84 protein-coding genes (1 of these 84 cut by a window edge) are annotated in these 90,341 nt (G+C 61.9%); 44 read left to right on the top strand and 40 right to left on the bottom strand.

Features of this window, described 5'->3' with window-relative positions; translation table 11 throughout:
* Nucleotides 1-354: 354 nt before the first annotated feature.
* On the top strand, nucleotides 355-1,812 hold the full coding sequence (mltF, locus tag ACF8EF_RS13935) for a membrane-bound lytic murein transglycosylase MltF (RefSeq protein WP_392461531.1): 1,458 nt from the start codon (nucleotides 355-357) through the stop codon (nucleotides 1,810-1,812).
* An 87-nt stretch (nucleotides 1,813-1,899) separates the two neighbouring features.
* Here mltF and tadA read toward each other — a convergent pair whose 3' ends face one another.
* The gene (tadA, locus tag ACF8EF_RS13930) at nucleotides 1,900-2,379 is read right to left on the bottom strand and encodes a tRNA adenosine(34) deaminase TadA (RefSeq protein WP_012051365.1); all 480 of its coding nucleotides are present in this window, start codon (nucleotides 2,377-2,379) and stop codon (nucleotides 1,900-1,902) included.
* The gene (locus tag ACF8EF_RS13925) at nucleotides 2,379-3,758 is read right to left on the bottom strand and encodes a multicopper oxidase family protein (RefSeq protein WP_176683688.1); all 1,380 of its coding nucleotides are present in this window, start codon (nucleotides 3,756-3,758) and stop codon (nucleotides 2,379-2,381) included. Before ACF8EF_RS13925 ends, tadA begins: the two co-directional genes overlap by 1 nt.
* Nucleotides 3,759-4,057: 299 nt before the next feature.
* On the opposite strand from ACF8EF_RS13925, the gene ACF8EF_RS13920 reads away from it, so the two are divergent.
* Nucleotides 4,058-5,938, top strand: a complete 1,881-nt coding sequence (locus ACF8EF_RS13920; protein ID WP_392461529.1) for an LTA synthase family protein — start codon at nucleotides 4,058-4,060, stop codon at nucleotides 5,936-5,938.
* A 93-nt stretch (nucleotides 5,939-6,031) separates the two neighbouring features.
* Here ACF8EF_RS13920 and guaA read toward each other — a convergent pair whose 3' ends face one another.
* The 4 genes from guaA to ACF8EF_RS13900 form a co-directional block, all read right to left on the bottom strand.
* On the bottom strand, nucleotides 6,032-7,609 hold the full coding sequence (gene guaA, locus ACF8EF_RS13915) for a glutamine-hydrolyzing GMP synthase (protein WP_176683690.1): 1,578 nt from the start codon (nucleotides 7,607-7,609) through the stop codon (nucleotides 6,032-6,034).
* A gap of 78 nt (nucleotides 7,610-7,687) precedes the next feature.
* Complete coding sequence (gene guaB / locus ACF8EF_RS13910) at nucleotides 7,688-9,157, bottom strand: IMP dehydrogenase (protein WP_003255025.1); 1,470 nt, start codon at nucleotides 9,155-9,157, stop codon at nucleotides 7,688-7,690.
* An 86-nt stretch (nucleotides 9,158-9,243) separates the two neighbouring features.
* Nucleotides 9,244-9,801 (bottom strand): sugar ABC transporter ATPase, encoded by a 558-nt coding sequence (locus ACF8EF_RS13905; protein ID WP_392461970.1) that lies wholly within the window; start codon nucleotides 9,799-9,801, stop codon nucleotides 9,244-9,246.
* A gap of 47 nt (nucleotides 9,802-9,848) precedes the next feature.
* Entirely contained in the window at nucleotides 9,849-10,604 is a 756-nt protein-coding gene (locus tag ACF8EF_RS13900) for a sulfite exporter TauE/SafE family protein (protein ID WP_392461968.1), read from the bottom strand.
* Between the two features lie 97 nt (nucleotides 10,605-10,701).
* Here ACF8EF_RS13900 and ACF8EF_RS13895 point away from each other — a divergent pair, with 97 nt between their 5' ends.
* From ACF8EF_RS13895 to leuA, 4 genes are all read left to right on the top strand, one after another.
* A complete protein-coding gene (locus tag ACF8EF_RS13895; RefSeq protein WP_176683692.1) occupies nucleotides 10,702-11,580 on the top strand; it encodes a LysR family transcriptional regulator in 879 nt (292 codons plus the stop codon).
* An 80-nt stretch (nucleotides 11,581-11,660) separates the two neighbouring features.
* Nucleotides 11,661-13,040 (top strand): exodeoxyribonuclease VII large subunit, encoded by a 1,380-nt coding sequence (xseA, locus tag ACF8EF_RS13890; protein ID WP_004575640.1) that lies wholly within the window; start codon nucleotides 11,661-11,663, stop codon nucleotides 13,038-13,040.
* Between the two features lie 3 nt (nucleotides 13,041-13,043).
* A complete protein-coding gene (locus ACF8EF_RS13885; RefSeq protein WP_392461966.1) occupies nucleotides 13,044-13,871 on the top strand; it encodes a peptidoglycan DD-metalloendopeptidase family protein in 828 nt (275 codons plus the stop codon).
* A 422-nt stretch (nucleotides 13,872-14,293) separates the two neighbouring features.
* On the top strand, nucleotides 14,294-15,967 hold the full coding sequence (gene leuA / locus ACF8EF_RS13880; protein WP_021781914.1) for a 2-isopropylmalate synthase: 1,674 nt from the start codon (nucleotides 14,294-14,296) through the stop codon (nucleotides 15,965-15,967).
* Nucleotides 15,968-16,367: 400 nt separating this feature from the next.
* On the opposite strand, the gene ACF8EF_RS13875 is transcribed toward leuA, so the two are convergent.
* The 3 genes from ACF8EF_RS13875 to zwf are packed head-to-tail and all read right to left on the bottom strand — an operon-like array spanning nucleotide 16,368 to nucleotide 19,235.
* Nucleotides 16,368-17,048: a bifunctional 4-hydroxy-2-oxoglutarate aldolase/2-dehydro-3-deoxy-phosphogluconate aldolase gene (locus ACF8EF_RS13875; RefSeq protein WP_176683694.1), complete on the bottom strand. Its 681-nt coding sequence runs from the start codon at nucleotides 17,046-17,048 to the stop codon at nucleotides 16,368-16,370.
* Between the two features lie 17 nt (nucleotides 17,049-17,065).
* On the bottom strand, nucleotides 17,066-17,779 hold the full coding sequence (pgl, locus tag ACF8EF_RS13870; protein WP_209967778.1) for a 6-phosphogluconolactonase: 714 nt from the start codon (nucleotides 17,777-17,779) through the stop codon (nucleotides 17,066-17,068).
* On the bottom strand, nucleotides 17,766-19,235 hold the full coding sequence (zwf, locus tag ACF8EF_RS13865) for a glucose-6-phosphate dehydrogenase (RefSeq protein ID WP_252458931.1): 1,470 nt from the start codon (nucleotides 19,233-19,235) through the stop codon (nucleotides 17,766-17,768). Before zwf ends, pgl begins: the two co-directional genes overlap by 14 nt.
* A gap of 211 nt (nucleotides 19,236-19,446) precedes the next feature.
* Here zwf and hexR point away from each other — a divergent pair, with 211 nt between their 5' ends.
* Entirely contained in the window at nucleotides 19,447-20,310 is an 864-nt protein-coding gene (gene hexR, locus ACF8EF_RS13860; RefSeq protein ID WP_209969915.1) for a MurR/RpiR family transcriptional regulator, read from the top strand.
* Here hexR and ACF8EF_RS13855 read toward each other — a convergent pair.
* The 11 genes from ACF8EF_RS13855 to edd all read right to left on the bottom strand — a co-directional run bounded on the left by ACF8EF_RS13855 (nucleotide 20,303) and on the right by edd (nucleotide 33,586).
* Nucleotides 20,303-21,157 (bottom strand): D-hexose-6-phosphate mutarotase, encoded by an 855-nt coding sequence (locus tag ACF8EF_RS13855; RefSeq protein ID WP_103463202.1) that lies wholly within the window; start codon nucleotides 21,155-21,157, stop codon nucleotides 20,303-20,305. The two genes, hexR and ACF8EF_RS13855, sit on opposite strands and share 8 nt — an antisense overlap.
* A 117-nt stretch (nucleotides 21,158-21,274) precedes the next feature.
* Nucleotides 21,275-22,618 (bottom strand): carbohydrate porin, encoded by a 1,344-nt coding sequence (locus ACF8EF_RS13850; RefSeq protein ID WP_021781910.1) that lies wholly within the window; start codon nucleotides 22,616-22,618, stop codon nucleotides 21,275-21,277.
* 41 nt (nucleotides 22,619-22,659) lie between these two features.
* A complete protein-coding gene (locus ACF8EF_RS13845) occupies nucleotides 22,660-23,814 on the bottom strand; it encodes an ABC transporter ATP-binding protein (protein WP_103463203.1) in 1,155 nt (384 codons plus the stop codon).
* A gap of 3 nt (nucleotides 23,815-23,817) precedes the next feature.
* Entirely contained in the window at nucleotides 23,818-24,663 is an 846-nt protein-coding gene (locus ACF8EF_RS13840) for a carbohydrate ABC transporter permease (RefSeq protein ID WP_103470107.1), read from the bottom strand.
* Complete coding sequence (locus ACF8EF_RS13835; RefSeq protein ID WP_021781907.1) at nucleotides 24,656-25,564, bottom strand: carbohydrate ABC transporter permease; 909 nt, start codon at nucleotides 25,562-25,564, stop codon at nucleotides 24,656-24,658. Before ACF8EF_RS13835 ends, ACF8EF_RS13840 begins: the two co-directional genes overlap by 8 nt.
* A 133-nt stretch (nucleotides 25,565-25,697) precedes the next feature.
* Nucleotides 25,698-26,984, bottom strand: a complete 1,287-nt coding sequence (locus ACF8EF_RS13830) for an ABC transporter substrate-binding protein (RefSeq protein ID WP_392461964.1) — start codon at nucleotides 26,982-26,984, stop codon at nucleotides 25,698-25,700.
* 104 nt (nucleotides 26,985-27,088) lie between these two features.
* Entirely contained in the window at nucleotides 27,089-28,339 is a 1,251-nt protein-coding gene (locus tag ACF8EF_RS13825; RefSeq protein WP_392461962.1) for an AGE family epimerase/isomerase, read from the bottom strand.
* Nucleotides 28,340-28,564: 225 nt separating this feature from the next.
* Complete coding sequence (locus ACF8EF_RS13820; protein ID WP_176683702.1) at nucleotides 28,565-30,019, bottom strand: ATP-binding protein; 1,455 nt, start codon at nucleotides 30,017-30,019, stop codon at nucleotides 28,565-28,567.
* Nucleotides 30,000-30,725, bottom strand: coding sequence for a two-component system response regulator GltR (gltR, locus tag ACF8EF_RS13815; protein WP_176683703.1), 726 nt, complete (start codon nucleotides 30,723-30,725; stop codon nucleotides 30,000-30,002). The genes ACF8EF_RS13820 and gltR overlap by 20 nt, the downstream gene beginning before the upstream one ends.
* Nucleotides 30,726-30,803: 78 nt before the next feature.
* A complete protein-coding gene (locus ACF8EF_RS13810; protein WP_276217227.1) occupies nucleotides 30,804-31,763 on the bottom strand; it encodes a glucokinase in 960 nt (319 codons plus the stop codon).
* The gene (edd, locus tag ACF8EF_RS13805; protein WP_176683705.1) at nucleotides 31,760-33,586 is read right to left on the bottom strand and encodes a phosphogluconate dehydratase; all 1,827 of its coding nucleotides are present in this window, start codon (nucleotides 33,584-33,586) and stop codon (nucleotides 31,760-31,762) included. Before edd ends, ACF8EF_RS13810 begins: the two co-directional genes overlap by 4 nt.
* 264 nt (nucleotides 33,587-33,850) lie before the next feature.
* Here edd and gap point away from each other — a divergent pair, with 264 nt between their 5' ends.
* The 6 genes from gap (at nucleotide 33,851) to ACF8EF_RS13775 (ending at nucleotide 40,635) form a co-directional block, all read left to right on the top strand.
* A complete protein-coding gene (gene gap / locus ACF8EF_RS13800; RefSeq protein WP_014589858.1) occupies nucleotides 33,851-34,852 on the top strand; it encodes a type I glyceraldehyde-3-phosphate dehydrogenase in 1,002 nt (333 codons plus the stop codon).
* Nucleotides 34,853-35,094: 242 nt separating this feature from the next.
* On the top strand, nucleotides 35,095-35,607 hold the full coding sequence (locus ACF8EF_RS13795; protein WP_021781899.1) for an RNA polymerase sigma factor: 513 nt from the start codon (nucleotides 35,095-35,097) through the stop codon (nucleotides 35,605-35,607).
* A gap of 88 nt (nucleotides 35,608-35,695) precedes the next feature.
* Nucleotides 35,696-36,658 carry a FecR domain-containing protein gene (locus tag ACF8EF_RS13790; RefSeq protein WP_176683707.1) on the top strand — a complete coding sequence of 321 codons (963 nt, stop codon included), beginning with the start codon at nucleotides 35,696-35,698 and terminating at the stop codon, nucleotides 36,656-36,658.
* Nucleotides 36,659-36,784: 126 nt separating this feature from the next.
* Complete coding sequence (locus tag ACF8EF_RS13785; RefSeq protein WP_176683708.1) at nucleotides 36,785-39,373, top strand: TonB-dependent receptor; 2,589 nt, start codon at nucleotides 36,785-36,787, stop codon at nucleotides 39,371-39,373.
* A 200-nt stretch (nucleotides 39,374-39,573) separates the two neighbouring features.
* The gene (locus ACF8EF_RS13780; protein WP_392461960.1) at nucleotides 39,574-40,167 is read left to right on the top strand and encodes a biliverdin-producing heme oxygenase; all 594 of its coding nucleotides are present in this window, start codon (nucleotides 39,574-39,576) and stop codon (nucleotides 40,165-40,167) included.
* A 54-nt stretch (nucleotides 40,168-40,221) separates the two neighbouring features.
* Nucleotides 40,222-40,635, top strand: a complete 414-nt coding sequence (locus ACF8EF_RS13775; protein WP_021781895.1) for a YbaN family protein — start codon at nucleotides 40,222-40,224, stop codon at nucleotides 40,633-40,635.
* Here ACF8EF_RS13775 and arcD (ACF8EF_RS13770) read toward each other — a convergent pair.
* Nucleotides 40,615-42,042, bottom strand: coding sequence for an arginine-ornithine antiporter (gene arcD, locus ACF8EF_RS13770; protein WP_021781894.1), 1,428 nt, complete (start codon nucleotides 42,040-42,042; stop codon nucleotides 40,615-40,617). The two genes, ACF8EF_RS13775 and arcD (ACF8EF_RS13770), sit on opposite strands and share 21 nt — an antisense overlap.
* Before the next feature lie 435 nt (nucleotides 42,043-42,477).
* Between arcD (ACF8EF_RS13770) and arcD (ACF8EF_RS13765) the strand changes: the two genes are divergently transcribed.
* The 6 genes from arcD (ACF8EF_RS13765) to ACF8EF_RS13740 all read left to right on the top strand — a co-directional run bounded on the left by arcD (ACF8EF_RS13765) (nucleotide 42,478) and on the right by ACF8EF_RS13740 (nucleotide 49,440).
* A complete protein-coding gene (arcD, locus tag ACF8EF_RS13765) occupies nucleotides 42,478-43,905 on the top strand; it encodes an arginine-ornithine antiporter (RefSeq protein WP_176683711.1) in 1,428 nt (475 codons plus the stop codon).
* A gap of 33 nt (nucleotides 43,906-43,938) precedes the next feature.
* Entirely contained in the window at nucleotides 43,939-45,192 is a 1,254-nt protein-coding gene (gene arcA / locus ACF8EF_RS13760) for an arginine deiminase (protein ID WP_021781892.1), read from the top strand.
* Nucleotides 45,193-45,261: 69 nt separating this feature from the next.
* Nucleotides 45,262-46,272, top strand: a complete 1,011-nt coding sequence (locus ACF8EF_RS13755; RefSeq protein WP_003255074.1) for an ornithine carbamoyltransferase — start codon at nucleotides 45,262-45,264, stop codon at nucleotides 46,270-46,272.
* Nucleotides 46,273-46,436: 164 nt separating this feature from the next.
* Nucleotides 46,437-47,366, top strand: a complete 930-nt coding sequence (gene arcC / locus ACF8EF_RS13750; protein WP_176683712.1) for a carbamate kinase — start codon at nucleotides 46,437-46,439, stop codon at nucleotides 47,364-47,366.
* Nucleotides 47,367-47,422: 56 nt separating this feature from the next.
* Complete coding sequence (locus tag ACF8EF_RS13745; RefSeq protein WP_176683713.1) at nucleotides 47,423-47,791, top strand: DUF5064 family protein; 369 nt, start codon at nucleotides 47,423-47,425, stop codon at nucleotides 47,789-47,791.
* Nucleotides 47,792-47,931: 140 nt separating this feature from the next.
* On the top strand, nucleotides 47,932-49,440 hold the full coding sequence (locus tag ACF8EF_RS13740; RefSeq protein ID WP_021781889.1) for a sigma-54-dependent transcriptional regulator: 1,509 nt from the start codon (nucleotides 47,932-47,934) through the stop codon (nucleotides 49,438-49,440).
* Nucleotides 49,441-49,770: 330 nt separating this feature from the next.
* Here ACF8EF_RS13740 and ACF8EF_RS13735 read toward each other — a convergent pair whose 3' ends face one another.
* Nucleotides 49,771-50,412, bottom strand: a complete 642-nt coding sequence (locus ACF8EF_RS13735) for a DUF1109 domain-containing protein (RefSeq protein WP_176683714.1) — start codon at nucleotides 50,410-50,412, stop codon at nucleotides 49,771-49,773.
* Nucleotides 50,402-50,986: a sigma-70 family RNA polymerase sigma factor gene (locus ACF8EF_RS13730; RefSeq protein ID WP_176683715.1), complete on the bottom strand. Its 585-nt coding sequence runs from the start codon at nucleotides 50,984-50,986 to the stop codon at nucleotides 50,402-50,404. The genes ACF8EF_RS13735 and ACF8EF_RS13730 overlap by 11 nt, the downstream gene beginning before the upstream one ends.
* Before the next feature lie 224 nt (nucleotides 50,987-51,210).
* Here ACF8EF_RS13730 and ACF8EF_RS13725 point away from each other — a divergent pair, with 224 nt between their 5' ends.
* The 10 genes from ACF8EF_RS13725 to ACF8EF_RS13680 all read left to right on the top strand — a co-directional run bounded on the left by ACF8EF_RS13725 (nucleotide 51,211) and on the right by ACF8EF_RS13680 (nucleotide 60,953).
* Nucleotides 51,211-51,498, top strand: a complete 288-nt coding sequence (locus ACF8EF_RS13725; RefSeq protein WP_021781885.1) for a DUF2282 domain-containing protein — start codon at nucleotides 51,211-51,213, stop codon at nucleotides 51,496-51,498.
* A gap of 16 nt (nucleotides 51,499-51,514) precedes the next feature.
* The gene (locus ACF8EF_RS13720; protein WP_392461958.1) at nucleotides 51,515-52,348 is read left to right on the top strand and encodes a DUF692 domain-containing protein; all 834 of its coding nucleotides are present in this window, start codon (nucleotides 51,515-51,517) and stop codon (nucleotides 52,346-52,348) included.
* Nucleotides 52,345-53,118, top strand: coding sequence for a DNA-binding domain-containing protein (locus ACF8EF_RS13715; RefSeq protein WP_392461957.1), 774 nt, complete (start codon nucleotides 52,345-52,347; stop codon nucleotides 53,116-53,118). The genes ACF8EF_RS13720 and ACF8EF_RS13715 overlap by 4 nt, the downstream gene beginning before the upstream one ends.
* Nucleotides 53,111-53,578, top strand: coding sequence for a DoxX family protein (locus tag ACF8EF_RS13710; protein ID WP_392461955.1), 468 nt, complete (start codon nucleotides 53,111-53,113; stop codon nucleotides 53,576-53,578). The genes ACF8EF_RS13715 and ACF8EF_RS13710 overlap by 8 nt, the downstream gene beginning before the upstream one ends.
* Before the next feature lie 302 nt (nucleotides 53,579-53,880).
* Nucleotides 53,881-54,264, top strand: coding sequence for a glycine cleavage system protein GcvH (gene gcvH / locus ACF8EF_RS13705; protein ID WP_003255087.1), 384 nt, complete (start codon nucleotides 53,881-53,883; stop codon nucleotides 54,262-54,264).
* Nucleotides 54,265-54,275: 11 nt separating this feature from the next.
* Nucleotides 54,276-57,131 carry an aminomethyl-transferring glycine dehydrogenase gene (gene gcvP / locus ACF8EF_RS13700; RefSeq protein WP_209967809.1) on the top strand — a complete coding sequence of 952 codons (2,856 nt, stop codon included), beginning with the start codon at nucleotides 54,276-54,278 and terminating at the stop codon, nucleotides 57,129-57,131.
* Nucleotides 57,132-57,281: 150 nt separating this feature from the next.
* Nucleotides 57,282-58,658 carry an L-serine ammonia-lyase gene (locus ACF8EF_RS13695; protein WP_176683720.1) on the top strand — a complete coding sequence of 459 codons (1,377 nt, stop codon included), beginning with the start codon at nucleotides 57,282-57,284 and terminating at the stop codon, nucleotides 58,656-58,658.
* A 27-nt stretch (nucleotides 58,659-58,685) separates the two neighbouring features.
* Nucleotides 58,686-59,807 carry a glycine cleavage system aminomethyltransferase GcvT gene (gene gcvT / locus ACF8EF_RS13690; protein WP_176683721.1) on the top strand — a complete coding sequence of 374 codons (1,122 nt, stop codon included), beginning with the start codon at nucleotides 58,686-58,688 and terminating at the stop codon, nucleotides 59,805-59,807.
* Between the two features lie 357 nt (nucleotides 59,808-60,164).
* On the top strand, nucleotides 60,165-60,374 hold the full coding sequence (locus ACF8EF_RS13685; protein ID WP_014589840.1) for a cold-shock protein: 210 nt from the start codon (nucleotides 60,165-60,167) through the stop codon (nucleotides 60,372-60,374).
* Nucleotides 60,375-60,464: 90 nt separating this feature from the next.
* Nucleotides 60,465-60,953: an RDD family protein gene (locus ACF8EF_RS13680; RefSeq protein WP_003255094.1), complete on the top strand. Its 489-nt coding sequence runs from the start codon at nucleotides 60,465-60,467 to the stop codon at nucleotides 60,951-60,953.
* 148 nt (nucleotides 60,954-61,101) lie between these two features.
* Here ACF8EF_RS13680 and lptG read toward each other — a convergent pair whose 3' ends face one another.
* Together lptG and lptF are read right to left on the bottom strand one after the other, a co-directional pair.
* Complete coding sequence (gene lptG / locus ACF8EF_RS13675) at nucleotides 61,102-62,163, bottom strand: LPS export ABC transporter permease LptG (RefSeq protein WP_176683723.1); 1,062 nt, start codon at nucleotides 62,161-62,163, stop codon at nucleotides 61,102-61,104.
* Nucleotides 62,156-63,271: an LPS export ABC transporter permease LptF gene (gene lptF / locus ACF8EF_RS13670; RefSeq protein ID WP_004575655.1), complete on the bottom strand. Its 1,116-nt coding sequence runs from the start codon at nucleotides 63,269-63,271 to the stop codon at nucleotides 62,156-62,158. The genes lptG and lptF overlap by 8 nt, the downstream gene beginning before the upstream one ends.
* A gap of 301 nt (nucleotides 63,272-63,572) precedes the next feature.
* Between lptF and ACF8EF_RS13665 the strand changes: the two genes are divergently transcribed.
* From ACF8EF_RS13665 to rlmF, 5 genes are all read left to right on the top strand, one after another.
* On the top strand, nucleotides 63,573-65,066 hold the full coding sequence (locus ACF8EF_RS13665) for a leucyl aminopeptidase (RefSeq protein WP_209967817.1): 1,494 nt from the start codon (nucleotides 63,573-63,575) through the stop codon (nucleotides 65,064-65,066).
* A 50-nt stretch (nucleotides 65,067-65,116) separates the two neighbouring features.
* Nucleotides 65,117-65,545 carry a DNA polymerase III subunit chi gene (locus tag ACF8EF_RS13660; protein WP_176683725.1) on the top strand — a complete coding sequence of 143 codons (429 nt, stop codon included), beginning with the start codon at nucleotides 65,117-65,119 and terminating at the stop codon, nucleotides 65,543-65,545.
* 5 nt (nucleotides 65,546-65,550) lie between these two features.
* Complete coding sequence (locus ACF8EF_RS13655; RefSeq protein ID WP_209967819.1) at nucleotides 65,551-65,916, top strand: DNA polymerase III subunit chi; 366 nt, start codon at nucleotides 65,551-65,553, stop codon at nucleotides 65,914-65,916.
* 180 nt (nucleotides 65,917-66,096) lie between these two features.
* Nucleotides 66,097-68,943, top strand: coding sequence for a valine--tRNA ligase (locus tag ACF8EF_RS13650; RefSeq protein WP_176683727.1), 2,847 nt, complete (start codon nucleotides 66,097-66,099; stop codon nucleotides 68,941-68,943).
* A 178-nt stretch (nucleotides 68,944-69,121) separates the two neighbouring features.
* Nucleotides 69,122-70,075: a 23S rRNA (adenine(1618)-N(6))-methyltransferase RlmF gene (rlmF, locus tag ACF8EF_RS13645; RefSeq protein WP_176683728.1), complete on the top strand. Its 954-nt coding sequence runs from the start codon at nucleotides 69,122-69,124 to the stop codon at nucleotides 70,073-70,075.
* 47 nt (nucleotides 70,076-70,122) lie between these two features.
* Here rlmF and ACF8EF_RS13640 read toward each other — a convergent pair whose 3' ends face one another.
* Entirely contained in the window at nucleotides 70,123-70,404 is a 282-nt protein-coding gene (locus ACF8EF_RS13640; RefSeq protein WP_003255106.1) for an HU family DNA-binding protein, read from the bottom strand.
* Between the two features lie 370 nt (nucleotides 70,405-70,774).
* Between ACF8EF_RS13640 and yejK the strand changes: the two genes are divergently transcribed.
* Nucleotides 70,775-71,782 carry a nucleoid-associated protein YejK gene (gene yejK / locus ACF8EF_RS13635; protein ID WP_021781869.1) on the top strand — a complete coding sequence of 336 codons (1,008 nt, stop codon included), beginning with the start codon at nucleotides 70,775-70,777 and terminating at the stop codon, nucleotides 71,780-71,782.
* On the opposite strand, the gene ACF8EF_RS13630 is transcribed toward yejK, so the two are convergent.
* The 4 genes from ACF8EF_RS13630 to ACF8EF_RS13615 form a co-directional block, all read right to left on the bottom strand.
* Nucleotides 71,730-72,071 carry a GIY-YIG nuclease family protein gene (locus tag ACF8EF_RS13630; RefSeq protein ID WP_176683729.1) on the bottom strand — a complete coding sequence of 114 codons (342 nt, stop codon included), beginning with the start codon at nucleotides 72,069-72,071 and terminating at the stop codon, nucleotides 71,730-71,732. The genes yejK and ACF8EF_RS13630 overlap by 53 nt on opposite strands.
* Complete coding sequence (locus ACF8EF_RS13625; RefSeq protein WP_392461953.1) at nucleotides 72,064-72,540, bottom strand: nuclear transport factor 2 family protein; 477 nt, start codon at nucleotides 72,538-72,540, stop codon at nucleotides 72,064-72,066. The genes ACF8EF_RS13630 and ACF8EF_RS13625 overlap by 8 nt, the downstream gene beginning before the upstream one ends.
* A 107-nt stretch (nucleotides 72,541-72,647) precedes the next feature.
* On the bottom strand, nucleotides 72,648-73,928 hold the full coding sequence (locus ACF8EF_RS13620) for a CynX/NimT family MFS transporter (protein ID WP_392461952.1): 1,281 nt from the start codon (nucleotides 73,926-73,928) through the stop codon (nucleotides 72,648-72,650).
* Nucleotides 73,929-73,941: 13 nt separating this feature from the next.
* A complete protein-coding gene (locus ACF8EF_RS13615; protein ID WP_176683732.1) occupies nucleotides 73,942-74,592 on the bottom strand; it encodes a FadR/GntR family transcriptional regulator in 651 nt (216 codons plus the stop codon).
* A gap of 139 nt (nucleotides 74,593-74,731) precedes the next feature.
* Between ACF8EF_RS13615 and ACF8EF_RS13610 the strand changes: the two genes are divergently transcribed.
* Nucleotides 74,732-75,916, top strand: coding sequence for an alkaline phosphatase family protein (locus tag ACF8EF_RS13610; protein ID WP_392461951.1), 1,185 nt, complete (start codon nucleotides 74,732-74,734; stop codon nucleotides 75,914-75,916).
* Nucleotides 75,917-76,323: 407 nt separating this feature from the next.
* Here ACF8EF_RS13610 and hisC read toward each other — a convergent pair whose 3' ends face one another.
* The 10 genes from hisC to ACF8EF_RS13560 all read right to left on the bottom strand — a co-directional run bounded on the left by hisC (nucleotide 76,324) and on the right by ACF8EF_RS13560 (nucleotide 84,413).
* A complete protein-coding gene (hisC, locus tag ACF8EF_RS13605; protein ID WP_176683734.1) occupies nucleotides 76,324-77,370 on the bottom strand; it encodes a histidinol-phosphate transaminase in 1,047 nt (348 codons plus the stop codon).
* 2 nt (nucleotides 77,371-77,372) lie between these two features.
* Nucleotides 77,373-78,698 (bottom strand): histidinol dehydrogenase, encoded by a 1,326-nt coding sequence (gene hisD / locus ACF8EF_RS13600; RefSeq protein WP_176683735.1) that lies wholly within the window; start codon nucleotides 78,696-78,698, stop codon nucleotides 77,373-77,375.
* Nucleotides 78,699-78,992: 294 nt separating this feature from the next.
* A complete protein-coding gene (gene hisG / locus ACF8EF_RS13595) occupies nucleotides 78,993-79,628 on the bottom strand; it encodes an ATP phosphoribosyltransferase (RefSeq protein ID WP_176683736.1) in 636 nt (211 codons plus the stop codon).
* Between the two features lie 91 nt (nucleotides 79,629-79,719).
* Entirely contained in the window at nucleotides 79,720-80,985 is a 1,266-nt protein-coding gene (murA, locus tag ACF8EF_RS13590) for a UDP-N-acetylglucosamine 1-carboxyvinyltransferase (RefSeq protein WP_176683737.1), read from the bottom strand.
* A 23-nt stretch (nucleotides 80,986-81,008) separates the two neighbouring features.
* Nucleotides 81,009-81,248 carry a BolA family protein gene (locus ACF8EF_RS13585; protein ID WP_003255121.1) on the bottom strand — a complete coding sequence of 80 codons (240 nt, stop codon included), beginning with the start codon at nucleotides 81,246-81,248 and terminating at the stop codon, nucleotides 81,009-81,011.
* A 117-nt stretch (nucleotides 81,249-81,365) separates the two neighbouring features.
* Nucleotides 81,366-81,668, bottom strand: a complete 303-nt coding sequence (locus ACF8EF_RS13580; protein WP_176683738.1) for a lipid asymmetry maintenance protein MlaB — start codon at nucleotides 81,666-81,668, stop codon at nucleotides 81,366-81,368.
* Entirely contained in the window at nucleotides 81,665-82,312 is a 648-nt protein-coding gene (locus tag ACF8EF_RS13575) for a phospholipid-binding protein MlaC (protein ID WP_392461949.1), read from the bottom strand. Before ACF8EF_RS13575 ends, ACF8EF_RS13580 begins: the two co-directional genes overlap by 4 nt.
* Nucleotides 82,313-82,321: 9 nt before the next feature.
* On the bottom strand, nucleotides 82,322-82,807 hold the full coding sequence (mlaD, locus tag ACF8EF_RS13570) for an outer membrane lipid asymmetry maintenance protein MlaD (RefSeq protein ID WP_176683740.1): 486 nt from the start codon (nucleotides 82,805-82,807) through the stop codon (nucleotides 82,322-82,324).
* Nucleotides 82,807-83,604, bottom strand: coding sequence for a lipid asymmetry maintenance ABC transporter permease subunit MlaE (mlaE, locus tag ACF8EF_RS13565; RefSeq protein WP_003255125.1), 798 nt, complete (start codon nucleotides 83,602-83,604; stop codon nucleotides 82,807-82,809). The genes mlaD and mlaE overlap by 1 nt, the downstream gene beginning before the upstream one ends.
* Entirely contained in the window at nucleotides 83,604-84,413 is an 810-nt protein-coding gene (locus tag ACF8EF_RS13560) for an ATP-binding cassette domain-containing protein (RefSeq protein ID WP_003255127.1), read from the bottom strand. Before ACF8EF_RS13560 ends, mlaE begins: the two co-directional genes overlap by 1 nt.
* Nucleotides 84,414-84,661: 248 nt before the next feature.
* Between ACF8EF_RS13560 and ACF8EF_RS13555 the strand changes: the two genes are divergently transcribed.
* The 8 genes from ACF8EF_RS13555 to ptsN form a co-directional block, all read left to right on the top strand.
* A complete protein-coding gene (locus ACF8EF_RS13555; protein ID WP_176683741.1) occupies nucleotides 84,662-85,636 on the top strand; it encodes an SIS domain-containing protein in 975 nt (324 codons plus the stop codon).
* A 12-nt stretch (nucleotides 85,637-85,648) separates the two neighbouring features.
* A complete protein-coding gene (locus tag ACF8EF_RS13550; protein WP_392461947.1) occupies nucleotides 85,649-86,173 on the top strand; it encodes a KdsC family phosphatase in 525 nt (174 codons plus the stop codon).
* 8 nt (nucleotides 86,174-86,181) lie between these two features.
* Nucleotides 86,182-86,754, top strand: coding sequence for an LPS export ABC transporter periplasmic protein LptC (gene lptC / locus ACF8EF_RS13545; RefSeq protein ID WP_392461946.1), 573 nt, complete (start codon nucleotides 86,182-86,184; stop codon nucleotides 86,752-86,754).
* Nucleotides 86,741-87,265, top strand: a complete 525-nt coding sequence (gene lptA / locus ACF8EF_RS13540) for a lipopolysaccharide transport periplasmic protein LptA (RefSeq protein ID WP_209967834.1) — start codon at nucleotides 86,741-86,743, stop codon at nucleotides 87,263-87,265. The genes lptC and lptA overlap by 14 nt, the downstream gene beginning before the upstream one ends.
* Nucleotides 87,266-87,991 carry an LPS export ABC transporter ATP-binding protein gene (lptB, locus tag ACF8EF_RS13535; protein ID WP_176683745.1) on the top strand — a complete coding sequence of 242 codons (726 nt, stop codon included), beginning with the start codon at nucleotides 87,266-87,268 and terminating at the stop codon, nucleotides 87,989-87,991.
* Nucleotides 87,992-88,167: 176 nt separating this feature from the next.
* Nucleotides 88,168-89,661 carry an RNA polymerase factor sigma-54 gene (locus ACF8EF_RS13530; protein ID WP_028697418.1) on the top strand — a complete coding sequence of 498 codons (1,494 nt, stop codon included), beginning with the start codon at nucleotides 88,168-88,170 and terminating at the stop codon, nucleotides 89,659-89,661.
* A 79-nt stretch (nucleotides 89,662-89,740) separates the two neighbouring features.
* The gene (gene hpf / locus ACF8EF_RS13525) at nucleotides 89,741-90,049 is read left to right on the top strand and encodes a ribosome hibernation-promoting factor, HPF/YfiA family (RefSeq protein WP_003255135.1); all 309 of its coding nucleotides are present in this window, start codon (nucleotides 89,741-89,743) and stop codon (nucleotides 90,047-90,049) included.
* A 12-nt stretch (nucleotides 90,050-90,061) separates the two neighbouring features.
* A protein-coding gene (gene ptsN, locus ACF8EF_RS13520) for a PTS IIA-like nitrogen regulatory protein PtsN (protein WP_003255137.1) crosses the window boundary here: on the top strand, nucleotides 90,062-90,341 show its 5' portion. The gene runs 185 nt beyond the window's last position; 280 of the gene's 465 nt are visible here — the first part of the coding sequence; the start codon lies at nucleotides 90,062-90,064; its stop codon lies off the right edge, out of view.

The following is a 90,341-nucleotide window of genomic DNA, read 5'->3' as shown; positions in this document are numbered from 1 at the left end:
GTACGACGCGATATCGAGATAGGCACCAAGGCGTTCGCGCGCGAATCCCACAGGTATAATTGGCCCGAAACAAACGTAGGAGCGGGTTTACCCGCGAAGCGCCGCGCGGGCGGCGCTCGATCTCATAGGCGCTGAATATTTTAAGGCGGACACCTGCGGCGCTCGATCTCACAGGCGCTGAATGTGCCGAGCCGGGCACCTGGTCGTCGCTCGATCTCACAGCCGCTGAACATCTCAAGCCGGGCACCTGGTAGCCTTGATGCAGTCCCCCTCCCCAACCACACAACCCGCTACCAGACAAGCTAACAGTTGTCGAGATATGGTTGGGCCAGTCCTTTGCGTATACTGCAACCTATGTTCGCCCACACTGCTTTGCGCCAGCGTTGCGCCAAATGGCTTCTCGCAACCGGACTCTTTCTGCTGTTAGGTGCCTGCGTTGAAAAACCCAGCACCCTCGAGCGCGTGAAGGAGGATGGCGTGCTGCGCGTGATCACGCGCAACAGCCCGGCAACCTACTTCCAGGACCGTAACGGCGAAACCGGCTTCGAGTACGAACTGGTCCAGCATTTCGCCGAGGATCTTGGCGTAAAGCTGCAGATCGAGACCGCCGACAACCTGGACGAGCTGTACGACGCCCTCGGCAAGCCCTCCGGCCCGGTACTGGCTGCTGCCGGCCTGGTCAGCAGTGAGCGGCGCAAGACCCAGGTGAAATACTCCCATCCCTATCTGGAGGTGACCCCGCAGGTCATCTACCGCAATGGCCGCCCACGCCCCACCAGCGCCAAGGGTTTGGTCGGCAAGAAGATCATGGTGCTCAAGGGCAGCAGCCATGCTGACCAGTTGGCCGAGCTGAAAAAGCAGTACCCGGCCTTGCAATATGAGGAATCCGACGCCGTCGAAGTGGTCGACCTGCTGCGCATGGTGGACGAAGGCCAGATCGACTTGACCCTGGTGGACTCCAACGAACTGGCGATGAACCAGGTGTATTTCCCCAACGTGCGGGTCGCCTTCGATTTGGGCGACACCCGCGACCAGCGCTGGGCAGTGGCAGCAGGCGAAGACAACAGCCTGCTCAACGAAATCAACGAATTTCTCGACAAGGCGCAGAAGAACGGCACCCTTCAGCGCTTGAAGGACCGCTACTACGGCCATGTCGACGTACTCGGCTACGTTGGCGCCTACACCTTCGCCCAGCACCTGCAACAGCGCTTGCCCAAGTACGAGAAGCACTTCAAGAACTACGCCAAGGTCGAGCAGGTCGACTGGCGCCTGCTGGCAGCCATCGGCTACCAGGAATCGATGTGGCAGCCGGAAGTCACCTCCAAGACCGGCGTACGCGGCCTGATGATGCTGACCCAGCGCACCGCCCGGGCCATGGGCGTGTCCAACCGCCTGGACCCTAGGCAGAGCATCCAGGGCGGCGCCAAGTACTTCATGAAGATCAAGGAAGAGCTTGACGACAGCATCAAGGAGCCGGACCGCACCTGGTTTGCCCTTGCCGCCTACAATGTCGGTGGCGGCCACCTGGAAGACGCCCGCGTCCTGGCCAGGCGCGAAAAGCTAAACCCGAACAAGTGGCTGGACGTGAAGAAGATGCTGCCGCGGCTGGCTCAGAAGCAGTGGTACCGGCAGACCAAGTACGGCTATGCCCGTGGTGGCGAGCCGGTGCATTTCGTGGCCAACATCCGCCGTTACTACGACATCCTCACCTGGGTGACCCAGCCGCAGCTCGAAGGCCAGGTGGCCGAGGGCAACCTGCATGTGCCCGGGGTCAACAAGGACAAGCCAGCGGATAAGTCGTCGCCGATGTAAGCCAGTAGGTCTCTTCGCGGGTAAACCCGCGCCTACAAGAATTGCGCAGAGCCTGAGCGGGCTTGCCCGCGAAGCGGCCGGTGCAGCTCAAGCCTTGGCCCGGCGGGCCTTGAAGAAGTCGCTGAGGATCTGCCCACACTCTTGCGCCAGCACCCCGCCCTCCACCATCACCCGGTGATTGAGAAAGCCTTGGCCAAAGAACTGCCCTTGGCTCTGCACGATCCCCGCCTTGGGTTCCAGCGCGCCAAACACCACGCGCATCACCCGCGAATGCACGATCAGCCCCGCACACATGCTGCACGGTTCCAGGGTCACATACAGAGTGCTGCCGGGTAGCCGGTAGTTGCTGGCCGACCTGGCTGCCGCCCTGATCGCCACCATCTCGGCATGCGCGCTGGGGTCACTGTCGATGATCGGTCGGTTGAACCCCTGGCCGATCACCTGCCCATGCTGCACCAGCACAGCCCCCACCGGCACCTCGCCCAGCGCCGCGCCTTCGGCGGCCAAGGCCAGCGCCAGACGCATGAATTCCTGATCGCGGCTGCGATCGATGATCTGCGGGCGCATCAGACCACCGCGATCGCGGCCATCAGGCCGGTTTCCATGTGGTCGATGACGTGGCAGTGAAACATCCACGTCCCAGGGTTATCCGCCACCAGCGCTACCTGGGCGCGCTCGTTCTTGCCCAGCAAGTAGGTGTCGGTGAACCACGGTTCCTTGATGTCGTGACGGTTGGAGGCGATCACCTTGAAGCTCATGCCATGCAAGTGGATCGGGTGCTGGTACTGGGTCATGTTCTTAAGCTCGAAGATGTAGCTCTTGCCCTTCTGCAACGTGGCGATGGGCCGGTCGGCACAGGTCTTGTCGGTAATATCCCAGGCCTGGCCGTTGATCTGCCACAAGCTCGGCGGTTTGCCCGCATCAGTGGTGACAGAGACACTGGCCGCCCACTCGAAATTGAAGTTCAGCTTTTCGGCATTCTCCAGGTCGGGCTCGGCGATCGGGTTGGGCGGCAACGCTGGCGGCCAGTCACTCGGCGCGTCGTTGCTGGCCACCGAACGCAGGGTGCCCAGGCGCACGAAACCGTCGCGCAGGGAGATCTCCTCACCCGCCTCGGGAATGCGGATGGCCAGACAGATACGCATGCCCGGGCCTAACCAGTACTCATCCAGCGCACGCGGAGTCACCGGGTTGCCGTCGAGGGCATAGATTCTCGCCTCGCAATTGCCTTTGAGGTTGAGGCGGTAGGTCCAGGTGTTGTCCAGGTTCAGCAGGCGCACCCGCACCACCTGGCCGGCCGGTAGCTCGGTGATCGAGTCGGCCTGGCCGTTGATGGTGATCAACCGCCCGGCAGTGCCGTTGCGCGCGGCCTCGCGCGGGATGCTGAAAGGCAGCCATGCGCCCTGCTCGTCCACATGCCAGTTCTTCAGGCTCAGCGTGCGCTCATGCTGGAACCCAGTGGGCTCACGCTCCTCGACGATCAGCGGCCCGACCAGACCGCGACCTAGCTCCTCGGAGCTGCTGACATGAGGGTGATACCAATAGCTGCCGGCGTCCGGCACGCGGAACTTGTAATCGAAGTATTCACCTGGCTTGACCGGCAATTGCGAAACGTATGGCACACCATCCATCTCCAGCGGCAGGCGGATGCCGTGCCAGTGGATGGTGGTTTCAACCGGCAGGTGATTGATGAAACGCACCCGCAACCAGGTGCCTTGGCGGACTCGCAGTTCCGTCCCTGGTGCTGAAGGGCCAAAGGCCCAGGCCTCGGTCTTGAACCCCGGCACCAGCTCCACTTCCAGTGGGGCGGCGATCAGCTCGTAGTCGTGCCCGGCATTCTCGTCCTCGACCTTGCCCAGCCAGTAGCGCGCCGCGCCTCCGGCGCCCAGGCCTACCACAACCAAGCCAGTAAGGCCTTTGAGCATTTGTCGACGGGTAAAGGACATCGGTGCGGGTACCTCGTTTCTGCGCAATCAGTCTGCCAGCAGGGGCTGGCGATGAAGGGCGAATACGATACACCTGCATTTGCGAAAGATTAAGTGAAGTCTTGTCGCACGACCGGTTATTGGCCCCGATCGCCAATGGCAACCCGCTCCCCCTCGGTACCAACCCAACGCCCTGGGGCTGACTTGCCGGATTCAGGGCGGGCTGCTTAAGTCTAAAAACGGGGTGCGCAGGTGCTGGCCTTCTGCCCGCCTATCGCTTCAGACAAGACGCCTGCTCTTTGAATGCGAAGGTAGACAGCATGTGGCACAAAAACTCATTACTGCATATCTCGCTCCTGCTCGCTGCAGGCCTGCTGCTGGCACCGAAGATCATCCTGATCGAGTTTTTCTCCCATCGATGGGTGGAGACGGGTATTTTCGATATTGCCCTGTACTTGCTTCAAGACGTGCTGCTTGTGGTCGCCCTCTATGTGATTGCCGCCAACACCATTACCAGAAACAAATTCAACTTCTATCTGTTGAGCATCGCCTCAGGCGCCTTGCTGCTGTTCCTGCTGGTGGACATGCGTGTTCGGGAGCTATGGCTGAAGCCACTGGACTGGCAACTGATAAGCTATAGCCTGCAAAACGCAAGCAACCTGACCTCCGGGGCCGAGGTGTTTCTCAAGCAAGCGGCCGGTTTCGGGCACACATTCAGGTTCATTGTCTTTGTGCTTTTTCTGGCTTACCTGGCGACCTGGTCTTTCGCTGGGCTGGCAACCTGCATCGCTTATAAAGAACAGCGCACCCGCACAGTAAAGAAAAGACAACACCTCTGGGCATCACTGCTGGTGATCGGCGCCCTGCTCTTCGGCTCCATCCATGCCAAAGACGCGCGCTATCACCTGAACGAAAACATTGTCATCAGCCCGCTGGTCACGACACTCAGAAACACCACTTCCTTGACCGCAGCTCCGCATAGACCGCCCCTGCCATTCGAACAACCCGCCTACCCGCTGACCAACGTCAACGAAATCCGAAAACTTCAATCTCACCCCACGCCAGACTTCAAGAACCTGGTCTTCATCGTTCTGGAGTCGGTGCGCTGGAACAGCGTTTTTGCTCCCGGCATCAAAACCGCCGAGCGGTACCCCACCTTCGATAAGCTCGCTCGGGAGGGCATGCTCTTCAAAGCGTACGTCTCAGTGCCTCACTCGTCCAAAGGCTACCACGCGATCCTGACGGGGCTGCATGCCTACCCAGACATTGAAATCAAAGAGGCCATGTACCTGCTACAACCCAGCGTCATCCATGAGCTGAAGAACAGGAAAAACATGGAAGCCGTCGCCTTCAGCTCGCTGTACCTGCAGTTCGAAAACATGGAGGGCTTCCTGAAATCCATCGGTGTGTCGAATGCTTACGCAGTTTCGGAGCTCATTCCCGCCGAGAGTCGCTCACGAAATGCCAGTAGCTTCGGTGAAAGTGATGAACAGCTGTTTTCGTCCAGCATCTCTTACCTGGAAAACATCAAAAAGAATGGCAAAGGTTTCATCGCGCTCTACTTCCCAAGCGCAGCCCACTACCCCTACCAATGCAGCCAAGGCCCCCCATTACGGAGCGAGCTGGAAAAGTATGAAGACTGCATAGCCAAAACAGACAGCGTGCTGGGTGAAATGCTGACATCCTTCGACAAGCAAGGCCTTCTGGACTCGACATTATTCGTGCTCGTGGGTGACCACGGCGAGTCATTTGGTGAGCACGGTCTGTTCATTCACAACGCGTCCATGCACGAAGAGGAAGTGAGCGTACCCCTGATTTTCTGGAGTAATGGAAAGTCACTGCCCAAACCCGCCTCAACCACCAGTCACCAGATCGATATTGCGCCCACGGTTGCCGATTTTTTTGATGTGACCGAATCCCCCCTCTCTGTACAAGGCATCAGCTTGTTGAGGGAACAGGGGAAACGCACATTCTTCATGTCCACGTTCTTTGACCAACTGGCGTCAGCCTTGGTGGAGCCCCCGTACAAATACATATACGAATTCAGTTCAGACACCCTGACTAAATACAATCTTGAGGATGACCCGCAGGAAAAGCACCCGCAACGCGTGGAGGGTGATGAGTTCATCGCAGTGAGGAGCAGGCTGCTTTCCTATAACGCCTACCAGAAAGCGCTATTTGCCAGAAAGCCAGAAGAATAAGCAATCTGAACGAACAAGAACCAGAAAGCCCGCAATCATGCGGGCTTTCTGGTGTATCCGTCCTGCGGGTGCCAGCCTGGGCTGGCTACCCGATCACTCCCACTCGATAGTGGCAGGCGGCTTGCTCGACACGTCGTAGGTAACGCGCGAGATACCGTCGATTTCGTTGATGATACGACCGCTGACGGTTTCCAGCAGCTCGTACGGCAGGTGTGCCCAACGCGCGGTCATGAAGTCCACTGTCTCGACGGCACGCAGGGCCACGACCCAGGCGTAGCGACGGCCGTCGCCGACGACGCCGACCGACTTGACCGGCTGGAACACCACGAACGCCTGGCTGGTCTTGTGGTACCAGTCGGCCTTGCGCAGTTCTTCGATGAAGATGTGGTCGGCGCGACGCAGGATGTCGGCGTATTCCTTCTTCACTTCACCGAGGATACGCACACCCAGGCCAGGGCCCGGGAACGGGTGGCGGTAGACCATGTCGTACGGCAGGCCCAGCTCCAGGCCGATCTTGCGCACTTCGTCCTTGAACAGTTCACGCAGCGGCTCGACCAGCTTGAGGTTCATCTCCTCCGGCAGGCCGCCGACGTTGTGGTGCGACTTGATCACGTGGGCCTTGCCGCTCTTGGCGCCAGCCGACTCGATCACGTCCGGGTAGATGGTGCCCTGGGCGAGGAACTGGATGTTTTCCAGCTTGCTGGCTTCGGCATCGAACACGTCGATGAAGGTGCGGCCGATGATCTTGCGCTTCTTCTCCGGGTCGGCTTCGCCGGCCAGGTTGTCGAGGAACTGCTTTTCAGCGTCGGCGCGGATCACCTTGACGCCCATGTTCTCTTTGAACATGGCCATCACCTGGTCGCCTTCGTGCAGGCGCAGCAGGCCGTTGTCGACGAATACGCAGGTCAGCTGGTCGCCGATGGCGCGGTGCAGCAGCGCGGCAACCACCGAGCTGTCGACGCCGCCGGACAGGCCCAACAGGACATTGGCCGAACCGACTTGCGCACGCACCTGGGCGATGGCGTCTTCGACAATGTTGGATGCCGTCCACAGGGCTTCACAGCCGCAGATGTCCTGCACGAAGCGGGACAGGATGCGACCACCCTGCTTGGTGTGGGTCACTTCGGGGTGGAACTGCACGCCGTAATAGCCGCGGGCGTCGTCGTACATGCCGGCAATCGGGCAGCTTGGGGTGCTGGCCAGAATGTTGAAGTTGCCAGGCATCTCGGTGACCTTGTCACCGTGGCTCATCCACACGTCCAGGCCCAACACGCCGTCGTCGTCAACGTGGTCTTCGATGCCGTCGAGCAGGCGGCTCTTGCCGACAACGTCCACGCGGGCATAACCGAACTCACGCAGGTCGGAACCTTCTACCTTGCCGCCCATCTGCTCGGCCATGGTCTGCATGCCGTAGCAGATACCCAGCACAGGCACATTCAGGTCAAACACGGCCTGCGGAGCGCGCGGGCTGTTGGCTTCGTGAACCGACTCGGGGCCGCCGGCGAGGATGATGCCGCGCGGGTTGAATTCGCGGATCGCTTCATCGTCCATGTCGAACGGGTGCAGTTCACAGTACACGCCGATTTCGCGCACGCGGCGGGCGATCAGCTGGGTGTACTGGGAACCGAAATCGAGGATCAGGATGCGGTGAGCGTGAATGTCGAGGGCCATGACTCAATCTCGTCAGTGGAAATCGGAAACGACGCGGGGCTGTCATGACAGCCCCGCTTTATGTAGTAGCTGGAAGCCTCAGCCTACGCGGTAGTTAGGGGCTTCTTTGGTGATTTGCACGTCGTGCACGTGGGACTCGGCCATGCCGGCACCGGTGATACGCACGAACTCCGGCTTGGTGCGCATTTCTTCGATGGTTGCGCTGCCGGTGTAGCCCATGGACGAACGCAGGCCGCCCATCAGCTGGTGGATGATCGCGGCCAGGGCGCCTTTGTAAGGAACGCGGCCTTCGATGCCTTCCGGCACCAGCTTCTCGGCGCCGGCCGAGGAGTCCTGGAAGTAACGGTCGGACGAGCCCTGCGCCTGCGCCATGGCACCCAGCGAGCCCATGCCGCGGTAAGCCTTGTAGGAACGGCCCTGGAACAGTTCGACTTCACCCGGGGCCTCTTCGGTACCGGCGAACATCGAGCCCATCATCACGCAGGACGCACCGGCAACGATGGCCTTGGACAGGTCGCCGGAGAAGCGGATACCGCCGTCAGCGATCAGTGGCACGCCAGTGCCTTCCAGTGCTGCGGCGACGTTGGCGATGGCGCTGATTTGCGGCACGCCGACACCGGCAACGATACGGGTGGTGCAGATAGAGCCAGGGCCGATACCGACCTTGACCGCATCGGCACCCGCTTCGGCCAGGGCCTTGGCGGCAGCGCCGGTGGCGATGTTGCCGCCGATCACCTGCACTTGCGGGTAGGTTTCTTTCACCCAGCGTACGCGGTCGATCACACCTTTGGAGTGGCCGTGGGCAGTGTCGACGACGACGACATCAACGCCAGCCGCCACCAGGGCAGCAACGCGCTCGCCGGTGTCCTTGCCGGTGCCGACGGCGGCGCCGACGCGCAGACGACCCTGGTCGTCCTTGCTGGCCAGCGGGTAAGCCTTGGCCTTTTCGATGTCCTTGACGGTCATCATGCCCTTGAGGTTGAACTTGTCGTCAACGATCAGGACTTTTTCCAGGCGATGCTTGTGCAGCAGCTCGCGAACTTCGTTCTTGTCGGCGCCTTCGCGGACGGTGACCAGACGCTCTTTCGGCGTCATCACGTCGCGGACCTTGGCATCCAGGCGATTTTCGAAGCGCACGTCACGGGAGGTGACGATGCCGACCAGGTCGCCGTTGGCCAGTACTGGCACACCGGAGATGTTGTTCAGGCGGGTCAGCTCGAACAGGTCGCGCACAGTGGCATCAGCGTCGATGGTGATCGGGTCCTTGACCACGCCAGCCTCGAACTTCTTGACCTTGCGCACTTCGCCGGCCTGTTGTTCGATGGTCATGTTCTTGTGGATGATGCCGATACCGCCTTCCTGAGCCATGGCAATGGCCAGACGCGCTTCGGTCACGGTATCCATGGCAGCGGAAACCAGCGGAATGTTCAGCTCGATGCCACGGGTCAAACGGGTCTTGAGACTGACTTCATTGGGCAGTACCTCGGAATAGCCAGGTACAAGGAGGATATCGTCGAAGGTCAGGGCTTCTTGGCTGATACGCAGCATCGCGGGGGCTCCCGGGCGGGAAAAATGGAAGCGCGCCATTATACTCATGCATGGCGCGCCGCTCAATGCAAAATAAGGGCCTTCGGTCAGGCTTGTGGCAGTTTTACCTGCACCACGGCCACTGGCTGGTCGAGCCAGTCGGCGAAGCTGTCGAGAAAGGCCTGGGTGAACCCGGCCTCGCCCCAGTTGTTGAAGATGAACCCCAGGTTGGAAAAGGCACATGGCTGCAGGTAAATGAAGCCATTGATGTCATCTTCGAAGCCGCACAGCGGGCAGGTAAAGTAGTCGCTCACCGCCGGCATCCACTCTTCCAGGCTTTCGAACAACGGCTCACCCACCTCGCGCCGGCACTCCGGACAACCGGCTTCTTCGAGGAAGCCTTCGGTGGGGGTATAGATGCAGCGCTTGAGCATCACTTCCAGGCCGTTGACCGGCTCGCCGAAGGGCAGTTTTTCCGGGTGCAGGGCCACTTTGCGCGCCCCTGCCGCCAGGGCATGGCCCATGCGGTTGCCGGTGCGACCGCAGGTGGTCAGTTGCTCCTCGACGACTTTTTCGCGCACCAGCCAGCGCAGAATGGCGCGGGCACGGGCTTCATGCACCGGGACGGTAGACAGCTTTGGAACGATGATGCTCTGGGTGTTCATGAACGGGACAAGCCTGAAAAACGCCGGTGATGACGCAATTCTACCGCTCAGGCGCTCAGGTAGCGACCAATCAGCGCCAGGCCGCTGGCCAGCACCAGCCAGGTGACCAGCCGTACGAACGCTTCGCGGGACAACCGGTTGGTCAACCGACGCCCTACCCAAAGGCCAATGAACATGACAGGCAGCAGGCAGGCGGCGAGCAGCAGCAGGCTTTGCTCGGCATAGACACCGGCGATCAGGAACAGCGACAGACGCACTATCGTACTGCAACTGATCAGCGCGCTCTGGGTGGCGCGTACCTGTTCCTTCACCTCCAGCCGTGCACTCAGGTAAAGGGCATAAAGAAACCCGCCGCTGCCGAACAAAGCCCCGAACAACCCGCCTGCCGTGCCCATCGGCACCGTCCAGAAGCCGGACAGGCTGGCTGGCCTCACTTTCACTGCCAGCCCGTAAAGTGCATAGGCGGTCACGAATAGCCCCATCAACAGCAGCAACAGGTCGGACTTCAGTTGCAGCAGGAACACCACGCCCAACGTACAACCCAAGGCCATGAAGGGCAGCAGCCGCAGCAATTCACTGCGTACCACATCCCGGCGTGACGGCAGCAGGTTGCCGAACGCGGCCACGAAATCCAGCAGCACCAGCAACGGGATGATGCGTGACAACGGCATGAAGTGAATCAGCACCGGCCCCGCCACCAGTGCAGTACCAAAGCCGGCGATGCCGAAGACGATATAGGCCGCGGCAATGGCGAACAGGATCGGCAGCCAGTCAAGGCCGGAAAACGACAGTTGGGCAAGCATGGCAGCAGTTCCTGGGAAGACAGGCAAAGGTTAGCCAGCCATGAGCCATGCCTACTAATATGCCTTTATCCCCTAAGCCATCTCGAAAAGGCATGACATGACGTCGATCCGACAGTTGCGTTACTTCGTGGAGATCGCCGAGTGCGGCAGTTTCAGCAGTGCAGCCGAGCGACTGTACGTCGCCCAGTCGGCCCTTAGCCGGCAGATCAAGGAGCTGGAGCAGCAACTGGGCACGCCGCTGTTCGAACGCACGGCGCGCCTGCCTCGCCTGACGCTGGCCGGTCAGGCCTTTCTTGAACGGGCGCGACGCTTGCTGGCTGACCTGGCACAGGCTGAGCGGGTTACCCATGACATTGGCCAAGGGTTGCAAGGCAGCTTGCGCCTGAACCATTCCAGCACCGTGCCGCTGACCGGCGGGCTTCTGGCTCGCCTGGGGAACTACCTGAAGCACAACCCAGGGGTTTCGCTGGAGATTGCGCAGCAGTCATCGGAGGCACAGCTGGAAGACATTGCTGCCGGACGGCTGGATATCGGCCTGTTGCGCTTGCCGGTGCTGCGCCAGCATGAAGGCGTGGTGCTGCATGAATTGTTCGACGAACCCTTGTTGCTGGCGGTCGCCGCTGGACACCCCTTGGCGGGTACTCAGCACGTGCAACTGGAGCAACTGAAGGAAGAACGCTTCATTTCCATCCCGCACCGGGATCGCGGTGGCTTGAGCTACCTGTCTGCCTCGTTGTGCATGGGGGCAGGATTCTTCCCGAAGGCGGCGCAGGTACTGTCGCGCAAGACCACGCAATTGCAGCTGATACAGGCGGGGTTTGGGGTGGCGTTGTTGCCAGCGTGCATGCGGCAGATCGCACCCGCTTCGGTCAGTTTCGTGGCGCTGCAAGGGGATTGCCAGAGCACAGTGGCGCTGGCCTGTCGCCGCGATGCGGGGCAGATAGCCAGGCAGTTCGTAACGGCCCTGCAGGGCTGAACCTTGTTCTTCGCCGGTGCACCCGCTCCAACAGGGCCCGGGACAGACAACCGGGGCCGATGTCATTTATGATGCCTGCCATGATCAAAGACCCTTTCGAACGACTCGGGCTGGACCGCGAGGTCCTTACCGTCAGCCAACTCAACGGCCGCGCCCGCGTGCTGCTGGAAGACGTTTTCCGCAGTGTGTGGGTGGAAGGCGAAATCTCCAATCTCGCCCGCCCGGCGTCCGGCCACATGTACTTCACCCTCAAGGACAGCGGCGCCCAGGTGCGTTGCGCGTTGTTCCGGCAGAACGCCACGCGGGTACGCCAGGCGCTGCGCGACGGCCTGGCGGTGCGGGTGCGTGGCAAGGTTTCGCTGTTCGAGGGGCGTGGCGACTACCAACTGATTCTCGACACCGTCGAGCCAGCCGGTGATGGCGCGCTGCGCCTGGCTTTCGAGGCCCTGAAGGAAAAGCTCGGTGCCGAGGGGCTGTTCAGCACCGAACGGAAGAAGCCGCTGCCGGCTCACCCGCAGCGCATCGGCATCATCACCTCGCCCACTGGCGCGGTGATCCGCGACATCATCAGCGTGTTCGGCCGCCGCGCGCCGCAGGTGGAGCTGAACCTGATCCCTACAGCGGTACAGGGCCGCGAAGCCATCGCGCAGATCGTACGCGCCATCCGCCTGGCCGACAGCCTCGGCTTCGATGCGCTGATCCTGGCGCGTGGTGGTGGTTCGCTGGAAGACCTGTGGTGTTTCAACGAGGAGGCCGTGGCGCGTGCCGTGGCCGCCTGCGTCACACCAATTGTCAGCGCCGTGGGCCATGAAACCGACGTGTCGATCAGCGACTTCGTGGCTGACGTGCGCGCGCCCACCCCGTCGGCTGCCGCCGAGCTGCTGGCCCCTGACAACAGCGGCCTTCGGCAACGCCTGGATGGCCTGCAACGGCGCCTGCTGCTGCGCATGCAGAACCGCCTGACCCACGACCGCCTGCGCCTGGAGTCACTCACCCGGCGCCTGCGTCACCCAGGCGAGCGTTTGCGCCAGCAGGCCCAACGCCTGGACGACCTGGACATGCGCCTGCGCCGCGCGTTCATGCTCAACCTCAACCAGCGCCGCGAACGCCTGGCACGCCTGGACGCCCGCCTGGCCGCGCAACATCCGGGGCGGAACCTGAAGCTGCTGAACCAGCGCCTGGACAGCCTGGCCGAGCGCCTGCCACGGGCCATGCGCGAGGTGCTCAAGGACCGTCGCCAGCGGTTCCAGGCCCAGCTACAGACACTGCAAGTGGTCAGTCCGCTGGCCACCCTGGCCCGCGGATACAGCATTTTGCTGGATGAACAAGGCCAGGCCATTCGCAGCGCCGAACAGACCCGCAACGGCCAACGCCTGACCGCCCGCCTGAACGAAGGCGAGCTGCTGGTGCGCGTCGAAGACAACCACCTGACCCCGGTCACCCTCTCACTACTGGACTGACACATGCCCCGCGTGCTCGCGCCCCTGCTTGCCCTTTCCCTGCTGCTGCTGTCCGGCGGAGCCCAGGCCAGCTACATCACCCGCACACTGAACAAACCGGTACCCGGCGGTGTGGCAGTCGTCGACCTGGGCCCCGCCACCAACGCACCCAGCGCCCGTTTCGACGGCAAGCCGGTGCTGGTGGTGAAGGAGCAGGACAACTGGCTGGCCATCGTCGGCATCCCGCTGACCCAGAAGCCCGGCACCGCAGTGCTGAACCAGGGCGGGCGCACCCTGCCTTTCAGCGTAGGCAGCAAGAAGTACCCTGAGCAGCGCATTACCCTGAAGAACACGCGCCAGGTCAACCCGAACCCGGCCGACCTCAAGCGCATCGAACGCGAGCTGGCCGAGCAGATCAAGGCCTACCGCAGCTTCAGCCCGAACCTGCCGAGCAACCTGATTCTCGACAAGCCGGTCAACGGCCCGCTGTCGAGCAAGTTCGGCGTGCGCCGCTTCTTCAATGGCGAAGAACGCAACCCGCATGCCGGGCTGGACTTTGCGGTGCCGGCAGGCACGCCGATCAAGACACCCGCCAATGGCAAAGTGATTCTGGTGGGGGATTATTTCTTCAACGGCCGCACGGTGTTCGTCGACCATGGGCAGGGCTTTATCAGCATGTTCTGCCACATGTCGAAGATCGATGTGCAGGTAGGGCAGCAACTGCGTCGTGGCGAGGTAGTCGGGCGCGTGGGCTCGACCGGGCGGGCTACCGGGCCGCACATGCACTGGAACGTCAGCCTGAACGATGCGCGGGTGGACCCGGCGATTTTCATTGGCGCGTTCCAGCCCTGAACGTTGCGCTGCCTGGGCCGGCCCATTCGCGGGTAAACCCGCTCCTACAAGGGGCCGCGTACCTGTAGGAGCGGGTTTACCCGCGAATGGGCCAGCACTGCTGGCATTAATTCGATTGTGTTGCGCCATCGAAAAATACCGCGCAAAAGCAACGAAGCACTCAGCCAAATAAAGCCATAAAATCTCGCTTTATGGCTTTTTTTAAGCATTCCTCTCAATTTTCCCCGAACGCTTGCCATCCCCCACCCCACTGGTTAAGTTTGAAGGCATGAAAACCTTCAGCACCCTCATCCTGCTCCGACAACATCGCAGCCTCTGCCTGGTCAGCGCCCGACTACCAGGCTGAATCGCGTCGCCTCGCCTCTTCATATCGTTATCGCTCGGCAGGCCCGATCTCGGCCGCACACAAAAGGATTGCTTCCATGACCATGCTCAAAGACCCTTCGAAGAAATACCGCGCTTTCCCGACCATCGACCTGCCTGACCGTACCTGGCCGTCGAAGACCATCACCCAGGCACCTATCTGGTGCAGCTCCGACCTGCGTGATGGCAACCAGTCGCTGATCGAGCCGATGGATTCTGAGAAGAAACTGCGCTTCTGGAAGACCTTGGTGCAGGTTGGCGTGAAGGAGATCGAAGCCTCGTTCCCGTCTGCCTCGCAAACCGATTTCGACTTCGTGCGCACCCTGATCGAGGATGGCCACATCCCGGATGACACCACCATCCAGGTGCTCACCCAGGCACGTGAAGACCTGATTGCCCGCACCTTCGAGTCGCTGCGCGGTGCGAAGAAGGCCATCGTCCACCTGTACAACGCCACCAGCCCGTCGTTCCGCCGCATCGTCTTCAATCAGGACAAGCAAGGCGTGAAGGACATCGCGGTGAACGCGGCCAAGCTGTTCGTCAAGTACGCCGCCCAGCAGCCGGAAACCCAGTGGACCTTCCAGTACTCGCCAGAAACCTTCAGCGCCACTGAAATGGAGTTCGCCAAGGAAGTCTGCGACGCGGTCATCGAGGTGTGGAACCCTACCCCTGAACACAAGATCATCCTCAACCTGCCGGCCACCGTGGAAGTGTCCACGCCAAATATCTACGCCGACCAGATCGAGTGGTTCTGCCGCAACATCAGCCGCCGCGACAGCGTGATCATCAGCCTGCACTGCCACAACGACCGTGGCACCGGTATCGCTGCCACCGAACTGGGCCTCATGGCCGGCGCCGACCGTGCCGAAGGCTGCCTGTTCGGCAACGGCGAGCGTACCGGTAACGTCGACCTGGTGACCTTGGCACTGAACCTCTACACCCAGGGCATCGACCCGTTGCTGGACTTCTCCGACATCGACGGCGTGCGCAAGGTGGTCGAAGAGTGCAACCAGTTGCCGGTACACCCACGTCACCCGTATGTGGGCGACCTGGTCCATACCGCGTTCTCCGGCTCGCACCAGGACGCCATCCGCAAGGGCTTCGCCAAGCAGCAGGATGGGGAACTGTGGGAGGTGCCTTACCTGCCAATCGACCCGGCCGACATCGGCCGCAGCTACGAAGCGGTAATCCGCGTCAACAGCCAGTCGGGCAAAGGCGGTATCACCTACCTGCTCGAGCAGGAATACGGCATCAGCCTGCCGCGTCGCATGCAGATCGAATTCAGCCAGGTGGTGCAGGGTGAGACCGACCGCCTGGGCCTGGAAATGACCGCTCAGCAGATCTACAGCCTGCTGCACAAGGAATACCTCCAGGCCAACGCGCCATACGCACTGGTCAGCCATCGCCTGCAGGAAGAAAACGGCCACAGCGCCGTGGAAGTGGAAGTTGCCGGTGAAGGCGAAACCACCCTGCACTGGCGCGGCAAGGGCAACGGCGCCCTGGAAGCACTGGTGGCCGGCCTGCCGGTTGCCGTAGAGATCATGGACTACAACGAGCACGCCATTGGCGCTGGCACCAATGCCAAGGCCGCGGCCTACATTGAACTGCGTGTAGCCGGTGGCCGTCCGGTGCATGGCGTGGGTATTGATGAGAACATCACCACGGCCAGCTTCAAGGCCCTGTTCAGCGCGCTGAACCGCTCGCTGAGCCAGCAGGAAGCCAAGGCGGCCTGAAGCCTGGAATGAGGGATGAGAAAGCCCGCATCGTTTGATGCGGGCTTTTTTTGTGGCCTGGACTGGCCTTTTCGCGGGTAAACCCGCTCCTACAACGGCCTGCGCCCAATCACCAATGTGTGTGTGTCCACCACCGATCAGGTGTAGGGGCGGGTTTACCCGCGAATACGGAGGCCACGGCAACGGTGAACGGCCAGGGATATTGGCCAGCAGGCCCGGCCCATTCGCGGGTAAGCCCGCTCCTACAACGGCCTGTGTCCACCCCCCGGTGCGTCCACCGCAGATCAGTGTGTAGGAGCGGGTTTACCCGCGAAACGGCCAGCACAACCAATGCAAATATCCCAGGCAAAAAAAGGGGCGCCGACCAAGCGCCCCATAAGCCGTAAAGCACACAACTGATTCAGTTGGCGTCCAGCAGTGCCATCGCCTCGGCACTGCACGCTTCGATCCGCGCCCAGTCACCGTTCTTGATCCAGCTGCTGTCGAGCATCCAGGTCCCCCCCACGCACATCACGTTTGGCAGTGCCATGTAGTTGCGCACGTTGGCCGGGTTTACACCGCCAGTGGGACAAAAGCGAATATCGCCGAATGGGCCACCAAAGGCCTTGATCGCCGCTACGCCGCCACTGATCTCCGCCGGGAACAACTTGAACCGGCGGTAACCCAGGGCATAGCCCATCATGATTTCGGACGGCGTACTGATGCCCGGCAACAGCGGGATTTCACTGTCCACCCCCGCCTCGAGAATGTCCTGGGTAATGCCTGGGGTAACGACGAACTGCGCGCCCGCAGCTTCAACCGCCGCGAACATGCTGCGGTCGAGCACAGTACCGGCACCGACACACAGCTCCGGGCGCTGCTCACGCAGCACCTGAATGGCCTTGAGGCCATGCTGTGAGCGCAGGGTCACTTCCAGGGTACGGATGCCGCCGGCGGCCAGGGCGTCAGCCAGCGGCAGGATGTCTTCCTCACGAGCAATGGTGATTACCGGCAGGATGCGCGCATTTTTGCAAATGGCGTCGATCCGCGCGGCTTTATCAGCCATCGAGAGCTTGGGCTGTGGGCGTTCAAGGGTGGTCATGACTGTGGATCCTTGGCTCATGGGCACCAGTAGATGTCCAGGGGGTCGTGAAGAAAAGCGCGAATCGGCATTTCAGTAAGGTCGTTGCCCGCCAGCGCGGCGCGCAGGGTAGCGAGTTTGCTCTGGCCTTGCACAGACAGCGCGATGAAGGCGGCACTGGCCAGCAGCGAACGGGTCATCGACAGGCGCTGGTGCGGCACGCTCGGCGCCAGCAACGGCAGGCAGCGGCGTGGGCCGGCCGGGTCCAGGCCTGCTTCCAGGTTGGGACTGGCGGGGAACAGCGAGGCGGTATGGCCATCGTCGCCCATGCCCAGCACCAGCACGTCGATCGGCGGTAGCTCGGCCAAGGCCTGGTCAGCTTTGAGCGCAGCTGCATCGAGGTTCTCCGCCTGCTGATACAGGCCAACGAAACGGGCCTTGGCCGCTGCGCCCTTCAACAGGTGGCGGACCAGCAGGCCGGCATTGCTGTCGGCGTGCTCTACCGGCACCCAGCGCTCATCAGCCAGGCTGACGATGACCTTGGACCAGTCCAGGTGCTCGCTGGCCAGCTTCTCCAGGAAAGGCACCGGGCTGCGACCGCCAGACAACACCACACAGGCCTGCCCCTTGGCGGCAATCGCGCCACGCAGGCGCTCAGCCACATCATGAGCCAAGGACACGGACAGTGCCTTGGCATCCGCCAGTTCATGAGCCTTCACGGCCGCTGGCAGTTTCAATTCAGATATCCCCATACCACGCCCTCCCATCGCGTGTGATCAGTGCAATCGAGCTCATCGGCCCCCAGGAGCCCGCCGCGTATGGCTTGGGCGCGTCGCCCGCATTACGCCAGCCGGCGATCAACTGGTCGCACCACTTCCAGGCATACTCGATTTCGTCCTTGCGCACGAACAGGTTCTGGTTGCCGCGCATCACTTCGAGCAACAGCCGCTCGTAGGCATCCGGAATTCTTGCACTGCGCCAGGCATCGGAAAAATTCAGCTGCAATGGGCCACTGCGCAGTTGCATGCCCTTGTCCAGGCCCTGCTCCTTGGTCATCACCCGTAAAGAAATGCCTTCGTCCGGTTGCAGGCGGATGATCAGCTTGTTACCGATCTGCAAACGCTGTTCCGGGGCGAAGATGTAGTGCGGCGTTTCCTTGAAGTGAATGACGATCTGCGACAGTTTTTGCGGCATGCGCTTGCCGGTTCGCAGGTAGAACGGCACGCCCGACCAGCGCCAGTTACGGATGTCGGCGCGCAGGGCGACGAAGGTTTCGGTGTCGCTCTGGGCGTTGGCGTTGTCTTCTTCCAGGTAACCAGGCACCGGCTTGCCTTCGCTGTAGCCGGCAATGTACTGGCCGCGCACCACACTGGTGCTCAGGCCGTCGCCGGTGATCGGTGCGAGGGCCTTTAGCACTTTCACCTTCTCGTCACGAATGGCATCGGCGGACAGTTCGCTGGGCGGGTCCATGGCGATCAGGCACAGCAACTGCAGCAGGTGGTTCTGGATCATGTCGCGCAGCTGGCCGGCCTTGTCGAAATAGCCCCAACGGCCCTCGATACCGACCTTTTCCGCCACGGTAATCTCCACATGGGAGATGGAATTCTGGTTCCACTGGGTTTCGAACAGGCTGTTGGCGAAGCGCAGGGCAATCAGGTTCTGCACCGTCTCTTTGCCCAGGTAGTGGTCGATGCGATAGACCCGGCTTTCAGGGAAGAACCGCGCCACGGCATCGTTGACCCGGCGCGACGACTCCAGGTCGTGGCCAATAGGTTTCTCGAGCACTACCCGGGTGCGCGCAGCCAGCCCGACCTTGTCGAGGTTTTCGCAAATGGCCCCATACACCGCCGCCGCCGTGGCGAAGTAGGCGATCAGCGGCAGCTCACCCGGCAGTTGCTCGGCAAGGGCCTGATAGCCCTCGGGCTGAAGGAAGTCCAGATGCTGGTAACTCAGGCGGGCGAGGAAGCGACCCAGCGCGGCAGGCTCGATATCTGCCTCGGGCACGTGCCGGCGCAGGTGGGCTTCGATGCTGTCCAGGTGCTCCTGCGCACTGCCGGCCTCGCGGGCCAGGGCCAGCAGGCGGGTGTCCGGGTGCAACAGGTTGGCCCGGTCGAGCTGGTAGAGCGCAGGAAACAGCTTGCGCAATGCCAGGTCGCCGAGGGCGCCAAACAGGGCAAAGGTGCAAGGTTCGACACTGATTGCAGCCATGATGTTGGTTCTTTCCTAAAGTTGGTCTAGGAATACCGCTTTCACACACGGTTTTCAAGGGATAATGTAGTAAAAACCACAACATTACACACTAGTGTTACAGACAAGTGGTACGCCAATCGCACCGACAGTACGATAGACGACCGTGCAAAAAGCCTGCTGATCCCACAGCCGGCTGTCTTCCCGACCCAAGGACACACCCATGGACCGCGTGCGAAACCTCCTGGAACAGATCCAGGGCCGCCTCGACGAGCTGAACAAGGCCGAACGCAAAGTCGCCGAAGTCATCCTGCTCAACCCGCAACAAGCCACCCGTTTCAGCATCGCTGCGCTGGCCCAGGCGGCCAAGGTCAGCGAACCGACCGTCAACCGCTTCTGCCGCTCGTTCGGCGTCAGCGGCTACCCCGAACTCAAGCTGCAACTGGCGCAGAGCCTGGCCAGTGGTGCCGCCTATGTCAGCCGCGCGGTGGAGGCCGACGATGACCCGGCCGCCTACACCCAGAAAATCTTCGCCAGCGCCATCGCCTCGCTTGACAGCGCCTGCCAGCAACTGGACCCGCAGCAGGTCAGCCGCGCCGTGGACATGATGATCCAGGCCCGGCAGATTCACTTCTTCGGCCTCGGAGCCTCGGCCCCGGTGGCCCTGGATGCACAGCACAAGTTCTTCCGCTTCAACCTGGCCGTGTCGGCCCACGCCGATGTACTGATGCAGCGCATGCTGGCCTCGGTCGCCCACACCGGCGATCTGTTCGTGATCATTTCCTACACCGGGCGCACCCGCGAACTGGTCGAAGTGGCGCGCGTGGCGCGTGAAAACGGCGCTTCGGTGCTGGGCCTGACCGCCGCAGGCTCGCCACTGGCCAATGCCTGCAGCCTGAGCCTGCACATCCCGCTGCCGGAAGATACCGACATCTACATGCCGATGACCTCGCGGATCATCCAGCTGACCGTGCTCGATGTGCTGGCCACCGGCATGACCCTGCGCCGCGGCGTGGACTTCCAGCCCCACCTGCGCAAGATCAAGGAAAGCCTCAACGCCAGCCGCTACCCGATCGAGGACGACGAACTCAATTGAGCCGGTGCGCCTGCAAACGCAGGTGCGCACGCTGCCCAGGCGCCAGGCTCAGGCCTTCGCCACTGCCGCTGGTCGCCTCGACGCAGACAAAACGCTGCGACTCGCGGCCAGTCACCCCCATCAGCGGGCGATTGCCAGGGTGCCAGACCACGGTGTCGTCGCTGTCACCGGTGTCGATGCACAGCTCGCGCTGCCAGGCCGGGTCCTGCAATTGCACCCGTGGCGTACCGGGGTAGACCTTCTGGCAGCCACCCTTGAGCTTCAGCGCGCCATCTTCACGGCAAGCCTGGCGGTTGAGGCGGTCGTAGCCTTCAATGTCTTCCAGCCCGGACAGCGCTATCTCGGACACATCACTGATGCGCCAGTACGCCAGCAGCGCATGGCTCAGCTGGCAGGGTTCGCTGTCCTGATGTTCGGTGCTCAGGCTCAGTTCCATACGGCTACCTAGCCGGGCATGCAAGTCGACCTGCCAGTCGCACAGGTCCAGCCGCCATTTCAGGGTCACGCCCTCCTCGTCCTCACGGCTGTCCACCAGTTTCCAGTCCAGCAGCCGCGCCCAGCCATGGTCCGGCCACAGGTCTTCGCTGGGATGGCAGCCATACCAGGGCCAGCACACCGGTACACCACCGCGGATCGCCCCCACCTGCGGCCACTGTTCGGCGCACCACAGCCACGGCCGTTCACCCGCCGGTTGAAAGTGCAGCAACTGCGCGCCCTGGCGGCTGAACACCGCCTGGCAACGGGGGTGATCGATGATCAGCACATCGCGCTGCTGGTAACGCTCCCATTCGAATGTCGGCCGTGGCCGCTGCGAGGAAAAGAAGCGATGGAGCGGATGTTCGGGCATGGTTCAGAGCTCTTGTTGTTCGAGATAGCGCTGTCTCGGCCTATCCCCGACACCCACTGCAGACCAGTGGGTGCCGAGAACCGAAAATGGATTGGCGTAAATTTACAACAAGTGCCCTCAGAATGACGACTGAATCTTCAAGCCAGCGACCAGCGCGTTATCCACCTCGTCCACCCCGCCAGGGCTCTTGATGTACTGCAGGTTAGGCCGCACGGTCAGCCAGTTGGTAACGTGGAAGCCGTAGTAGAGCTCTGCGTTGTACTCGGTGCGCTGCAGCGGCACGAAACCAGGGTTGTCGTAATCGTTGATGCCGCTCTGGCCGTTGAGCAACTCGGCGCGCTTCTTCACGTCGTCATTCACATGAATACGCGCAACACCGAAGCCGATGTCATCTTTGGGCCGAGCGTCGAAAGCGCCTTTGTAGACCAACCCCACCTGCTGGTAGTTGTCGACCACGTTGGTGGCCTTGTCGTGCACGGTAAAGTTGGCGAACAGGCTGAGGCCACGGTTGACGTCGCCGCCGTGGGCGGTGACCTGCTGTTGCGCCACCACCCACCATCCGTGCTTGCTGGAGTGCGACTTGAAGGCTTCACCTGTCAGCGCCTGCGGGTTGCCGTTGACGTCGTCGAACACATCGTCAGCCTTGGCCGTGCTGTAGTAGTAACCCAGGCGGTACTCGCCCGGCAGGCCATTGACCTTGGGCGACCACACCGCTTCCACCGGCAAGATCGCACCCTTGGTACCACTGCCGCTGAGCTTGAAGCCGTTGCCGGTTTCCAGGTTGGAAGGGTTCTGCTCGAAGGCCCCGACCTGTACGAAGAACTCCGGGGTGATGTTGTACTTCACCCGCAGCGCCCACTGGCTGACCGGCCAGTTGTACCAGATGCCGCCCACCCAGTTGCCCACCTGCGAGCCGCAGAAGGCCAGGTTCTGGAAGTCGCAAGGGAAGCTGTTGAAGTCCTCGCCCTCGCCAAAGCGGCCAAATTTCACGTCCAGTGCGCCGTCGAAGTACTTCTGCTTGATCCACATCTGGGTCAGGCGCCAGGTCTGGCCACGGCCCCACACTTCCTGCACCGAGCTGAACTGCCCGGCGCGCGGGTCGCTGATGCGGTCGTTGGACAGGTTGCGACCGCTTCGCTCGGTGATTGCCAGCTTGAACTCGGCATCATGCCAGCCCAGTATCTTCTGCAAGTCCAGATGCGCGCCGAGGGCGAACTGGTCGCTGTAGCGTGCGGTCTTGTCGTCGTTGTAGCCGCCATGCAGGTTGCCAGCCACCTCGCCCACATAATCGAGGGTGAAGTCATAGCCCTTATCCAGCAGCTCGGTCCGGGTGCCGCCCCAGTCGCCGGTCATCCATTTTGATTCGCTGGAAAAAGCCTCGGCAGCCTGTGTACCGCTGCTGCCTACAAGTGCAAGCAAGGCCAACGATCCCAGTGTCTTGATGCGTTTGCGCTGTTCCATCCCTTTGCGTCCTCTTTTTTCTTATTGATGGTGTAGACGAGTCAACGGCCTTTGAAGTGAGCCACGTTGTCCTTTGCAGTTGCGCCAGTGCTGGCCAGATGCAGGCGCTCGCCATTGTCGGCGTCGAACAGCAGCACCCGGGCCGGGTCGAATTGCAGGTTGAGGGTGTCACCCACCCGGCACACCACATCCGGTGCAAGGCGGCAGCACACTTTTGTCTGGTTGAGCGTGACGAACACCAGCAGGTCCGGCCCGGTGGGCTCTGTGACCTGCACCTCGGCGCGGATACCCGGCAAACCATTGCCGTCAGCAGCGCCCAGGGCGATCTGCTCAGGGCGGATGCCGAGGATGATCTCGCGCCCCTCCAGCTCGTCAGCAGCCAGCCCCAAAGGCAGCTCGCAGCGCGCCTGGCCGCTGTCGAGCAGCGCCAGCAAGCGGCCATCGTGCCTGGCCAGACGCACCGGAATGAAGTTCATCGGCGGCGAACCGATGAAGCTGGCCACGAACTGGTTGGCCGGGTCGTTGTAGATCTGCTGCGGGGTGCCGAACTGCTGGATGATGCCGTCCTTCATCACCGCCACCTTGTCGCCCAGGGTCATGGCCTCGATCTGGTCATGGGTGACGTACACCGTCGTGGTCTTCAGGCGCTGGTGCATCAACTTCATTTCGGTGCGCATTTCGACCCGCAGCTTGGCGTCGAGGTTGGACAGGGGTTCATCGAACAGGTAGATCTTGGGTCGCCGCGCCAGTGCCCGGCCCATGGCCACGCGCTGCTGTTGGCCGCCGGACAGCTGCGCCGGCTTGCGCGCCAGCAAGTGTTCGATCTGCAGCAACTTGGCCACCCGCGCCACTTCCTCGTCGATGGCGGCCTGGGGCAGCTTGCGGATCTTCAGGCCGAACTCGATGTTCTCGCGCACACTCATGGTGGGGTACAGCGCATAGGACTGGAACACCATGGCGATATCGCGGTCCTTGGGGCTCATGCCACTGACGTCCTGCTCGTCGATGAGGATCGCCCCGCCGGTGATCTGCTCCAGGCCGGCGATACAGTTCATCAGGGTCGACTTGCCGCAGCCCGACGGCCCCACCAGGATCAGGAACTCGCCATCCTTGATCGACAGCTGAATGTCCTTGAGGGTGTCCGGCAGGCCGCTGCCGTAGGTTTTGTTCACATTGCGAAGTTCGAGCGTTGCCATGGCTTACCCCTTGACCGCGCCGGCCGTCAGCCCGCGCACGAAATATTTGCCTGCCACCACATAGACCAGCAGGGTTGGCAGGCCAGCGATCATCGCTGCCGCCATGTCGACGTTGTATTCCTTGGCCCCGGTGCTGGTATTGACCAGATTGTTCAGGGCTACGGTGATCGGTTGCGAATCGCCGCTGGAGAACACCACGCCGAACAGGAAGTCGTTCCAGATCTGGGTGAACTGCCAGATCAGGCAGACCATGATGATCGGCGTGGACATCGGCAGGATGATGCGGCGGAAGATGGTGAAGAACCCGGCACCGTCCAACCGTGCGGCTTTGACCAGCGCGTCGGGGATACTCACGTAGAAGTTGCGGAAGAACAGCGTGGTGAAGGCCAGGCCGTAGACCACATGCACCAGCACCAGGCCGCTGGTGGTGCTGGCCAGGCCAAGCTTGCCGAGGGTGAACGAGGCCGGCAGCAGCACGGTCTGGAACGGCAGGAAGCAGCCGAACAGCAGCAGGCCGAAGAACAGTTGCGAACCCCGAAAGCGCCACATCGACAGCACATAGCCGTTCAGTGCACCAATAGCGGTGGAGATCAACACCGCTGGCACGGTGATCATGATCGAGTTCCAGAAGTAACCGCTGACCGCTGCCCAGGCCTTGGCCCAGCCTATGCCGGTAATCACCGCAGGCCAGCTCAGCAGGTTGCCGGTGCTGATGTCTTCGGGGGTCTTGAAGCTGGTCAGCAGCATCACCACCAGCGGCACCAGATACAGCAGCACGGCGATCAGCAACACGGCATGGATGGCCATACGGCTGAGGCTGAGCACCGGCTTGTCGACAGGACTATGCATGGCGTTTGCTCCGCAGCTCCGAGTACAGGTAAGGCACGAGGATCGCCAGGATCGCCCCGAGCATGAGGATGGCGCTGGCCGAGCCTATGCCCATCTGGCCGCGGCTGAAGGTGAACGAATACATGAACATTGCAGGCAGGTCGGACGAGTAACCCGGGCCGCCGGCCGTCATTGCCGCCACCAGGTCGAAGCTCTTGATGGCAATGTGCGAAAGGATCATCAGCGCGCTGAAGAACACTGGGCGCAGGCTGGGCAGCACTACAGTCCAGTAGATGCGCGGCAAGCTGGCACCGTCGATCTGTGCGGCGCGGATGATCGATTGGTCAACGCCGCGCAGGCCGGCGAGGAACATCGCCATGATAAAGCCCGAGGCCTGCCACACGGCGGCGATCACCAGGCAGTACACGACCCGGTCAGGGTCGATCAGCCAGTCCAGGCGAAAACCCTCCCAGCCCCAGTCACGCAACAGCTTGTCCAGGCCCATGCCGGGGTTGAGCAGCCATTTCCACGCAGTGCCGGTGACGATCATCGACAACGCCATGGGGTACAGGTAAATGGTGCGAATGAAGCCCTCACGGCGGATGCGCTGGTCCAGCAGCACCGCCAGCAACACACCGATGGCCAGGCTGATGGCAATGAACAGGCCGCCGAACAGAAGCAGGTTCTTGCTCGCCACCCACCAGCGGTCGTTGTCGAACAGACGGGCGTATTGCGCAAGGCCCGCCCACTTGTAGGTGGGCAGAAAGGTCGAGGTGGTGAAGGACAGCACGAAGGTCCAGAGGATGTAGCCGTAGAAGCCCACCAGGACGATGAACATGCTGGGTGCCAGCACCAGCTTGGGCAGCCAGCGCTGAAGCGCGTCCAGGGGGGAGGCCCGCAGTTGGGCTGTGGTTGTGCTCATGTATTGAATCCCGAGGTAGTGGCGGTGCTACGCACCGCTTCGCGGGCAAGCCCGCTCCCACAGGTCCGGCGTCATGACCAGGAACTGTGGTGAGCAGGGCCCATGTGGGAGCGGGCGTGCCCGCGAACAGCCGTTACTGGGCAGCCTTGATCGCCGCCGCCAGCTTCTTCGCCGCATCGGCCGGGTCGGCCTTGGGGTCGTTGATGTAGTTGGTCACCACATCGAAGAACGCGCCCTGCACGGCCAGCGTGGTGGCCATGTTGTGCGCCATGCTCGGTTGCAGGCCGCCAGTTTTGGCGTCGGCCAGGAAGTCCTTGGCAGAGGTTTGAGCACAGGCATCGAAACCATACTTGCCCATGTCGGCAAGCATGTCGTTGCGTACCGGGATCGAGCCCTTGTTGATGCTGAAGACCTTCTGGAAATCCTCACCCAGCACCTTGCGGGCGATGTCCTGCTGGCCAGCAGAGGTGCCAGCGTTGTTCTGCTTGAACACCACCAGCGAGTCGATGTTGTACAGGAAAGCCTTGTCGGTGCCGGGGAACGGCACGCACTGGTAATCCTTGCCGGCGGTTTTCTTCGCCAGGGTCCATTCGCTCTTGGCCCAGTCGCCCATGATCTGCATGCCGGCCTTGCCGTTGATGACCTTGGCGGCTTCCAGATTCCAGTCCTGGCCCTTGCCGTCCGGGTCCATGTAGGTGGCGACCTTCTTCAGCTCGGTCAACGCCTTGACCATGTCCGGGCCGGTCAGGGCCGTGTTGTCGAGGTCGACCAAGGCCTTCTTGTAGCCATCGACGCCCATCACCGACAGCACCACGCTTTCGAACACGGTGCTGTCCTGCCAGGGTTGGCCACCATGGGCGAGCGGGATGAAACCGGCAGCCTTGAGCTTGTCGGCGGCGGCGTAGAATTCGTCGAGGGTGGCGGGCGCCTTGTCGATGCCGGCCTTCTTGAACACTTCGGGGTTGATCCACAGCCAGTTGATGCGGTGGATGTTCACCGGTACGGCAACGTAGTCACCGTCGTACTTCACGGTGTCGGCCACTTTCTTGTCGAGCAGCGAGTCCCACTTTTCGTCCTTGGCCACATCCTTGAGCACATCGGTGTCGAGCAAGCCGGTGGCCGCCCAGTCCTGGATGTCGGGACCTTTGATCTGCGCGACACCGGGCGGGTTGCCTGCGACGGCGCGGCTCTTCAGCACGGTCATGGCCGTGGCACCACCGCCACCGGCGACGGCGCCGTCCTTCCAGATGAAGCCGTCTTTTTCGACCTGGGCCTTGAGCACATCGACCGCCGCTTTTTCACCACCGGAGGTCCACCAGTGCACCACTTCGACGCTGCCTTTGGCGTCAGCAGCCTGGGCACCCAGGGGGATCAAGGAGGCAAAGGAAATTGCGGCAGCGAAACGGAGCGTGGAATTCATCGAGGCACCTTTCTTGTTGTTATGCCGTGCAAGTCGATCGCTTGCGTTGCATGAAGTCTAAACAGCGCGCTCGCCTCGTCAGGTAACGAAGCGATGCGTGAATGTCATCGTTTGGTTACATTGCCGCCCAGGTTACTGGCCAGACTGGGTGCCAGGGGCAAACCTGGCAACAACAGCGCCTGGTAGGCGTGATAGAGGTCGGGCTTGCCCGGCCAGAGGGTACCGGCCGGCTGGTTGTGCGCATCGAGTTCGTGGTGCCAGCTGCCGCGAATGGGGTCAATGAAATGATTGGCGATAAAGCCCCAGCAGCAGCGGTACCACTGTTCGTAATGCGCCTCGCCGGTGCGTTGCAACAGGGCTGCCGCAGCGGCGCAGGCCTCGGCGTGCACCCAGTGCAGTCGTGCATGCACCACCGGGCGATCAGCCCAGTCCAGGGTGTAGACGAAACCCGGTTCGCCATCGACGTTCCAAGCCTGTTGGCAGGCTGTGTCGAACAATGCGCGGGCACTGTCCGGCAACCATTGCGGGGCGCACAAGCCGGCCCGTTCAAGGCTGGCTTCCAGGTGCAGCAGCAACCGCGCCCACTCCAGGGCATGCCCGGGTGTAGTGCCATAAGGCCGGAAGGGGTCGGCGGGGTGTTCGAGGTTGTAATCCGGCAGCGGTTGCCAATGGGCATCGAAATGTTCGATCACCCGATAACCGTTGGCGGCAGCATGGCCATGGATGATGCGTTCGGCAACTCGCAGGGCGCGTTGCAGCCACAGGCCGTTGCCGGTGGCATCTGCCAAGGCCAGAAAGGCCTCGGTCGCGTGCATGTTGCTGTTGGCGCCCCGGTACGGCTCGGGGAGCTGCCAGGCGTGGGAGAAGGCTTCCCGCAGGGCACCTTCTTCTTCGCTCCAGAAATGCGCTTCGATCACCTGGATTGCGTCTGCCAATAGCGTATTGGCGTCGACAACGCCGGCCACCACCGCCGAGCTGGCGGCCAGCGCGACGAAGGCATGCAGGTACGCCGCCTTGCCGCTATCGTCGTGGCCGCCAGGGTGGGCGAACCAACCGCCGTGGGTGGCATCCTGCATGGCACCGCGCAGTGCTGCCACACCGTGCTCGGCATAGGCCAGGCTGCCAGGAATGCCCTGCAGGTGGGCCAAGGCGAAGCAATGGGTCATGCGGGCGGTGTTCATGGTTTCGGCACGGGCACCAAGGGCGAGTTGCCCGTTGGCATCCAGATTGCCGAAACCGTCGGGTAGTTTCGCGGCCTTGGCAAAGGCCAGCAGGCGCTGTGCTTCGGCCAAGCGCCAGGCGTTGTGGGCCGGGGCATTGAGCCAGCTGTCAGCGGACAGGTTGAGGGAGGTCATGGGCCAGCTTGATCCTTGCCAGTCATTTGCGAATTCTAGCCAGAGGGGTCATGGCGGATGTCACGAAGGACGGCGGGATTGTCACCGGGCGGTGACATTTCGCCTGCCTGTATTGGCCTCTTCGCGGGCGCCCGCTCCCACAAAGACCGCACAGCCTTCCAAGTTTACGCTGTACCTGTGGGAGCGGGCTTGCCCGCGAAGAGGCCCGCACAGCCCCCCAAAAACTCAATCCATACCCCGCGGCAGATAGAGGGTCACCCGCAGCCCACCCTCGCGCAGATTCAGTAAGCTCACCTCGCCCCCATGGCTATGGGCGATGTTGCGCGCAATGCCCAACCCCAGCCCATACCCCTGCTGCTGCCCGGCCAGACGGAAATGCGGCTCGAACACCTGTTCCAGCTGCTGCTGCGGCACCCCGGGCCCCTGGTCATCCACCTGCAGCACAAAGCCTTCTGCCCCGTCGATGATGCGCAGCCGCGCCCGTTCGCCGTACTTGATGGCGTTGTCGATCAGGTTGCCGATGCAGCGACGCAATGCCAGCGGCTTGCCCGGGTAAGGCGCCAGCGCCTGGCCCTCGACGGTGATGCGACCATCGCCCAGGTAAGGCTCGGCCAGAATCTCCAGCACCTGGTTGAGGTCGACCGGCTCGATGTTTTCGTGGATGTCGGTGTCCTTTACGCACTGCAAGGCGCCTTTGACCAGCAACTCCAGCTCGTCCAGGTCCTGGCTGAACTTGGCCTGCAGGCGCTCGTCCTCCAGCAGTTCGACACGCAGGCGCAAGCGGGTGATTGGCGTGCGCAGGTCGTGGGAAATGGCGCTGAACAACTGGCTGCGTTCGGTCAGGTAGCGGCTGATTCGCTCACGCATGCTGTTGAACGCCCGGCTAACCTCGACCACTTCACTGCCACCCGCTTCAGCCAACGGCGCCACATCGGCGCCCAGCGACATTTCCCGCGCGGCCCGCGCCAGCCGTTTGAGCGGCCAGCTTTGCCAATGCACCAGCAAGCCGATGAACAGCAGCAGCAAGGTTGTGGTGAGCACGATGAAACCGATCTGCTGCCGTGGCAGGCGTTCGGCCTCCAGGCTGGTATAGGGTTCGGGCAGCAGCGAGGCGATGTACAACCACTCACCCTCACCCAAGCGGATCTGCGTCACCAATACCGGCGGGTTGAGTGGCTCCAGGGTCAGCGAGTAATGCGCCCAGGAGCGGGGCAGCTCGTCGAGCTTCAGGCCACTGTTGAAGATACGCAGGTCGTCGGGGGCGACGAACGCCACGGAAACTTCCATCTGCGAACCCAGGCGCTCGTGCAGCACCTGCTGGAACACATCGATCACTGCCTGCTTGCGTGGGGTGACAGGCAGTACCGGCATGTCCAGCGGCCTGGCATTGAGTGACACGAAAAAACGTGTGCCACCCATGCTGCGCAACTGGTCGAGCACCATGGGCCGATAGGCGACCGGCAGCGAGCGGAAGTAACTGACACTCGCGCTCATCGAATGGGCCAGGCTGCTGGCGCTGGCACGCAGGCCCTGCAACTGGCTGGCACGCAACTGGGCAACCCAGATGATGCTCGACAAGCCCTGGGCCAGCAGCACCACCATCAGGGTCAGCAGCAGCATGCGCCCCAGCAAGGAGCGTGGCAGCAGGCGCCAGCGCCGCTCAGGGAGCACTGCAGACATGCGCCGCCAACAAGTAGCCACTGCCACGCACCGTACGGATCAGCCGAGGGGGCTTGTCGGTATCGCGCAGGCGCTGGCGCAGACGGCTGACGGCCATGTCGACGATACGGTCCAGCGGCATCGGTTCGCGGCCACGGGTGGCGTTGCCGATGGTGTCGCGGTCGAGAATCTGCTGCGGATGGTCGAGGAACAGCTTGAGCAGGGCGAAGTCGGCACCGGAAAGAATCACCTCTTCACCGTCGTGGTGGAACAGGCGGTGGCTGACCGTGTCCAGGCGCCAATCGTCGAAGGCGAGCACCGCACTGCCCGGCGCGGCGTGGCCGAATTCAGCGCGGCGCAGCAGGGCCTTGATTCGTGCTTGCAGTTCGCGGGGGCTGAACGGCTTGCCCAGATAATCGTCAGCGCCCAGTTCCAGTCCGATGACCCGGTCGGCCTCGTCGGAGCTGGCGGTGAGCATGATGATAGGTACGCGCGCCTGGCGTGGGTGCTGGCGTACCCAGCGACACAAGCTGAAGCCATCTTCGTCGGGCAACATGACATCAAGAATGACCAGGTCGCAGGGCGTGGTTTCCAGCGCACGGCGAAAGCCCTTGCCGTCAGCCTCGGCATGCACCTGGAAGCCGGAGCGGCTCAGGTAGGTTTGCAGCAGTTCACGGATTTCCTGGTCGTCGTCGACCATCAGGATCGATTTGCCGGCAGTGCTCAAGGTGGTCCTTCCTCTTGTTGATTGCAGGTCTTTTTGCCTGCTGTCGGGTGTTGCCATCGGGGCCGCCAAGTGACCCCATCAGTGATCCAACGCCTGCTGCAACGCTACCCCGGCCCCCTCCAACCCGGAAAACTCCGCCGTCACCAGCCACACCGGCACCCCGGTAAAATAGCCACTCATACACCCCTTGTCGGCAAAACTCGCAGCAAACCCGCTACGCAGGAACAGCTCGGCAAAGCGCGGAATCACACCTCCAACAATATAGACCCCGCCTCGCGCGCCCAGCGTCAGCACATTGTTACCAGCCACTCGCCCAAGGAAACGACAGAACTGCTCGACCACCGCCAGCGCCCGTGGCTCACCGCCCAGTGCCGCATCGGTGATATGCGCCGGGGTCTTGTGCCTGGGCGTGTCACCGTCCAGCGCACAGATCGCCTGGTACAGCCGCACCAGGCCACCACCACTGAGCACGGCCTCGGCGCTGACATGACCGATCTGACTGTGGATCTGCTGGTGGATTGCCGCTTCGCGAGCATTGCCCACCGGCAGGTCAACATGCCCGCCTTCACCCGGCAGGGCCTTCCAGCGCTGTTCGCCCAGACGCAGCAACGAGCCCACCCCCAGGCCAGTACCTGGGCCGATCACCAGTGCCGGCCTCGAGGGGTCGGCCTGGCCGGGGCACACCTCGCGGAACTCCCCTTCGCGCAGACGGGTCATGCCCAGCGCCATCGCGGTGAAATCATTGATCAGCAACAGTCGCTCGACCTGCAAGGTCTTGCAAAATGCCGTGCGGCTCAGGCGCCAGTGGTTGTTGGTGAAGCGGAATTCATCGCCATCGACCGGGCCGGCCACCGCCAGGCACACCGCCGCCAGGCCACCACGGGCGATACCTTGGCTTTCCAGGTAGGCCTCGATGGCCTGCTCGGGGTTGGTGTAGTCCGCGGTGGCGAAAACATTTACTTCATGCAGCTGGTTGTCACGCCACAACGCAAAACGGGCATTGGTGCCGCCAATATCACCAACCAGCAGGTGCTTCATTTGAGGTGCTCCAGGGCCGAGGTAAAGGCACTGGCGCCCTGCTCTGCCGGGCTGAACGCCATGCGCATGAAGCCGAACAGCTCGCGCCCACACCCCAGGTCGTTGCCCTGGGGCGCAGGCGGCAGCTCACGGCTGGCCAGTTCTTCAGCCGACACCATGATCCGCAACGTGCCTTCGACACCGTCGACTCGCACAATATCACCATCGCGCACCCGCGCCAGCGGGCCGCCGTCGTAAGCCTCCGGGCAAACGTGAATGGCCGCGGGGATCTTGCCCGAGGCACCGGACATGCGCCCGTCGGTAACCAGCGCAACCTTGAAGCCACGGTCCTGCAGCACACCGAGGAACGGGGTGAGCTTGTGCAGTTCCGGCATGCCATTGCAACGCGGGCCCTGGAAGCGCACCACCGCGACAAAGTCGCGCTCCAGCTCGCCGGCCTTGAACGCGTCGGCCAGCGACTGCTGGTCCTGGAACACCCGCGCCGGAGCCTCGACCACCTGGTGCTCGGGGGCGACGGCAGACACTTTCATCACGCCACGGCCCAGGTTGCCTTCCATCACCCGCAGGCCGCCCTCGGCCGAGAATGGCCGCGACACCGGGCGCAGGATGCTTTCGTCCAGGCTCTGTTGCGGCCCTTCGCGCCACACCAGCTTGCCATCGTCGAGGAAGGGTTCCTGGGTGTAGCGGCGCAGGCCATGGCCGGCTACGGTGTTGACATCTTCGTGCAGCAGGCCGGCGTCGAGCAGTTCACGAATCAGGAAGGCCATGCCGCCGGCAGCCTGGAAGTGGTTGATGTCGGCCTTGCCGTTGGGGTACACGTGCGACAGGGTCGGCACCACTTCGGAAAGGTCGGCCATGTCCTGCCAGGTCAGCTGGATACCCGCAGCCTGGGCGATCGCCGGGATGTGCAGGGTGTGGTTGGTCGAGCCGCCGGTAGCGTGCAGCGCGACGATGGAGTTGACCAGCGCCTTCTCGTCGACGATTTCGCCCAGCGGCATGAAGCTGCCGCTGGCCTTGGTCATGCGCGTCACCTGCTGCGCAGCCTCGGCGGTGAGTGCGTCACGCAGCGGCGTGTACGGGTTGACGAACGAGGCGCCCGGCAGGTGCAGCCCCATCACTTCCATCACCAACTGGTTGGTGTTGGCGGTGCCGTAGAAGGTGCAGGTGCCGGGGCTGTGGTAAGAATTCATTTCGGACTCCAACAGCTCTTCGCGGCTGGCCTTGCCTTCGGCATAGCGCTGGCGCACATCGGCCTTCTGCTTGTTGGAGATGCCGGAAACCATCGGCCCGCCCGGGACGAAGATGGTCGGCAGATGGCCGAAGCGCAGCGCGCCCATCATCAGGCCGGGGACGATCTTGTCGCAGATGCCCAGCATCAGTGCTGCGTCGAACATGTTGTGCGACAGCGCTACCGCCGTGGACATCGCGATCACTTCACGGCTGGCGATAGCCAGCTCCATACCCGGCTCGCCCTGGGTCACACCGTCGCACATGGCCGGCACGCCACCGGCAAACTGGCCGACCGAACCGACCTCGCGTAGGGCCTGCTTGATCTGCTCGGGAAAATGCAGGTACGGCTGGTGGGCAGACAACATGTCGTTGTAAGCCGAGACGATGGCCACGTTGGCCGCGTTCATCAGGCGCAGAGTCTGCTTGTCTTCGCTGCCGCAACCGGCCACGCCGTGGGCGAAGTTGGCGCACTGCAGGCTGGCACGCATGGGGCCTTCACTGGCCGCGCCACGAATCAGCTGCAGGTAACGTTCGCGGGTGGCTCGGCTGCGTTCGACCAGCCGCTGGGTGACCTCAAGGATGCGCGGATGCATGTACTGGACTCCAGGCTAATTGTAAGGGCGGTTTACCGGGCATTTCCCCTCCAAACGATTGCGGCCTAGGCTCATGGTTAGGAGCCCGCTGCATCGGTGGAGGCACGACGCCCAACCACTCGTTGTATATTTAAACAAAATACTGCCACTAAAAAGGCTTGTTTTCTATCAGCCAGTGAATAATCTTGTAATTCCAACAACAAAACCGTTTCAGTGAAGCTCCTTTGTGCCACAGGTTTCACTCGGACTGCCAGAGGTACTGCCATGACCCTTCGCATCGCCATCAATGGATTCGGCCGAATCGGGCGCAACGTCCTGCGCGCACTGTATACCCAAGGCTACCGCCAGGACCTGCAGGTCGTCGCCATCAACGACCTGGGCGACAGCACCATGAATGCCCACCTGCTCAAGTACGACAGTGTCCACGGCACCTTTGACGCAACCGTCGAGGCCGACCACGAAAGCCTGACGGTCAACGGTGACCGCATCGCGGTCAGCGCCATTCGCAATCCGGCCGAACTGCCCTGGAAGGCCGAGGCGATCGACGTGGTGTTCGAATGCACCGGGCTGTTCACCGACCGCGCCAAAGCCGCTGCGCACCTGGCCGCCGGGGCGGGCAAGGTGATTGTCTCGGCGCCGGCCAAGGGCGCCGATGCCACCGTGGTGTACGGGGTCAACCACGACATCCTGCGCGCCTCGCACCAGGTCATTTCCAATGCCTCCTGCACCACCAACTGCCTGGCGCCGATCGCCCAGGTGCTGCACCGGGAGTTCGGCATCGAGCAAGGCCTGATGACCACCATCCACGCCTACACCAACGACCAGGTGCTGACTGACGTGTACCACAGCGACCCGTACCGCGCGCGTTCAGCCACCCAGTCGATGATCCCGAGCAAGACCGGTGCCGCCGAGGCCGTGGGCCTGGTGCTGCCGGAGCTGGCCGGCAAGCTGACCGGCATGGCGGTGCGGGTGCCCGTCATCAACGTGTCGCTGGTGGACCTCACCGTCAACCTCAAGCGCGAAGCCACGGCGGAGCAGGTCAACCAGCTGTTCCTCGAGGCCAGCAAACATTCCAAGGTATTGGGCTATAACGCCCTGCCATTGGTTTCCTGCGATTTCAACCACAACCCGCTGTCGTCGATCTTCGATGCCAACCATACCCGGGCCAACGGACGGATGCTCAAGGTGCTGGCCTGGTATGACAACGAGTGGGGGTTCAGCAACCGCATGCTGGATAACTGCCTGGCGCTGCACCGGGCTGGCTGACGCGACCTGTGTGGGAGCGGCCTTGCGTCGCGATAGGGCTACAAAGCAGCCCCGGGATTTGAGCGTTGATGCGGATATCTCTGGGACCGCTTTGCGGTCCTTTCGCGACGCAAGGCCGCTCCCACAAAAAAGCGCGCTACATCCAGAGACTACAATCTTTACCTTTTCCTAACACTTCCACACTTGACCTCCGACACAGATGATAAGCATTATCATTAACCTTTCGTCGGCCAGGTCCCCCCGTGAGTCAGTCCCGGTTCAACTCCGTCTTCCTCGTGCAGCGCCTAACCCTGCTGCGTACCCTGCAGCGCATGGTCGGTAATCCCAGCACGGCCGAAGACCTGCTGCAGGAAACCTACCTGCGGGTGTCCCGCGCGCTGGGCGAGCGGCCCATCGAGCATATCGAGCCGTTCGTGTTTCAGACCGCGCGCAACCTGGCACTGGACCACCTGCGCGCACGCCGGGTGCAGGCACGCATGCTGGTCGACGACGTGCCCGACGAAGTGCTGCACAGTGTCGCCGCGCCCGCCACCAGCAGTGAGGATGCCGCCCACGCCGAGCAGTTGCTCAAGCACCTCAGCGTCAGCCTCAATCAACTGAGCGAACGCCAACAGCGCATTTTCATCCTCAGCCGCCTGCATGGCGCCACCTATCTGGAAATCGCCGAACAACTGAGTGTTTCGCCCAGCACGGTACAAAAGGAACTGAAACTGATCATGGCAATCTGCATGGGTGTTGCCGACCGACTCAAGTAAGCTGAGCGCAGGCGAACGGCGACGCAAAGCCCTTGCCACACCCCGTCTTAGCCTTGATCATTCGCAAAAAACCATTCAAGGATTCACCGTGACCGACCGCCCTGCCCCTCGCCCGTCACCTGCCCGGCTTAGCGCCCGAGCTCGTGCCATGGATGAGGCGCTGGACTGGCTGGTGCGCCTGCAATGCGCAGATGCCGCAGACACCCAGGCCTTTGAAGCCTGGCTGAGCGCCGCGCCAGAAAACGCCGAGGCCTATGTCGAAGCCGAGGCGCTGTGGAACGGTACCCCGTTGCATCAGGTGGCCACACAGATGCACCAGCAGCAACGCCGCTCATGGCGCGGGCGCCTGCGCAGCCACTGGAAACCCCTGGCCACCGCAGCGCTGCTGGTGGTCGGGCTGTTCACCGTCGGTAACCTGCCCATGCGCCTGCAAGCGGACCACCTGACCGTGGTCGGCGAGCGCCAGCGCCTGCAACTGGAAGACGGCGCAAAAGTGCTGCTCAACACCAATTCGGCATTTGCCAGCGAACGCCAGGACGGCCGCCAGGTCGCCCGCCTGCTGCAGGGCGAGGCTTATTTTCAGGTTCCCGACGGCGCGCATCTGCCGCTGGAAGTGAAAGCCGGGCCTTTGCGCGCACAGGTGCGCGACACCGACTTTGCCGTGCGCTACCTTGACGGCGAGGCCCAGGTGCGGGTGCAACGCGGCGATGTCGACCTGCAGGGGGAGCGCGACCAGCGCATCCGCCTGAGTGCCGGCGACAGCATCAGCGTCGGCCCCCAGGGCTTTGGCCAACGCCAGCGCCCCGACATGCACAAGGACCTGGCCTGGATCGACGGCCGCCTGGTGTTCGAGAACTGCCCGTTGAGCCAGGTCCTGGCCGAAGTACAGCGGTACTACCCGGGCTGGATCATCAACCGCAATGCGCAGTTGGAAAACGTCGCCGTCACCGGTAACTACCGTCTCGACCAGCCGCTGGAAACCCTGCGCGCACTGGCCCACATCACCTCGGCACAACTGCATGAGTACCCGGCGCTGGTCATCCTGAACTGACCCCTGAATTATTTTTACGCGATCGCACTCGCCCGCCCGTCTCGTTATAGCCAATGCAACTGATTCTTGTTTAGAGACGAGAACAGCCATCACCTATAACAGCCCGCGCGTCTGGGAGCGCTTCCGATGTCCACTGGTCCTACCCGCTCGTCCAACCTTCCCCGCCGTACAGGACAACTGTCCCTGTTGACCCTTGCCCTGCTCGCCAGCGGTGCCTGCAGCCTGCCGGCGCTGGCCGCCGAGCCGGCACAGGCCAGCAGCCCGCGTATGGGCGACTACCGCTTCAGCATCGGCCAGCAACCGCTGGTGTCGGCGATCAACGCCTTCAGCCAGGTCACCGGCTGGCAGGTCGGCTTCAGCGCCGAGCTGGCCGACGGCGTGGCTTCGCCAGGCGTACAGGGTTCGCTGCCGCCAGATGCTGCCCTCAAGCGCCTGTTGCGGGGTACCGGGCTGAGTTTTCGCAAGATCAGCAACGGCAATGTGGTACTGGAGCGCCAAACCGCAAGCAACGTGATCGCCCTGCAGCAGGTGACCGTCAGCGCCACCCGCAGCGCACAGGACGTCAGCCAGGTGCCGAGCACTGTCAGCGTGCAGACCCGTGAGCAACTGGACCGGCAGAACGTGAACAATATCCAGGATCTGGTGCGCTACGAGCCGGGGGTGTCGGTATCCGGAACCGGCCAACGCAGCGGGCTGAACGGCTACAACATCCGGGGTATCGACGGCGAGCGGATCCTCACCCAAGTCGACGGCGTGTCGATCCCCGACAGCTTCTTCTACGGCCCCTACGCCCAGACCCAGCGCAACTATGTCGACCCGGAAATCGTCAAGCGTGTGGAAATCCTCCGCGGCCCGGCCTCGGTGTTGTATGGCAGCAACGCCATCGGCGGTGCGGTGAGCTACTTCACCCTCGACCCGGACGACATCATCAAGCCCGGCAAAGACGTGGGTGCACGCCTGAAAACCGGCTACAGCTCGGCCGACGAAAGCTGGCTGACCTCCGCCACCGTCGCCGGCCGCCAGGGTGACTTCGACGGCCTGCTGCACCTGAGCCAGCGCAACGGCCACGAGACCGAAACCCACGGCAGCCACAGTGGCGACGGCCTGTCGCGCACCGAAGCCAACCCGATGGACGTGCGCACCACCAACGTGCTGGCCAAGCTGGGCTGGAACTACGCCGACGACGCGCGCCTGGGGCTTACCTACGAGCGCTACAAGGATGACCGCGACCAGAACATCCTCAGCGCGGTGGGTGGGCCGTTCATTCCGGGCTTCGGTGGCATGAACTCGTACCGCATGCGCCAAGGCAACGACACGATCACCCGTGAACGCTTCGGTCTCAATCATGAATTCGACCTCGATAGCGTGGTCGCAGATCACGTCAAATGGAGCCTCAACTACCAGATCGCGAAGACCGACCAACGCACCGATGAGCTGTATGTCGCCTCGGGACGCCAAGTGTTTCGGGACCGGCAGACGACCTACAAGGATCGCCAGTGGGTATTCGACGCCCAATTCGACAAGGCCTTCAGCATCGGCCAAACCGATCACCTGTTCACCTACGGCACCACACTCAAACAGGAGAAAGTCACGGGTTCACGGAGCGGCACCGGCACTTGCCTGAACATCGGTGGTACCTGTACCGCCATCGGACAGGACAGCGCGCGTGACGGACAGGCCTTGGTCAGCGACTTCCCGGACCCCACCGTGAATACCTACAGCCTGTTCGCGCAGGATGAAATCCGCTGGAACAACTGGACCTTCATGCCCGGCGCGCGCTACGACTACACCCGTATGGAGCCCAAGTTCACCGAGGCATTCCTGCGTGGTCTGGAGTCCAGCGGTACGGCGCCTGCCTCCCAGGATGATTCGGACAAGAAGTGGCACCGCGTCTCGCCCAAGTTCGGCCTGACCTACGCCTTCAACGACAACTACACCTGGTACGGCCAGTATGCAGAAGGCTTCCGCACTCCGACCGCCAAAGCCATGTATGGCCGCTTCCAGAACCTGGACCAAGGCTACCGCGTGGAGGGCAACCCGGACCTTGAGCCTGAAAAGAGCAAAAGCTATGAAACCGGCCTGCGTGGCAACTTCGACGCCGGCAACTTCGACGTGGCAGTGTTCTACAACAAGTACCGTGATTTCATCGACGAAGATGCCGTGCAAAGCGCCAACCTGGAGCAGACCTTCCAGGCCAATAACATCAAGCACGCCACCATCAAGGGTGCCGAATTCAAGGGCCGCCTGAACCTCGACCACTTCGGCGCAGCGCAGGGCCTCTATGCCCAAAGCTCGATTGCCTACACCTATGGTCGTAACGATGACACCGGTCAACCGTTGAACAGTGTCAACCCGCTCAAGGGCGTATTCGGCCTGGGCTACGAGCAGCAGCACTACGGTGGCTTGCTGAGCTGGACGCTGGTCAAGCGCAAGACTCGTGTCGACGACAGTACCTTCTATTCACCTGACGGTTCCACCTCGAAGTTCCGCACCCCGGGCTACGGCGTGCTGGACCTGACCGGCTACTACAAGGTCACCGACGACGTCACCATCAACGCAGGGCTGTACAACCTGACCGACAAGAAATACTGGCAGTGGGATTCGGTGCGCAGCTACGACGGCCAGGGTGAGGCGGCTGTGACCCAGCCGGCCAACATCGACCGCCTGACCATGCCGGGGCGCAACTTCGGTATCAATGTGGTTTGGGATATCTGAGGCGTTACGTCTGTACCGGCCACTTTGCGGGCACGCCCGCGCCCACAGGTTCAACACAGGTCTTGGACCTGTGATGTTCCTGTAGGAGCGGGTTTACCCGCGAAGAGGCCGGTACTGGCAACACAAATACCGGCTTTTTTTACTGTCCCGCTTTCGCTGCTTCGTCTTGTATCTAGACCCCTCTTTCCAAGGACTGCCCCATGACCGAACGCCCAGCCCTGCGCTCCCAGCGCCTGAACCAGATCACCCACGCCCCGCACGCCGAGCTGGATGCCCTGGTCAAATCCCACGCGCCTTTTGACAGCCGCGAAAGTTTCGCCCGCTTCGTCGTCGCCCAGTACCTGTTCCAGTCCGAACTGCAGGCCCTGTACAACGACCCTCAACTGATCGCCATCGTCCCTGATCTGGCTGAGCGCTGCCGTGCCGACCAGGCCCGCCTGGACCTCGCCGACCTCGACACCGAAGTACCGACGGCGGTGCCGGGCGCCGTGGGCAAGCCGAGCCTGGGCGAGGCAATGGGCTGGATCTTCGTCTCCGAAGGCTCCAAACTGGGCGCTGCGTTTCTGATCAAGCGTGCCGTGGCCCTGGAACTGTCCGACAGCTTCGGTGCCCGTCACCTGGGCGAGCCCGTCGGTGGTCGTGCCGAAGGCTGGAAGCAGTTCACCCGCATCCTCGATGGCCTGGCGCTCTCGCCTGAAGAGGAAGCGGCTGCCGAACGCGGTGCAGTGGCCGCCTTCGAGCGTTTCACCGAGTTGCTCAAGCACGCCTACGCTGCGGATGCCGCGCTGGTCTGATACGCCGTAGCCGGCCACCCCTTCGGTGGCCGAACCGTTTTATGCAGTGAGAACATGACCCAACCAGCCCGCTCGAAACTCGCCCGCCTGTTGTATGGAATCCTGGCCTACGTGAGCCTCGGGGTGGGCCTGGTCGCCATTGTGATTCCTGGTTTGCCGACCACCGAGTTCATCCTGCTGGCCGCCTGGGCCGCCACGCGCAGTTCACCGCGCCTGTCGGCATGGCTGGAGAACCACCGGCTGTTCGGGCCAATTCTGCATAACTGGCGCAACGGCAAGGTGATTCAGCGCCGGGCCAAGGTCAGCGCAACCATCAGCATGCTGCTGTGTGCGGGCCTGATGCTGACCTTTCTGGAACACCACTGGCCGGTATTCCTGGCAATCGCCGGGATGACCTTGGGCAACCTGTGGATCTGGTCACGCCCGGAGCACGCCTGCCCTGCCCCGTCACAAGCTCAGCAGCCCTGAATACAGGGCATAGGCCGCCAGCGCGGCACCCACCAGCACGGCGGCGAAAATCAGCTTTTCCCAGGCCGTGAACAACGTCTGCCCCTGCTCATGCTTGGCCCTCGCGAACAAGATGACGCCGGGGGCGTACAGCAGCGCCGAAAGCAGCAGGTACTTGAGCCCGCCGGCATACAGCAGCCACACGGCATACAGCAGGGCAACCAGCGCCACCAACAAGTCCTTGCGCCGCAACCTCGGCTGCCCGGCATAGGTTTCTGCGCGCATCGCCAGCAGCACGGCATACGCCGCAGACCACAGATAGGGTACCAGGATCATCGACGAGGCCAGGTAGATCAGACTGGTGTACGTACCGGCCGAGAACAGCGTAATCAGCAGGAAACCCTGAATCATGCAGTTGGTCAGCCACAGGGCATTGGCCGGCACATGGTTGGCGTTTTCCTTGGCCAGAAAGCGCGGCATGGTCTTGTCCCGCGCCGTGGCGTAAAGGATCTCGGCACACAGCAGCGCCCAAGACAGCAATGCGCCAAGCAGCGAGACCGCCAGGCCGAGGCTGATCAGCAAGGCGCCCCAGGGGCCGACGATATGCTCCAGCACCGAGGCCAGTGAGGGGTTCTGCAGCCCGGCCAGTTCCGGTTGGGTCATGATGCCCAGCGACAGCACGTTGACCAACACCAGCAGCGCCAGCACACCCAGAAAACCGATGACCGTGGCCTTGCCCACGTCTGACCGACGCTGAGCGCGCCCGGAATACACGCTTGCGCCTTCTATGCCGATGAACACGAATACGGTCACCAGCATCATATTGCGCACCTGCTCCAGCACGCTGCCGAATTGTGGGTTGCTCAAACCCCAGATATCCCGGGTGAAGATATCGGCGCGGAAGGCAAATGCAGCGATCACCACGAAAATCAGCAACGGCACCACCTTGGCCACTGTGGTGACCTGGTTGATGAAGGCCGCCTCCTTGATGCCGCGCAACACCAGAAAATGTACCGACCACAACAGCAGCGAGGCACAACCGATGGCGATGGGTGTGTTGCCTTCGCCGAACACCGGGAAGTAGAAGCCCAGCGTGCTGAACAGCAGCACGAAATAACCGACGTTGCCCAGCCAGGCGCTGATCCAGTAGCCCCAGGCCGAGGAAAAGCCCATGTACTCACCAAAGCCGGCCTTGGCGTAGGCATACACCCCCGAGTCCAGTTCCGGCTTGCGGTTGGCCAGGGTCTGGAACACGAAGGCCAGGGCCAACATGCCGACCGCGGTGATCGCCCAGCCGATCAGCACGGCGCCCACATCGGCACGCGCGGCCATGTTCTGCGGCAGCGAGAAGATACCACCGCCAATCATCGACCCGACCACCAGCGCGATCAACGCGCCCAGGCGCAGCTTCTGTCCCGGTTCGCTCATGAGCCTCCCTTTTTCAAACCTTGTCATGCGTTTGAAACAGCCTTGCGGGCTATATCAATATGGTTACTTATACTGAAGCCGTACATTCAACCTCTATCACTAATAACTGCTTTGTCTATGTACCTGCTCTCTCAAAACTAGCAGCAGTCTGGCAACTGGAAAAGAAACTGATAAAACTCGAATTTCTGGTGAAAAATTTGCGAAAGCGACAAAAGCGGCTAATTTCAAGCATCGCAGGCTGAACAGAGCGTTTGCTCTAGAAGGACATGGAGGTGCCAGCATTCAAGGCCTGCAGCCCAAGCTGTCGGCACTCTCCAGGAGCACCCGTGAAGGAAATTTCCTTCCTTTACGGCGCCTTAAACTGACGCAAGTCAGCTCAAGGCAGCGGCGTCGGATCTATTCTGTCGTCAACTTTCTCCTGGCAGGAGTTGTTAAATGTCTGATTCATCCGGAAAACTAAAGCTCGGTGCGTTAGTTGCACTTGTCGTCGGCTCGATGATTGGCGGCGGTATCTTCTCGCTGCCGCAAAACATGGCCGCCAGCGCAGGGGTCGGGGCCGTGCTGATCGGCTGGGCGATCACTGCGGTCGGCATGCTGACCCTGGCCTTCGTGTTCCAGACCCTGGCCAACCGCAAGCCTGACCTGGATGGCGGGGTGTATGCCTATGCCAAGGCCGGCTTCGGCGACTACATGGGCTTTTCCTCGGCCTGGGGCTACTGGATCAGTGCCTGGCTGGGCAACGTCGGCTACTTCGTGCTGCTGTTCAGCACCCTGGGCTACTTCTTCCCGATTTTCGGTGAAGGCAATACCCCGGCCGCCATCATTGGCGCGTCGATCCTGTTGTGGGCGGTGCACTTTCTGGTACTGCGCGGCATCAAGGAAGCGGCCTTCATCAACCTGGTCACCACGGTGGCCAAAGTGGTGCCGCTGGTGCTGTTCGCCCTGATCTGCCTGTTCGCCTTCAGGCTCGACATCTTCACCGCCGATATCTGGGCCGTGGGCACGCCAGAGCTTGGCAGTGTCATGAACCAGGTGCGCAACATGATGCTGGTCACCGTGTGGGTGTTCATCGGCATCGAGGGCGCGAGCATCTTCTCGGCGCGGGCGGAAAAACGCACCGACGTGGGCAAGGCAACGGTGATCGGCTTCGTGACCGTGCTGCTGTTCCTGGTGTTGGTCAACGTGCTGTCGCTGGGCATCATGACTCAACCGGAACTGGCCAAGCTGCAGAACCCGTCGATGGCTGCCGTGCTGGAGCATGTGGTCGGCCACTGGGGGGCGGTGCTGATCAGCGTCGGCCTGGTCATCTCGCTGCTCGGGGCGCTGCTGTCGTGGGTGCTGCTGTGCGCCGAGATCATGTTCGCCGCCGCCAAGGACCACACCATGCCGGAGTTCCTGCGCCGCGAGAACGCCAAACAGGTACCGGCCAACGCCCTGTGGCTGACCAACGCCATGGTGCAGATCTTCCTGGTCATCACGCTGTTCTCAAACAGCACCTACCTGTCTCTGATCTACCTCGCCACCTCGATGATCCTGGTGCCCTACCTGTGGTCGGCAGCCTATGCGTTCCTGCTGGCATTGCGCAGCGAAACCTACGAACAGGCCCTGGCCGAACGCAAGAAGGACCTGCTCATCGGTGGTATCGCCCTGCTGTACGCCGTCTGGCTGCTGTACGCCGGTGGCGTGAAATACCTGCTGCTCTCGGCCCTGCTCTACGCACCTGGCGCGATCCTGTTCGCCAAGGCCAAGCGTGAGGTGGGCCAACCGGTCTTCACCAACGTGGAAAAACTGATCTTCGCAGCCGTGGTCATTGGCGCCCTGGTGGCAGCCTTTGGTCTGTATGACGGCTTCCTGACCCTTTGACCCACGTCTTCGATCAATTGGAGGAATGAAACCATGTCCGCTGAAAAACAGAAGTACGGTGTCCACTCCGAAGCCGGCAAACTGCGCAAAGTGATGGTTTGCGCCCCGGGCCTGGCGCACAAGCGCCTGACACCGAGCAACTGTGACGAACTGCTGTTCGACGATGTGATCTGGGTCGACCAGGCCAAGCGTGACCATTTCGACTTCGTCACCAAGATGCGCGAGCGTGGCGTGGATGTGCTGGAGATGCACAACCTGCTGACCGATATCGTTCAGAACAAAGAGGCGCTCAAGTGGATCCTCGACCGCAAGATCACCCCTGACACCGTCGGCGTAGGCCTGACCAACGAAGTGCGCAGCTGGCTCGAAGGCCTGGAGCCACGCCACCTGGCCGAGTTCCTGATCGGCGGCGTGGCAGGTCAGGACCTGCCGCAGAGCGAAGGCGCCGAAGTCGTGAAGATGTACAACGACTACCTGGGCCACTCCAGCTTCATCCTGCCACCACTGCCCAACACCCAGTTCACGCGCGACACCACCTGCTGGATCTACGGCGGCGTGACGCTGAACCCGATGTACTGGCCGGCGCGTCGCCAGGAAACCCTGTTGACCACCGCCATCTACAAGTTCCACAAGGAGTTCACCGAGGCCGACTTCCAGGTGTGGTATGGCGACCCGGACAAGGACCATGGCAATGCCACGCTCGAAGGCGGTGATGTGATGCCGATCGGCAATGGCATCGTGCTGATCGGCATGGGCGAGCGCACCTCGCGCCAGGCCATCGGCCAGCTGGCGCAAAACCTGTTCGCCAAGGGCGCCGTCAAGGAAGTGATCGTCGCCGGCCTGCCAAAATCCCGCGCCGCCATGCACCTGGACACTGTCTTCAGCTTCTGCGACCGCGACCTGGTCACGGTCTTCCCGGAAGTGGTGAAAGAGATTGTGCCATTCATCATCCGCCCGGACGAAAGCAAGCCTTACGGCATGGATGTACGCCGCATCAACAAGTCGTTCATCGAGGTGGTGGGCGAGCAACTGGGCGTGCAACTGCGCGTGGTCGAGACCGGCGGCAACAGCTTCGCCGCCGAGCGCGAACAGTGGGATGACGGTAACAACGTGGTGGCCATCGAGCCGGGCGTGGTCATTGGCTACGACCGCAACACCTACACCAACACCCTGCTGCGCAAGGCCGGCATCGAGGTCATCACCATCAGCGCCGGCGAACTGGGCCGGGGCCGGGGCGGCGGCCACTGCATGACCTGCCCGATCGTGCGCGACCCGATCGACTACTAACGACCATCACGCCCGGCCGCACCCATGAAGTGCCGGCCGGGACATCACCGAACTCAAGGAGAAACTGTCATGGCGTTCAATATTCACAACCGCAACTTGCTCAGCCTGGAACACCACACCACCCGTGAGTTGCGCTACCTGCTGGACCTGTCCCGCGACCTCAAGCGGGCCAAGTACACGGGCACCGAGCAGCAGCACCTGAAGGGCAACAACATTGCCCTGATCTTCGAAAAAACCTCCACCCGTACCCGTTGCGCCTTCGAAGTTGCGGCCTATGACCAGGGCGCCAACGTCACCTACATCGACCCCAACTCTTCGCAGATCGGCCACAAGGAAAGCATGAAGGACACCGCCCGTGTGCTCGGGCGCATGTATGACGCCATCGAGTACCGTGGCTTCAAGCAGGAAATCGTCGAAGAGCTGGCCAAGTTCGCCGGCGTGCCGGTGTTCAACGGCCTGACCGATGAATACCATCCGACCCAGATGATCGCCGACGTGCTGACCATGCGTGAGCACAGCGACAAGCCGCTGCACGACATCAGCTACGCCTACCTGGGCGATGCCCGCAACAACATGGGCAACTCGCTGCTGCTGATCGGCGCCAAGCTGGGCATGGATGTGCGCATCGCCGCGCCCAAGGCACTGTGGCCACACGACGACCTGGTCGAGCGCTGCAAGCAGTACGCTGAAGAAAGCGGCGCACGCATTACCCTCACCGAAGACCCGAAAGCCGCGGTCAAGGGGGTCGACTTTGTCCATACCGACGTGTGGGTATCGATGGGCGAGCCGATCGAAGCCTGGGGTGAGCGCATCAAGCAGCTCAAGCCTTATCAGGTGAATGCCGAACTGATGAAGTCCACCGGTAACCCACGGACCAAGTTCATGCACTGCCTGCCGGCATTCCACAACTCCGACACCAAGGTAGGCAAGCAGATCGCCGAACAATACCCGGACCTGGCAAACGGTATCGAAGTGACCGACGACGTCTTCGAGTCGCCAGCGTGCATCGCCTTCGAGCAGGCGGAAAACCGCATGCACACGATCAAGGCGATCCTGGTATCGACCCTGGCTGATCTATAAGTAGCCCGCAGTCCCTGTGGGAGCGGGCGTGCCCGCGAAGGCGTCAGCCGCATCATCGATGATGTCAGGTCTGGCCTCTTCGCAGGCATGCCCGCTCCCACAGCGAACTCCGCAGCCTCCGTGCAGCGACAGTCGATTCATTCTTTCGCTAAAGGACATTCCACATGCGTATCGTTGTTGCATTGGGCGGCAACGCCCTGCTACGTCGCGGCGAGCCCATGACCGCTGACAACCAGCGCGCCAATATCCGCACCGCCACCGAACAGATCGCCAAAATTCACCCTGGCAACGAACTGGTCATCGCCCACGGCAACGGCCCTCAAGTGGGTCTGCTGTCGCTTCAGGCCCTGTCGTACAAGCCAGACGAGGCGTACCCGCTAGACGTGTTGGGTGCCGAGACCGAGGGCATGATCGGTTACATGATCGAACAGGAACTGGGCAACCTGCTGGACTTCGAGGTGCCCTTCGCCACCTTGCTGACCCAAGTGGAAGTGGACGCCAACGACCCGGCCTTCAAGGATCCGACCAAGTTCATCGGCCCGGTCTATAGCAAGGAAGAGGCCGAGCGCCTGGCCAAGGAAAAAGGCTGGGTGGTCAAGGCCGACGGCGACAAGTACCGCCGCGTGGTAGCCAGCCCGAAACCCAAGCGCATCTTCGAAATTCGCCCGATCAAGTGGCTGCTGGAAAAAAGCAGCATCGTGATTTGCGCAGGCGGTGGCGGCATCCCCACCCTGTACGATGAAAACCGCAAGCTCAAAGGCATCGAGGCGGTGATCGACAAAGACCTGTGCTCGGCGCTGCTGGCCGAGCAATTGGAAGCCGACCTTTTGATTATCGCCACCGACGTCGACGCAGCCTACATTGACTGGGGCAAACCAACGCAGAAGGCCATCGCCCAGGCCCACCCGGATGCGTTGGAAAAGCTGGGGTTTGCCGCCGGTTCCATGGGGCCGAAGGTGCAGGCCGCCTGCGACTTTGCCCGCAACACCGGCAAGGTAGCGGTGATCAGTTCGCTGGAGAACATCGAAGACATCGTCAAAGGCAAAGCCGGCACTCGGGTTTCCACCGAGAAGCCGGGCATCAGCTACCGTTGAATGCAGCAGGCGGGCTTACGCGGCCCGCCATTTTCAACCTTCCAAAGGAGATAGCCATGGCCCAGTATCACTCCGGTCATGTACACATCGAGCGCACTGCGCTGAACCACGCCGACCACAGCTATGACCTGAACATCGAGTACGAGGCCGTGTCGGACCCCAAGGAAGGCAGAGGCATTCAATTCCACATGCATGGCAGCATCGAAGGCAAGACGGTGGAAGAAAAGTTCTTCCTCGCCAAGGACCAGGTCTTGCCCAGCTTCCTCATGCTACTGACCCGCAAGGCGCAGTCGTATCTGGCGCCGCCGAAGAAATTCGAGACCCTGAGTTCGCCGCACAAGCTCTATGACCATATGTTTGCGGACATTCGCGAAAAGCTCGATGTGAAATCGGGCGACCCGATCAAGCCTGAACATCTGGAGTGACCCTTTTCGCGAGCAAGCCCGCCCCTACAGCAGCAATCCTGTGGGAGCGGGCGCGCCCGCGAATGCGCCACCGCCAACCTTGGGCCTGCCCCCCGTCTCAGGGCATACTGGCGGCCTCCATCGCCAACTGTCCGAATCCCATGCGCATCCACGTCAGTTTCATCGACCGCGTCGGCATCACCCAGGAAGTCCTTGCCCTGCTCGGTGCCCGCAACCTCAACCTGGACGCCGTGGAGATGGTCCCGCCGAACGTCTACATCGACGCCCCTACCCTGAGCCCCGCCGTACTCGAAGAACTGCACGACGCGCTGTTCGAAGTACACGGCGTGCAATCGGTGGACGTGGTCGACATCCTCCCCGGCCAGCGCCGCCACCTGCAACTCGATGCCCTGCTGGCCGCCATGAGCGACCCGGTGCTGGCGGTGGACAGCGCAGGCCTGGTGCTATTGGCCAACCCGGCGCTGATCGAACTGTGCGGTCGCGAATCTGCCGGGCGCTCGGTGGGTGAACTGTTTGGCGACCCCGCACTGCTGCAAGCGCTGCTGGACAACAACTTCCACCTGCCCATGCGCGAGATGCAGCTGAACGGCCATAGCCTGCTGCTGGACGCCATGCCGATCACCAACGCCGGTGGCCTGCTGACGCTGTACCCACCCTCGCGCATGGGCGAACGCCTGTCGGCCCTGCACCACGATCACGCCGAGGGCTTCGATGCCTTGCTGGGCGAGTCGCCGGCCATCCGCACCCTCAAAGCCCGCGCCTTACGCGTGGCGGCGCTCGATGCGCCGCTGCTGGTGCATGGCGAGACCGGCACCGGCAAAGAACTGGTAGCCCGCGCCTGCCATGCTGTCAGCAGCCGCCACGCGGCACCGTTCCTGGCCTTGAACTGCGCAGCACTGCCCGAGAGCCTGGCCGAAAGCGAACTGTTCGGCTACGCACCCGGGGCCTTTACCGGCGCGCAACGAGGTGGCAAGCCTGGGCTGATGGAACTGGCCAACCAGGGCACAGTGTTCCTCGATGAAATAGGTGAAATGTCACCCTACCTGCAGGCCAAGTTGCTGCGTTTTCTCAGCGATGGCAGCTTCCGCCGGGTGGGTGGCGACCGCGAAGTGAAGGTGGATGTGCGCATCATCAGTGCCACCCACCGCGACCTGGAACGCATGGTCGCCGAAGGCAGTTTCCGCGAAGACCTGTTCTACCGTCTGAACGTGCTCAACCTGGAGGTACCACCGCTTCGCGACCGTGGCCAGGACATCCTGATGCTGGCGCACTTCTTCATGCAGCAGGCGTGCACACAGATCCAGCGCCCAGCCTGCCGGCTGACCCCATCCACCCATTCGGCACTGCTGGCCAACCCTTGGCCGGGCAATGTGCGCCAGTTGCAGAACGTGATCTTCCGCGCTGCTGCCATCTGCGAGGGTAACCTGGTGGATATCGGCGACCTGGACATCGCCGGCACCTCGGTGGCACGTGGGCAAGATGGCGAAGTGGCCAGCCTCGAGCAGGCCGTGGGTAATTTCGAGCGCGAACTGTTGCAGCGCTTGTATGCCAGCTACCCGTCAACACGGCAACTGGCCGGACGCTTGCAAACTTCGCACACGGCTATTGCCCAGCGGCTGCGTAAATATGGAATACCCGGAAAACCATGACGGCTGTGGTCAAAACCCGTAATTGAATCGGAATTTTCCTGGCCGCTCAGCCGCATTTGACTGGTGTGCTCTCCGTAAAAGGGTGACATTGTAATTTCACATGTCCCCCTGAACTAAGAGCCCCCGATGTTTGAACTGGTGAAGGGTTTGCCAATGGTTCAGAACACCGTGGGTATCGGCCAGGCAACAAGACTGGGGCTCGCCCCACTGATGGGCCTACCCTGGCATTACCCTGGTTCATTGCGGGTTAAGCAATTTCAAAAGTCCCTTGAGTGACAGGGCAGGCAATCAGAAAGTCGTTCTGAGTTGTGTGGGGCCTGCCAGTACAGCCTACCAACGCAGCATGCGGGGCCCCCACCAGGCACCGAACACCGTCGGAACAAGCATGCCAAGGACATACCAGACACCCCAGAACGGTACGCCCATTTCCGGACAATGCAGGCAGTAGACCACCGTTGCAGTCGAACCCGCCAGCAGGCCACCAGCAGCACCCGCTAACCGTAACCGGGTGGGCGCCAGGCCTTTCAGCGCCCAGAACACGGTGACAAAGGCCGGCACCGACAGCAATGCGATATTCAGTGCGCAGGTACGCCATGTGCGCCCGAACAACAGGTCGGCGCGCGCATCCACAGGCGCCCCAGCGATACTGATGGCCGCCCCGCACCAGACCAGCAGCAGTGGCAAGCCAAGCATCGTCCAGCCTGCAGCGCCCTTCCCTCCTGGCCTGGCCAAGCGGCTCGTCAACCACAGCCCGATCAACGCCAAGCTGGATGGAAAGGCGACTTTGCCCCAGAACAGCGGGGTTTGTGCGACCTCTGTGATATCACTGCGTACACCGTAAAGGGTAATAGTCAGCAGCAGTGCTGCGGTCAGCCCGCCCAGCACAGCCACTGCCATCCGCCTACTAACGGCGTGGCGCGGCACTGGCCCTTCGCCTGCGGCCAGCAAGGCAATCAAATCGTCAGTCTTCATGGTTGTGGGCTCCTCCAATCAGCCTGGATAGCGCTTTCAGACCTCGATGTATCCCAACCTTCACCGCTGAACTGGAAAGCCCGGTAAGTTGTGCCGTCTCTTCGACAGACAACCCCTCCAGCTTGACATGAACAATCGGCAGTCGTTGCCGCTCTGGCAGTTGCTTGAGCAGCTTGGTCAGGTCTCGGCTGGCCTCGGCTGATTCAACCTCCGAGATGGCAAACAGTTGCGCATCATCGTCCAGAACATCATGCCGGGCTTCGCGACGTGAAACACTTCGCAGATGATCCGCCAGTTTGTAACGGGCGATCGCATGCACCCAGGCCGTCAAAGGCTGCTGTGCCTGGTAAGTGTGACGCGCGTTATGCACTGCCAGCAGCACATCCTGCACCATGTCCTCTATCTCGGCCGGCCGCCTGCTCAGACGGCTGCGCAGAAACGCACGTACATGCAGCGCAAGCGTGCCGAGAAAATCCTGATAGGCCAGCTGGTCGCCTGTCAGCCCTCGAAGCAACAGTGCTTTCAACCGGGCCTCGCGAGCCTCGAGCTCATCCTGTGAGTTAGTTCGCTGCATGGGCCGCCTGGGTTACACCCTGAATACAATTGACTTGATTCATCCGCTCCCGGCGTGTGGCACGCAGGTGCTGCAAATATGCCATGCCCTTGGCCTCGACATCAGCTTGTGAAGACAAGCCCTGAAAAAAATTCTCCCAAGGCTGTAACCCTTTTTACGCGAGGCACGAATTACTCCATGAGCCGCCGGTAAAGACCACGGCCACACTCTCAGGAGATTCACCCATGAAAACCCTCGCCCTCACCACTGCAGCACTTGCTCTCGCCTCGCTTGCAGGCGTTGCCATGGCGGCCGACAGCACGCAACCCGCAGGCAGTGGCGCTGCCATGGAAAAATGCTACGGCGTCGCCATGGCAGGAAAGAACGATTGCAAGGCCGGCGCCGGTACCAGCTGCGCAGGCAGTGCGAAGAAAGACTACGACGGTATGCACTGGAAAAACGTCCCCGCCGGCACCTGCACTTCGATCAAGACACCTGCCGGCATGGGTTCGCTGACACCTCACAAGTCTTGATCAGGGGAAACCGACCATGAACGCAGAAGCACGAATGGGCGCCGGAGTCAGCCTGAAGGCCGAGCACTACGACCAGGCGCTGGCGTGCAATCTCGAAGGGCTCTGGTTTGAAGTTCACCCGGAGAACTACATGGTCGGTGGCCCTCGCCTTGCCTGGCTGAACCGCATCGCAGAGCGGCACCCGGTCTCATTGCATGGTGTGGCACTTTCGCTGGCGGCTGACGCAGCCCCCGATCAGGACCACTTGCAGCGTCTGCGCGCACTGTGCGATCAGATCGAACCGGTACTTGTATCAGAGCACCTGGCCTGGTCCACCTGGCAGGGGCACTACCATCCAGACCTTCTGCCATTCCCGCGCAGCAACGAAGCCCTGCAGCGCATCGCTGAAAACATCCAGCGATGCCAGGAGGTATTGGGCCGGCGGATATCCATCGAAAACCCCAGTCATTACCTGCAGCTGCAGGGCCATGACTGGGACGAGATCGACTTTCTTGACGAACTGACACGTCGCACGGGTTGTGGCCTGCTGCTGGACATCAACAACGTCTATGTGAGTGCTCACAATCTGGGGTTCTCGGCAACTGCCTACCTGGACCGCTTTCCAGCGCAAGCCATCACAGAAATTCACCTGGCCGGGCACAGCGATGATGACCAAGGCAGCCTGTTGATCGACTCTCATGATGCGCAGGTGGCGGAGCCTGTGTGGGCGCTGTACCGCCAACTGGTTTCCCGTGTCGGCCCGCGCCCGACACTCATTGAACGTGACGACAAGCTTCCCCCGTTCACCGAACTGCTTGCTGAACGGTCCATCGCACAGTCGATCATGACTTGCCCAGGTGCATTGCCATGAACCTTTCCCTTGGTCAGTTCCAGCACGCATTCATCGAGGCACTCTATTCCCGCCCTGCTCCCCAGCTTTCGGGAGTGGCCGAACAAGCGGCGTTCGCGGTTTATCGCAACACGGTGCTGGCCGGCTGCGTGGATGCGCTGCGCGCAAACTTTCCGAGCGTGTGCACACTCGTCGGGCGCGCCTGGATGGATGAGACCGCGGCAGTCTATGCGCGGCAATTTCCCCCCAGCGATCCCCGGCTGATCTGCTACGGCGCAACCTTTCCGGATTTCCTCGAAGGCATTCAGTCACAGCATGCTGTGCCGTATCTGGCGGATGTCGCGCGCCTGGACCTGCGTTGGACAGAAGCCTTCAGCGCGCCGAACGAAACGTGCCTGAACCTTGTCGAGCTGGCAGGTATGACCCCCAGCGATCTGGATCACGGTTGCCTGGCCCCCCGTGCCAGTGCCCGCTGGTACTGGTGCGAAGCGCATCCTGTGTACACCCTGTGGCGCTGCGCCCGCGAACAGCTTGCCTGGCCCCATGACCAGCCATGGGTGGGCGAAGGGGTACTGTTTGTCGGGAGCGCTGATGGCGTATGCCATCAGCCGCTGGGGAAAGGTGGCCATGCGTTCCTCAAGGCCTGTGCGGCCGGACAGTCGCTGATGCAGGCCTCCGACCTGGCGCGACACGCTGAAACCGACCTGGACTTCACCGAGATGCTCGGGTGCCTGATGACAGCCCAGGCTTTTCGCCCACTCGCCTTCACAGGAGAACACCACCATGGCTAGTGCCGATTTCACGCCCCCGGCCAGCAGCCTGCGGCGCGCCTGGAACCACGTTGCGCAGAGCATCGAGCGCCGGTTGAGCGATGACCTGTTGTGCCTGGTCGCCCGGCTCGGGATCGCCTCGATATTCTTTCTTTCCGGGCGCACCAAAGTGGAAGGTTTCCTCACCCTCACACCCGGCACCTACGAGCTGTTCCGCACCGAGTACGCGCTGCCGCTCCTTTCGCCCTGGCTTGCAGCACACCTGGCAACCTACGCTGAGCACTTGTTCCCGCTATTGCTGGTGCTCGGGCTGATGACCAGGCTATCTGCGCTGGCACTGCTGGGCATGACCCTGGTGATAGAAGTGTTCGTCTACCCCGATGCGTGGCCCACACACCTGACTTGGGCAGGGCTCTTGCTGCTCCTGGTCGCACGTGGCGCCGGCGCGTTTTCGCTGGATCATCTGCTGAAAGTGAAATGACCGAAGGCCAATTGGCACCTGCCCTGTTCACGCAGCAATCGTATCGTTTTCGCTACACCGTAGCGAAAACGATACAAACTCCCCTCGACGTGAGTGCACAAGGGTTTGATGCTCAAACCCTTTTCCTCCCATGAGCACCTGTAACGATATCATTCCACAGAAAAGATAAGGATTTACCCAATATTCACGTAACATATTGATAAACAAGCATTTTTGTAGATTGGCCGCATTATTGCTAAAGGAATCCTACCCTAAGAGCGCGGCGCCACCGCGCCCAACGCCCTGCTTCCCGAGGATTCCCCATGAGCGAGTTGCGTTTCACTGAAGATCACGAATGGCTGCGCGTCGAAGCCGATGGCAGCGTCACCGTGGGCATCACCGCCTACGCCCAGAATGCCCTTGGCGACGTGGTTTTCGTGCAACTGCCAGAGTTGCAGCAGTATGAGAAAGGCAGCGAAGCGTCCACCGTCGAATCGGTCAAGGCCGCCAGCGGCGTGTACATGCCACTGACGGGTGAAGTGGTCGAGGTCAACGGCCAGCTTGAAGACAGCCCTGAACTGGTCAACGAAGACCCGATGGGCGAAGGCTGGTTCTTCCGCTTCATCCCTGCCGATGCAGAAGCCGTGACCGCTCTGCTCGACCAGGACGCCTACGACCGCCTGCTCAAAGCCAACGACGACGCCTGAGGACACCCGCCATGACCATCAACCTCGGCACCGCCAACGAATTCATCGCCCGTCACATAGGCCCGCGCGCCGCTGACGAACAGGCCATGCTCACTGCACTGGGCTTCGACTCGCTGGACGCCATGACCGCTGCGGTCATCCCCGACAGCATCAAAGGCACCAGCGTGCTTGGCTCGCACGACGGCCAGAGCGAGGCCGATGCGCTCGCTGCACTCAAGGCCATCGCTGGCAAGAACCAGCTGTTCAAAAGCTACATCGGCCAGGGCTACTACAACACCCACACTCCGGCACCGATCCTGCGCAACCTGCTGGAAAACCCGGCCTGGTACACCGCCTACACCCCGTACCAGCCAGAAATTTCCCAGGGCCGCCTGGAAGCGCTGCTGAACTTCCAGACCCTGATCAGCGACCTCACCGGCCTGCCGATCGCCAACGCCTCCTTGCTCGACGAAGCCACCGCTGCGGCCGAGGCCATGACCTTCTGCAAGCGTCTGTCGAAGAACAAGTCCAGCCATGCCTTCTTTGCCTCCGTGCACTGTCACCCGCAAACCCTCGACGTGCTGCGCACCCGTGCCGAGCCGCTGGGTATCGAGGTTGTGGTTGGCGACGAGCGCGAGCTGGGCGATGTCAGCGCCTTCTTCGGCGCCCTGCTGCAATACCCGGCCAGCAACGGTGAAGTGTTCGACTACCGCGAGGTCGTGCAGCGTTTCCACGCTGCCAACGCTCTGGTCGCCGTAGCGGCAGACCTGCTGGCCCTGACCCTGCTGACCCCACCGGGCGAATTCGAGGCCGACGTGGCCATCGGCAGCGCCCAGCGCTTCGGCGTGCCACTGGGCTTCGGTGGCCCGCACGCGGCTTACTTTGCCACCCGCGACGCGTTCAAGCGCGACATGCCTGGCCGCCTGGTCGGCGTGTCGATCGACCGCTTCGGCAAAACCGCCCTGCGTCTGGCCATGCAGACCCGCGAGCAACACATCCGCCGTGAAAAGGCCACCAGCAACATCTGCACCGCCCAAGTGCTGCTGGCCAACATCGCCAGCATGTTCGCCGTGTACCACGGCCCTGCCGGCCTCAAGCGCATTGCCGAGCGTACCCATGCGCTGACCGCGATCCTCGCCGCCGGCCTGAAGGCGCTGGGCGTACAGGTGGTAGGTGCCAGCGCCTTCGACACCCTGACCCTGGCCACCGGCAGTGCCACTGCCAGCCTGCATGACAAGGCACGCGCCCAGGGCATCAACCTGCGTCAGATCGATGCCGCCCATGTGGGGCTGTCTCTGGACGAAACCAGCACTCAGGCTGACGTCGAGTCGCTGTGGCAGCTGTTGGGTGGCGAGCAGGCACAGCCTGACTTCGCCGCACTGGCCACCAGCACCGGTTCCCTGCTGCCTGCTGCCCTGCTGCGCCAATCGGCCATCCTCGAACACCCGGTGTTCAACCGCTACCACAGCGAAACCGAGCTGATGCGCTACCTGCGCCGCCTGGCCGACAAGGACCTGGCGCTGGACCGCAGCATGATCCCGCTGGGCTCGTGCACCATGAAGCTGAACGCCGCCAGCGAAATGATCCCGGTCACCTGGGCCGAGTTCGGCAACCTGCACCCGTTCGCCCCCGCCGAGCAGAGCCAGGGCTACCTGCAGATGACCACCGAACTGGAGGCCATGCTGTGCGCGGCCACCGGCTATGATGCCGTGTCGCTGCAGCCAAACGCCGGCTCGCAGGGCGAATATGCCGGGCTGTTGGCGATCCGCGCCTACCACCGCAGCCGTGGTGAAGGCCACCGCGATATCTGCCTGATCCCGTCGTCGGCCCATGGCACCAACCCGGCCACCGCACACATGGCTGGCATGCGTGTAGTGGTTACCGCCTGTGACGCCCGTGGCAACGTCGATGTCGAGGACCTGCGCGCCAAAGCCATCGAGCACCGCGAACGCCTGGCTGCAATCATGATCACCTACCCGTCGACCCACGGTGTGTTCGAGGAAGCGATAGGCGAAATCTGCGCGATCATCCACGACAACGGCGGCCAGGTGTACATCGACGGCGCGAACATGAATGCCATGGTCGGGCTGTGCGCGCCAGGCAAGTTCGGCGGCGACGTTTCCCACCTGAACCTGCACAAGACCTTCTGCATTCCGCATGGTGGCGGCGGCCCAGGCGTCGGCCCGATTGGCGTCAAGTCGCACCTGGCGCCGTTCCTGCCAGGCCATGCACAGCTGGAAAACACCCAGGGCGCGGTATGCGCTGCGCCGTTCGGTAGCGCCAGCATCCTGCCAATCACATGGATGTATATCCGCATGATGGGCGGTGCCGGCCTCAAACGTGCCTCGCAAATGGCAATCCTTAACGCCAACTACATCGCCCGCCGCCTGGAAGAGCACTATCCTGTTCTGTATACCGGCGGTAACGGCCTGGTGGCTCACGAGTGCATTCTCGACCTGCGCCCACTGAAGGACACCAGCGGCATCAGTGTCGACGACGTGGCCAAGCGGTTGATCGACTTCGGCTTCCACGCCCCGACCATGTCCTTCCCGGTGGCTGGCACGCTGATGATCGAACCGACCGAAAGCGAGTCCAAAGAAGAACTGGACCGCTTCTGCAACGCGATGATCCAGATCCGCGAAGAAATCCGCGCAGTGGAGGACGGTAGCCTGGACAAGGACGACAACCCGCTGAAAAACGCACCGCACACTGCGGCTGAGCTGGTTGGCGAATGGACCCATGGCTACAGCCGCGAGCAGGCGGTATACCCGCTGGCGAGCCTGGTGGAAGGCAAGTACTGGCCGCCGGTCGGCCGGGTCGACAACGTGTTCGGCGACCGCAACCTGGTGTGCGCCTGCCCGTCGATCGAGAGCTATCAGGACGTCTGATAGCCCCTCCCCGCCACCTGGCTTGGGTGGCGGGCTCTGTGTAGGAGCGGGTTTACCCGCGAATGCGATGGTGGCTGTACCGCCGCATTCGCGGGTAAACCCGCTCCTACAGGGCTCAACGTCCGCCCAACAACCTGGCAGGAGGTCCACATGTCACTGAGCGTCTTCGACCTGTTCAAGATCGGCATCGGTCCCTCCAGCTCCCACACGGTCGGCCCGATGCGTGCCGCTGCGCGCTTTGCCGAAGGGCTGCGCCGTGATGGCTTGCTTGCCGGCACCGCCAGCGTCAGGGCCGAGCTGTATGGCTCATTGGGCGCCACAGGCAAAGGCCACGGCAGTGACAAAGCCGTGCTGCTGGGCCTTGAAGGCGAACACCCGGACATTATCGACACCGACAGCATTCCCGCCCGCCTGCAGGTCATCCGCGACAGCGGACGCATCAACCTGCTGGGCGAGCACAGCATTGCGTTCATCGAAAAGCAGCACCTGGCGATGATCCGCAAGCCGTTGGACTACCACCCCAATGGCATGATCTTCCGCGCATTCGACGACGCAGGCCTGCAAATCCGAAGCCGCGAGTACTACTCGGTAGGCGGTGGTTTCGTGGTCGACGAGGACGCTGCCGGCCACGACCGCATCGTCGAGGACACTACGGTGCTGGCCTATCCGTTCAAGACCGCCAAGGAGCTGCTCGGCCACTGCACCGCACATGACCTGTCGGTGAGCCAGGTCATGCTGGCCAACGAGACCGCCTGGCGTCCGGAAGCAGAAACCCGAGCCGGGCTGCTGCGCATCTGGCAGGTGATGCAAGATTGCGTCACAGCAGGTTGTCAGCATGAGGGCATATTACCGGGAGGGCTCAAGGTCAAACGCCGCGCGCCGGCCCTGTACCGCCAACTGAGCGGCCACCCGGAAGCCAGCCTGCGTGACGCCCTGTCAGTGCTCGACTGGGTCAACCTCTACGCCTTGGCGGTGAACGAGGAAAACGCCTACGGCGGTCGTGTGGTTACCGCCCCAACCAACGGCGCAGCGGGCATCGTCCCGGCAGTCCTTCACTACTACATGCGCTTCGTGCCGGGTGCCAGCGAGGACGGGGTGGTGCGCTTTCTGCTCACCGCTGCAGCCATCGGCATCCTGTACAAGGAAAACGCCTCCATCTCCGGCGCCGAAGTGGGCTGCCAGGGCGAGGTCGGCGTGGCCTGCTCGATGGCCGCCGGGGCGCTGTGCGAAGTGATGGGCGGCAGCGTGCAGCAGGTGGAGAACGCCGCCGAAATAGGCATGGAACACAACCTGGGCCTGACCTGCGACCCGATCGGCGGCCTCGTACAGGTGCCCTGTATCGAGCGCAATGCCATGGGCTCGGTGAAGGCCATCAACGCGGTACGCATGGCCCTGCGCGGCGACGGGCAGCACTACGTGTCGCTGGACAAGGTCATCCGCACCATGCGCCAGACCGGCGCCGACATGAAAAGCAAATATAAAGAGACCGCCCGTGGCGGCCTGGCCGTCAACATCATCGAATGTTGACCCGACAATGACAGCAAGGAGTCATCGATGTCCGAAACACTGCTCAAGACCCCACTGCACGCTCTGCACCTGGAACTGGGTGCGCGCATGGTGCCGTTCGCCGGCTACGACATGCCGGTGCAGTACCCGCTGGGCGTGCTCAAGGAACACTTGCACACCCGCGAGCAGGCCGGCCTGTTCGACGTCTCGCACATGGGCCAGATCATTCTGCGTGGCGCTGACGCTGCCAAGGCGCTGGAAAGCCTGGTACCGGTGGATATCATCGACCTGCCGGTGGGCATGCAGCGCTATGCCATGTTCACCAATGAGCAAGGCGGCATTCTCGACGACCTGATGGTTGCCAACCTGGGCGACGATGCCCTGTTCCTGGTAGTCAACGCCGCCTGCAAGGAGCAGGACCTGGCTCACTTGCAAACGCACATCGGCAGCCGTTGCGAGGTGCAGCCGCTGTTCGAGGACCGTGCCCTGCTCGCCCTGCAAGGCCCGGCTGCAGTCAACGTGCTGGAACGTCTGGCTCCAGAAGTGGCCGGCATGACCTTCATGCAGTTCCGCCGGGTAAAGCTGCTGGACGTGGACTGTTTCGTCAGCCGCTCGGGTTACACCGGCGAAGATGGCTACGAGATCTCGGTACCGGTGAGCGCTGCCGACGCCTTGGCCCGCCGCCTGCTGGCCGAACCGGAAGTACAGCCGATCGGCTTGGGCGCACGCGACTCGCTGCGTCTGGAAGCCGGCCTATGCCTGTATGGCCACGACATGAACGGCGAGACTACGCCGATCGAAGCCAGCCTGCTGTGGGCGATTTCCAAGGTGCGCCGTGCCGAGGGTGCACGTGCTGCCGGCTTCCCTGGTGCCGAGGCGATCTTCGCCCATCTGCGCGATGGTGTGGCGCGCAAACGTGTTGGCCTGTTGCCACAGGAGCGTACGCCTGTTCGTGAAGGTGCGGACATTGTCGACGCAAACGATAAACCGGTAGGTAAAGTATGCAGTGGGGGCTTTGGCCCGACACTCGCTGCACCTGTCGCAATGGGTTATATCGATAGTGAACATGCTGCACTCGACACTGCACTGTTTGCCGTGGTGCGTGGAAAGAAGGTGGCCTTGAAAGTCAGCAAAATGCCTTTCGTGACACCACGTTACTACCGTGGCTGAAACGGCTTTGTGAAGGTTTTGGGCAGCGTCGACATATTCGTTTTCGAACCTGCCCAATAACTTTTGAACATGGCGCCAGGCCAGGCGCCATGCCGTTTCCGACAAATCGGTCGGTTATTGGCAAACGGCCAGTTTTCCATACGACCAAGGGCTTGTTTTTCGCTCGGCAGTTGGCGTAGAGTCACTGCACTGTGTTTGCATGGGTCGCAACAGTTCGTGACCTGGGCCAGTAGCCGAGATTTGCTACAACCCGTTCGACGTCTCTTACTTCCTGCAACCCAGCCCAGTAATCTTTCGCTTACAAAAAAGTGCGAAAGAAACTGTCATCAAAATTTAAGTTTCATAGGAAATAAGACAATGGCTGAGCGTCAGAAGGGTACCGTCAAGTGGTTCAATGACGAAAAAGGTTACGGCTTCATCACCCCAGAAAGCGGTCCGGATCTCTTCGTGCACTTCCGCGCTATCGAAGGCAACGGCTTCAAGAGCCTGAAAGAAGGCCAGCAAGTAACCTTCGAAGCAGTCCAGGGCCAGAAAGGCATGCAGGCTGACAAGGTTCAACCTGTCTGAATCCAGCACCAGACTTTGAAAAGCCCCTGCCAAGTGCAGGGGCTTTTTTTTGCCCGTAGAATAGTAGGCTCGTCTTTCGGAGCGTCCTGCATGTCAAAGCCTCTACTCACACCCCAGGGGGATTTTCCGCCGGTCGGCCTGGGCCGGCGCCTGGCAGCGATGTTCTATGACTTTTTACTGTGCACCGCGTTGCTGATCGTGACCGCCGGCGCCTACAAGATGATTCAGATGTCGATCATCGGTGAAGCACGCATGCGCGAGCTGACCGAGGCTGGCGCACTGGATGGCGACCCACTGCTGTCTACGGTATTGCTGTTTGCCCTGTTCGGCTTCTTTGCCAAGTTCTGGACCCACGGTGGGCAGACGCTCGGTATGCAGGTATGGGGCGTTCGGGTGCAGAATGCCGATGGTTCGGCCATCAGCCTGTGGCAGGCGCTATTGCGGTTCGTCGTATCGATCGCCTCGTGGCTGTGCCTGGGGCTGGGTTTTTTCTGGGTGCTGATCGACAAGCGCAAGCGCGGTTGGCATGACATCTATTCGGAAAGCCAGCTGGTGCGGGTGCCTAAACAGAAGAAATAAGCCAGAGGATTGGCGTTGCCGGTTCGGGCCCTTTCTTGATGCTTGCGCGGTACCTGTAGGAGCGGGTTTACCCGCGAAGAGGCCGGAATAGATCAACACCCATGAAAAAGCCGACCCTGAGGTCGGCTTTCTTGTGTACCTCAGGCTATTACCCTGCCCGGCGCAACAACCACAGGCCGGCCAAGGCACAGATGCCCCCCGGTATCACTACCGCCAGCAGCGGCGGGAAGCCGAATACCTGGCTCGAAGGCCCGAGCAGGTCCTGGCCAATGCGAAACACGAAGCCCACCAGTACACCCGTGAACACACGCTGACCAAGGGTTACCGAACGCAGCGGGCCAAAGATGAACGAGATCGCCATCAGCACCAGGGCCGCCGTAACCATCGGCTGCAGCACCTTATTCCAGAACGCCAGCCAGTAACGGGAGTTGTTCAGGCCCTGGTCAGACAGGTAGTGGATGTAGTCCCACAACCCGGTAATCGAAAGCGACTCCGGCGCGAGGATCACGGTATTGAGCAGTTCTGGCGTGAGCGAAACATCCCAGCGTTCCTCCGGCGCGCTGACCACCTCGGTGTGGTCGCCACGGAAGTAGGTGGTACGCACATCAGCGAGCAGCCAGTGGTCGTTCTGGTACTGCGCACGGCGGGCAAAGCTCGAGGTGACGATCTTGCGCTCGCTGTCGAAGCGGTAGCGGGTCACGCCCAGCAGCAGGCCATTGGGCTGCACGGCGTTGATGTGCACATACTCCTCGCCCTGGCGGTGCCACATACCGCGCTTGGAACTTTGTGCTTCACCACCACCTTGGGCCAGGGAACGGTCGGCCTGGGCCTTGTTCTCGGTCACCGGAGCCACATATTCGCCAATCAGCAGACCAACCAGCATCAGCACCAGCATCGGTTTCATCACCGCCCAGACGATACGGCCGATGGACACGCCAGCCGCACGCATGATGGTCAGCTCGCTGCTGCTGGCCAGACTGCCAAGACCGATCAGGCAACCGATCAAGGCGGCCATTGGCAGCATTTCATACAGCCGCCGAGGTGCGGTAAGCAGGACATAGTTGCCCGCTTCCATCAACGTGTAGGTGTCACTCAGGTCGCCCATCTCATCGATGAAGGCGAAAAGCGAAGCCAGGCCGAGGATGATCCCCAGCACAGCCAGAATGGCCAGCAGCACGCTCTGGCCGATGTAGCGATCGAGCTTAGCCATGGGCCACCTCCGCACGGCGGGCGGCGCGTTTGAGGCGCAGCGGCTCCCAGTACATCAGGCCAAGGCCGATCAGCAGGAACAGGCCGTGGACCCACCACATGCCCAAGGCAATCGGCAGCTTGCCCTTCTCGAGGGCGCCGCGTACGGAAATCAGCATTGTCAGGTAGGCCATGTACAGAAGAATTGCCGGCAGCAGCTTGAGGAAGCGGCCCTGGCGCGGGTTGACCCGCGACAGCGGCACCGCCAGCAGGGTGACGACGAACACCAGGATCGGCAGCGACAGCCGCCATTGCAGCTCGGCACGCTCACGCAGGCCCTCCTTGCCGATCAGTTCGGAAGTGGGAAGCGCTTCGCGCTCGGTCACTTCCTCGGCGACTTCCGGCTTGGGCAGCAGCACGCCGTAGGTGTCATATTTGATGGCGCGGTAGTCGGCCTGGCCCGGGTTGCCGTCGTAGCGGTAACCGTTCTCCAGGACCAGGTAGCGGTTGCCGTCGGCCTGGATTTCCTGGTGGCCCTTCTCGGCGACCAGCACCGACGGGGCGCGGTCCTTGGTCTTGTCCTGGTTGAAGCGCTTCTCGGAGATGAACACCCCGCCCAGGTTGATACGGTCATCCGACAATTGCTCGGTATAGGTTACCCGCGAACCATCACGCAAGGTCTGGAAGCGGCCTGGCACCAAGGTGTCGAACTCGGTCAGGGCGTCCTGCTGGCTGATGATCTGCTGCACCTGGGCCACGCCCAGCGGGGCCAGGCTCAGGCTCAGCCAGGCCACCAGCAGGGCAACCAGGGCAGCCGGTGCCATGGTCATGCCCAGCAGGCGCTGCTGGCTCATGCCCGTGGCCGACAGTACGGTCATCTCGCTTTCCAGGTACAGGCGCCCGTAAGCCAGGAGGATGCCGAGGAACAGCCCCAGAGGCAGGATCAGTTGCAGGAAGCCTGGCAAGCGGAAGCCCATGATCAGGAACAACACGCCCGGGTCGAGCACGCCCTGGGCAGCCTGGGCCAGGTACTTGATGAAGCGCCCGCTCATGATGATCACCAACAGCACAGCGCTGACGGCGCTCAAGGTGACCAGGACCTCGCGGGACAGATAACGAAAGACGATCAAACCAGACACTCCTGGGTTGTCAGGGCGGACAGCCATGCAATGGCGCCAAACAATGACTTAGTACATCCAAGACCAATGCCGGTTCGCCAAAGGCGAACCTCCATGTAAAGTGCGCGCATTATCCTGTGATTGACCGCCCCTGTCACTTGGCCGCGTACGAAGGCGCACATCGGGGTTGTCAGCACGCTTGCCACAGGCTCAAACTGGCAGCTTTTCCGCTGGTGCGCGACGACGCGGCCAGGCCCGTCCAGAGCGCTGGAACACACAGCGCCATTCGTATCGATCATTCGGGGATCCTGTCATGGAACTGGTTGTAAAAAGCGTAGCTGCTGCATCCGTAAAAACCGCCACCCTGGTCCTTCCGGTAGGGGAAAACCGCAAGCTCGGCGCTGTTGCCAAGGCTGCCGACCAGGCCTGCGAAGGGGCCATCAGCGCCGTGCTCAAGCGCGGCGACCTGGCCGGCAAGCCGGGCCAGACCCTGCTGCTACAGAACCTCCCGGGCCTGAAGGCCGAGCGCGTGCTGCTGGTAGGTAGCGGCAAGGAAGAAGCCATGGGCGACCGCGCCTGGCGCAAACTGGTGACCAGTGTCGCTGGCGTGCTCAAGGGCCTGAACGGCACTGACGCAGTGCTGGCCCTGGACGATATCGCGGTCAGCAACCGCGACGCCCATTACGGCAAGTACCGCCTGCTGGCCGAAACCCTGCTGGACGGCGAGTATGTGTTCGACCGCTTCAAGAGCCAGAAAGCCGAGCCGCGCGCGCTGAAAAAGGTCACCCTGCTGGCCGACAAAGCCGGCCAGGCCGAAGTCGAGCGCGCGGTCAAGCATGCCAGCGCCATCGCCAGCGGCATGGCCTTCACCCGCGACCTTGGCAACCTGCCGCCTAACCTTTGCCACCCAAGCTTCCTGGCCGAACAGGCCAAAGACCTGGGCAAGGCGCACAAGGCCCTCAAGGTTGAAGTGCTGGACGAGAAAAAGATCAAGGACCTGGGCATGGGCGCGTTCTACGCCGTGGGTCAGGGCAGCGACCAGCCACCACGCCTGATCGTGCTCAATTACCAGGGCGGCAAAAAGGCCGACAAGCCTTTCGTGCTGGTGGGTAAAGGCATTACCTTCGACACCGGCGGCATCAGCCTCAAGCCAGGCGCCGGCATGGACGAAATGAAGTACGACATGTGCGGCGCCGCCAGTGTGTTCGGCACCCTGCATGCAGTGCTCGAACTGCAACTGCCGATCAACCTGGTGTGCCTGCTGGCCTGCGCCGAGAACATGCCAAGCGGCGGTGCTACCCGCCCGGGTGACATCGTCACCACCATGAGTGGCCAGACCGTGGAAATCCTCAACACCGATGCTGAAGGCCGCCTGGTGCTGTGCGACACCCTGACCTACGCCGAGCGCTTCAAACCGCAGGCGGTCATCGACATCGCCACCCTGACCGGCGCCTGCATCGTCGCCCTGGGCAGCCACACCTCCGGCCTGATGGGCAACAACGACGACCTGGTCGGGCAGTTGCTCGATGCCGGCAAGCGCGCCGACGACCGTGCCTGGCAGTTGCCGCTGTTCGATGAATACCAGGAACAACTGGACAGCCCGTTCGCCGACATGGGCAACATTGGTGGGCCGAAGGCCGGTACGATCACCGCTGGCTGCTTCCTGTCGCGCTTCGCCAAAGCCTACAACTGGGCGCACATGGACATCGCCGGTACCGCCTGGGTCAGTGGCGGCAAGGACAAAGGCGCCACTGGCCGCCCGGTACCTCTGCTGACCCAGTACCTGCTGGACCGCGCTGGCGCCTGACGCCGTGAATCCGGTGGTGCCTTGCGCGCCACCGGCCGGCGATTCCCACCATGAGCAAAGTCGACTTCTACATTCTGCCCACCGACTCGCTGTCGGCGCGGCTCGATTTCGCCTGCAAGCTGTGCGAAAAGGCCTGGCGCCTCGGCCACCAGGTCTATCTGCACTGCCAGGATGCAGAACAGCGCAGTGAACTGGACCAACGCTTGTGGCGCTTCAAGGGCGAGGCCTTCGTGCCCCACGACCTGGCCGAGGTGCATGCCGATACTGGCGTGGTTCTGGGCCTGGCCGACGACGCAGGTAAGCACTGTGGTCTGCTGATCAACCTCGGCGCCAGCGTGCCGGGCTTTGTCGGGCAGTTCGAGCGGGTGGCCGAAATCGTCGTTGAAGAGCCCGCTATCCGCCAATCAGCCCGAGAGCGATTCCGTTTCTACCGTGAACAGGGCTATGCTCTGCAAGACCACCGCTTACAGCGACTTTGACGACGATGGACAAGCCCTCCCCTTTGCCCGATTCCGCCCACCTGCTCGATGACCTCGAGTCGATCCGTCAGCTGCTTGGCGACGCCGACCTGCAACCGCCGCTGCTCACCGAGACGGTAGAGCAGATTCCGTTGCTGCTGGACGAAACCGCCAGCGCCCCCGCGGCGCCCGCCGAACCGGTCGCTGCCGAACCCGAGGACGACCCGCAGGCCCGCCGCCAGGACACCCTGCTGCACCTGGAAAGCGAGCTGCGTGCCGCAGCGCAGATGATCATGCAAGACGTGATCAACGACTTCACCCCGCATATCGAGAACGAAATCAAGCGCCGGCTGGATGCGCGGATCGAGCGGCTGATCAAGCGTTCCGAGTAGAACCGGGCAGCGGTGTCGCCTGCTTCGCGGGCAAGCCCGCTCCCACAGGTTCGAAGCCTGCGCTTTGCCCGCGAGGCAGGCGACACTGTTCCGACAGTTGTCAGCAGCTTGTCGCCTGCGGCCCCCAGCTTGGTTATACTTCCCGGCTTTCCCGAATAAATGCACAGGGTCCCGCCGCGCATGGATAAGACCTACCAGCCGCACGCAATCGAAACTTCCTGGTACAACACCTGGGAGTCCGAGAACTATTTCGCTCCACAAGGTGCAGGCGAGTCCTACACCATCATGATCCCGCCGCCGAACGTGACCGGCAGCCTGCACATGGGCCACGGGTTCAACAACGCGATCATGGACGCCCTGATCCGTTTCCGCCGCATGCAAGGCCGCGATACCCTGTGGCAGCCAGGCACCGATCACGCGGGTATCGCCACGCAGATGCTGGTCGAGCGCCAACTTGAAGCCAAAGGCCAGAACCGTCATGACCTGGGCCGCGAAAAGTTCCTGGAAAAGGTCTGGGAATGGAAGGATCAGTCCGGTGGCAACATCAGCCGCCAGATTCGCCGCCTGGGCTCGTCGGTAGACTGGAGCCGCGAGCGCTTTACCATGGACGATGGCCTGTCCGAAGCAGTGAAAGAAGCGTTCGTGCGCCTGCATGAAGACGGCCTTATCTACCGCGGCAAGCGCCTGGTCAACTGGGACACCAAGCTGCACACAGCCATCTCCGACCTCGAAGTGGAAAACCACGACGAGAAAGGCCACCTGTGGAACCTGCGCTACCCGCTGGCCGACGGCGCCAAGACCGCCGAAGGCCAGGACTACCTGGTGGTTGCCACCACGCGTCCGGAAACCCTGCTGGGTGACGCCGCCGTGGCAGTCAACCCGAACGACGAACGCTACCAGGCACTGATCGGCAAATTCGTCGAGCTGCCATTGGTCGGCCGCCGCATCCCGATCATCGCCGATGACTATTGCGACCCCGAGTTCGGTACCGGTTGCGTGAAGATCACCCCGGCCCACGACTTCAACGACTACGAAGTCGGCAAGCGTCACAACCTGCCGCTGCTGAACATCTTCGACAAGAATGCCTTCGTGCTGGCCAACGCCCAGGCCTTCAACCTCGACGGCAGCGTCAACGAGCAGGTCGACACCCAACTGCCGGCCCAGTACGCCAACCTTGACCGCTTTGTCGCGCGCAAGCAGATCGTCGCCGACCTGGACGCCCAGGGCCTGCTGGTCAGCATCGACGACCACGCCCTGAAAGTGCCGAAAGGCGACCGCTCCGGCACGGTCATCGAGCCGTGGCTGACCGACCAGTGGTACGTTTCCACCAAGCCGCTGGCAGAACCTGCCATCGCTGCCGTGGAAGATGGCCGCATCCAGTTCGTGCCCAAGCAATACGAGAACATGTACTTCTCCTGGATGCGTGATATCCAGGACTGGTGCATCAGCCGCCAGCTGTGGTGGGGCCACCGTATTCCGGCGTGGTACGACGAGGCTGGCCAGGTCTACGTCGGCCGCAGCGAGGAAGAAGTACGCACCAAGCACAAGCTGGGCGCCGACGTGGTCCTGCGCCAGGATGACGACGTACTCGACACCTGGTTCAGCTCGGGCCTGTGGACGTTCTCCACCCTGGGCTGGCCGGAACAGACCGAATTCCTCAAGAAGTTCCATTCCACCGACGTGCTGGTGACTGGCTTCGACATCATCTTCTTCTGGGTTGCGCGCATGATCATGCTGACCATGCACCTGATCAAGAACGAAGACGGCACCCCGCAGGTACCGTTCAAGACCGTGTACGTGCACGGCCTGGTACGTGACGGCCAGGGCCAGAAGATGTCCAAGTCCAAGGGTAACGTGCTGGACCCGCTGGACATCGTCGACGGTATCACCCTCGACGCCCTGCTGGAAAAACGCACCAGCGGCATGATGCAGCCCAAGCTTGCCGAGAAGATCGCCAAGCAGACCAAAGCCGAGTTCCCCGAAGGTATTGCCAGCTACGGCACCGACGCCCTGCGCTTCACCTTCTGCTCGCTGGCCTCGACTGGCCGCGACATCAAGTTCGACATGGGCCGCGTCGAAGGCTATCGCAACTTCTGCAACAAGATCTGGAACGCCGCCCGCTACGTGCTGGACAAGGGTGAAGACTGTGGCCAGAACGGCGAAGCCTACGAGCTGTCGCTGGCCGACCGCTGGATCATCTCGCAGCTTCAGCGTACCGAAGCCGAAGTAACCCGCCAGCTGGAGCAGTTCCGCTTCGACCTGGCCAGCCAGGCGCTGTACGAGTTCATCTGGAACCAGTACTGCGACTGGTACCTGGAGCTGTCCAAACCGGTACTGTGGGACGAAAACGCCCCGGTAGAGCGCGCCCGCGGCACTCGCCGCACCCTGGTGCGCGTACTGGAAGTGGCACTGCGTCTTGCGCATCCGTTCATGCCGTTCATCACCGAAGAAATCTGGCAGCGCATCGCGCCGCTGGCCGGCATCGACGGCAAGACCATCATGCTGCAGCCATGGCCAGTGGCCAACGAAGCACGCATTGACGCCGCTGCCGAAGGCGACATCGAGTGGCTGAAAGAGCTGATGGTCGGCCTGCGCAATATCCGCGCCGAAATGAACATCGGCCCCGGCAAGCCGCTGCCGCTGTTCCTGAAGAACGCCAACGCCGACGACCAGCGCCGCCTGCAGGAAAACGAAGCGCTGCTGAAGAAGCTCGCCAAGGTCGAGTCGTTCACCGTACTGGGTGATGCCGACGAAGCGCCGCTGTCGGCCACCGCCCTGGTAGGTGACCTGCAAGTGCTGGTGCCAATGGCCGGGCTGATCGACAAGGATGCCGAGCTGGCGCGCCTGAACAAGGAAATCCAGCGTCTGCAAGGTGAAGTGCAACGTGTTGGCGGCAAGCTGTCCAACGCAGCCTTCGTCGACAAGGCCCCGCCTGCCGTGATCGAGAAAGAACGCGCCAAGCTGGCCGAGTCTGAACAGGCCCTGGCCAACTTCACCGAGCAGCATGCGCGGATTGCTGCGCTGTAATCACTAGAGAGACCGTTGGGGCCGCTGCGCGGCCCTTTCGCGACACAAGGCCGCTCCCACAGGACGGCGCCAACCTTCAAGGCGCCACCCTCCTGTGGGAGCGGCCTTGTGTCGCGAAAGGGCTGCATAGCAGCCCCAGGTTCTTCAAGCCACCGCTCGTATAGGGCTGGACACTGCCATGACCCCGAACAAGCCCACCCTGCACCCGCGCAACCGCCACCAGGGTCGCTACGACTTCCCCAGCCTGATCAAGGCCCACCCTGATCTGGCCCGTTTCACCATCACCAACCCCCACGGCAAGCCCAGCATCGACTTTGCCAACCCCGAAGCCGTACGCGTGTTCAACCGTGCACTGCTCAAGGCCCAGTACGGCATCCAGCACTGGGACATCCCGGCCGATTACCTGTGCCCGCCCATTCCTGGCCGTGCCGACTACATCCACGTAGCCGCCGACCTGTTGGCCGATGACAATGCCGGCGACGTCCCAAGGGGCGCCCAAGTGCGCGCGCTGGACATCGGCGTGGGGGCCAACTGCATCTATCCACTGCTGGGCCACAGCGACTACCGCTGGCGCTTCCTCGGCTCAGACATCGACCCGGTGGCTCTGGCCTCGGCCAAGGCTATCGTCCAGGCCAATGGCCTGGGCAAAGCCATTTCCCTGCGCCAGCAGGCCAGCCGAGCGCACATCCTCAGCGGCCTGCTGCAGGAGGGCGAACGCTTCGACCTGACACTGTGCAACCCGCCCTTCCATGCCTCACGCGACGAAGCCACCCGCGGCAGCCAGCGCAAATGGAAGAACCTCGGCAAGCAGGACCCCAAACGCAAGCTGCCGGTGCTGAACTTCGGTGGCCAGAACAATGAACTGTGGTGCGAAGGCGGAGAAATCCGCTTTGTCACCCAGCTGGTTGGCGAAAGCGTGCAGTACGCCGAACAGGTGCTGTGGTTCACCAGCCTGGTGTCCAAGGCCAGCAACCTGCCAGGAATCGAAGCCGCACTGAAGAAATCCGGCGCCAAGGCCGTGCGCATCATTGAGATGGGCCAGGGACAGAAACAGAGCCGCATGGTCGCCTGGAGCTTCCATGACGACGCCGCACGCCAGACCTGGCACGCCCAGCGTAAATCACAGGCATGAAAAAACCGCGCCCGGGCAAGCCGGGCGCGGTTTCGTCAAAACAACAATTACTTGTTGATGGCGTCGGTCAGCACTTTGGCTGGAACGAACTTGACGACTTTCTTGGCAGCGATTTCGATGGCAGCGCCAGTCGAAGGGTTGCGGCCGGTACGGGCAGGACGCTCGGAGACTTTCAGCTTGCCGATGCCTGGCAGAGTGATTTCAGCGCCGTTTTCCAGTTGGTCGGCAACGATCTGGCCCAGTTGCTCCAGAGCATTCTTGGCGGTGGCTTTTGGCGCGGCGATCGATTCGGCGATGTCGGCAATCAGTTGGTCTTTGGTCAATGCCATGGTGGTGTTCCTTCCCTATCAAATTCGATGGTTATGCAGCGAACTACGACGTTATCGGGCCAGCCCCTTGAAATGGAGGGCCGCGCCAATCGCGTATGTAGATACGAAAATCGGCGTTTGGTTCGACACGGCGAAAGCGTGCTGCCAGCAATGCGCCACACGAGGGGCGCAAGACCGCGCAAAACTACCACAGGAATGGATAAATATCCGCTTCGCACTTTGATTAAATGCAGGTTTTTCGGGGGTTTCAGCTGAAAAACCACAAAATTGAACAAAAAACGAACAACAGACATATCTGCCAACATACGGCCACTGCATCACCTCAGGTCTAGGTTAAACTTGGCAACTTTTGCAGCTCGCCGAGAATTCCATGCCAATCCGTCATTGCATCGTTCACCTGATCGACAAAAAGCCCGATGGCAGCCCCGCCGTGCTGCATGCTCGTGACTCCGAACTGGCTGCCTCCGATGCCATCGAAAACCTGCTGGCCGACCTCAATGACAGCTACAACGCCAAGCAAGGCAAGGCCTGGGGCTTTTTCCACGGCGAATCGGGGGCCTACCCGCTGAGCGGCTGGCTGAAGCAGTACCTGGATGAAGAAAAGGACTTCACCGCCTTCAGCCGCGTGGCTGTCGAGCACCTGCAGAAGCTGATGGAAGAGTCCAACCTGTCCACCGGCGGCCACATCCTGTTTGCCCACTATCAGCAAGGCATGACCGAGTACCTGGCGATCGCCCTGCTGCACCATAGCGAAGGCGTGGCGGTGAATGCCGAGCTCGACGTGACCCCTTCGCGTCACCTCGACCTTGGCCAGCTGCACCTGGCAGCACGCATCAACCTGTCGGAGTGGAAGAACAACCAGAACTCCAGGCAGTATATTTCGTTCATCAAGGGCAAGAACGGCAAGAAGGTGTCGGACTACTTCCGCGACTTCATCGGCTGCCAGGAGGGCGTCGACGGCCCGGGCGAAACCCGCACCCTGCTCAAGGCCTTCAGCGATTTCGTCGAAAGTGAAGACCTGCCGGAAGAATCTGCCCGCGAAAAGACCCAGACCCTGGTCGAGTACGCCACTACCCAGACCAAGCTGGGCGAGCCGGTGACGCTGGAAGAGCTGTCCAGCCTGATCGACGAGGATCGCCCCAAAGCGTTCTACGATCACATCCGCAACAAGGACTACGGCCTGTCGCCGGAAATTCCTGCTGACAAACGCACACTCAACCAGTTCCGCCGTTTCACCGGGCGTGCAGAGGGGCTGTCGATCAGCTTCGAGGCACATCTGCTGGGGGACAAGGTGGAGTATGACGAAGCGGCGGGGACCTTGATCATCAAGGGGCTGCCAACAACGTTGGTGGATCAGCTGAAGCGCCGCAAGGACTGATATCCCCCAAGCCGCCAAAGGAGGCCACCAGTGCCTCCTTCGCCGACTTGCGCAGCCGTTTCACCAACCGCTCCTGGCGCAGCGCCGCGCTCTTGTCCGGCCACTGCTCCACATAGACCAGTGCCTGGGCCGGGCTGGTCTTGAAATAGCGGGCGCCCTGCCCTTTCTGATGCGCGGCGAACCGACGCTGCGGGTCATCGCTGATGCCGCAATACAACGAGCCATTGGCTGCCCTTACCAGATAAACGAACCAGGGCTTACCAACAGCAGGTTCGACGACTTCACTCACCCTGGGCCTGCTGGAATGCGCGCAACCCCTTGAATGCCCGCAGGCGGACCTTGTTCTGCATCAGCGGCGACCACCCCAGCAGCATTCCAGGAATACCCAACGCTTGCCGCGACCAGCGCCACAGGTCAAAGGTGTCGTCATGCTGGCAAATCAGCCCATCACGAATGACAAAGCGTGCCTGGATATCGTTGACCACAATACGCCCGGTCTGGCTGAACAGGTAGGTAGCCACCCAGTGCGCGCTGCCACTGTGCTCATCTGCGCGTATGCTGTCGAATGTCAGGGTGAAGTCCTTGGCGCGAGTAGTGAGCATCCGCCACATATCGCCTGCGTCCTTGCCGCGCAGGGTGCCGAACACCGGGTCGCTGAAAACGATATCGTTGCTGTAGCAGGCCAGCATGGCGTCGGCATCCAGGCGCTGGAAAGCCTGGTAGAAGCGGGTGATCAGGGCGCGGTTGGCATCGCTCATGGGGGGCTGGTCCGTCCTAGGTTCGAAAACTGCACGATAATCTGCCCCGATGGCTTATGCCAGTACCGTCCTCTTGGCGGGTAAGAGGACGTACTGCAAAACAGGCCTCAGACTTTCTCGCTGGTCACCTTCACATGCAGCGCCCGCCCGGCCCCCAGACCGAACACGATGGCGCCGACGCCCAGCACCGCAAAAATCCAGCCCAGGGCCGCCCAGCCGCCAGTCAGGTCATGCACCAGGCCCACCGCAAATGGCCCCATCGAAGCCAGGGTATAACCCACCCCTTGGGCCATGCTCGACAAGTTCGCCGCCACGTGGGCATCCTTCGAGCGCAGCACGATCAAGGTCAGTGCCAGGGCAAAGGTACCGCCCTGCCCCAGGCCCAGCACAATGGCCCACCCCCACAGTCCGGAAAGTGGCGCATACAGGCAACCGAACAGCCCCGCCAGCGTACCGGACATGACCACCACGATCGCCAGCCGCTGGTCCTTGCCGCGGGTGGCCAGCCAGGGGGCGCTGAGCGAGCTGATCAACTGCACGATTACCGACCCTGACAGCACCAGCCCTGCCTCGGTCGGGCTGAGGCCGCGGCCGATCAGGATCGATGGCAACCAACCGAACACGATGTAAGCCAGTGATGACTGCAGGCCCATGTACAGGGTCACCTGCCAGGCCAATGGATCACGCCACAGGCCTCGCACGCGATAGGCCACCTTGTGCAGACCATGCCCCTGGCGGGCCTGTGGCAGCCACACCAGCATGGCCAGCAAGGCCGGCAGCACCCAGAAGCCCAACCCTAGTGCCCAGCTGCCGTCGAAATGCTGGGCCAAAGGTACGGTGGCACCCGCGGCCATGGCAGCGCCCAGGCATAATGCCATGGTATAGACGCCGGTCAGCGTGCCAGCGTGCTGCGGAAAGTCGCGCTTGACGATACCCGGCAACAACACGCCGATAATGCCGATGCTGGCCCCCGCCATCAGGCTGCCGAGGAACACCCCAATAGCCCCAAAGGTGCTTCGTACCACGAGGCCAAGTGCCAGGGTGACGAGGATGCCAAGAATCACCCGCTCGCTGCCAAAGCGCCGCGCCAGCACCGGCGCCAAGGGAGCAAACAGGCCCAGGCAGAGCACCGGCAAGGTGGTCAGCAATCCAGCCTGCGAAGCATTCAGCCCCAGGCCTTCAGATACTTGGCCCAGCACCGGCGCCATGCTTGACAATGCCGGGCGCAGGTTCAGGGCCACCAGCACCAGGCCCAGCAGCAACAACCAGGGCCGCCGCAGCACCACAGCCTGCTGCTGGACCTGCTCGTCGTCAGCTTCAGCGTCGATCAGCAGCTCATCGAGATCCCGCTCGTCCGACGGGGTATTACGGGTGATGGATTCAGCCATGGCCTTCTCGGTGTCAGGATTCAATGAGGGTACGGCTCAGGCGCTTGGCCCGTTCAGCGTCATGCTGCTCGATGGCGTCGAGGATCTGCCCATGCAAGTCGAACGTAGCCTGGCAGCGCGGAACGGTCGCCATATTGTGTTGCAGAGCGGCAGCCACGACTCCGGAAAAGTAACGGTACAGCTCGCTTAATGCCGGGTTGTGGGCGGCATCGACCAGCCGCTGGTGGAACACCAGGTCGCAGGCCACATAGGCATCGACATCGCCGTGAAAATGCCCGGCACTGCCTTCCAGAGCATCCCGTAGCGCTTGCAGGTCGGCATCGGTACGGCGCAAAGCTGCCAGGCCGACGGCCTCCGCCTCGAGGATATGGCGGGTTTCACGGGCCTGATCGGGCGTACAGCGGGACATCGCATGCACCGCCTGCAGCGGGTCCTGGGCAGTGCGCAGGTAGCTGCCGTCGCCCTGGCGAATTTCCACCAGGCCACTGAACGCCAGCACGCGCATGGCCTCACGCACGGTGTTGCGGCTGATGCCCAGTTGCAAGGCAAGCTCTGGCTCGGTAGGCAGGCGCTGACCGACCTGCCAATCGCCCAGCACGATGCATTCGCGCATGCGCTCTACGGCCAACTCCACCAGGGAGCGCTTGGTCAGCTCTGTATTCATGCCACTCAACCAATCATCCGACGAATTGGTGCAGCTTACTGGATTGCAGGCAAAAACGTAAACCACCTGGTATTTCTGCCAGTTGTGGGCATGCCACTTTGTTGCAACGCTCGTTGCGTGCTTTCAAGGATGCGACCCCATGCGACTGGCAAGTTTGCTGTTATTGCTGTTCCTGGCCCTGCAGCCGGGCTGTGACCCGGCCCGGCACCCGAGCCGCCCTAAAACCTTGCTCATCGGCCTTGACGGCGTGCAATTGCAGCAGTACCTGCAACTGGGCGATGCGACCAACCTGAAACAGCGGCTGCACTACGGCAAGGCTTACGCCGGGGGGATCAATGGTAAAGCCAGCGAGCAACCCACCTTGAGTGGCCCAGGCTGGATCACTTTGCTGACCGGCGTGTGGAGCAACAAGCATGGCGTTGAATCGGACGACGACTCGCAACGGGTAAACCCGGCGTTTCCTAGCCTGTTCAAGCGGCTACGCCTGGCCTACCCCAATGCCTACCTCTCCAGCATCGTCAACTGGTCGCCCATCAACACGGCATTTCTGCTGGAGGACGCCCATGGCGCCGATGTACGCGAAAGTGGTTTGCCAGATGAACAAGTGATTGAACGAACGTTGCAGATCCTCGGCGACACACCCGCTGATTTCACGTTCATTCAATTGGACGAACCTGACCAGATTGGCCATCACAGGGGTTATGGTGAGCGCTATGCGCAGGCGTTGCGCAAGGCCGACAGCGAGATCGGGCGGCTGTTGGACAAGGTAGACCAGCGACGTCGCATGTTCCCACAGGAAGACTGGCTGGTACTCGTCAGTACCAACCATGGCCGGGACTATTGGGGCAAAGGCCATGGTGGTGCTTCGGAGCAGGAAAAGCGTATTTTCATCGCCAGCAACAAGCCGTTGAATGAGGAGCTGACCGAGCTGAGCATTCCCGTGGAGATGCCTGGACCCGGCAACCTGTACGGGCTACCCGCGCAGACCTCAGTAGCGCCTACGGTGCTGCGCCACATGGGCCTCAAGCTGCAGCCGGAATGGCTATTGGACGGCACGCCTTTACTGGGTGATACCGGCGTACGCAAGGCGCGGGCCGACGAAAACAAAGGACGGCTACGCTGGAATAGCAGCGCCAATGGCTATCTGACTATTATCAAGAACGGCCATGTGGTTGCCCAGGTTGCGGCCAGAGACGAGCAATGGACCGATCCGGAAGGGATGGACAAGCAGAACGATTATGTACTGGTGCTTGATGGTACACCGTCGGCGGTGCGCAACAGGCCGGCAGCCAAGCCGTTTTTGATCGAAGACCGCCGCTATTAAGCCCTTGCGAAGCAACTGTTCTGTCGCTTCTCAAGGGCTTGCGCGATCCCCGTAGGAGCGGGTTCACCCGCGAAAGGGCCGGACCTGCTGGCCAATATCCCCGGTCATTCACCGTCGCAGCCGTCACCGTATTCGCGGGTGAACCCGCTCCTACATTGGACGCGCACAGGCTGTTGTAGGAGCGGGTTCACCCGCGAATGGGCCGGGCCTGCTGGCCAATTTCCTCCGGCCGTTCGCCGCTGCCGCCGCTACCGTATTCGCGGGTAAACCCGCTCCTACGATGGACGCGCACAGGCTGTTGTAGGAGCGGGTTCACCCGCGAATGGGCCGGGCCTGCTGGCCAATTTCCACCGACCGTTCGCCGCTGCCGCCGCTACCGTATTCGCGGGTAAACCCGCTCCTACACGTCAGTTCAACGCATCCAGCAGTGCCTGGTTCATTTCCGGCGTACCGATGGTGATCCGCAGGAACTGGGCAATACGCGGCTGCTTGAAGTGGCGCACGATCACGCCCTGCTCGCGCAAGCGTGCCGCCAGCTCGCCAGCATCCTGCTGGGGGTGGCGGGCGAAGATGAAGTTGGCAGCCGACGGCAGCACCTCAAAGCCCTTGGCCTGCAACTGCCCGACCAGTTCCTCGCGGCTGTCTATCACCTTGCGGCAGGTTTCCTCGAAATACTCACGGTCTTCGAACGCCACCGCCGCGCCGACTATAGCTGCACGGTCCAGCGGATAGGAGTTGAAGCTGTTCTTGATCCGCTCCAGCGCTTCGATCAGGTCCGGGTGCCCTACCGCCAGGCCAACTCGCAGACCCGCCAGCGAGCGCGACTTCGACAGCGTCTGGGTAACCAGCAGGTTATCGTAGCGGTCCACCAGGCTGATCGCCGTTTCACCACCGAAATCGATGTAGGCCTCATCCACAACCACCACCGAATCACGGTTGGCCTGCAGCAACTGCTCCACCACCTGCAACGGCATCAGGCAACCGGTCGGCGCGTTGGGGTTGGGGAAGATGATGCCAGCGTTGGGCTTTTTGTAGTCCTCGATGCGGATCTGGAACTGCTCATCCAGCGCCACCTGTTCGAAGGCAATGCCGTACAGCCCGCAGTAGACCGGGTAGAAGCTGTAGCTGATGTCCGGGAACAGCAGGGGCGCATCGTGCTGGAACAGGCCATGGAAGATGTGCGCCAGCACCTCGTCCGAGCCGTTGCCGACAAACACTTGCGCCGGCGTCACGCCGTAGTACTCGGCCACCGCTTGCTTGAGACGGTCACCGTTCGGGTCCGGATACAGGCGCAGGTTATCGTTAAGCTCGCCGCGCATGGCCTCCAGCGCCTTGGGTGACGGGCCATAGGGGTTTTCGTTGGTGTTCAGCTTGACCAGGCGCGCCAGCTTGGGTTGCTCGCCCGGCACGTAAGGCACCAGGCCCTTGACGAAGGGGCTCCAGAATCGACTCATGCTCAGTTCCCCTTGTCTTGGGTCAGGATACGGTATTCGGCACTACGGGCGTGGGCAGTAAGCGACTCGCCACGGGCCAGGACCGAGGCAGTGTGGCCCAGCTCGGACGCGCCCTGCTCGGAGCAGAAGATGATCGACGACCGCTTCTGGAAGTCATACACCCCCAGCGGCGACGAAAAACGCGCGGTACCTGAAGTGGGCAGCACGTGGTTAGGGCCAGCGCAGTAATCGCCCAGCGCTTCGCTGGTGTGGCGGCCCATGAATATCGCGCCAGCGTGGCGAATGTGTGGCAGCCAGGCTTGCGGGTCGGCCACCGACAGCTCCAGGTGCTCCGGTGCGATACGGTTGGCCACTTCCATGGCCTGCTGCATGTCTCGCACCTGGATCAGCGCACCACGGCCATTGATCGACTTCTCGATGATATCGGCACGCTCCATGGTCGGCATCAGCTTGTCGATGCTGGCGGCCACGCGATCGAGGAAGGCGGCATCCGGGCTGACCAGGATGGCCTGGGCGTCTTCGTCGTGCTCGGCCTGGGAGAACAGGTCCATTGCGATCCAGTCCGGGTCGGTCTGGCCGTCGCACACCACGAGAATTTCCGAGGGGCCGGCGATCATGTCGATGCCTACCTGGCCGAACACGTGGCGCTTGGCGGTGGCAACGTAGATGTTGCCCGGGCCGACGATCTTGTCCACCTGCGGCACGCTTTCAGTGCCGTAGGCCAGCGCAGCCACGGCCTGGGCACCGCCGACGGTGAACACCCGGTCGACACCGGCGATGCAGGCAGCCGCCAGCACCAGCTCGTTGACCTCACCCCGCGGGGTCGGTACCACCATCACCACTTCAGCCACGCCGGCAACCTTGGCCGGGATGGCGTTCATCAGCACCGACGACGGGTACGACGCCTTGCCGCCCGGCACATACAGGCCAGCACGGTCCAGCGGGGTGACCTTCTGGCCGAGCACGGTGCCGTCGGCCTCGGTGTACTGCCAGGAATCCTGCTTCTGCCGCTCGTGATAGATGCGCACACGGTTGGCGGCCTTTTCCAGGGCTTCACGCTGGACGGGGGTGATACGGGTCAGCGCCAGTTCCAGGCGCGCGCGATCAAGGATCAGGTCGTCAATCGACTTGGCATCAACGCCATCGAAACGCTGGGTGAATTCCACCAGTGCCGCATCGCCGCGTTCGCGCACGGCCTTGATGATGTCGAGCACGCGCTGATTGACCGCGTCATCGGACACACTTTCCCAGCTCAGCAGATGATCCAGATGTCGGGCGAAATCCGGATCAGCAGCGTTGAGACGGGCAATTGCAGTGGACACGGTCATGGCGAGGGCCTCGTAATAATAGCGAATGCTCAGGCGCCCTAGGGGATTGGGCGAAAAGTGCCTGCGCGACGACCATGCTACGTTAAAAACAGGCTCGGAATGCTCATTTGCAACCAGCAAAGTCGGGCGCGACCCCGGCCGTTCCTCGCCTGTTTTCGTTCTTGCATGATCGCCGCTCGGCGACTTTTCGCACAATCCCAAGCTACCAGTCCATCCGCGCGGGCACCCGAGAAAAATGGCTATGACGCGGATAGACGGGCGCGACAGCGAAGGCCGCGCGCAGCAAGTAGAGCGTTAGCCGCGGTGTCGCGATTCGACCGCTTCGCGCAGCGTCTCGATCAGACTCTGGATACGGGCGTGCTGCATTTTCATGGAGGCTTTGTTGACCACCAGGCGCGAGCTGATCGTGGCGATCAGCTCCTGGGGCTCCAGGCCGTTGGCACGCAGGGTGTTGCCGGTGTCGACCACGTCGATGATCTTGTCGGCAAGGTTGATCAGCGGTGCAAGCTCCATCGAGCCATACAGCTTGATAATGTCGACCTGGCGACCTTGTTCGGCGTAGTAACGCTTGGCTACGTTGACAAACTTGGTGGCCACGCGCAGGCGCCCCTTGGGCTCGGCTGCGCCGACTACGCCCGCGGTCATCAGCTTGCATTGGGCAATCTGCAGGTCCAGGGGCTCATACAGGCCCTGGCCGCCGTACTCCATCAGCACGTCCTTGCCGGCCACACCCAGGTCGGCGGCACCATGCTCGACATAGGTCGGCACGTCGGTGGCACGCACGATCAGCAGACGCACGTCGTCCTGCGTGGTAGGGATGATCAGCTTGCGGCTCTTGTCCGGGTTTTCGGTCGGCACGATGCCAGCCTCGGCCAGCAACGGCAAGGTATCGTCGAGAATACGGCCTTTGGAAAGCGCGATGGTCAACATTGGAACGTCGGTCCTTAAGCGGCTGCTGCCGGCCAGGTCATCGACCTGGCCGCATTCAATTCAAAAGGTGCGTCCTTGCACCCGCGGGGCATTAGCCCGGTACGCGGCGGATTTTCGCGCCGAGCATCTGCAGTTTTTCCTCGATGCACTCGTAACCACGGTCGATGTGGTAGATGCGATCGATCAGGGTATCGCCTTCGGCAACCAGCGCCGACAGCACCAGGCTGGCGGAAGCACGCAGGTCGGTGGCCATGACCGGGGCACCCTTCAGCGCCTTGACGCCAGTGACGATGGCGGTGTTGCCTTCGACCTGGATCTGCGCGCCCATGCGGTGCATTTCGTAAACGTGCATGAAGCGGTTTTCGAAGATGGTCTCGATCACCGCGCCAGTGCCTTCGGCAATGGCATTCAGCGAGATGAACTGCGCCTGCATGTCGGTCGGGAACGCCGGGTACGGGGCGGTACGCAGGTTGACGGCTTTCGGCCGCTTGCCATGCATGTCCAGTTCGATCCAGTCTTCGCCGGTGGTGATGTCGGCACCCGCTTCCTTGAGTTTTTCCAGCACGGCTTCAAGGATGGTAGGGTCGGTGTCCTTGACCTTGACACGGCCACCGGTCACGGCAGCGGCGACCAGGTAGGTACCGGTCTCGATGCGGTCCGGCATCACGCGGTAGTTGGCCGAATCCAGTCGTTCGACACCATCGATGGTGATGGTGTCGGTACCTGCACCTTGAATGTTCCCGCCCATGGCGTTGATGAAGTTGGCCAGGTCGACCACTTCAGGCTCACGCGCGGCGTTCTGCAACACGCTGCGGCCCTTGGCCAAGGCAGCGGCCATCATGATGTTCTCGGTACCGGTCACGCTGACGGTGTCGAAGAAGAAGTGCGCACCGCGCAGGCCACCTTCAGGTGCCTTGGCCTTGATATAGCCGCCTTCCACTTCGATCTTCGCCCCCATGGCCTCAAGACCACGGATATGCAGATCGACCGGGCGCGAGCCGATGGCGCAACCGCCAGGCAGGGCCACTTCGGCCTCACCGAAACGGGCAACCATCGGGCCCAGCACCAGGATCGAGGCGCGCATGGTCTTGACCAGCTCGTACGGCGCGACCAGGGTCTTGATGGTGCGTGGATCGATCTCCACCGACAGCTTTTCGTCGATCACAGGCTCGATGCCCATGCGCCCGAACAGCTCGATCATGGTGGTGATGTCGTGCAGGTGCGGCAGGTTGCCCACGGTGACCGGGCCATCGGCCAGCAGAGTCGCTGCCAGAATCGGCAGGGCTGCGTTCTTCGCCCCCGAAATGCGGATCTCGCCGTCAAGGCGAGCGCCGCCAGTAATAATCAGTTTGTCCATTGGAGTCTCGCCGCCAAGTTGGCTCAGGTGCGCTCAGCCCAGGCTGCGCTGCTGAAAAATTTCATGGTTACCGCATGGATGCTGCCATTGGCGATCCACGGATTCAGGTGAGCATAGATCGCCTGCTGGCGTTTGACCGGACTCAGGCCAGCCAACTCGTCGCTGATCACGTTCAACTGGAAGTTGCAGCCTTCGCCTTCAACTTCGACCCGGGAACCCGGCAATTTCTCTTCAAGGAAGCTTTTAACTTCTACGGCCTGCATGCTCAACCTCAATCGGCGCCCGATGCGCACGGGTCGGCCATCATACAAAAAAGCCCCTCGCCTGCGAAGCCCAACGAAGGCTTCGCTGACCGAGGGGCCATCATTCGTGCCTGGCCATTAGCTTGCCAGCACTTCATCGAGATCATAGACCTCGGCAATTTCCCGCATGTCGTCGGGCATGCCACGCACCTCGCACGCCTTGCCGGTGGCCTGAGCATCACGAATGTACCCAAGCAGTAGCGACAGGCCGACACTCGAAGACTTCTCGACAGCCGAGCAATCAAGCACCAGTCGCGGCTCGCGCGAGCCATCGATCAGCACCTTGCCTTGCTTGCGCAAGGCCGGGCCGCTGCGGTAATCCAGCACGCCAGTCAGACGTAGCACGCCCGGCTCTGCCATGCTTACAGCAGCCTCACTCATTTGACGCTCTTCTCTGGCGAGCTGTCGGCCGTCTGCTTGGCCTTGGCCACTTCGCCTGCCCAGCCATCGATGGTCTTGTCCAGGTCGTTGCCGTTGCGCTGCATGGCATCGGCGAACTGGTCACGGAACAGCTTGCCAATGTTGATGCCGTTGACGATCACGTTACGCACCTTCCACTCGCCGCCGATGTTCTGCAGGGTGTACTGCACGGGGTAAACGGCACCGTTGTTGCCGGTAACCTTCATGCCGACGCTGGCGCGCTTGCCGTCATCGGCTTTAGCCGGGTCGACAGTGATGCCCTGGTTGTTGTATTCGAGCAAGGCATTGCCATAGAACTGCATCAGGCTGCGCTTGAAGTTCTCCTGAAAGCGCTGCATCTGCTCCGGGGTCGCCTTGCGCGAGTACTTCACGGTCATGATGCTGCGCGAGATACCGTCAGCATCCACCACCGGGCCGAGAATGCGGTTGAGTGACTCATAGAAGGCGTTGGGGTTGGACTTGTACTGCTCCTTGTTGGCCTTGAGGTCGCCGAGCAGTTCATTGGTGGTGCCCTGAACCACATCGTGCGGTGTCTGCGCAGCCAGAGCCAGCAGGGGGAAGGCCGCCAGTAGCACTAGCAGGCCACGTCGCAGGATCGAAATCATGGATACTCCTTAATTAGCCGGTTGCGCTTCTTTCGGTTCCTTGCCAACAGAGTTGAGCAGGAACTTGCCAATCAGATCCTCCAGCACCAGTGCCGACTGAGTGTCATGGATGGTTGAACCATCCTTGAGGACTTCGTCTTCACCGCCAACGCTGATGCCGATGTACTTCTCACCAAGCAAACCGGCGGTCAGGATCGAGGCAGTGGAGTCGGTCGGCAGGTTATCGACCGACTTGTCCAGCTGCAACGTCACCCGACCGGTGTAGGAATCACGGTCCAGATCGATGGCGGTGACCTTGCCGATGGTCACACCGGCCATGGTCACTTTAGCTCTGACCGTCAAACCGGCGATATTGTCGAAGTAAGCATAAACTTTATAGGTATCACTGCTCGGGCTGGCCGACAGCCCGCTGACACGCAGGGCCAGCAGCAGCAGCGCCAGGATCCCGGCCAGGAGGAACAGGCCGACACCGATTTCCAGGGTGCGGTTTTGCATCAGAAATCTCCAAACATCAAGGCGGTCAGAATAAAGTCCAGACCCAGCACTGCCAACGAGGCATAGACCACGGTCTTGGTGGTTGCACGGCTGATCCCTTCTGAGGTGGGCTCACAGTCGTACCCCTGGAATACGGCGATCCAGGTCGAGACGAAAGCAAACACCAGGCTCTTGACCAGCCCGTTGAGCACGTCGTCAGTGAAAGAAACGCTGTTCTGCATGTTGGCCCAGAACGAGCCCTCGTAGACGCCCAGCCAGTCCACCGCCACCCACGAACCACCCCAGATACCGACCACGCTGAAGATCAGCGCCAGCAACGGCAGCGAGATGAAACCGGCCCACAAGCGTGGTGCAACGATGTACTTGAGCGGGTCGACACCGATCATTTCCAGGCTCGACAGCTGCTCGGTAGACTTCATGTTGCCGATTTCAGCGGTCAGCGCGGAACCGGCACGGCCGGCAAACAGCAATGCCGTTACCACCGGGCCAAGTTCACGCAACAGGGTCAGGGCGACCATCTGCCCTACCGCCTGCTCCGAGCCGTACTTGGTCAGGATGCTGTAGCCCTGCAGCGCCAGCACCATGCCGATGAACACCCCGGACACGACGACGATCGCCAGCGACAGCACACCGACCGAGTACAACTGCTTGGTCAGCAGCTGGAAACCGCCGCCAATGCCACCGCGACCGACCAGCGCATGGAACAGGAACAGGCACGAACGCCCGAGCACGGCCAGCACGTCGATTGCCGAGCGGCCCAGCAGGCGGACACGTTCGAGTAAGGATTTTCTGCGCATCAACGCGCCCCCAGCAGGTCGGCGCGATAGTCAGGCGCGGGAAAGTGGAAGGGAACCGGGCCGTCCGGATCGCCTTTCATGAATTGGCGGATCCGTGGATTGTCCGAGCCCATCAGCTCATCAGGCGTCCCCTGGCCCAGCACCTGACCGTCACCTACCACGTAGATGTAATCGGCGATGCTGGCGGTTTCTGCCAGGTCATGGGAAACCACGATGCTGGTGATGCCCAAAGCATCGTTGAGCAAGCGAATCAGGCGCACCAGTACCCCCATGGCGATCGGGTCCTGGCCGACGAACGGTTCGTCGTACATGAGGATCTGCGGGTCCAGGGCAATCGCCCGGGCCAGTGCCACACGGCGCTTCATGCCACCGGACAGCTCGTCGGGCATCAGGTCGATGGCACCGCGCAGGCCCACGGCCTGCAGCTTCATCAACACGATGTCACGGATCATCTCGTCCGACAGCTGAGTATGCACGCGCAGCGGGAACGCAACGTTCTCGAACACATCGAGGTCGGTGAACAACGCGCCGCTCTGAAACAGCACGCCCATCTGCTTGCGGGCGTCGAACAGGTCGCTGCGCGACAGCGTCGGCAGGTTCTGCCCGGCAACCCATACCTCACCGCTCGCGGGGCGCAACTGCGCGCCCATCAGGCGGAGCAACGTGGTCTTGCCGCAACCCGATGGCCCCATGATGCCGGTGACCTTGCCGCGCGGGATGCTGATGTCGACGTTGCTGAAAATGCTGCGCGAACCGCGTTTGAAGGTCACACCCTTCAACTCGACCGCGTAGGCGCTATCCACACTCATCTAGACTCCTTGCTTATGCAGCCTCGTCCTAATGGACGCCGGCCTCCATCTGGAAGGCACAAGCACCCCTGACAGGCCGAATAGCGGCGAACTATAGCACCGCTGACAGCGCCGCCCCAAGGCCGGGCAACCAGCCGTTCAGCCCCGCGACAGACTTTGGTGGTATTTGCCGCAGTAATCGAGGAGGTGAGGGTTTTCATCATTACGCGTATAATCGTCGCCTTTTCATCAGGCATTGCTTTTTCGACATGAGCCAATCCAGCGAGCTGATCCAATCCGCCCAACGCACTCTGCGCCTGGAACTCAAGGCCGTGGAGGCCCTTTTGGCGCGCATCGACGACAATTTCGTCAAAGCCTGCGAACTGATTCTGTCCAGCAAGGGCCGGGTCGTCGTGGTCGGCATGGGCAAGTCCGGGCACATCGGCAACAAGATCGCCGCGACCCTGGCCAGCACCGGCACCCCGGCGTTTTTCGTACACCCGGCCGAAGCCAGCCATGGCGACATGGGCATGATCACTCGCGACGATGTCATCCTTGCCTTGTCGAATTCCGGCAGCACTGCCGAAATCGTCACCCTGCTGCCACTGATCAAGCGCCTGGGTATCAAGCTGATCAGCCTGACTGGCAACCCCGACTCGCCGCTGGCCCAGGCCGCCGAAGTCAATCTTGACGCCCGCGTCGAGCAAGAGGCCTGCCCGCTGAACCTGGCCCCCACTTCCTCGACAACCGCATCGCTGGTGCTGGGCGACTGCCTGGCCATCGCCCTGCTTGAAGCCCGCGGCTTCACTGCCGAGGACTTTGCCTTCTCACACCCCGGGGGAGCGCTGGGCCGCCGCCTGCTGCTGAAGGTCGAGAACGTGATGCACGCCGGCGACGATCTGCCTCAAGTACCACGCGGCACCCTGCTCAAGGACGCGCTGCTGGAAATGTCCCATAAAGGTTTGGGCATGACCGTGATCGTCGAAGCCGACGGCAAGCTGGCCGGGATCTTCACCGACGGTGACCTGCGCCGCAGCCTGGACCGCAACATCGATGTGCACACCACTCTGATCGACCAGGTCATGACCGTTCATGGCAAGACTGCGCGTGCCGACATGCTCGCCGCCGAAGCCCTGAAGATAATGGAAGACCACAAGATCAACGCTCTGGTGGTGGTGGACCGTGAAGACCGCCCTACCGGTGCCCTGAACATGCATGACCTGCTGCGCGCCGGCGTAATGTAAAGGAGCGATGGAATGAACCAGGACCTCATGCAACGCGGCAAAGGCATCAAGCTGGCAGTGTTCGACGTGGACGGCGTGCTCACCGACGGGCGCCTGTATTTCCTCGAGGATGGCAGCGAATTCAAGACGTTCAATACCCTCGACGGCCAGGGCATCAAGATGCTCATGGCCTCGGGCGTGACCACCGCGATCATCAGTGGGCGCAAGACGCCAGTGGTCGAACGCCGGGCCAGGAACCTCGGTATCCCGCACCTCTACCAAGGCCGGGAGGACAAATTGGTGGTACTTGACGGCCTGCTCGCCGAACTGGGCCTAAGCTATGATCAAGTGGCCTACCTGGGCGACGACCTGCCCGACCTGCCGGTGATTCGCCGGGTGGCTCTGGGCATGGCCGTAGCCAACGCCGCACCATTCGTACGCCAGCACGCCCACGGCGTGACCCAGGCACGCGGTGGCGAAGGCGCGGCCCGTGAATTCTGCGAACTGATCATGCACGCCCAGGGCACCCTGGACGCTGCCAACGCCAACTACCTGTAAGGCTGCCCATGCTCAGCAAGAAAGCCCGAAACATTGTGCTGCTCGGGACGATAGCCGCCCTGTTGGTAGCCATTGGCTACTGGAATGTCAGCCCCGAAAGCTTCCTCGACAAGCCCGTGGCCCAAGTCGACGAAAGCGCCATCGACTACTACGCGATCAACGCCCACAGCGTGCAGTTCCTGCCCGACGGCAAGCTGCAATACGAAATGACCGCCGACAGGATCGAACACCTCAAGACCAGCGAAATCACACAAGTGACCACACCGGACCTGCACCTGTACCGCGGCACCGAGTACCCGTGGCATGTGCAGAGCACACGCGCCGAGGTCAATCCGGACGGTACCGAGGTCGAACTGATCGACAAGGTACGGATTGCCCGCACCGATGAAAAGCAGCGTGAAACCATCATTACCAGCTCACGCATGACCGTGTTCCCGCAGAAGCAATATGCGCAGACCGAGCAAGCCGTTAGAATCGACGGCGCCGGAGGCACAACTACGGGCAAAGGCATGAAAGCGTATTTGAAAGAAGGCAAGATGGACTTGCTCTCTAACGTAAGAGGACAGTATGAGGCTCGTTAAAACCCTCCCCCTTTTGCTCAGCCTGAGCGCAGCACTGGGAAGCGCGAGCGCCCTCGCCCTGCCGAACGACCGTGACCAGCCTATTCGCATCCAGGCCGACAACGCCCACCTGGATGACAAGCAAGGCGTGGCCACTTACACCGGCGACGTGATCATCACCCAGGGTTCGATGATGATCAAAGGCAACACCGTGACCATTACCCGCTCCGCCTCCGGCGATATCGACGTAGTGACCTCGGTGGGCAACCTGGCCTACTTCGAGCAGCAGCAGAGCGCAGCCAAGCCGGACAAGATGAAAGGCTGGGGCGTGACCATCCAGTACCAGGCGCAGAAGGACTTGGTCATTCTCACCGACCGCGCCAAGGTCGAGAACGAAGGCAACACCACCGAAGGCGAGAAGATCGTCTACAACACCCAGACCCAGGTGGCGACCGCCGGTCGCGGTAGCAACGTGACAACACCCCGTCAGCGTATCGACATGGTGATCCAGCCCAAGAAGAAGGCCGAGTAAATGGCAACCCTCAAAGCCCAGCACCTGGCAAAGAGCTACAAGGGCCGACAGGTAGTACGTGATGTCAGCCTGTCGATCGAAAGCGGTCAGATCGTCGGCCTGCTCGGCCCCAACGGCGCCGGCAAGACCACTTGCTTCTACATGATTGTCGGTCTGGTCCAGGCCGAACAGGGCCGCGTACTGATCGACAGCCTCGATGTGAGCTACCAGCCCATGCACGGCCGCGCGCGCGCCGGCATCGGCTACCTGCCGCAGGAAGCCTCGATCTTCCGCAAGCTGTCGGTAGCCGACAACATCATGGCCATCCTCGAGACCCGCAAGGACCTCGACCGGGACGGCCGCCGCAAAGAGCTGGAAAGCCTGCTGCAGGAGTTCCACATCAGCCACATCCGCGACAACCTCGGCATGAGCCTGTCCGGTGGCGAACGCCGCCGTGTCGAGATTGCCCGCGCCCTGGCGACCGCACCCAAATTCATCCTGCTGGACGAACCGTTCGCCGGTGTCGACCCGATTTCGGTCGGCGACATCAAGCAGATCATCCACCACCTCAAGGCCAAAGGTATCGGTGTACTGATTACCGACCACAACGTGCGTGAAACCCTGGATATCTGCGAGACCGCTTACATCGTCAACGATGGCCGACTGATCGCCGAAGGCGACGCTGAAACCATCCTGGCAAACGACCTGGTCAAAGAAGTTTACCTGGGCCACGAGTTCCGCCTCTGACCCGAAAAGCGCCTGAAGTACTGGCAAGCAAGCCGTGAGACTGCGGGTAAAGTTGTTACGGTACTCTAGGCAAACGCTACAATTTAAGGCATAAAACTTGCTTGATCTGGCGCTCCGGCGCCCTCGTGTAGTGGATGGCGCATGCGCGCCGGCGAACAAGGTATTAAGCCCCTGCCATGAAACCATCGCTCGTCCTAAAAATGGGCCAGCAACTGACGATGACACCTCAGTTGCAACAGGCCATCCGCCTGCTCCAGCTCTCTACCCTGGACCTCCAACAGGAAATCCAGGAAGCGCTGGAGTCCAACCCGATGCTCGAACGTCAGGAAGACGGCGAAGACTTCGACAACAGCGACCCGATGGCCGACAACGCCGAGAACAAACCGGCCGCCGAAGTTCAGGACAACAGCTTCCAGGAAAGCGCCGTCAGCGCCGACAATCTGGAAGACGGTGAGTGGAGCGAGCGCATCCCCAACGAGCTCCCGGTCGATACCGCCTGGGAAGACATCTACCAGACCAGCGCCAGCAGCCTGCCGAGCAACGATGACGACGAGTGGGACTTCACCACCCGTACATCGGCCGGCGAGAGCCTGCAAAGCCACCTGCTGTGGCAGTTGAACCTGGCGCCGATGTCCGATACCGACCGCTTGATTGCCGTGACCCTGATCGACAGCATCAACGGTCAGGGCTACCTGGAGGACACACTCGAGGAAATCTGTGCCGGTTTCGACCCGGAGCTGGATATCGAGCTGGACGAGGTCGAAGCAGTACTGCACCGCATCCAGCAGTTCGAGCCGGCTGGCGTCGGCGCCCGCAACCTCGGTGAATGCCTGTTGCTGCAACTGCGCCAACTACCCGCTACAACTCCGTGGATGACCGAAGCCAAGCGCCTGGTCACCGACTTCATCGACCTGCTCGGCAGCCGTGACTACAGCCAGCTGATGCGGCGGATGAAAATCAAGGAAGACGAACTGCGCCAGGTCATCGAACTGGTGCAAAGCCTTAACCCGCGCCCGGGTTCGCAGATCGAGTCCAGCGAGCCCGAGTACGTGGTGCCCGACGTCATCGTGCGCAAGGACAGCGACCGTTGGCTGGTAGAACTGAATCAGGAAGCCATCCCACGCCTGCGCGTCAACCCTCAATACGCCGGCTTCGTTCGCCGTGCCGACACCAGCGCCGACAACACCTTCATGCGCAACCAGCTGCAGGAAGCGCGCTGGTTCATCAAGAGCCTGCAAAGCCGCAACGAGACCCTGATGAAGGTCGCCACGCAGATCGTCGAGCACCAGCGCGGCTTCCTCGACCACGGCGACGAAGCGATGAAGCCGCTGGTGCTGCATGATATTGCCGAAGCAGTAGGCATGCACGAATCGACCATCTCACGGGTTACCACGCAGAAATACATGCACACCCCGCGTGGCATCTACGAACTGAAATACTTTTTCTCCAGCCATGTCAGCACCTCCGAAGGCGGAGAATGCTCGTCCACGGCGATCCGCGCGATCATCAAGAAACTGGTTGCAGCGGAAAATCAGAAAAAGCCATTGAGTGACAGCAAGATCGCTGGTTTACTGGAGGCACAAGGCATCCAGGTAGCCCGTCGCACCGTCGCCAAGTACCGCGAGTCACTCGGCATCGCACCGTCGAGCGAGCGCAAGCGACTGATGTAGCCCCTGAGATGTGCCACAGCGTTTTCGTGGCAGGTGCAAGACCTGCCTCTTTATGCACGGGCAACAAAGGAGAAGCTGTATGCAAGTCAATATCAGTGGACAGCATGTAGAAGTCACCCAGCCACTGCGCGATTACGTGCTTGAAAAGCTCGCCCGCGTGGAGAGTCACTTCGACAAGATCACCAACGTGCAGGTAATCATGAAAGTCGAGAAGCTTCAGCAGAAGGTCGAGGCGACCCTGCAGATTCCCGGCGGCGAAGTGGTAGCCAACGCCGAACACGAAGACATGTATGCAGCGATCGACGCCCTGGCCGACAAGCTCGACCGCCAACTGAAAAAACACAAGGAAAAACAGCAAAGCCTGCTGCAAGGTGCAGCTGCCCGCTGATCCCCCTCATCCATGATCCGACTTGAAACCATCCTGACCCCCGGCCGTTCCCTCGTGAACGTGCCGGGCGGCAGCAAGAAGCGCGCCCTGGAAAAGGTCGCCACTGTCATCGCCGACCAAGTGCCAGAACTGGAGATGCAGGACGTCTTCGAAAAACTGGTAGCCCGGGAAAAGCTCGGTTCTACCGGTTTCGGCAATGGCATCGCCATCCCGCACTGCCGGCTTGAAGGATGCTCCGCTCCCGTCAGCGCCCTGCTGCACCTGGAAGCCCCTATCGATTACGACGCTATCG

Origin of the sequence: Pseudomonas sp. zjy_15 (assembly GCF_043101865.1) — a bacterium.
GTDB lineage: Bacteria > Pseudomonadota > Gammaproteobacteria > Pseudomonadales > Pseudomonadaceae > Aquipseudomonas > Aquipseudomonas putida_Y.
This window is presented reverse-complemented; position numbering and strand designations above follow the sequence as displayed.

What these genes read in the sequence shown, in the direction of transcription:
- ACF8EF_RS13560 (WP_003255127.1), bottom strand. Translation starts at nt 84,413, where the DNA reads ATGAGTGTGGATAGCGCCTACGCGGTCGAGTTGAAGGGTGTGACCTTC.
- ACF8EF_RS13905 (WP_392461970.1), bottom strand. Translation starts at nt 9,801, where the DNA reads ATGAACACCCAGAGCATCATCGTTCCAAAGCTGTCTACCGTCCCGGTG.
- ACF8EF_RS13820 (WP_176683702.1), bottom strand. Translation starts at nt 30,019, where the DNA reads ATGTCTGCAGTGCTCCCTGAGCGGCGCTGGCGCCTGCTGCCACGCTCC.
- ACF8EF_RS13900 (WP_392461968.1), bottom strand. Translation starts at nt 10,604, where the DNA reads ATGCTTGCCCAACTGTCGTTTTCCGGCCTTGACTGGCTGCCGATCCTG.
- yejK (WP_021781869.1), top strand. Translation starts at nt 70,775, where the DNA reads ATGCCAATCCGTCATTGCATCGTTCACCTGATCGACAAAAAGCCCGAT.
- ACF8EF_RS13875 (WP_176683694.1), bottom strand. Translation starts at nt 17,048, where the DNA reads ATGACCACCCTTGAACGCCCACAGCCCAAGCTCTCGATGGCTGATAAA.
- ACF8EF_RS13655 (WP_209967819.1), top strand. Translation starts at nt 65,551, where the DNA reads ATGGACAAGCCCTCCCCTTTGCCCGATTCCGCCCACCTGCTCGATGAC.
- ACF8EF_RS13755 (WP_003255074.1), top strand. Translation starts at nt 45,262, where the DNA reads ATGGCGTTCAATATTCACAACCGCAACTTGCTCAGCCTGGAACACCAC.
- ACF8EF_RS13745 (WP_176683713.1), top strand. Translation starts at nt 47,423, where the DNA reads ATGGCCCAGTATCACTCCGGTCATGTACACATCGAGCGCACTGCGCTG.
- guaA (WP_176683690.1), bottom strand. Translation starts at nt 7,609, where the DNA reads ATGGCCCTCGACATTCACGCTCACCGCATCCTGATCCTCGATTTCGGT.
- hisG (WP_176683736.1), bottom strand. Translation starts at nt 79,628, where the DNA reads ATGTTGACCATCGCGCTTTCCAAAGGCCGTATTCTCGACGATACCTTG.
- ACF8EF_RS13650 (WP_176683727.1), top strand. Translation starts at nt 66,097, where the DNA reads ATGGATAAGACCTACCAGCCGCACGCAATCGAAACTTCCTGGTACAAC.
- pgl (WP_209967778.1), bottom strand. Translation starts at nt 17,779, where the DNA reads ATGGGGATATCTGAATTGAAACTGCCAGCGGCCGTGAAGGCTCATGAA.
- ACF8EF_RS13775 (WP_021781895.1), top strand. Translation starts at nt 40,222, where the DNA reads ATGACCCAACCAGCCCGCTCGAAACTCGCCCGCCTGTTGTATGGAATC.
- ACF8EF_RS13620 (WP_392461952.1), bottom strand. Translation starts at nt 73,928, where the DNA reads ATGGCTGAATCCATCACCCGTAATACCCCGTCGGACGAGCGGGATCTC.
- ACF8EF_RS13845 (WP_103463203.1), bottom strand. Translation starts at nt 23,814, where the DNA reads ATGGCAACGCTCGAACTTCGCAATGTGAACAAAACCTACGGCAGCGGC.
- ACF8EF_RS13780 (WP_392461960.1), top strand. Translation starts at nt 39,574, where the DNA reads ATGACCGAACGCCCAGCCCTGCGCTCCCAGCGCCTGAACCAGATCACC.
- ACF8EF_RS13615 (WP_176683732.1), bottom strand. Translation starts at nt 74,592, where the DNA reads ATGAATACAGAGCTGACCAAGCGCTCCCTGGTGGAGTTGGCCGTAGAG.
- lptB (WP_176683745.1), top strand. Translation starts at nt 87,266, where the DNA reads ATGGCAACCCTCAAAGCCCAGCACCTGGCAAAGAGCTACAAGGGCCGA.
- ACF8EF_RS13830 (WP_392461964.1), bottom strand. Translation starts at nt 26,984, where the DNA reads ATGAATTCCACGCTCCGTTTCGCTGCCGCAATTTCCTTTGCCTCCTTG.
- ACF8EF_RS13730 (WP_176683715.1), bottom strand. Translation starts at nt 50,986, where the DNA reads ATGCAGCGAACTAACTCACAGGATGAGCTCGAGGCTCGCGAGGCCCGG.
- ACF8EF_RS13920 (WP_392461529.1), top strand. Translation starts at nt 4,058, where the DNA reads ATGTGGCACAAAAACTCATTACTGCATATCTCGCTCCTGCTCGCTGCA.
- ACF8EF_RS13810 (WP_276217227.1), bottom strand. Translation starts at nt 31,763, where the DNA reads ATGAAGCACCTGCTGGTTGGTGATATTGGCGGCACCAATGCCCGTTTT.
- lptG (WP_176683723.1), bottom strand. Translation starts at nt 62,163, where the DNA reads ATGGCTAAGCTCGATCGCTACATCGGCCAGAGCGTGCTGCTGGCCATT.
- ACF8EF_RS13555 (WP_176683741.1), top strand. Translation starts at nt 84,662, where the DNA reads ATGAGCCAATCCAGCGAGCTGATCCAATCCGCCCAACGCACTCTGCGC.
- hpf (WP_003255135.1), top strand. Translation starts at nt 89,741, where the DNA reads ATGCAAGTCAATATCAGTGGACAGCATGTAGAAGTCACCCAGCCACTG.
- mltF (WP_392461531.1), top strand. Translation starts at nt 355, where the DNA reads ATGTTCGCCCACACTGCTTTGCGCCAGCGTTGCGCCAAATGGCTTCTC.
- ACF8EF_RS13835 (WP_021781907.1), bottom strand. Translation starts at nt 25,564, where the DNA reads ATGAGCACAACCACAGCCCAACTGCGGGCCTCCCCCCTGGACGCGCTT.
- ACF8EF_RS13740 (WP_021781889.1), top strand. Translation starts at nt 47,932, where the DNA reads ATGCGCATCCACGTCAGTTTCATCGACCGCGTCGGCATCACCCAGGAA.
- ACF8EF_RS13530 (WP_028697418.1), top strand. Translation starts at nt 88,168, where the DNA reads ATGAAACCATCGCTCGTCCTAAAAATGGGCCAGCAACTGACGATGACA.
- rlmF (WP_176683728.1), top strand. Translation starts at nt 69,122, where the DNA reads ATGACCCCGAACAAGCCCACCCTGCACCCGCGCAACCGCCACCAGGGT.
- ACF8EF_RS13735 (WP_176683714.1), bottom strand. Translation starts at nt 50,412, where the DNA reads ATGAAGACTGACGATTTGATTGCCTTGCTGGCCGCAGGCGAAGGGCCA.
- ACF8EF_RS13725 (WP_021781885.1), top strand. Translation starts at nt 51,211, where the DNA reads ATGAAAACCCTCGCCCTCACCACTGCAGCACTTGCTCTCGCCTCGCTT.
- ACF8EF_RS13585 (WP_003255121.1), bottom strand. Translation starts at nt 81,248, where the DNA reads ATGCAGGCCGTAGAAGTTAAAAGCTTCCTTGAAGAGAAATTGCCGGGT.
- ACF8EF_RS13720 (WP_392461958.1), top strand. Translation starts at nt 51,515, where the DNA reads ATGAACGCAGAAGCACGAATGGGCGCCGGAGTCAGCCTGAAGGCCGAG.
- ACF8EF_RS13710 (WP_392461955.1), top strand. Translation starts at nt 53,111, where the DNA reads ATGGCTAGTGCCGATTTCACGCCCCCGGCCAGCAGCCTGCGGCGCGCC.
- ACF8EF_RS13625 (WP_392461953.1), bottom strand. Translation starts at nt 72,540, where the DNA reads ATGAGCGATGCCAACCGCGCCCTGATCACCCGCTTCTACCAGGCTTTC.
- ACF8EF_RS13885 (WP_392461966.1), top strand. Translation starts at nt 13,044, where the DNA reads ATGCCCCGCGTGCTCGCGCCCCTGCTTGCCCTTTCCCTGCTGCTGCTG.
- gcvP (WP_209967809.1), top strand. Translation starts at nt 54,276, where the DNA reads ATGACCATCAACCTCGGCACCGCCAACGAATTCATCGCCCGTCACATA.
- gcvH (WP_003255087.1), top strand. Translation starts at nt 53,881, where the DNA reads ATGAGCGAGTTGCGTTTCACTGAAGATCACGAATGGCTGCGCGTCGAA.
- ACF8EF_RS13855 (WP_103463202.1), bottom strand. Translation starts at nt 21,157, where the DNA reads ATGCCCGAACATCCGCTCCATCGCTTCTTTTCCTCGCAGCGGCCACGG.
- arcD (WP_021781894.1), bottom strand. Translation starts at nt 42,042, where the DNA reads ATGAGCGAACCGGGACAGAAGCTGCGCCTGGGCGCGTTGATCGCGCTG.
- lptA (WP_209967834.1), top strand. Translation starts at nt 86,741, where the DNA reads ATGAGGCTCGTTAAAACCCTCCCCCTTTTGCTCAGCCTGAGCGCAGCA.
- ACF8EF_RS13665 (WP_209967817.1), top strand. Translation starts at nt 63,573, where the DNA reads ATGGAACTGGTTGTAAAAAGCGTAGCTGCTGCATCCGTAAAAACCGCC.
- ACF8EF_RS13580 (WP_176683738.1), bottom strand. Translation starts at nt 81,668, where the DNA reads ATGAGTGAGGCTGCTGTAAGCATGGCAGAGCCGGGCGTGCTACGTCTG.
- ACF8EF_RS13680 (WP_003255094.1), top strand. Translation starts at nt 60,465, where the DNA reads ATGTCAAAGCCTCTACTCACACCCCAGGGGGATTTTCCGCCGGTCGGC.
- gap (WP_014589858.1), top strand. Translation starts at nt 33,851, where the DNA reads ATGACCCTTCGCATCGCCATCAATGGATTCGGCCGAATCGGGCGCAAC.
- arcC (WP_176683712.1), top strand. Translation starts at nt 46,437, where the DNA reads ATGCGTATCGTTGTTGCATTGGGCGGCAACGCCCTGCTACGTCGCGGC.
- guaB (WP_003255025.1), bottom strand. Translation starts at nt 9,157, where the DNA reads ATGCTGCGTATCAGCCAAGAAGCCCTGACCTTCGACGATATCCTCCTT.
- ACF8EF_RS13575 (WP_392461949.1), bottom strand. Translation starts at nt 82,312, where the DNA reads ATGATTTCGATCCTGCGACGTGGCCTGCTAGTGCTACTGGCGGCCTTC.
- tadA (WP_012051365.1), bottom strand. Translation starts at nt 2,379, where the DNA reads ATGCGCCCGCAGATCATCGATCGCAGCCGCGATCAGGAATTCATGCGT.
- ACF8EF_RS13685 (WP_014589840.1), top strand. Translation starts at nt 60,165, where the DNA reads ATGGCTGAGCGTCAGAAGGGTACCGTCAAGTGGTTCAATGACGAAAAA.
- ACF8EF_RS13660 (WP_176683725.1), top strand. Translation starts at nt 65,117, where the DNA reads ATGAGCAAAGTCGACTTCTACATTCTGCCCACCGACTCGCTGTCGGCG.
- ACF8EF_RS13825 (WP_392461962.1), bottom strand. Translation starts at nt 28,339, where the DNA reads ATGACCTCCCTCAACCTGTCCGCTGACAGCTGGCTCAATGCCCCGGCC.
- lptC (WP_392461946.1), top strand. Translation starts at nt 86,182, where the DNA reads ATGCTCAGCAAGAAAGCCCGAAACATTGTGCTGCTCGGGACGATAGCC.
- ACF8EF_RS13840 (WP_103470107.1), bottom strand. Translation starts at nt 24,663, where the DNA reads ATGCATAGTCCTGTCGACAAGCCGGTGCTCAGCCTCAGCCGTATGGCC.
- hisD (WP_176683735.1), bottom strand. Translation starts at nt 78,698, where the DNA reads ATGACCGTGTCCACTGCAATTGCCCGTCTCAACGCTGCTGATCCGGAT.
- gcvT (WP_176683721.1), top strand. Translation starts at nt 58,686, where the DNA reads ATGTCCGAAACACTGCTCAAGACCCCACTGCACGCTCTGCACCTGGAA.
- ACF8EF_RS13550 (WP_392461947.1), top strand. Translation starts at nt 85,649, where the DNA reads ATGAACCAGGACCTCATGCAACGCGGCAAAGGCATCAAGCTGGCAGTG.
- ACF8EF_RS13640 (WP_003255106.1), bottom strand. Translation starts at nt 70,404, where the DNA reads ATGGCATTGACCAAAGACCAACTGATTGCCGACATCGCCGAATCGATC.
- ACF8EF_RS13695 (WP_176683720.1), top strand. Translation starts at nt 57,282, where the DNA reads ATGTCACTGAGCGTCTTCGACCTGTTCAAGATCGGCATCGGTCCCTCC.
- hisC (WP_176683734.1), bottom strand. Translation starts at nt 77,370, where the DNA reads ATGAGTCGATTCTGGAGCCCCTTCGTCAAGGGCCTGGTGCCTTACGTG.
- ACF8EF_RS13895 (WP_176683692.1), top strand. Translation starts at nt 10,702, where the DNA reads ATGACGTCGATCCGACAGTTGCGTTACTTCGTGGAGATCGCCGAGTGC.
- arcA (WP_021781892.1), top strand. Translation starts at nt 43,939, where the DNA reads ATGTCCGCTGAAAAACAGAAGTACGGTGTCCACTCCGAAGCCGGCAAA.
- zwf (WP_252458931.1), bottom strand. Translation starts at nt 19,235, where the DNA reads ATGGCTGCAATCAGTGTCGAACCTTGCACCTTTGCCCTGTTTGGCGCC.
- ACF8EF_RS13715 (WP_392461957.1), top strand. Translation starts at nt 52,345, where the DNA reads ATGAACCTTTCCCTTGGTCAGTTCCAGCACGCATTCATCGAGGCACTC.
- xseA (WP_004575640.1), top strand. Translation starts at nt 11,661, where the DNA reads ATGATCAAAGACCCTTTCGAACGACTCGGGCTGGACCGCGAGGTCCTT.
- ACF8EF_RS13610 (WP_392461951.1), top strand. Translation starts at nt 74,732, where the DNA reads ATGCGACTGGCAAGTTTGCTGTTATTGCTGTTCCTGGCCCTGCAGCCG.
- ACF8EF_RS13785 (WP_176683708.1), top strand. Translation starts at nt 36,785, where the DNA reads ATGTCCACTGGTCCTACCCGCTCGTCCAACCTTCCCCGCCGTACAGGA.
- arcD (WP_176683711.1), top strand. Translation starts at nt 42,478, where the DNA reads ATGTCTGATTCATCCGGAAAACTAAAGCTCGGTGCGTTAGTTGCACTT.
- leuA (WP_021781914.1), top strand. Translation starts at nt 14,294, where the DNA reads ATGACCATGCTCAAAGACCCTTCGAAGAAATACCGCGCTTTCCCGACC.
- edd (WP_176683705.1), bottom strand. Translation starts at nt 33,586, where the DNA reads ATGCATCCGCGCATCCTTGAGGTCACCCAGCGGCTGGTCGAACGCAGC.
- ACF8EF_RS13850 (WP_021781910.1), bottom strand. Translation starts at nt 22,618, where the DNA reads ATGGAACAGCGCAAACGCATCAAGACACTGGGATCGTTGGCCTTGCTT.
- murA (WP_176683737.1), bottom strand. Translation starts at nt 80,985, where the DNA reads ATGGACAAACTGATTATTACTGGCGGCGCTCGCCTTGACGGCGAGATC.
- ACF8EF_RS13925 (WP_176683688.1), bottom strand. Translation starts at nt 3,758, where the DNA reads ATGTCCTTTACCCGTCGACAAATGCTCAAAGGCCTTACTGGCTTGGTT.
- mlaE (WP_003255125.1), bottom strand. Translation starts at nt 83,604, where the DNA reads ATGCGCAGAAAATCCTTACTCGAACGTGTCCGCCTGCTGGGCCGCTCG.
- mlaD (WP_176683740.1), bottom strand. Translation starts at nt 82,807, where the DNA reads ATGCAAAACCGCACCCTGGAAATCGGTGTCGGCCTGTTCCTCCTGGCC.